Below are 110207 nucleotides of genomic sequence, written 5' to 3'. Positions count from 1 at the left end.
ACAGGTGGCCCCGCACCTCGTCGAGAACCCCTCCGAGGAACTGCGGGAGAACCTGGCGGGCATCCGCCAGAACGCCGTCGAGGCGCTGACCGAACTGCGCCGCGTCCTCGGTGTCCTGCGCGCGGAGGACCCGGCGGCCGACTCCGTACGGCACGCCCCGCAACCCACCCTGGACCGGCTCGACGACCTGCTCGACAACGTCCGCGCCGCCGGCCTGTCCGTCGACAGCGCCATCAGCGGAGAACGCCGCCGGCTCTCCCCCGGCGTCGAACTGTCCGCGTACCGCATCGTCCAGGAGGCACTCAGCAACGCGATGCGGCACGCACCGGGAGCCCCGGTGCGGGTGGAGACCGGCTACCGCACCACCGGACTCACCCTCCGGATCTCCAACGCCCCGGCCCCCCGCTCCGTCGCCCCCTCCGCCCTCCCGCTGTCACCGGGTCTCGGCCACGGCCTGCTCGGCATGCGGGAACGGACCGCCATGCTGGGCGGCGAACTGGTCGCCGGTCCGACCACGGACGGCGGTTACGAGGTGACCGCCACCCTGCCCCTCGACACCCCCAAGGACGGCACATGACCAGCGGCACCATCCGCGTCCTCATCGCGGACGACCAGATGATGGTCAGACAGGGGTTCACGGTGCTGCTCAACGCCGAACCCGGCATCGAGGTCGTCGGTCAGGCGGTGGACGGCGCCGACGCGGTGGCCAAGGTCGCGGAACTCTCCCCCGACGTGGTCCTGATGGACATCCGCATGCCCGGCACCGGCGGCATCGAGGCCACCCGCCAGCTCACGGCGGCCGCCGGCTCCACCGTGAAGGTCCTCGTCCTGACCACCTTCGACCTCGACGAGTACGTCTACGAGGCCCTGCGCGCCGGCGCCTCGGGGTTCCTGCTGAAGGACGCCTCCGCCGACGAACTCGCCGAGGCCGTACGGGTGGTGGCGCGCGGCGACGCCCTGCTCGCCCCGGACCTCACCAAACGCCTGATCGCGGAGTTCTCACGGCTCAGCGCCACGCCGCGCAGCCCCCTGAAGGAACGCGTCGGCACGCTGACGGAGCGGGAGACGGAGGTCCTGGCCCACGTCGCGCAGGGCCTGTCGAACGCGGAGATAGCGGTCCGTCTCGTCGTGGCCGAACAGACCGTCAAGACCCATGTGAGCCGCATCCTGGTCAAACTGGGCCTGCGCGACCGCACCCAGGCCGCCGTCTTCGCCTTCGACACCGGCCTGGTCCGCCCGTCCGGCCACTGACCGCGCCGACCGCCGACCGCCGGCTGCCAGCTGCCAGCTGCCGGCTGCCGACCCCCGGAAACGATCGAGGGCCGTTTCAGATCGCTCTGAAACGGCCCTCGATCGACGACTTCGAAAAGTCGGGACGACAGGATTTGAACCTGCGACCCCTTGACCCCCAGTCAAGTGCGCTACCAAGCTGCGCCACGTCCCGCTGCCCGTCTGACCTGGGGTTTCCCCCGGCTGGACGCGCATGAGAACAATACCGCACTTTCCCTGGTGGTCACGAACCCTTTCCCGGCGGTCCGGAGGCGGTGTACGGGAGAACCAAGACGCTCACTCTCCGTGACCGAGCAGGGCCGGCGGGGTGTGGGCGAGCAGATGCTCGACGAGGGTCAGCAGGGTGCTGATGCCCGAGCTGGAGACCCGGGCGTCGCAGAGGACGACCGGCACGTCCGGCGAGAGGTCCAGGGCGGCCCGTACCTCGTCCGGTTCATAACGGAAGGAGCCGTCGAACTCGTTGACCGCCACGACGAAGCGGATGCCCCGTCGTTCGAAGAAGTCCACGGCGGGGAAGCACTCCTGGAGTCGGCGGGTGTCGGCCAGGACGACCGCCCCGAGCGCGCCTTCGGAGAGCTCGTCCCACATGAACCAGAAGCGTTCCTGGCCGGGGGTGCCGAAGAGGTAGAGGACATGGCGGTCGTCGAGCGTGATCCGGCCGAAGTCCAGGGCCACGGTGGTCGTGGTCTTGGACTCCACGCCTTCCAGGCTGTCGGTGGCGGCGCTGACCGCGGTCAGCAGTTCTTCGGTGCTCAGCGGCGGGATCTCGCTGACCGCTCCCACGAGCGTCGTCTTGCCCACGCCGAAGCCGCCGGCCACCAGGATCTTCACGGCGGTGGGGAACGGGGCGGTCGCGGGACCGTCGGGGCGTTCAGAGCCGTTGTCGTAGGCCATCGAGCACTGCCTCCAGCAAGGAACGGTCGGTCGGATGGTCGTGGAACCGGGGATCGCGGGCGGTGAGCGCCCCGCAGTCCAGGAGGTCGGAGAGCAGCACCTTGGTGACCACGGCGGGGAGTCGGAGGTGCGCCGCGATCTCGGCCACCGAGGTGGGCCCGTCGCACAGCCCGAGGGCCAGGCTGTGCTCGGGGCCCAGGGTGGCCTGGGGTGACGAACCCGTCGCCGACACCAGGGACAGCAGGTCGAGTGCGATGGTCGGCCGGGTCCGGCCACCGCTGACGGCGTACGGGCGGATCAGCCGGCCGGCCGCGTCGTCGAGCCAGGGTCCTTCCTGCGGGGTCGTCGCCTTCACGGGCCGACGGTGCCGCCCACCGCACCGGCTGCCTGCCGGGCGGGGGTGACCAGGTACGGCCGGACGCTCTTGACGAGCATCGCCATCTCGTACCCGAGGACCGCGGCGTCCGCCTCGCGGCCGGCCAGCACCGCGAGACAGGTGCCGGAGCCGGCCGTGGACACGAACAGGAGGGTGGAGTCGAGCTCCACGACCACCTGGCGCACCTCGCCGCCGTCGCCGAACCGGGCGCCCGCGCTGCGGCCGAGGGAGTAGAGGCCGGAGGCGAGGGCCGCCATGTGGTCGGCGGCGTCGGGGTCGAGGCCGTGGACGGATTTCACGAGGCCGTCGGAGGAGAGCAGAACGGCGTTGCGGGTGTACGGGACCCGCTGGACCAGGCCGCTCAGCAGCCAGTCGAGGTCCGAGGAATGGCCGGTCGGCACATTGCTCGCCATGGTGTCTACTCCTTGTGCGCGTCGCCTGGAAGCGGCGGTTCGTGGGGGTCGGGCTGGGACTCGGCGAGGCCGATACCGCGCTGGAACGCGGCCATCAGGCCGGGGTCGTGCAGGGCGTGCTCCTCGGGTCTGCGGGCCGCCGGCTCGTCCCGCAGCTGCGGGACGAGGTGCTCCTGGGCGTGCCGCTTGGGGAGCACGGGCCGGCCGCCGGCCTCGGGCGCCGGGGGGAGCGGCGAGAGGAAGGAGGCAGGCGGGCCGAGGGGTGCCGCTCCTGCCGACGGCGCCGATGCCGGTGCCGGAGGCGATGCCGGTGCCTGTGCCGGTGCCGGTACCTGCGCCGATGCCGATGCCGATGCCGGTGCTGGTGCCGGAGCCGCGGGCGTCCGGCCGGAGTCCTCGTAGCCGTACGGCCGCTCGGTGGCGGGTGCCGGCATGGCCGCCGGGGTCGCCGCCGCTGCGGCGACCGCGGGCGCGGGCTGCGGCGGCACCTGCGGCTGCTCCGCCGACCGGGGGCCGAGCGGCGCGGAGGATCCGGCGGTCGCGCCGGTCTGGGGCTGAGGCTGGGCCAGACCCTCGGGGTCCGATCCGAGGAGGCTCTGCGGGAGCACGAGGACGGCCTGGACTCCGCCGTAGATGTTGGACTGGAGTCGTACGGCGATGCCGTGGCGGCGGGCGAGGGCCGAGACGACGAAGAGTCCGATGCGGCCGTCCTGGAGCAGGTGGGCGACGTTGACCTGGTCGGGGTCGGCGAGCAGGGCGTTCATCCGGCCCTGCTCGGCGACGGGCATGCCGAGGCCGCGGTCCTCGACCTCGATCGCGAGGCCCGCCGTGACGTACTGCGCGCGGAGCAGCACCGTGGTGTGGGGCGCGGAGAACAGCGTGGCGTTCTCGACGAGTTCGGCGAGGAGGTGGATGACGTCGGCCACGGCGTGGCCCCGGAGCGCACCGTCGATCGGAGGGACGAGCTTGACCCGCTGGTACTGCTCCACCTCGGCGATGGAGGAGCGGATCACCTCGGTCACGGTGACCGGGTGCGACCACTGGCGGCGGGAGACGGCGCCACCGAGCACGGCGAGGTTCTCGGCGTGTCGGCGGATGCGGGTGGCCAGGTGGTCGACGTGGAACAGGCCCTTGAGCAGTTCCGGGTCCTCGACGTCGTTCTCCAGCTCGTCGAGCAGCTGGATCTCGCGGTGGACCAGGGACTGCAGGCGCCGGGCGAGGTTGACGAAGACCTCGACCTTCTGTTCGTCTCCGGCGCTGCTGGAGAGCCTGGACGCCTGCACGACCGCCGCCACGGCGGTCTCGTGGGAGCGCGCCAGCTCCTGGGAGAGCAGGTCGAACGCATCGCCGGAGGCGGTGCCGGCGGGCGGCTCGGGGCGCGGCGGAGGGCCCTCACCCTTGCGCAACTGTTCGATGATCGACTGCAGTTCGGTCTGACCGCGGGCGCTGGTGCGGCGCAGGGCGTTGCAGCGGTCGAGGACGGACCTGGCGGCGCGGTCGGCGCCGAGCGCGGCGGCCGTCACGGAGGCCACCGTGATCGCGGCGGCTCCGGTGAGCGCGGCCCAGAGGCCGGGCGTCGGGGTGGCGCCGGTGGAGCGGAGGGTGAAGAGCACGGCCGCGGCCCCGCCCAGGGCCACCGCGACGACGGGAAGCACGGAGGTGCGGAGGAGCTGAGGGCGTAAACGGGTCTCCACGGCGTGCGACGCGGGGGGCCGTGCCGGGGAGTTGCCTCCGGTACCGGGGGCGGGGCGAGCGCCTGACCGGCCGTGCCGCCCGCCCTCGCGTCGGTCGGACCGCGAGGCGGGTGCGCGAACTTGCGACATGAGTGTCCTTGGTACGAACGTGCCCAGGAATCGGCGTACTTGCGGGTGAGTGGCGGGAGGGGACCACGGAGGGGAGACGGGGGGAGACGTGGGGGGACAGGGAGATTACCTACCGGTGATCACCAGCCACACACTGTAGTCGTCAACCGTTCATGTGCGGTGCTCAGTTGGCAAATCTCCCCCCGCAGACCGGCTCGCTCTGGTATCGCACACAGGACCGACAGGCCGAGAGGTTTCGGCCGAATCTCGACGCCTTGGCCGGGGAGTGGGCGCTCGGCGCCGGGAACGGCAGAGGGCGGAGGCGTTCCCACGCCTCCGCCCTCTGCGGACATGCTGCTCCCGGAGCGGAATCCCGGGAGGGGTGCGGACCGCCCGGTCCGCTCGACGTCTCAGGGGGTCCGTGCCGCCTCGGGGGCGCCTCGGCCGGTGTCCGTACCGGGTTCGCCCGAGCTCCGCCCGGTGTCCGCGCCGGTGCGCGCGTCCGCGTTCGCGTCCGTGTTTGCGTCCGCGTTTGCGTCCGCCTTCCCGGGCGACCCGTCGGCGGGCGATCCGTCACCGTCGGTGAGAGCGGGCGCCGCCCAGCCGCCGGAGGGGACGCGGGCGACGGGACGCCACCACGGGTGGTCGGGCACCTGTGCGGCGCCCGGCTCGAAGGGCTCGCCCGGGATGGGCAGGGCGATCCGCTGGGCGGCCCCGGCGGCGGCCTCGACGGTGCCCTCCCCCGGTTCGGCCCACGGGTGCGGGGCGAGGTTGAAGGTGCCCCAGTGGATCGGCAGCATCACTCCGGCCGGCCCGCCGCCCTGGAGGTCCAGGTGGGCCAGCATGCCCTCGGCGGGGGTCATGTGGATGTCGGTCCAGAACTCCGAGTAGGCACCGATCTGGATCATGGTGGCGTCGAAGGGGCCGTGGGCCGCGCCGATGTCCTTGAAACCGGAGAAGTACCCGGTGTCCCCGCTGTGGAAGATCCGGTGGGAGGGGCCCGTCACGACCCAGGAGGCCCAGAGCGTCATCTGGCGGTTGCGCAGTCCGCGGCCGCAGAAGTGCCGGGCCGGGGTGGCGGTGAGCCGCAGCTCGCCGATCTCGGTGGACTCGTTCCAGTCCAGCTCGCGCAGCCGGGAGGCGGGCACCCCCCAGCGCTCCAGGTGGGCACCGACGCCCAGCGGCACCGCGAAGACGGTGCCGGTGCCGGCGAGCTCCTTGATCGTCGGCAGGTCGAGGTGGTCGTAGTGGTCGTGCGAGATCACGACGACGTCGACCGGGCCGAGGGCGGCGAGCGGCGCGGGCACCGGGTGGAGCCGCTTCGGGCCGGCGAAGGGGAAGGGGGAGCAGCGCTCGCCCCAGACCGGGTCGAACAGCACCCGGTGGCCGTCGATCTCGGCGAGGACGCCGGAGTGGCCCATCCAGGTCAGGCGCAGCCCGGTGGCCGGGGGCCTGGACAGGTCGGCGACCGTGGTCGGGTGGACCGGGATCGTGCCGGTGGGGGCGCGGCGCGAGCGGGCTTCCTTGTCGAAGTAGATCTTGGCGAACTCGACGCTGGAGCCTGAGGGGCCGCGTCGCGCGGGTTCGGGGTTCTGGAAGATCCCGTCCGCGAAGTTCGGCGAGCGGTGGATGCGGGCGAGACGCTCACCCGTGGGGTCCGCGCCGAAGGACTCGGGGCGCAGCGCGCGCAGCCGGGCCCGTGGCGAGCGGTCGGAGCCTGTACCGGTCACAGGACCTCCTGATCTCTGGGGGTCGTTCCATTATGGGCGGCCCGCGCCGCGAACGGTCCGCGCAGTCGGCCATACTGAACAATGGTTCAGTACGTCCGACCGGTCGTCCCGGCCTCCTGGCCCGCCCGCACCTGGTCCGCCCGCCCCTCCCGAGGAGACGCCCGATGAGTTCCGTCCCGCTGCTTTCCGTCGCCTGGACCGACCACGTGACCGGCCGCCGGGGCCATCTGGTCATCGACCGGCTGGTGCGCGGGGTGGCCAGCGGCGGCCTGCGGATGCGGGAGGGCTGCACGGCCGAGGAGGTCACCGGGCTCGCCCGCGGGATGACCATGAAGGAGGCCCTGCACTACGATCCGAAGGGCCGGTACGTGCCGCTGGGCGGGGCCAAGGGCGGCATCGACTGCGACCCCCGCTCCCCCGAGGCGTACGGCGTGCTCGTGCGCTATCTGCGGGCCATGCGGCCGTACGTCGAGCGGTTCTGGACCACCGGGGAGGACCTGGGCCTCACCCAGGACCTGGTGGACCGCGCGGTGGCCGAGGCGGGCCTGGTCTCCTCGGTGCAGGCCGTCTACCCGCTCCTGGACGACGAGGCGGCGGCCCGCCGGCGGCTCGCCGACGCCTTCGCGATCGAGGTCGACGGCATCGGCCTCGACGAGCTGGTCGGCGGTCTCGGGGTCGCCGAGTCGGTCCTCACCGCCCTCGACCGGGCCGGCCGGGGGTACGCAGGGACGCGGGTGTCGGTGCAGGGGCTCGGCACGATGGGCGGGGCGACCGCCCGGTTCCTGGCGCGCGCCGGGCTGCGGGTGGTGGCCGTGGCCGACGTCCGGGGCACGATCGTGAACCCGGACGGCCTCGACGTCGAGGCGCTGCTCGCGGCCCGGGACGCCCACGGCGCCGTCGACCGCGCCGCCCTGCGGCCCGCCGACCGGGAGGAGCCCGGGGACGCCTGGCTCGCGGCCGAGGCGGAGGTACTGGTCCCGGCGGCCGTCTCGTACGCGATCGACGCCGGGAACCAGGGGCGGATCACGGCCCGCTGGATCGCCGAGGCGGCGAACATGCCGGTGCTGCCCGAGGCCGAGGAGCTCCTCGCCGCGCGGGGCGTCACGGTGCTGCCCGACGTGGTCGTGAACTCGTGCACGAACGCCTGGTGGTGGTGGACGCTCTTCGGCGACATCGAGGCCGACGCCGACCAGGCCTTCGCCCGGGTCCGCGAAGCCATGCGGACGCTCGTCGGCGGGATGCTCGACCGGGCGGAGGCGGACGGCACGAGCCCGCGCGCCGCGGCACACGCGCTGGTGGACGAGCGGCTGCCGCAGATCGCCGAACGCTACGGCTGGTACGGGGCCGACACCGCTCCGTGACCATGATCGATCATGCCCGCGTCACCCGCTGTGTAAGGTGCGGACGTGGCAAGAGTGCGGTTGAGCGTGGCCGAGCGGCGGGAGGAACTGCTCCGGGCCGCCGTCGAGCAGATCGAGGCGCGCGGGGTCGCCGCCGTCCGGATCGCCGACGTGGCCTCGGCGCTCGGGGTGAGCAACGCCCTGGTGCTCTACCACTTCTCGTCCAAGGAGAAGCTGGTCGCCGCGGCCTTCGCGCACGCCGCCGAGGGTGACCTGGCCCATCTGCGCCGGCTCCTCGGGCGCCGCTCCAGCGCCGTACGCCGGCTCAGGGCCGCCGTGCGCTGGTACGCGCCGACCGGGCAGGCCAAGGGCTGGCGGCTGTGGATCGAGGGCTGGGCGGCCTCCCTGCGCGACCCCGAGCTGCGCAGGGTCTCCGCCTCCCTCGACCAGGAGTGGAAGGCGGCGCTGACCCGGGTGATCGCCGAGGGGGCCGAGGCCGGGGAGTTCCGCTGCGCGGACCCGGCGGCCGCCGCCTGGCGGCTCACGGCCTTCCTCGACGGCCTCGCCGTCCAGACCACGGCCTACGCCGGCTCCCTCTCCCGCAGCGCGATGCTGCGCTGGGCCGACGCCGCCCTCGCCCGGGAGCTGAACCTGCCGGACGCGGCCGGGAGCGAGGGCGAGGACGCGGACACGACCCCGCTCGACGGCGCCGACGGGGACGCGCGTACGGGTCGGGACGTCACCGGCGGCACTCGCACGGCGGATCTGGCCCGGGGCGGGGACGACGCGCCTTCCGGCGCCTGACCACGGGGGTTCGGCCGGCCCTCGGGCCGCGGCCGCACACACACCGCCCCGCGCTCGGCGAACCCCCGAGCCTCACACGCACCGCCTCGCGCTCGGCGGAGTCACACCAGCTCGAAGACCGCCGAGACCGTGACCTGCTCCTCGATCTCTCCCGGGGCCATCGGGACGCTCGCCTCGTCGTGGGCGATGCCGGGGGCGGCGCCCGGACCGGGGCGCGCGGACTCCCCCTCGCTGAGCGACACGAGCCGGCCGAGCTGGTGGCCGCTGAGGCGGGCGTGCTGCGCCGCCTTGTCGTACGCGTCGCGGTAGGCGGCCTCGCGTGCCTTCACCCGCAGGGCCGACGGGTCGGCGACGTCGAAGACGACACCGTTGATCCGGACGGAGTCCCCGGTGGAGTCGTTGACGGCGCCGATGACCTGGCCCGCCCGGTCGATCTGCCGGACCTTCACGGAGAAGGACTGGCCGGCCTGATAGCCGGTGACCTTGCTCTCGCCCGCGGTGTTCTGCGTGTAGACGGGGGACAGCGAGAGGCTGTCGGTACGGATGTCCCGTTCGGCGATCCCCTGCTTGTCCAGCACGGCGAGCAGGGCCTCTGCGGCGGCGTTCTGCGCGGCCATCGCCTCCTTCGCGGTCCTGCGGGCGGCCTCGACCCCGACCGAGAGGATCGCCAGGTCGGGTGCAGCGGAGGCGCGGCCGTGGCCGGTGACGGTGACCGTGGCGGGTGCCTCCGCAGGGGCGGCCCGCGGGGCCGTCCGCTCCGGCGCGGCGGCCAGCGCGGGCGCCACGGTGCCGGCGAGCAGCCCGCCGAGCACGGCGGTGGCGGCGAGCAGACGGGCGGTACGGGCGGCGCTTGGCCGGCGGATCGTCACGGGCGGTCCCTTCGATGCTGGGTGCCGGGGGTCCGGCGGGCACATCCCAGCACCCGCCACCGCCGCCTCCCGTACGCCACTCCCGACCGCCGGCGCCCTTCACCTCTCCGTACCAGTCGCGCCTCCGCACGGCCGGGACGGCGCCGCCGGGCCGGCGCTGCCAGGCCGCCGCTGCCGGGCCGCCGCTCAGGTCTGGACGAGCGGCTCGTACGCGTCGGGGTGCAGGCCGAAGGTCCAGGCGACGCCCTCCCGCGCGGTCCGGGTCGTGGGCGGGACCCGGAGCCAGTACGTGCGGTGGCTGCCGTCCGGCTCGGGCGTGGAGTTGACCACCTCGACCATCACCACGTCCTCGTCGTCGGCCAGTTCGATCCGCCACAGCACGCCGGTCTCGTCGCGGTGCTCGTGCCGCGCGCCCGAGGCGGCGAGGTAGCGGTCGTAGCCGTAGTACTCCAGCATCACGCGCCGCAGTTCGGCGTTCTCCTCCTGCCGTATCCGCTCCGGGGTCAGCCCGGCGAGCCCGGCGAGGAAGTCGGCGGGCACGGACATCCCCCGCCAGGCGTACAGGGCGAAGCCGTCGGCGAACGCCAGCGCGGGGCCGTCGCCCCGGTCGAGCCGCCCTGCCTCGTCCCGGTGCAGTTCCACGGGCCGCTCGCAGACCACGGCGACCTTCTCGTACGGCCACCACCAGCCTGCCTGTGCGGCGACGGCGGCCAGCCCGGCGAGGCGGTCGCCCTGCCCCTCGAAGGCGGCGAGCCAGGCGGCGTCGTGCTGGCCGAGCACCGCGTCGAGCAGCACGAGCCGCACGGCGGTCGCCTCCCGCCCGGACGGCGCGGGAAGGGCGGCGCCGCCGGAGTCCGCGGCAGCGGCGGGGTCGACCGGTGCGGCCGGAGCCGCGGCGGTCGCGGCCTGCGTCACCCCGGCCCGAATCCGGTCGGCCAGGCTCCGGGTGAGGTCCCAGAGGTGGGCCCCGGTCGCCTGCCAGTGGGCCGCCCAGCCGGCCGGCCCGAGGGCGTCGTGGAGCCGGCGCCGCTCCTCGGCCCACGGCCGGGTGCGCACCTCGTCCCGGACCGAACGGCCCTGGCCGGCCAGTCCCCGTACGAGCGCGACGGCGGCGAGCGGCGAGTCCGCCCAGAGCACGCGCTCCGGTTCGGCGAGGCCCGCCGTGCGGTAGGCGAGCCGGACCCCGGCCTCCGCGGCGGCGCGATCGGCCGGGCCGGTGGCCGCGGCGACGGCCCGCCACGTGTCCCGAGCGGTGGTGTGGTTCAGGACGGCGTCGTTCAAGACGGCGTCGTTCATGACGGCGTGGTTCATGTGGAAGCCCCCAGGTCTCTCTCGGTCAGTCCGCGACGATCCGGTACGCCCCGGGCACGTACTCCCGCTGGCGCACCACCCGGTACCAGCCCTTGGGCAGCGGTATCGGGGCGTGCTCCTCGTGCACCACCCGGCCGCCCTCGGGCAGTTCGAGCAGCAGCGGGCCGAAGGGCCCCGGCTCCCGGACGAGTCGGCCTGGCCCGGGAATCGCGTGGGCGTGCCCGGTGACCTCGCCGAGGGCCAGGACCAGCCGGCCCCGGGCGTCCCTGGACTCCCCGGCCGCCGCCTTCACCCGCTCCGGAACGGCCGTCTCCGTGACGGGCGCGATCAGGACGTCTCCCTGCCGGTACATGGCACTCCCCTCCCCGTTCGGCGCGGTGCGGCCGAACACGGGAACGACGCTAGAGGCCGGGTCTGACAATCGGGCCCGGACGCCTCGGAGGCCGACCCGCCGGAGGGCGTTGTCGGTGCCGCTTGGTAGAACTCTTGCGATCAGCCGATCCACGCCGTCCGTCGTCCGGGAGCGCAGTCATGACCGTTGGCCACTACCTCGAGGAATTCCACGGGCTTCCCGTGTTCCCCTTCCAGGACACCGCGTCGGACACGCGGGGCGACCTTCCCGACGCCGCGGCGGTCGCCTGGCGGCTCTCGTCGCCGACCTACTGCGAGGACGACGACGAGCAGTGGGGCGCGCAGTTCGAGCGCTTCCTGAAGACGGTCGACGTCGGGCGGGTGCGCGCCCTGGTCGTCGGCGGCTGGGACGAGGCGTACGAGAACTCCTCCGCGGACATCGTCACGGCCCTCATCGCCGCCAACGACCGGCTGACGTCCCTGGAGGCGGTGTTCCTGGGCGACATGACGGGCGAGGACTGCGAGATCTCGTGGATCATCCAGTCCGACGTGACGCCGCTCCTCGCCGCCTACCCGGGCCTGCGGGAGTTCGGGGTGCGCGGAGGTACGGATCTCGCCTTCCCCTCGGTCCGGCACGCCGGTCTGGAGAGCCTGGTCGTGGAGACCGGCGGGCTGGGCGCCGAGGTGGTGCGCGGGATCGTGGGCAGTGACCTGCCCGCCCTGGAGAAGCTGGAACTCTGGCTCGGCACCGACGAGTACGGCGGCGACAGCACGGCGGACGACCTCGCGCCGCTGCTCTCCGGCGCGGCGTTCCCCGCCCTTCGCTCGCTCGGCCTGCGCAACAGCGTGATCCAGGACGCCGTGGCCGCCGCCGTGGCGGGCGCCCCCGTCCTCGCCCGGATCGAGCGGCTCGACCTGTCGATGGGCGTCCTCACCGACGAGGGCGCGGCGGCCCTGCTCGACGGACAGCCCCTGACCCACCTCGCCCACCTCGACCTCTCCCACCACTACCTGTCCGAGGGCATGCGGGAGCGGGTCCTCGCCGCGCTCGCCCCGCACGGCGTGTCCGTCGACCTCGGCGACGCGCAGGAGGCGGACGACGAAGGGGACGGCCGCGTCTGGCGGTACGTCGCGGTCGCCGAATGACCGGCCACCCGCGCCTCGTGGTCGTCGGGGACCCGGCGGGCCGCCGTGTCGCGTTCTTCCAGGACGCGCTGCGGTCCGCCGGGCTGCCCGGGGCGCGGGTGGTGTCCTGGCCCGAGGTGCTGCGCGGCGCGGCACGGTTCGCCGAGGGCGAGACCGTACGCCTGGACTCGCCCGGCGAGGACCCGGAGGCCGACCGGCTGCTGCGGGAGGTCGACGATCCGTCCCGGGTCGAGGGCACCGGCCGCTGGTACGCGCGGTTCGTCGCCGCCACCGCGGAGCTCGCCCGGTCCGTCGCCGCGGCGGGCGCCGTGCTCGTCGACGACCCGGCCGAGCTGGCGGAGCTGTTCGACAAGCGGCTGGGCCACGGCCTGCTCCGCGCGGCCGGGGTGCCGGTGCCCGAGTCGCCGACGTCCGGCCCCGCCGCCCCGGTCGTACGCGGCTGGGCCGATGTCAGGGCCCTGACCGCCGAGCCCGGACTGCGCCGGGTCTTCGTGAAGCTCGCGCACGGCTCCTCCGCCTCGGGGGTGCTCGCGGTCGAGACGAACGGCGCGGGCCGGGTGCACGCCACCACCTCGGTGGAGCGCGGGCCCGACGGACGGCTGTTCAACTCCCTGCGGGTGCGGCGCTACACGAGCGAGCGCGAGGTCGGCGCGATCGTGGACGCCCTCGCCCCCGACGGGCTGCACGTCGAGCGCTGGCTGCCCAAGGCCGCCCAGGGCGGCCGGGCGGCCGACCTGCGGGTGGTGGTGATCGACGGGCGTGCCACCCACGCCGTGCTGCGTACCAGCCGCTCCCCCATGACCAACCTCCATCTGGGCGGGACCCGTGGCGATCTGCCCGCCGCCCGGGCCGCGATCGCCGCGGCCGGTGGGCGGTGGAGCGACGCGCTGGACGTGTGCGAGCGGGCCGCCGCGGTCTTCCCCGGCACCCGCTGCGTGGGCGTCGACCTGCTGCCCTCGACGGGCTGGCGCCGCTTCGCCGTGGGCGAGGTCAACGCCTTCGGCGATCTGCTGCCGGGCCTCACGGGCCTGCCCGGCAGCGGCGCCGAGGGCCTCGACACGTACGCGGCCCAGGTCGCCGCCCAGTTCCCCCGCGCCGCTCGACCCACCAGCACGACCACGAACACCGGCACGACCACCAGCACCAGCACCAGCACCAGCACCACAGGAACGAGCACCGCGTGAACCAGCCCGACATGAACACGATCGTCGGGAGCCACGATCTGCTCCTGGTCACCCTCGACACGCTCCGGTACGACGTGGCGGCCGAGCTCGCGGCCGCGGGCCGCATCCCGCACCTGGCCCGGCACCTGCCCGGCGGCGTCTGGGAGCGGCGCCACGCGCCCGGCAGCTTCACCTACGCCTCCCACCAGGCGATCTTCGCCGGATTCCTGCCGACCCCCGCCTCCCCCGGCCCGCACCCGCGGCTGTTCGCGGCCCGCTTCGCCGGCAGCGAGACGACCGCCGACGGCACCTACGTCCACGACACCCCGGACTTCGTGTCCGCCCTCGCGGGCGCCGGCTACCGGACGGTCTGCGTCGGCGGTGTCGGCTTCTTCAACCGGCAGCCGCCGCTCGGCACCGTGCTCCCCGGCCTCTTCCAGGAGAGCCACTGGGATCCGTCGTTCGGCGTGGCCTCCCCCACCTCCTTCGAGTCGCAGGTCGCCCGCGCCGAGGAGGTCGTCGCCGGTCTCCCCCGTGAGCGGCGGCTGTTCCTCTTCGTCAACGTGTCGGCGCTGCACCAGCCCAACTGGTTCCATCTGCCGGGCGCCACCCGCGAGGCCGGCGACTCCCGGGCCACCCACGCCGCCGCCCTGGAGTACGTCGACCAGCACATCGGCCGGCTCTTCGCCGCGATGAGCAGCCGCCGGCCGTGCTTCGCGATCGTCTGCTCCGACCACGGCACCGCCTACGGGGAGGACGGGTACACCGGTCACCGGCTGGGCCACGAGGTCGTGTGGACGGTCCCGTACGCGCAGTTCGAGCTCGCCGGCCCGGAGCGGGAGGCCGTGGCATGAGCGACAGCGCCGCCCCGCGTCCGTACCGGAGCTACGTCTACGCCTACCCGCACAAGACGGCGTACCGGCCGCTCCCCGACCCCGCGCCCTCGCTCGCCGCGCTCTGGCGGGACGAGCCGAAGGACGCGCTCTCCCTCTACGCGCACATACCGTTCTGCGAGGTCCGCTGCGGCTTCTGCAACCTGTTCACCCGGATCGGTGCCCCCGACGAGCTGACCACGCGCTATCTCGACGCACTCGACCGCCAGGCCGCGGCCGTCCGCGAAGCCCTCGGCGACCGGGACCCGGTGCGGTTCGCGACGGCCGCGTTCGGCGGCGGCACACCCACCTTCCTCACCGCCGGGGAGCTGGAGCGGCTCTGCGACATCGCCGAGAAGCGGATGGGCGTGGACCTGCGGGCGGTGCCGCTGTCCGTGGAGACCTCCCCCGCGACGGCGACCGCCGACCGCCTCGCCCTGCTCGCCGAGCGGGGTGCGACCCGGCTCAGCATCGGAGTGCAGAGCTTCGTGGAGGCCGAGGCGCGGGCGGCCGTGCGGCCGCAGCGCCGCGCCGACGTCGAATCGGCCCTCGGCCGGATCCGGGACACCGGCGTCCCCGTGCTCAACATCGACCTGATCTACGGCATCGACGGCCAGACCGAGGAGTCCTGGCGCTCCTCGCTGGACGCCGCCCTCGCCTGGCGCCCGGAGGAGCTGTACCTCTATCCGCTGTACGTGCGGCCGCTCACCGGCCTCGGCCGGATCTCCCCCGCCGCCGACCGGGAGTGGGACGAGCAGCGGCTGCGGCTCTACCGGTACGGCCGGGACCACCTCCGCGCGCAGGGCTACGCGCAGGTGTCGATGCGGATGTTCCGCAGGACGGACGCCGCGCCGCTGGGCCCCGACGACTACGCCTGCCAGACCGACGGGATGATCGGGCTGGGCTGCGGGGCGCGCTCGTACACCTCGGCCCTCCACTACTCCTTCGACTACGCCGTCGACATGCGGGAGATCCGTACGATCATCGACGCCTACACGGAGACCGCGGACTTCTCGCGGGCCGAGGTCGGCCGGTGGGTCGACGCCGGGGAGGCCAGGCGGCGCCATCTGCTCCAGTCGCTGCTCCAGGCCGAGGGCATGCCGGTGGCCGGGTACGAGGAGCGCTTCGGCGCCTCGCCGTTCGCGGACTTCCCGGCGGAGCTGGCCCGGTTCGAGGCCCTCGGCTGGCTGGACGAGGAGGCGCCGGCCGGGCTGCTCCGGCTGTCCCCGGAGGGTCTGGCCCACTCGGACGGCCTCGGCCCCGAGCTCTTCTCCCCCTCGGTGCGGGCCGCGATGGCCGCGTACGAGCCGAAGTAGGGGCGGCCGTGGAACCGACGTCTCCGCCGCACGCGGGCATGGACCTGACGCTGCTCTACCGCGGGCCGCTCTCCTCCTGCGACTTCGACTGCCCGTACTGCCCGTTCGCCAAGCGCCGGGACAGCCGTGAGCAGCTGCGCGCGGACCGCGCGCAGCTCGAACGGTTCACCGGGTGGGCCGCCGCGCAGACCGGGGACCGGCTGCGGGTCCTGTTCACCCCGTGGGGCGAGGGCCTGGTCCGCTCCTGGTACCGGCGGGCGCTGGTCGAGCTGTCCCGGCTCCCCCACGTGGAGCGGGTGGCGATCCAGACGAACCTGAGCTGCCGGACCGGCTGGCTGGCGGAGGCGGACCCGGAGAGCGTGGCGCTCTGGTGCACGTACCACCCGGGGCAGACGCCGTACGAGCGGTTCCTCGCCAAGTGCGGGGAGCTGGCGGAGCGTGGCATCCGCTTCAGCGTCGGTGTCGTGGGGCTCCCCGAGCACGCGGAGCACGCCCGGCGGCTGCGGGCCGCGCTGCCGGCGCACGTCTACCTCTGGGTGAACGCCGCGGAGGGGCACACGTACACCGACGCGGAGGCGGCGGAGTGGACGGGGATCGATCCGCTCTTCCCGTACAGCCGTCATCCGCACCGCTCGGCGGGGCTGCCGTGCCGGACCGGGGAGTCGGTGATCTCGGTGGACGGCGAGGGGACGGTACGGCGCTGCCATTTCGTCAAGGCAGAGCTGGGCAACCTGTACGACGGCTCGTACCGCGCCGCCCTGCGCCCACGGGCCTGCCCGCTCGCCGTCTGCGACTGCCACATCGGCTACGTGCATCTGGAGACGCTGCCGCTGTACGACGTGTTCGCCGGCGGGGTCCTGGAGCGGATCCCCGCCGGCCCGCCCCGGACCGCGCTCCCCTGGCCCACGGTCCCCGGAGCTACAGGGGCATGAGGTCGGGGCGCTTCGCCTCGACGTGGTCGCCGGAGCTCTCGCCGCGCAGCCGGCGGCCGATCCAGGGCACGAGGTACTCCCTGGCCCAGTGGATGTCGTCGCGGCGCACCTCGAGCGTGCCGCGCGGGGGAACCGGGGGCCAGGCCTGGTCCGGGTCGGCCGGCACCGGCATGCCGAGGACCTGGGCGGCGCGCAGGGCGACGCGGGTGTGGCCGTCGGACGAGAGGTGCAGCCGGTCGTCGTCCCAGGCGCGCCGGTCCTGCACGGACCTCAGGGACCAGAGGTCGAGGACCGGGCAGCCGTAGCGGTCCGCGACGGCCCGGACGTGCCCGTTGTACGTGGCGATCTTGCCGCGCAGGTGCTTGAGGAGCGTGACGCCCCGGGTGTCGAAGCCGGTGGTCACCATCACGGTGCCGACGGCGGAGGTGAGTTCGGCGACGGCGCGCTCGAAGCGCTCGGCGACCTCGTCGGGGTCGGTGCCGGGGCGGATGATGTCGTTTCCGCCGGCGCAGAAGGTCACCAGGTCGGGGGCGAGTTCCTTCGCCCGGGGGACCTGTTCCGCCACGATCTGGTCGAGGAGGCGCCCGCGTACGGCCAGGTTGGCGTAGCGGAAGGCGTCGTGCTCCGGCAGCTGGTCGGCGAGCAGCACCGCGAAGCGGTCCGCCCAGCCGACGTACGTCCCGTCGGGCCCGGGGTCTCCGACGCCCTCGGTGAAGCTGTCACCGATCGCCGCGTACGACCCGAATGCGTGCTTGTCTCTTGATCTCGAATCGTCTGCCACGGGAGCACATCCTTCCCCTTCGGATGTGACCTACGCGACCGTAAGGAGGGGTTGACGTCGGGTGACATATGCCACCGATAAAGAATTTGCCAAGCCGGAATAGACCCGGGAACGCGCCGGAGGCCCGGCACGTGTGTGCCGGGCCTCGGGTGGCGACGGAGCGTCAGATGTTCACGCCGTGACTGCGCAGCGCGGCGATCGGGTCGACGTCGGAGCCGTAGTCCGGGCCGGTGCGGATCTCGAAGTGCAGGTGCGGGCCGGTGACGTTGCCGGTCGCGCCGGAGAGGCCGATCTGCTCGCCGCCGCTCACGGTCTGGCCGGCGGAGACGGAGATCGAGGAGAGGTGGGCGTACTGCGAGAAGGTGCCGTCGGCGTGCTGGATGACGACCTGGTTGCCGTACGCGCCGCCGTCACCGGCGGAGTAGACGGTGCCGGGGCCGACCGCGACGATCTTGGTGCCGGTGGAGGCCATGAAGTCGACACCGGTGTGGTAGCCGGAGGACCACATCGAGCCGGAGGCCCGGTACGGGGTGGACATGCCGCCGCTGACCGGGGCGAACCAGCCGGAGGCGGAGGTCGCGGCGCCGGAGGAGCCCGAGGACTGCGTGGTCTTCGCGGCGGACGTGTCCGCGGCCGGGGCGGCGGAGCGCTCGCTGCTGCGGGAGGCGCGCGGGGTGTCGCCGTTCTTCCCGGAGCTCTTGGGGGCGGCGGCCTTGGGCGCGGCGCTCTTCGGGGCGGCGGCCCCGGCGGTGCTCTTGGCGCCGAGGGTGAGCTTCATGCCGGGCAGGATGAGCGAGGGGTTCTCGCCGACGACCTGGCGGTTGTCGGCGTACAGCTTCTGCCAGCCGCCGGTGACGTGGTGCTCGGCGGCGATCTTCGACAGGTAGTCGCCCCGCACGACGGAGTACGTCTTCGGCGCGGCCTTCGCGGCGGTGGGCGCGGCCTTGGCGGCGGCCTTCACCTGGGCGGCGGCGGTGACGGCCTGGCCGGGAGCGGCGGCCGGGGCGGCCTGCTCGGCGGCGTGGGCGCCGGTGGCGCCGAGGAACGGAAGGGCGACGACGGCGCCTCCCGTACCGGCGGCGGCGATTCCGCGGGTGAGGCGGTTGGACTTGATGCGGCGGTGCTTACCCTTCGCGGGCATGGCGAATTCCTCTCCGGCGCCTACGAGGTGAGCTGTCGGGTTCGGACTGGAGATGTCCGGCCGCGCTCTCACGCGGCTTCACCCCGAGCCGTCCTGCGTCGCGGGACCGGCGTACTTCCTGGGTCCCCCGCTCCTGCCACGCATGGGATGAGTGGAATTCCGGACGGTGGCAGGATTCGGCGGTCCGACCGGATTGACGGTGACGCTAGACGAGCGGGGTCGACGCGAACAAGCCAGTGATTTCCACCGGCTTTCCCGCCGTGGGTTTCCACTCGGAATTCCGGTCACCCTCCGTGGATGACGGACCCTCGATTTCCTTTTTCCGTACGGCAATTGCCCGGGCCCGTCGGCCACGATCCGTCACTTCTATGACCCTGCTCACGCGCTGCGGCTCATCTCGCCTGTAAACAGGGCGCGTTATACGCAAGGCCCCAATTCGGACAGATCACCCATTCCCGTCCAGGGGGGTGCGCCATCGTGGCCCCACCTGGATGATTGCCCCTGGAACCGATCTCGCGTCGGGCACCCGAACGTCGACCCATCAGGAGCATCCGTGACGCAGCAGCTGCCGCAGGTCCCGCCCGTCGAGGCCAACGAACCCGAGCTGGCCGAGGTCCGCAACTTCCGGGACGTGGGCGGCCTGCCGACGACGGACGGGCGCGCCGTGCGCCCCGGCCGCCTCTACCGCAGCGGCCACCTCGCCCACGCCACCGAGGAGGACGCCGCCTTCCTCGACTCGCTCGGACTGCACACCGTCTTCGACTTCCGGAACCTCGCCGACCGGAAGGTCGAGGGCCCGGACGTCGACCTGCCGGGCGTGCGGAACGTGAACATACCCCTCAACGACCCGGCCGACGGGAAGGAGTTCTGGAAGCTGGTCCGCGACGGCGACATCGCGCAGCTGCGGGACATCCTCGGCGACGGCAAGGCCGCGGCACGAATGTCCGACTCGTACCGGAAGATGGTGGTCGAGCGGACCGTGGAGCACAGCCGGATCCTGCACTCCCTGGCCGAGGACAGCCTGCCCGCCCTGATGCACTGCGCGGCCGGCAAGGACCGCGCCGGACTCTCCATCGCGATCACACTGCTGGCCGTCGGGGTCGAGCGGGAGGCGATCGAGGCCGACTACGTGAAGTCGAACGACCCGCACCGGCGCTACAAGGTGCGCCGCAGCTCCACCGCCCCGGACGCGATGTCGCCCGAGGTGATGGAGCTGCTGAGCCCGCTGTTCGACGCGCGGGTGGAGTATCTGCGGGGCGCCTTCGAGACGATCGAGGCGACCTGGGGCTCGGTGGACGCCTACCTCTCGGAGGGCCTGAAGCTGTCCCCCGAGACCCGCGAGCGGCTGCGGGAGCGGCTGCTCACGGAGGCGTGAGCAGGGCCTACTGGTTCTGCCCGCCGAGCATGAAGAGCAGGTAGAGGAAGCCGGCGAAGAGGTGTCCGGCGATCAGATAGGCGAAGAGGCGCAGGACGAGACCCTTGGGGAACTTGCCCTCGCCTCGCTCTTCACCGGTGACAGCTCGTGACTTCTCGGACATCTCGGTCCTTTTCTGTCGAAGGAAGTACGCGGGATCAGCGTCGGTGCGGGGTTCCGTCACCGAGACACAGCTCGGCGACGGGGCTCTGCATCAGAGTGTGGACGAAGAGCAGCTCGGCCCCTCCGGGGGTCGCCGCCCCGATGCGGTGCGGGGTCAGCGAGTCGAAGTGCGCGCTGTCCCCGGGATCGAGGACGTGGACGGCCTCGCCGAGCGCGAGCCGCACCCGGCCCTCCAGGACGTGGATCCACTCCTCGCCGGGGTGGACGCGCACGATGTCGGCCCGGGTGGCGTACGGCACGTGGACCCGCAGGCACTGCAGGGCGCGCCCGGCGCCGCCCGCCTGGCGGTAGATCCAGCCGTCGGCCTCGACGGGTTCGGAGCGCCCGGCGCGGACGACGGGATCGCGCTCGGGGGGCGCCTCGCCGAGGAGCTCGGAGACCGTCGTACCGTAGATACGGGCGAGGGCCAGCAGCATGGGGAGCGAGGGTTGCCGGTTCCCCGTCTCCAGACGCGAGAGGTGGGCCGGCGAGAGGCCGGCCCGCTGGGCGGCGGCCTCCAGGGTGAGTCCCCGGCGGCGGCGCAGGGCCCGCAGCTGCGGGGCGACGTCCGGCAGGACGTCGGGGCCGGCGGCGCCCGAGGTGCCGGGCGCCGGGGTGGCGGGGTCCGGGGAGGCTCCCCCGGGGACGTGGTCCATGCGTCCATTCCGCCAGGATCGTGCCTCTGAGGCAAGTTTCTTGCCTCAGAGGCAAAAGCCCGGGGCCGTACGGTCAGCGCTGCCCGACGGCCTGTCTCACCAGGGTCTTCCCGAAGTCCCACATCAGCCCGCCGCCGCCGTGGGCGTCGTCCATGACCGCGGTGAAGGCGGTGAGGAACCGGTCCACGTCCGCCTCGTCGACGACCAGGGGCGGGATCAGCTTGATCACCTCCAGATGGTCCCCGGAGACCTGGGTGAGGATCTGGTGCCGCTGGAGCAGCGGGACGACGACCATCTGGGCGAAGAGGCCCTTCCGGGCCGCCTGCAGCATGGTCCAGCGCCCGCGCAGCCCCAGCGAGGACGGCCGGCCGAACTCGATCCCGATCATCAGCCCGCGTCCGCGGATCTCGTGGAGCAGCTCGTACCGCGGCACGAGCTCCTTCAGCCGCCCGGAGAGCAGGTCGCCGATCCGGCGGGCGTGCGCGACCGTCCCCTCGTCCTCCATGACCGAGAGGACGGCGAGCCCGGCCGCCATGGCCTGCGCGTTCGATCCGAAGCTCGCCGAGTGGACCAGGACCCGGTCCATCGACGAGTAGACCTTCTTGAAGATCCAGTCCTTGCCGAGGGTGGCGCCGACCGGCACGTAGCCGCCGGAGAGCGCCTTGGCGACGCAGACCAGGTCGGGTTCGACGCCTTCCTCGTGCTGGTACGCGTAGAAGTCGCCGGTCCTGCCGAGGCCGGTCTGCACCTCGTCGGCGATGAGGAGTGCCCCGTGCCGGTGCAGCAGCTCCTGGGCGGCGCGCAGGAAGCCCGGTGGGGCCTCGTGGACGCCCTTGCCCTGGATGGGTTCGACGACGAAGGCGGCCACGTCGCCCCTGCTCAGCTCCCGCTCCAGGGCGTCGAGGTCGCCGAGCCCGATCGCCGTGTCGGGCAGCAGCGGGGCGAAGCCGTCCCGGAAGCCGTTCTCGCCGTTGACGGAGAGCGAGCCGGTGGTGAGCCCGTGGAAGGCATGGGTGCAGTAGAGGACCCTCGGCCGCCCGGTGGCGTACCGGGCGAACTTGAGGGCGGTCTCCACGGCCTCCGTGCCGCTGTTGCCGAAGAAGACCCGGTCGAGGTGCGGGCTGTGCGCCAGCAGCGCCTCGGCGAGCAGCCCCGGCAACGGCTGGCAGTCGAAGCGGGTGAGGTCGGCGAGCTGGGCGTCCAGGACGTCGTGGAGGGCCTTGCGGACGACGGGGTGGTGCCGTCCGAGGCCCATCACGCCGAAGCCGGCGAGCATGTCGAGGTGGTCGACCCCGTCGGCGTCCCAGAAGTGGGCGCCCTCGGCCCGCTCGTACACCTTGTCGAAGCCGATGGTGTGGAGCATGCGCGGCAGCTGGTGGTTGAGATGCCGGGCGTGCAGCTCGTACCGCTCGCCGCCGCGCTCGGCGAGCAGCGCCCGCAGGTCGAACTCACCCGTCACGGCCGCTCACCCGTTCCATGGCCATGGGCGGTCACCGGCTTCATGGACGGTCACCCTCTCGCGGTCGCTCACCCGTTGTTCCCGGAGACGGTCTCCCTGACCGCCCGGAGGGATTCCTTGAGGGAGCCCATGGTGGCGAGGACGGCGGTCGGTTCGTAGCCGCAGTGCGCCATGCAGTTGGCGCAGCGCGGGTCCTTGCCGCGGCCGTACTTGTCCCAGTCGGTGTCCTCGATGAGTTCGCGGTACGTGGGGACGTATCCGTCGCTCATGAGATAGCAGGGTCGCTGCCAGCCGAAGAGCGAATAGTTCGGAATGGCCCAGGCGGTGCACGGGAAGTCCGCCTTTCCTTCCAGGAAGTCCAGGAAGAGCGGCGAGTGGTTGAGCCGCCAGCGGCGCCGGTTTCCGCCGGCGAATGCCTTCTTGAAGAGCTCGCGGGTCTGCTCGACACCCAGGAAGTGCTCCTGGTCGGGAGCCTTCTCGTACGCGTACGCGGGCGAGATCATCATCTCGTCGACCTGGAGGTCGTCGTTGAGGTAGTTCAGCACCTCGATGATCGTCTGCGGGGTGTCCGTGTTGAAGAACGTCGAATTGGTGGTGACGCGGAAACCGCGCCGCTTGGCCTCCTTGATGGCGGCCACCGCCTCGTCGAACACGCCCTCCTTGGCGACGGATTCGTCGTGCCGCTCGCGCAGGCCGTCGATGTGGACGGCGAACGCGAAGTACGGGGAGGGAGTGAACTTCTCCAGCTTCTTGCGGAGCAGCATCGCGTTGGTGCAGAGGAAGACGTACTTCCTCTTCGCCACCAACTGACGCACGATCTCGTCGATCTGAGGGTGCATCAGGGGTTCGCCGCCGGCGATGGACACCATGGGCGCACCGGACTCCAGGACCGCGCCGACCGCCTGAGCGACCGGCATGCGCTGCTTGAGCACACCCGCCGGGTGCTGGATCTTCCCGCAGCCCTCGCACGCGAGGTTGCAGGCGTAGAGCGGCTCCAGCTCGACGATCAGCGGGAACTTCTCCCGCTTGCGGAGTTTCTGTTCGAAGAGATAGGTCCCGACCCGGATGGACTGACGGAGCGGCATGGCCATAACTCGCTCACCTCCTGGGGAGCAGCAAAGAACGGTGCCATTCGAAGAATGCGGGAAGGACGGCACGAAGAACACGGAAGGCCGATATTCCCCCGCGTACCGTGCCGATCCGGACCAGTTCATGTTCTGGAGCGTCCACGACCACCCGGACGGCCGCAACCGGGCGGGCGTCCGGCCCCGGCCCGCCGCGCGCCGTCCCGAGCGTCGCGGCGGACTCCATGTCGACGGCGATGGCGCCGGTGGCGCGCAGCGCGGCCCGCTCGGGGCCGCGCACCACATGGTCGGAGCCGATCAGCGGCCCGGTGTGGACCGACCGCCCGGGCACGGCCCTGACCAGCGCTTTCACCAGGAGCTCGGTGCCGGTGCAGGCGATCGTGCCGTCGGGACCGCGGGCCTCGTCGGCGACGATCAGGTCCCCCGGGTGCATCCCCGGCGCGAGCCCCGCGCAGAAACCGGAGGCGATGACGGCGGCGTCCTGCCATCCGGGCGCCCCGAGGGCCCGGGAGACGGCCCGGCGGGCCCGGTCGGGCCCCATGCCCGTACGGAGCACCGTGACGGGCCCGGAGGCGCCCGCCCGGTCCCCGCTGCGCAGGGCGAGCTGCTCGATGCCGAGGGCGCAGGCGACCAGCAGCGGAGGTGGGGCGCCGGGGCCCGGCTCGCGCCCCATCAGCGGGCCTTTTCGGGCGAGGGCTCCCCGTGCACGTAGCGTCCGAGCGCCGTGAGCGGGAAGACCAGACGGTAGAGGTGGTAGTTGATCGAGAAGTCCCAGGGGAAGCCCGTGCCCGTGAAGTACGGCTCGTCCCAGGTGCCGTCCTCGCGCTGGGTCTCGGCCAGCCAGGCGACGCCCCGCCGGACGGGCTCGGAGTCCCGCTCGCCGGCCGCGAGGAGGGCGAGCAGCGCCCAGGCGGTCTGGGAGGCGGTGGAGGCGCCGCGCCCGATCCACCCCTCGTCGTGGTACGAGCGGAGGTCCTCGCCCCAGCCGCCGTCCTCGTTCTGCACGGACCCGAGCCAGCGGACGGACCGGCGGATCGCCGGATGGGAGACCGGCAGCCCGGCCGCGGTGAGCGCGGGGAGGACCGAGCCCGTGCCGTACACGTGGTTGACGCCCCAGCGGCCGAACCAGGCGCCGTTCGGCTCCTGCGCGGCGAGCAGCCACTCGACTCCCCTGCGGGTACGGGGGTCGTCGGCCAGTCCCTCGAAGGCGAGCATCTCCACCACGTGGGCGGTGACGTCGGCGGAGGGCGGGTCGATCACCTCGCCGAAGTCGCAGAACGGCAGCTTGTTGGGGAGGGCGCTGGTGTTGTCGGCGTCGAAGGCGCCCCAGGCGCCGCCCCTGGACTGCATCCCGAGCGTCCACCGCGCGCCCCGGGCGACGGCCGCCTCCAGCCGGGCGGGGTCGGGGTGGCTGACCCGGCGGAAGGCGAGGAGCACCTCCGCGGTGTCGTCGATGTCGGGGTAGTTGTCGTTGTGGAACTCGAACGCCCAGCCGCCCGGGGGCAGTCCGGGCCGCCGCACGGCCCAGTCCCCGGTCCGGGTGATCTCCTCGTCGAGCATCCAGTCGACGGCCTTCACCAGGGCCGGGTGGTCGGGTTCGAGCCCGGCGTCGGCGAGCGCGATGGTGGCGAGGCAGGTGTCCCAGACGGGCGACTGGCAGGCCTCGATCATCCGCGAGCCGTCCTCCCGCCACACGGCGAACCGGTCGAGCGAGGCCAGTCCGGCCCGCATGACGGGGTGCTGGAGGTCGTAGCCGAGAAGGTGGAGGGCGATGACCGAGTAGACGGCGGGCGGCTGGATGCCGCCCCAGCAGCCGTCGTTCTCCTGGCGCTCGATGATCCAGCGCGCGGCCTGGTTCATCGCGGTCCTGCGCAGGGCGCGCGGCGCCACCCGGTGGTAGACGTGCAGCGCCTTGTCGAGGCGCTGGAAGAGCCCGTCCCAGCCGGTGGCCGGGGCGAGCGGCCGGGGCGGGGCGGGCAGGTCCGGGTCGGTGTGCAGCTCGTCGAGCGGGAAGGGCGCGGGGCGGACCGGGCGCTTCGCGGAGACCACGGTGAGCGGCACGATGGTCTGCCGGGCCCAGCAGCCGAAGTCGTAGATGTTGAGCGGGAACCACTTGGGCAGGAAGAGCAGTTCCGGGGGCAGCTCGGGCAGGTCCTCCCAGCGCCACCAGCCGAAGAGGGCGAGCCAGATCCTGGTGAAGACGCGGGCGGAGGCGATGCCGCCGGCGGCGCGGACCCAGGCGGAGGCCCGGGCCATGTGCGGGGCCTCGGGCGGGTCTCCGGCGAGCCGCAGGGCCACATAGGCCTCGACGGTGGCGGAGAGGTCGCCGGGCCCGCCGTAGAAGGTGGTCCAGGCGCCGTCCTCGCGCTGTTCGCGGCGGATGTGGAGAGCCGCGGCATGCGTGGTGTCGGCGTCGAGGATGCCCAGGAACTGGCGGAGCAGGAGGTCCTCGGCGTCCATGGTGACGTTGGTCTCCAGGTCGCCCTTCCACCAGCCCTCGGGGTCCTGCCGGGCGAGCAGGTGCCCGGCGGCCCGTTCCGCCGCCCGCGCGGCGGCCTCGTCGAGGCCGGACGCGCCGGACGGGGCGGACCCGCCGGTGCCCGACGCGGCAGCTCCGCGTCGGGACTCGTTCGTCGTGCTGGCCGCGGCCGCACGGGGGCCCACGGCCCCGGCGCTTCCGTCGGTCGTCGCTGTCATGGCTTCCCCTTTGCGCAGTCGGTTACTTCTGCTTCTACGGGTCTGCCGTCGGCCGGCGCCGGGTGGCACCGGCCGGCGACCGCGAACTCATATCAGGGTGATGGTGATCATCTCTTCCGTACGACCACGAAGTCGGCGAGTGCGACGAGCTGCGCCCGCACCCGGGCGGGCATGTCCACCTCGTCGAGGGCCTCGATCGCGATCGTGTGCTGGCGGCGGGCCTCCTGGGAGGTCCACTCGCGTCCTCCGGCCTCCTCGATGAGGGCCGCGCGGGTGGCGAACTCCTCCTCGGAGAAGGTGTCGAAGTCGTTGGACTTGGCGTCGGCGGCGAGCAGTTCGCCGAGCCGCTCGGACGCGGGTCCGCCGGCGGCGAGCGCGGCGACGACCGGCAGGGACTTCTTGCGCTGGCGCAGGTCGCTCCAGGTCTGCTTGCCGGTGGCCTCCGGGTCGCCCCAGATGCCGAGCAGGTCGTCGACGGCCTGGAAGGCGAGCCCGAGGTGGTACCCGTACTCCTCCAGCTTGTCGGCGGTGCGGTCGTCGGCCCCGCCGAGGACGGCGCCGATGGAGACCGCGCAGGCGAGGAGGGCGCCGGTCTTGTTGCCCTCCATCTCCAGGCACTCCTCGACGGTGACCCGCTCGCGGTGCTCGTACGAGATGTCCTGGGCCTGGCCGTCGATGAGCTTGCGGCTCGCGGTGGTGAGCCGGCGGGTCGCCCGGCCCGCCTCCACCGTGCCGAGCTCCAGGAGGATCTCGTTGGCCAGGGCGAACAGGGCGTCGCCGACCAGGATGGCCTGCGCGGGGCCGTGCACCTTCCACACGGTGTCGCGGTGGCGGCGCTGCTCGTCCCCGTCCATCAGGTCGTCGTGCAGCAGCGAGAAGTTGTGGACGAGCTCCACGGCGACGGCACCGGGGATCCCGACCTCGGGGGCGACGCCCGCGGCCTCGGCCGACAGCAGGGCGAGCGCGGGGCGGACCGCCTTGCCGCTGTCCCCCTCGGCGGGGTTGCCCTGCGCGTCGATCCAGCCGAAGTGGTAGGCGGCCACGGTGTCCATGGGCGGCGCGAGGCGGTCGACGGCCGCCCGCAGTACGGGAGTGGACAGGGTCCGCCCCCGCTCCAGCAGTGCGGACACGTCCGCGGTGTCGACGGCCGGATTACCCGGCGGCACAGTCGGCACGGTCTCTCCTCTTGTTCCGGTACTCACACTCATGCCGCCTCCTGCAGCGGATGGTCATGGCGGCGGCCGAGGGCGGAGAGCGCGGCACCCGCGGCGCTGAAGCCACTGCGGACGGCACCCTCCATGGTCGCGGGCCAGCCGGTGGCGGTCCAGGCCCCGGCCAGGAAGAGCCCCGGTGCCTGGGTGCGGGCGCCGGGGCGGAGCCGGCCGACGCCCGGGGTGGGGGCGAACGTGGCCGTCCGCTCCCTGGTGACGAAGAAGTCGCGGATCCCGGCGCCGCGGGCGGCGGGCAGCAGCCGCTCCAGTTCGGGGAGGTACTTCGCGCGCAGGGCGGCGACGGGTTCGTCGATCTCGTCCTGGGCGGCGGACTGCGAGACGGCGAGGTACTGGCCCGCGCCGGTGAGCCCGGAGGAGTCCGTGCGGTCGAAGACCCACTGCACCGGGGAGCCCAGAGCGGTGAAGAACGGCCGCTTCAGCACCTTGCGGTCGTAGACCACGTGCAGGTTGAGGATGGGCGCGGTGGCGATGTCGAGGAGCCGGTCGGGGTCGTCGAGGGCGCCCTCGGGCAGCAGGCCGTGGGTCTCCTCCTGCGGTACGGCGAGGACGACGGCGTCCGCGACGAGCGTCTCGCCCGGTACGTCGACGGCCCAACGCCCGTCGTCGGTACGGGAGATCCGCTCGGCCTTGGTGCGGAGCGCGGTGCGCACCCCGAGGGCGTCGAGCTCCTTCGCGGCCCGGGTGTCGTGGAGTTCGCCGAGCGGGACGTGGGCCCAGCCGATGTCGGCGGCACCGGGCTCGGAGAGGAGACCGGTCTTGAAGACCATCGCGGCCAGCCCCATGGAGGCCTGCGGGGCGGGGGCGTTGAGGGTGGGGATGCCGACCAGGTCCCAGAGGGCGTCGACGGTCCGCGGGGACTGGCCGTGCCGGCCGAGCCAGGTGGCGAAGTCGATGCCGTCGAGCGCCGGGTCCGCCGGGTCGAGCTTGCGCAGGGCGAGTGCGGCCCGGCCGACGGAGGCGCGCTCCGCGAGCGAGAGGTGCGGGTAGGTCGCGAGGCTGCGCGCCAGGTGCAGCGGTACCGGGAGGTTGTCGCGGCGGATCCGGCCGAGGCGCGGGCCGCGCGGGTGCGCGACGTCGAGCACGGGCACGTCGAGGCGGTCCTGGAGGGGGGCGAGCCGGGCGGCGTCGACCCGGTCGAGGAACCAGCGGTAGGCGGTGCAGCAGCGCAGGTAGACGTGCTGGCCGTTGTCGACGGTGAGGTCGCCCCGGCGGAAGGAGAAGGCGAGACCGCCGAGCCGGGGCCTGCCCTCGAGGAGGGTGACGCCGACGCCGGCTTCGGCGAGCTGGAGGGCGGCGGTGATGCCGGCGAGCCCGCCGCCGACGACGACGGCCTGCGGCTGGCGGGTGTGCTGCCCGGTTCCTTCGTGGGTCACACGGCCTCCGTTCGGTCCATCGTGGTCAGGGTCGTCGCGGGGGCCGTCCCGGACCGGTCCGCCCACGTCAGGGACGCCGGTGCGGCACTCCGGGTTGCCCGGGGCGCGGGGTCGGCGGCGTGCGGGGCCATCAGGCCCGCCTCCTGACCGTGCGCCGGGCGACGGTGCGGGTGTCGAGGCCGGAGAGGCCGCGCACCGCGACGTACGCCTTCTCGCGGCCCGGCAGCGAGACACGGCCGCGCAGCACGGCCTCGGGGTCGCGCTCGATCCGGTCGAGGAGGCGGCGGTAGATGCCGGCCATGGCGGCGACGCAGGCGCCGCTGCGCCGGTCGAGCATGGGCAGCAGCCGGTAGCCCTCGGCGAACAGGGCGCGGGCGCGCCGCACTTCGAAGTGGACGAGCCCGGCGAAGTCGGCGCCGGCGGGCGGCTTGTCGCTGCCGAAGCCGTCACCGCAGCCGAACTTGGCGAGGTCGTCGGCGGGCAGATAGGTCCGCCCGTTCCCGGCGTCCTCGCGTACGTCCCTGAGGATGTTGGTGAGTTGGAGCGCGAGGCCCAGGGTGTCGGCGTACTCGGGTGCGCGGTCGGCGCCCTGGGCGCCGGGCTGGGTGCCGAAGACGCCGAGGGAGATCCGGCCGATCGCCCCGGCGACGCAGCGGCAGTAGACCTTGAGGTCGTCCCAGGTCTCGTAGGTCGCGCCGTGCACGTCCATGAGGACGCCGTCGATGAGTTCGTCGAGGCCGTCGAGCGGGATCGGGAAGCGGCGGGCCGAGTCCGCGAGGGCGACGGCGACCGGGTCGGTGTCGTCCTCGTCGATCTTCCCCGCGCGGACCCGGTCGAGCAGCTCGCGGGTGGCCTCCAGGCGTTCCTGCTTGGCTTCGGGCGGGAGGGTCCCGTCACCGATGTCGTCGACGCGCCGGGAGAACGCGTACAGCGCGGACATCGCCTGGCGCTTCTCGGTCGGCAGCAGCCGGATTCCGTAGGCGAAGTTCCGCGCCTGCTGTCCGGTGACGGCCTCGCAGTAGCTGTAGGCGGCCAGTACCGGTGCGGACGGCTGGGGCTGTGCCTCCACGGTCGCGCTCACCCCTCTCTCCGCGCCCGGAGCAGAACCGCTCCCACCTGGCGCATCAGGCTCGGCTTGGTGGCCTTCGGTGGGCCGGTCAGCACGTCGTATCCGGCGTCGGTGATCGCGTCGAGTGCGGCGAGTCCCCCGGCGGTGAAGCCCGCCAGGAGGAGGCGGAGCCGGCCGTGGACGCTGCCGACGAGCGGGGCGCCCGCGTCGAGCAGGTCGCGGGCGCGGCCGGCCTCGAAGGCGATCAGAGCGCGCACGGAGGCACCGGCGGTGGGCGCGGCGAGGTCGCTCTCGGTGACGTGGAACCGCTTGAGGTCCTCGGCGGGGAGGTAGACGCGGTCGTTGCCGAGGTCCTCGGCGACGTCCTGGAGGTGCTCGACGATCTGGAGGGCGGTGCAGATCTCGTCGGAGCGCCTGATCCGTTCGGGGGTGTCGGTGCCGGTGATGCCGAGGACGAGGCGCCCGACGGGGTTGGCGGAGAGTTCGCAGTACGCGAGGAGGTCGTCGTACGTCTCGTAGCGGCCGACCTGCTGGTCCTGCCGGTTGGCGGCGATCAGGCCGAGGAACGGCTCGGGGGTGAGCCCGCACCGGCGCACGGTGGGCACGAGGCCCTGGAGGAGGGGGTGGCGGGGTGTGCCGTCGAAGACGCGGCGGAGGTCGGCCTCGAAGGCGTCGAGGAGGGCGAGCCGGTCCTGTGCCGTCTCCGGGTCGAGGCCGAGGTGGCGGGCGTCGGCTCCACCGGGGGCGAGGTCGCCGTCGCCGATGTCGTCGACGAGGCGGGCGAATCCGTAGACCGCCATCAGGTCGTCGCGCCAGGCCCGGGGCAGGAAGAAGGGAGCCACGGGGAAGTTCTCGTCCGCGGCCTTGCCGAGGGTGGCGCGCGAGGAGGCGTCGATGCGCGCCTGCCGGGTGTCCGTCACAGGTCACTGCCCGACGGAGGGACGGCGAGACCCTCGTGGAGCTGGAGATTCTGCGTCATGGCCGTCACGTCTCCCGTTCTACACTGCCGAGTCAATCCATCCTATTTCGGACACGCCGCCGACCCCTGCCCGAAGAGCCGTGGCCCGGAGGCCCGATGGTCGTGGGGTATCGCCCTACTTGCCGCGAAACAGACCGGTCCAGCTTACGTTGTACGACGGCCGTCGCCATTCCGGGGTGCCGGGCACCCCGGGACCCGTTTGCACGATTCGCCAACCCTCCGACCAGGCAGGGGAGTTCGGTCTTCGACGGAGGTCAGAGGGCGCGGGTCCCGGAGACGACCATGGCGAGGGTGGTCTCGACGACGGCGTTCCTGCGCTGCGCGGGAAGCCGCCGAAGAGGCCCTTCGAGCAGGAGGAGTGACAGTCCGTGCACGGCGGACCACGCGGCGGCGCCGGCGGCGTGTCGGACGGCCTGGCGGGGGGCGCCGGCGCGGGCGAGGCCGTCCAGGGCGTCCCGGAGCAGGGTGAAGGCGCGGACATCGGGTTCGGGCACCTGCCGCTCCGGCAGCGGCCCGGCCGTTCCGTCGGCGCGGGCCACGCAGAACGCGGCCCGGTAGAGGCCGGGCTGGTCGACGGCGAAGCCGACGTACCCGCGGCAGAGGGCGGCGAGCCGGCGCTCCGCGGCGAGGGCGGGGTCGTCTGCCCCGGGCTCGCGGCCCGCGGCCCGTTCCATGGCGTCGGCGAGCACACACTGGGCATGGGTCCTGACGGTGCGGAGGAGTTCACCGCGCCCGTCGAAGTGCCGGTAGGCGGCGGTGGGCGAGACGCCCACCCGGCGGGCCGCCTCGCGCAGGACGACCCGTTCGGGGCCGCCCTCGGTGGCGAGGTCGACGGCGGCGCAGATCAGCGCGTTGCGCAGGTCGCCGTGGTGGTAGGTCTTTCCCCCCGAGATCGCTGCCATGGGCATATCCTGCCCGATGTTGCCAGCATGAACATTCCGGGTGGCGGCACGACGCGCGGAAAACGGAACCGCCCCCACCGGTCAGGGCGGGGGCGGGGGGGCACTGCGGGGCCCGGAATCAGCGGGCGGTCTCCCGCTCGTACGCCTTGAGGACCTCGTCCGTGGGGCCGTCCATCAGGAGCTGCCCCTTCTCCAGCCAGAGCACCCGGTCGCAGGTGTCCCGGATGGACTTGTTGCTGTGGCTCACCAGGAAGACCGTGCCGGCCTCCTTGCGGAGTTCGCGGATGCGCTCCTCGGAGCGGATCTGGAACTTGCGGTCACCGGTCGCCAGCGCCTCGTCGATGAGGAGGACGTCGTGGTTCTTGGCGGCCGCGATGGCGAAGCGGAGCCGGGCTCCCATGCCGGAGGAGTACGTGCGCATGGGCAGGCTGATGAAGTCGCCCTTCTCGTTGATCCCGGAGAAGTCGACGATGCCCTCGTAGCGCTCGCGCACCTCCTCGCGGCTCATGCCCATGGCGAGACCGCCCAGGATCACGTTGCGCTCACCCGTGAGGTCGTTCATGAGGGCCGCGTTGACGCCCAGGAGCGAGGGCTGGCCGTCCGTGAAGACCTTGCCGCTCTCGGTGGGGAGCAGCCCGGCGACGGCGCGCAGGAGCGTGGACTTGCCGGAGCCGTTGGAGCCGATCAGGCCGATGGCCTCGCCGCGGTAGGCGGTGAAGGTGACGCCGCGGACCGCGTGGACCTTGCGGACGCCCCGGTTGACCTCGGCCTTGCCGCGGCCGACGATCCGGCTGAGCGCCGCCGTGGCGCTGCCCTTGCCGCCGCCACCGGTGTTGACCCGGTAGACGATGTGGACGTCGTCGCAGATGACGGTGGGAACGTCGGACCGCTTGGTGTTCGTGCCGGTGTCAGCCACGGCCGTACCTCTCCTCGGCCTTCCAGAAGTAGACGAAGCCGCCGATGCCGAAGACGAGGGCCCAGGCGAGCGCGGTCATCCAGACGTGCGCCGGCAGGTTCTCGGAGCCGTAGCCGTCGATCAGCGCGTACCGGATCAGGTCCATGTAGATGGCCGCCGGGTTGTACATGAGGATGTCGCCGATCCACGCCGGCTTGTCGGCCAGCATCGTGCGGAGCGAGAACATCACGCCGGACGCGTACATCCAGGTGCGCATCACGAACGGCATCAGCTGGGCCAGGTCGGGGGTCTTCGAACCCATCCTCGCCATGATCATGGCCAGACCGACGTTGAACACGAACTGCAGGAACAGTCCCGGGATCACCAGCAGCCACCGGAGGGAGGGGTAGCTGCCGAACGAGACCACGATCGCCACGAGCACGATCATCGAGTACAGCAGCTGCTGGAGCTGCTGGAGCGAGAAGGAGATCGGCAGGGAGGCCCGCGGGAAGTGCAGGGCCCTCACCAGGCCCAGGTTCCCGGAGATCGCCCGGACGCCGGCCATGACCGAGCTCTGGGTGAAGGTGAACACGAAGATGCCGGTGACCAGGAACGGGATGTACACGTCCTTGGACATCCCCTGGCTGGCACCCAGGATGAGCCCGAAGATCAGGTAGTAGACCAGGGCGTTCAGCAGCGGGGTCGCCACCTGCCACACCTGGCCGAGCTTGGCCTGGCTGTACTGGGCGGTCAGCTTCGCCGACGAGAAGGCCATGATGAAGTGGCGGCGGCTCCACAGCTCACGGACGTACTCGAACAGTCCGGGCCTGGCGCCGCTGACCGAGAGGCCGTACTTCGCGGCCAGCGCGGCCGGCGTGAGGCCCTCGTCGACGGACGGGGGCGCGCTCGTCGCGACCGCCCCGCCCTGCTGTGTGTCACTCACAAGTCGAAACTTTCGTGTTCAAGATGCGCGGCACGTCGGTACCACGATGTCAGACGACCGGGGGGCGACCCAGCCGGGTCAGCCGCCACACCGTACGCCACCTCATGGGGCGGCGCGGTCCGCAGGGGGTCTTCCAGCCTTCGCGGAATCCGCCGGACCACGCCTTCAGCGCGGACAGCGAGGGCCGACGGGCCAGGGTGAACAGGAGCCAGACGCCGAGATACACCGGCACCAGGGGCGCGGGCAGATTGCGGCGTGCCAGCCAGACTCGGTTGCGGGCCACGTTGAAGTGGTACGAGGCGTGCCGGGAGGGGGCTGTGGTGGGGTGCAACAGCACCATGTCCGCACGGTAGTCGATCATCCAGTCGGCGTCGAGCGCGCGCCAGGCGAGGTCGGTCTCCTCGTGCGCGTAGAAGAACTCGCCCGGCAGATCGCCGACTTCGGCGAACACCTTGGTGCGGACGGCGTTGGCGCCGCCGAGGAAGGTGGTCACCCGCGAGGAGCGCGCCGGGTCGGAGGCACGGAGCCTCGGCACGTGCCGGCGCTGGGTGACCCCGGTCTCCGGATCGGCGATCCGGAAGGTGATGATGCCGAGGCGCGGATCGGCGGTGAAGGCCTGCCGGACCAGCTCGGCGGTGTCCGTGTGCGCGAGCCGCCCGTCGTCGTCCAGGAAGAGCAGGACGTCGACGTCGGTGCCGCCGGGCCCGAAGGCCTCGATGCCGACGTTCCGGCCGGCGGGGATGCCGACGTTCTCCGGCAGGTCGACGGTCCGCACCCAGTCGGGCACCCCGGAGACCGGGGTGCCCTGCCCGACGACGACGACCTCGATGCGGTCGCCCTCCTGCGCGGCGACCGAGTCGATCAGCGCGCGCAGGTCGCCGGGGCGGTCGCCCATCGTGATGACGACGGCTCCCACCCTGAGCGGCGTGCTCACGGCCGGCCTCACTTCAGCCTGCTCGAAACCATGATCGACACGAGGTGCAGCACGGTCTGGAGCAGCGCGATGCCGGCGAGGACGGCGACACCGAGACGGGTGAAGAAGAGGTCGCCCCTGATCTGGTCCGCGATCGCCAGGACCACGATCAGCAGCGAGGCCTCGATCCCGAGGACGAGCCGGTGGAACTTCAGCGCGCCGGCCGCCCGGCGGGCCAGCGCCATGCCGGAGGAGCGCGGCTCGGAGGCCGCCTCCTTGACCGGCGGCAGACCGCCCTGGTGCCGGGCGACACCGACGAGGTCGGTCTCGGCCTTGATCAGGATGGCGCCGAGGGCGGCCAGGGTGCCGAGGAAGGCCCAGAGCCAGTCGATCCGGCCCGAGCCCCACAGGTCGGCGGCGCGCAGGCCGAAGCCGACGAGCACCGCCGCGTCGCACAGGTAGGCGCCGACCCGGTCCAGGTACACGCCGGACAGCGAGAACTGCTTCTTCCAGCGCGCCACCTCGCCGTCGACGCAGTCGAGCAGCAGGTAGAGCTGGACCATGAGGGCGCCGAGCAGCGCCCCGGGGATCCCGGGCACCAGCAGGGCCGGTGCCGCGAGGACGCCCGCGAGGGTCATCACGTACGTGAGCTGGTTCGGCGTGATCCTGGTGCCGACGAGCCGCCGGGTGATCCTGAGCGAGATCTCCCGCATGTACAGGCGGCCGCCCCAGTGCTCCCCGCTGCGCCGGTCCTTCACACCCGGGGGGTGGACGACCGGGCGGAGCTCAGCTACCGATGGCTTTGGCATAGTCGGCGTACGCGTCCCTGATCTGGTCGTCGGACAGGTCGAGGTGTTCGAGGATGGTGAAGCGGCCCGGCCTGGTCTGCGGGGCGAAGGACACCGCCTGGACGAACTCGTCCACGCTGAAGCCCATCTCCTCCGGCGTGACGGGAAGCCCGTGCCGGCGCAGCGTCTCGACCATCTGCCCGGATCCCTCGTGGGCTCCGCGCAGGTGCATCGCGAAGGCCGCGCCGAGGCCGCACTGCTCGCCGTGGCTGGCGGCGCGGGCCGGGAAGAGCAGGTCGAAGGCGTGGCTGATCTCGTGGCAGGCGCCCGAGGAGGGGCGGCTGTCCCCGCTGATCGACATGGCGATGCCGGACATCACCAGACCCTCGGAGAGGGTGACGAGGAAGTCGTCGTCGCCGACGCCGCCGGGGTGGCGGAGCACGGCCTCTCCGGCGCTGCGGGCCATCGCGGCCGCGAGGCCGTCGACGGGCTCGCCGGTCACCTCGTGGGAGAGCTCCCAGTCGGCGATGGCGGAGAGGTTGGAGATCGCGTCGCCGATGCCGGAGCGCACGAAGCGGACCGGCGCGTCCCTGATCACGTCCAGGTCGATGAGCAGGGCGATCGGGGTGGGCACACCGTACGAACCCCGGCCGTTGTCGTTGTCCAGGGTCGAGATCGGGGAGCAGATCCCGTCGTGCGAGAGGTTGGTGGCGATCGCCACCAGCGGCAGCCCGACCCGGGCCGCCGCGTACTTCGTCACGTCGATGATCTTGCCGCCGCCGAGGGCGACCACGGCGTCGTACCGCTTGCCGCGCATGGCGTCGGCGAGCTTCACGGCCTCGTCGATGGTGCCGCCGGAGACCGGGTACCAGTCGGCGCCGGGCAGCTCGGGCGCGAAGTGGTCACGCAGCTTGAGGCCCGAGCCGCTGCTGATCGCGACGGCGATCTTGCCGTTGCTGGAGATCCGCTGGTCCGCGAGGAGCGCGGACAGGTCGTCCAGCGCTCCCCTGCGGATGTCGACGACGACCGGTGAGGGGATCAGTCGGGTCAGTACTGGCACGCGATCTCACGGCCCTTCGCGAGGTCGTCGTGGTTGTCGATCTCGACCCACTTGACGTCACCGATGGGCTCGACGTCGACGGTGAAGCCGCGGTTGACCAGCTCCTGGTAGCCGTCCTCGTAGTACAGGTCGGGGTCGCGCTCGAAGGTGGCCTTGAGGGCGTCGGCGAGCTCCTCGGCGGCCTCGGCCTCGATGAGGGTGACACCGATGTACTCGCCGGTGGCGGTGGCCGGGTCCATCAGCTTGGTGATGCGCTGGACGCCCTTGCCCTCGGCGGTGATGACCTTCATCTCCTCGTCGGCGAGGTTCTTCACCGTGTCGAGGGCGAGGATGATCTTCTTGCCGTCGCCGCGGGCGGCGAGCAGGGTCTTCTCGACGGAGACCGGGTGGACGGTGTCGCCGTTGGCGAGGATCACACCGCGCTTGAGGACCTCACGGGCGCACCACAGGGAGTAGGCGTTGTTCCACTCCTCGGCCTTGTCGTTGTCGACGAGGGTGATCGTGAGGCCGTACTTCGCCTCGAGGGCCTCCTTGCGGTCGTAGACGGCCTCCTTGCGGTAGCCGACGACGATCGCGACCTCGGTGAGGCCGATCTCGGCGAAGTTCTTCAGCGTCCCGTCGAGAATCGTGGTCTCGCCGTCGACAGGCACGAGGGCCTTCGGAAGCGTGTCGGTGTAGGGGCGCAGACGCCGTCCGGCACCGGCTGCCAGAACGAGACCGATCATGCTGTTTCTCCTTCGTCATGTACGGCAGGTGCTCCGGAGGACACCCAGAAACGGATGGACTCCACGAGCACCACCAGCGCGATGGTGACCGCCAGGGCGGTGAGCGCCAGGGTGAAGTCGTTGCCACGGCTCGCCAGCAGGGCGGCGAGGACGGTCACCAGCAACGTGCGGCCCTCGTGACCGCCGATCGTGCGCACCAGCCACGTGGGCGGCGCGCCGGTGCCGCCGCGGATGCGGTACACCGTGTCGTAGTGATGGTAGGCGACGGCGGCCACCAGTCCGTAGGCCGCGGGCAACGCCCCGTTCACCTCGGAGCGGGCCGCGAGGATCAGGATCGTGCCGTACTCGGCGGCCCGGAAGAGCGGCGGGAGCAGCCAGTCGAGGGCGCCCTTGAGGGGGCGGGCGACGGCCGCGCCGGCGAACACGACGTAGAAGACGGCGGCGACGACGGTCTGCTCGGAGCCGAAGGGGCGGCTGAGGGCCGCGGAGAGCATCGCGCCCGTGGCGATCACCGCGAGGACCAGCGGCGGCAGCATCAGGATGCCGGTGCGGCCGAGGACGCGGTTCACCAGCGCGGCGAGCGGGCCGGAGTCCGCGAGGTCCGCCAGGGCCTGGGCGGCCCGGTCGGTGCGCTTCGCCTTGCGGGTCAGGGAGCGCAGGACGCGCCCCGCCGTCGTGTAGCAGGCGCCGAAGGCGCAGCCGATGATCAGGGCCCAGAAGACGATCCGCGGGGTGGTGACGGCGGTGAGGACCGCGATCATGGCCCAGCGCTCGCCGATCGGCAGGATGATCATCCGGCGGGCCCAGACGGTCCAGCCGAGGCTGTCGAGCCGGTCGGAGAGGGCCGCGGTGGGGCTGGTGTTGGCCGTGGCGTCGTGGTTCGCCTCGTTGAACGAGAAGTCGACCACGTGCCGGCAGGTCATCAGGATCATCGCGCCGAGCGCGAGCGCCCAGACGTCGTCGCCGTTGCGGGCCGCGCCGAGGGCGAGGCCGGCGTAGAAGGCGTACTCCTTGGCGCGGTCGAAGGTGGCGTCGAGCCAGGCGCCCATCGTCGAGTACTTCAGCGCGTACCGGGCGAGCTGCCCGTCGGTGCAGTCGAGGACGAAGGAGACGAGGAGCAGGACGCCGGCGGCGATGTAGCCGCCGCGCTCGCCGGTCGCCGCGCAGCCGGCCGCGATCAGCGCGGTGAGCAGCGAGGCGGTGGTGACCTGGTTGGGGGTCAGGCCGCGGCGCGCGCACCAGCGGGCGATGTAGCGCGAGTACGGGCTGATGAAGAAGGTGGTGAAGAAGCCGTCGTGGGCCTTCACGGCGGAGCGGAGGCGTACGGCCTCGTCGTCGACGGCGTCCACGGCGGCGCGGGCCCGGTGGCGGGCCTCGGCGTCGGTGGGCACGGTGGCGACGAGGGTGCCGAGCGGGGGCCGGTGCACGGCGACGCCGTCGGCGTCGAGGGCGTCGGCGAGCGTCCCGGTGAGATCGTCGGCGCCGGGGGCCGCGGCGGCGGTCAGGGCGCGGGCGAGCGCGGGGCGGGCCCCGTTCTGCACGGTCAGCGCGCCGGGTGCGGCGGCCGCGGGGAACCGGGGGTCGGTGAGGGCGAGGCGCAGCGCGTGCACATGGCCCACGAACCGGGGGTCGACGAGCGCGACGCGCTCACCCGCGGGGACCTCGGCGAGCAGGGCCCCGGTCTCATCGGGGCCGGCTGCGGTCCGGACGTCGAAGCCGAGCGACCGCAGATCTCCGTCGAGCGAGGATCCGGGTGCCGGCGGGCCGGTGAGGATGGCGGTCGACAGACGAACTCACTCCTTGGAGCTGACGGAGGGGCCGGCGGAACCCATGGCGGCCCGGCGCGGCGGTGCGGCCCGGCACGGGGCGGCGACACGTCGGCTGAGGCTATCGGATGAAACCGAGCATGAGTTCACCGAGGCTTCGCGGGCCGGACTCCCCCGGGCCCACCCGTGTCCGCACGGGTGCGGGCGGTCCGTGGAGATCATCATGGGCGATCGGCGGCCCGCCTCACAAAACGACGGTCGCGGCCTCCGGCGGGGCCCCCGGCCGGTGCCCCGGCCCGGGTCCCGGCGGCACCTTCCCGCCATCGACGGTCCGGAATACATCGCCGCAGGTCAGAGCATATGACAACGGTGTTCAGTACCGTGTTGCACATACCCCCCACCCGTAGTTGACTTGCGACTCGGGGCACCTGCGAACAGACGATCTGGAGGCCAAGCCATGGGGGCTGGACACGACCACGGGCACAGTCACGGCGGCCCTGCGCCGACGGGTACGGCCGGGGCCGCGTACAAGAACCGGCTGCGCATCGCGCTCGGCATCACGCTCTCCGTGATGGTGATCGAAATCATCGGCGGCGTCCTCTCCGACTCGCTCGCGCTGATCGCCGACGCGGCGCACATGGCGACCGACGCGGTCGGCCTCGCGATGGCGCTGCTGGCGATCCACTTCGCCAACCGGCCCCCCTCGGGCAACCGCACCTTCGGCTTCGCGCGGGCCGAGATCCTCGCGGCGCTCGCCAACTGCCTCCTGCTCCTCGGCGTCGGCGGCTACGTGCTGTACGAGGCGATCCAGCGGTTCCTCGAACCGGCCGAGACCAAGGGTGGTCTGGCGATCGCGGTCGCGGCCGTCGGTCTGGTCGCCAACGTGATCTCGCTGTCGCTGCTCATGCGGGGCCAGAAGGACAGCCTCAACGTCCGGGGTGCGTACCTGGAAGTGCTCGCGGACGCGCTGGGCTCCGTCACCGTGATCGTCGCGGCCGGCATCATCCTGGTCACGGGCTGGCAGTACGCCGACCCGATCGCCTCGATCCTGATCGGCCTGATGATCGTCCCCCGTACGGTCAAGCTGCTGCGCGAGACGCTCGACGTCCTCCTGGAGGCCGCCCCCAAGGGCGTCGACATGACGGAGGTACGGGCCCACATCCTGGCCCTGCCGGGCGTCGAGGACGTCCACGACCTGCACGCCTGGACGATCACCTCGGGGATGCCGGTGCTCTCGGCGCACGTGGTGGTGGACCAGGGCGCGCTCGACTCGGTCGGGCACGAGAAGATGCTGCACTCCCTCCAGGGCTGCCTGGGCTCGCACTTCGACGTGGAGCACTGCACCTTCCAGCTGGAGCCGGTGGGGCACGCGGAGCACGAGGCGAAGCTCTGCCTGTGAGAACAGGGCCGCCTGTTAGTCTCTTCGTACCGACACGTGGAGAGAGGAGCTGAGGTTGATGACCGTCGCGATGGAGGCTGCCCCGAGCGGCAGCACCCGGTCCTTCCTCAGCTTCCGGGTCTCCGGCTGACCTGATCCCGGTTCCCACCGGTCCGTCACGTCGTCGGCCGGGGCCCTCTCACAAAGGGTTTCCCACGTTGTCCGACAACGCTTCGCACGACTCCTTCTTCGCCCTGCACCACGGTCTTCCGCGGCAGGGTCCCGGCTCCGACGCCACCACGCGTCGGCTCCTCGCGCTCTCCGGCCCGCTGCCCGAGCGTCCGCGTGTGCTCGACCTGGGCTGCGGCCCCGGCCGTTCCGCGCTGCTCCTGGCGGCCGAGGCGGGCGCCGAGGTGACCGCCGTCGATCTCCACGAACCGTTCCTCGCGGAACTGCGGCGGTCCGCCGCCGACCGCGGGCTCGACGGCTCGATCCACACCCACCGCGCCGACATGGGCGCGCTGCCGTTCCCGGACGGCTCCTTCGACCTGGTCTGGGCCGAGAGCTCGGCCTACGCCATCGGCTTCGACCGGGCGCTCGCCGAGTGGCGCAGGCTGCTGGCACCCGGAGGCACCCTGGTGCTCACCGAGTGCGTCTGGACCACCGGGGAGCCCGGCCCGGAGGCCCGCGCCTTCTGGGAGCAGCACTACCCGCTCCGCACCGTCACCGCGCTCTCGTCGGCGGCGGTCGGGGCCGGCTACCACGTCCTGGGGAGCTTCCTCCAGCCCGAGGGCGACTGGGCCGAGTACTACGGTCCGCTCGCCGCGCACGCCGACGCGGCGGACACCGCCGTGCCCGGTATGGCCGAGGCCATGGCGGGGGCCCGCGCCGAGATCGCGATGCGGCGCGAGCACGGCTCCGAGTACGGGTACGCGGGATTCGTCCTGCGGCCCGCCGACCCGCGCTGGCGCACCCGTCCGGAGTCCGCCGAGGAGGCTTCGGCGGTGCGGCCGCTGGTGGCGGCCGCCTTCGGTTCGGAGGCCGAGGCCGATCTGGTCGACGCGCTCCGGCGGGACCCCGAGGCCTGGCTCCCGGGCCTGTCGTACGTGGCCGAGGCCCCGGACGGCTCGATCGCGGCGCACGCCCTGATCACCCGCTGCCTGGTGGACGGCGCCCCCGCGGCGGCGCTCGCTCCGGTCGCGGTGGCGCCCGCGTACCAGCGGACGGGGGCCGGGAAGGCCGTCGTCCGGGCGGTGCTCGACGCGGCACGGCTGCGGGGTGAGTCGCTCGTGCTCGTCCTGGGGCACCCGGAGTACTACCCGAAGTTCGGGTTCGTACGGGCGTCCGAGTATGGAATCAAGCCAGGTTTCGAGGTTCCGGACGAGAGCATGATGGCGCTCGTCCTGGACGAGTCCGTACCCGTTCCGCCCGGCACCATCGCGTATCCGGCGGCTTTCGGGGTCTAGTCGCCCCCTGCCGCCGCTCCGCTCCCGCCGCGCCGGATGTACTCCGGTGCGGTGGGAGCGGCCACGTCCGGCCGCCGAAGTACGGACAAGCCGCTTTTGTACGGCAGACTGAGGTGGCCCCACCGGGGCGAGGACCGAAGCGAAGGATGGGTATGCCGACCACACCAGCCACCGCGGCTCAGATCTCGCCGGAGATGCCGGAGATCATGTCGAACGGTGTCCAGCCGTCCGAGGCCCCGGCGCCGATCATGCTCGAACTGGTCGACGAGGACGGGACGACCATCGGTACGGCGGAGAAGCTCGCCGCCCACCAGGCCCCCGGGCTGCTGCACCGCGCCTTCTCCGTCTTCCTTTTCGACGAGTCGGGCCGACTGCTGCTCCAGCGCCGGGCGCTCGGCAAGTACCACTCCCCCGGTGTCTGGTCGAACACCTGCTGCGGCCACCCCTACCCGGGCGAGGCGCCGTTCGCCGCCGCCGCCCGGCGGACCTTCGAGGAGCTCGGCGTCTCGCCCACGCTGCTCGCCGAGGCCGGCACCGTGCGCTACAACCACCCGGACCCGGCCTCCGGCCTGGTGGAGCAGGAGTTCAACCACCTCTTCGTCGGCCTGGTGCAGGCCGCGCCGCGGCCGGACCCGGAGGAGATCGAGGACACCGTCTTCGTCACCGCCGCCGAGCTGGCCGAGCGCCACGCCGCCGCGCCGTTCTCCGCCTGGTTCATGACGGTGCTCGACGCGGCGCGTCCGGCGGTCAGGGAATTGACGGGTCCGTCCGGGGGCTGGTGACGACCGGCTGGTGGATCGCCGCTCCCGGCCCCGGTGCCATCGGGGCCAGGGGCAGCGCCGCCCAGATGATCTTTCCGCCGCCGGCGGTGTGCTCGACGTCGCACGCGCCGCCGGACTCCTGGGCGATCTCGCGGACGAGGAGCAGTCCCCGGCCGCCCGTCTGCCCGTAGTCCGCCTCGAGCGCCTTGGGGCGGTACGGGTGGTTGTCCTCGACGGACACCCTGATCCACTCGGGCCCGATGGCCACTTCGACCGCTATCTCCGGGGACAGCAGCGCCGCGTGCCGCACGGCGTTGGTCACCAGCTCGGAGACGATCAGCAGCAGGCCGTCCATGATCTCCTCATGGACGGGGACTCCCTGGCGGACCAGCAGGTCGCGTACGGCGTGCCGGGCCTGCGGGACGGAGACGTCGACCGCGGCAGCGGTGAAGCGCCAGACTCCTTCGTAGGACGGTTGCCGGGCGGGGGCACCCCCGTGGTTCTCCACGGTACGGTTCCCACCCTCGTGCTCGATTCTCGCCACGGATCGAGTCTTGGCAATCCGCGCAGGCGTACCGGCCTACTGACCAGAAGTCGACACTTATCGGCCGCTTCCCGATCGGTTGAGTATGCCGATGTCAGTTGTTCGACTGATCGGGCGCGGTTTCCGACCGCTCCGCGGGCACGCTGGGCATCGGGGGCGGCGTCACCCTACGCACGATCCACCGCCCGCCCACGCCGACGGCGATCGGACCGAGGCCGTCGAAGAGCAGGGCGGCCACCTGATCGTACGTTCGGGCACGGCGGATAGCATCCGGCCCATGGAGCCGCAGCTGAAGGACAGCGTCACGGACGGCGTCGCCACCGTCGTCATCGCCAACCCCGCCAAGCGCAACACGATGAGCGCCGGCATGTGGCGGGCGCTGCCCGGCGTACTGGACCGGCTCGCCGCCGACCCCGCCGTCCGGGTGCTGGTCCTCACCGGCGAGGGCGACACCTTCTGCGCCGGGGCCGACATCTCGGCGCTCAGGGAGCCCGGGGACGAGCAGCAGGCGCTCGCGGTCCGGGCCGAGGAGGCGCTCGCCGCGTTCCCCCGGCCGACCCTGGCGGCCGTCCGCGGCTTCTGCGTCGGCGGCGGCAGCCAGCTCGCCGCCGCCTGCGACCTGCGGTTCGCCGAGGAGGGTGCCCGCTTCGGCATCACCCCCTCGAAGCTCGGCATCGTCTACCCGTCCTCGTCGACCCGGCGGCTCGCCGCCCTGGTGGGTCCTTCGACCGCCAAGTACCTGCTGTTCTCGGGTGAGCTGATCGACGCGGAGCGGGCCCTGCGGACCGGGTTCGTGGACGAGCTGCACCCGGTGGGCGAGCTGGACAAGCGGGTCGCCGAGTTCGCCCGGGTGCTCGCCTCGCGCTCCCTGCTGACCCAGTCGGCGGCCAAGGAGTTCGCCGACGGGCGCCTGGACCGGGACGCCCACTGGGCGGAGCAGGCACGCGGCAGCGGCGACACCGCGGAGGGTGTCGCCGCCTTCCTGGAGCGCCGGGCGCCGCGCTTCACGTACGGGAGCTGAGGCCCGGCGGCCCCTGGGCCGTCGCTTCCGGATTCTGCCCGGTCGGCTCAGCGCCCCTGCGGGAGCTCCTCCGGCTTCACGCCCCGCCACCGCGCGACGATCTCGGCCGGGGCCTTCTCCGGCGAGCCCGCGTCGTACGGGGGCTGCGGGTCGTACTCGGTGAGCAGCTGGATGGTCTGGGCGGCCTCGTCCCCGGCGATCCGGCCGATCAGGTGCAGCGCCATGTCGATGCCCGAGGAGACGCCGGCGGCGGTGACGTACTTCCCGTCGAAGACGACCCGCTCGCCGGTGGGCTCGACGCCCAGCGCCCTGAGCTCGTCGAAGGCGAGCCAGTGGGTGGTGGCACGGCGGCCGTCGAGGACGCCGGCCGCGGCCAGGACCAGGGAGCCGGTGCAGACCGAGGTCGTCCAGGTGCTGGTCTCGTCGGCGGTACGGAGCCAGGCCCGGACCTCCGGGTCGTCCATGGCGACGCGCGCGTCGGGTCCGCCGGGGACGAGCACGATGTCGGGGCGCGGCACCTCGGCGAGCGTCTTGTCGGCGACGAGGGCGAGGCTGCCCTGGTCGTTGCGGACGGGGCCGCTCTCCTTGGCGACGAAGACGGTCTCGGCCCCGGGGATGCGGGCGAGGAGCTCGTACGGTCCGACGGCGTCGAGCGTGGTGAAGCCCGGGTAGAGCAGGACGGCGATCTGCATGCTGCTGCCTTTCAATTGACGGGTGAGCGGAAGCGGCGCCGGTAGTCGGCGGGCGCGGTGCCGAGGATCTTGGTGAAGGCGCGGCGCATCGCCTCGGGGGTGCCGTAGCCCGAGGCGCGGGCGACCTCCTCGACGCCGCGGGAGGTCTCCTCCAGGAGGCGGCGGGCGTGTTCGAGCCGGACCCGGTCGACGTAGCGGCCGGGGGTCGTACCCGTCTCGGCCTGGAAGGCACGGGCGAAGTGGCGGGGCGAGAGCCGGGCGCGGCCGGCCAGGGCCGTCACGGAGAGATCGCCGTCCGGGTGCTCGGTGATCCACTGCTGGAGGTCGCGCAGCGGCTCCCGGCGGGCGGTCTGGGCGGCGAGCTGGACGCTGAACTGGGCCTGGTTGCCGGGGCGGCGCAGGAAGACGACCAGGTGCCGGGCCACCGTGAGGGCGGCGTCCCGGCCGAGGTCCTCCTCGACGAGGGCGAGGGCCAGGTCGATGCCGGCGGTGACCCCGGCGGAGGTGGAGAGCCGTCCGTCCCTGACGAAGATGGGGTCCGGGTCCACCTCGACCTCGGGGTAGCAGCGGGCCATGTGGTCGCAGGCCACCCAGTGGGTGGTCGCCCGGTGTCCGTCGAGGAGGCCCGCCTCGGCGAGGAGCAGCGCCCCGGTGCAGACGGAGACCAGCCGCCCGGCGGCCGGGGCGTGGAGGCGGAGCCAGTCGATCAGGGCCGGATCGGGTGCCCGGGTGCCCTCGCCGCCGGGGACGACGAGGGTGTGCGGTGCGCCGTCGGCGACCGCCTCGGCGAGGGTGGTGTCGGGGAGCAGACGCAGTCCGCTGTGGGTGCGGACGGGCCCGCCGTCCAGGGAGGCGGTGCGGATCGCGTACGCGTCCGGGTCGCCGGAGGCGCGGCCGGCACCGGCGAACACCTCGTAGGGGCCGGTGACGTCGAGGCTCTGCACGCCGTCGAAGAGGACGACGAGAACGGGTCGCTGCGTCATGCCTCCATCCTGGGAGGCGCCCGGGACGGCCGCAATGACGCCGACCCCACCTTTCCTGCCATGGAGGGTGAGGGGACCGGGCCCGGGAGCCGGTCCTCGGAACGGCCACAGGAACGGGGACGGCCACGCGAAAAGGCCCTCGGGGCGGTCCCGACCGTTCCCGTCGTACCGACCAGTCGGTAACCTTCGGGCATGACGACGACTGCTCTGCCGCCCCGCGCGGGACGCCGCTGCCACAACGCCCTCAACCCGCTGCACTCCACGCTCTACTTCTCGCCCGACATGGACCGCGAGTTCGGCGCCCTGGGCCTCACCGACCAGACCGCCATGCGGCTCGCGTCGCGCAGCGCCGCCCTCGGCGCGGTGGGCCCCGGCACGGTCGCCGCGACCTTCTACAACTACAACCACGAGCTGCTCGCCCGGCACCTCCCCGCCGTCTGGGAGACCGCCTCGCCCGCCCAGGTCCTGGAAGCCCGGCTGCGCACCGCCGACGCCACCCTGCGCCGGCTGCTCGGCGAGGAGGCGGTCGCCTCCGCGGAGATGGCCGAGGCCGCGGAACTCGCGCTGCGCGCCACCGAGGCCTGCACCCGGCACGCCCGGCCGCTCTACGCGGCCCACGCGGACCTGCCGGTGCCCGAGGAGCCCCACCTCGCCTACTGGCACGCCGCCACCCTGCTGCGCGAGCACCGGGGCGACGGGCACCTCGCGGCCCTGCTCTCCGCCGGGCTCGACCCGGTCGAGGCCCTGGCCTCCCACACCGCCACCGGCAAGGGCATGTCCCCGCGCTGGGTGCTCGGTTCCCGCGGCTGGCGGCGCGCCGACTGGGAGGCCGCGGTGGAGCGGCTGCGCGGACGCGGGCTGCTCGACGCCGACGGCGAGCTGACCGAGGAGGGCAAGGCGCTCCGCGACGAGCTGGAGGAGCACACCGACCGGCTCGACGCGGCGCCGTACGAGCACCTCGGAGCGGCCGGGGTCGAGCGGCTCACCGAGCTGGGGCGGGGCTTCCTGGTCACGGCCGCCGTCGCGGGCGCCTTCCCGGCGGATCTCGTCGGCAAGGAGTGACCGCGGGGCGCCCGGAGGCGCCCGGTGACGCGCGCGGGACGGGTCGGTTACCGCGTACGGGTGACCGACCCGGCACAATGCACTGGCAAGCTTGAGGCACGAGAAGGCGAGTCGGGACACCGTGACGACGTCCATCGAAGCAAGGATCGCCGAGGAACTCGGCGTACGCGAGCGACAGGTGAAGGCAGCCGTCGAGCTGCTCGACGGCGGTTCGACCGTGCCGTTCATCGCCCGCTACCGCAAGGAAGCGACGGAGATGCTCGACGACGCGCAGCTCCGCACCCTGGAGGAGCGGCTGCGCTACCTGCGCGAGCTGGAGGACCGCCGGGCGGCGATCCTCGACTCGGTACGCGAGCAGGGGAAGCTGACCGAGGAGCTCGAGGCCCGCATCCGGGCGGCCGACACCAAGGCGCGCCTGGAGGACATCTACCTGCCCTTCAAGCCGAAGCGCCGGACGAAGGCCCAGATCGCCCGTGAGGCCGGTCTGGGGCCGCTGGCGGAGGGACTGCTCGCCGACCCGTCCGTGGAGCCGGCGGCCGCCGCCGCGGCCTTCGTGGACGCGGACAAGGGCGTCGCCGACGCCGCCGCGGCCCTGGAGGGAGCGCGGGCGATCCTCGCCGAGACGTTCTCCGAGGACGCCGACCTCATCGGCGAGCTCCGCGAGCGCATGTGGGGCCGCGGCCGGCTGGTCGCGAAGGTGCGCGAGGGGCAGGAGGAGGCGGGGGCGAAGTTCGCCGACTACTTCGACTTCGCCGAGCCCTTCACGGCCCTGCCCTCCCACCGGGTGCTCGCCATGCTGCGCGGCGAGAAGGAGGACGTGCTCAGCCTCGAACTGGAGCCGGAGGAGCCCTCCGAGCTCCCCGGCCCCTCCTCGTACGAGGGGATCGTCGCGGGTCGCGTCGGCGTCGCCGACCGGGGGCGCCCCGGCGACAAGTGGCTCCAGGACACGGTCCGCTGGGCCTGGCGGACCCGCATCCTGGTGCACCTCGGGATCGACCTGCGGCTGCGGCTGCGGACGGCCGCGGAGGACGAGGCCGTCCGGGTCTTCGCGGCGAACCTGCGCGACCTGCTGCTCGCCGCTCCGGCCGGCACCCGGGCGACCCTCGGCCTCGACCCCGGCTTCCGTACCGGCGTGAAGGTCGCCGTGGTCGACGCGACCGGCAAGGTCGTCGCCACCGACACGATCTACCCGCACGTGCCCGCCAACAAGTGGGACCAGGCGCTCGACAGGCTGGCGCGGCTCGCGAAGGAGCACGCGGTCGACCTGGTCGCGATCGGCAACGGCACGGCCTCCCGCGAGACCGACAAACTGGCCGCCGAACTCCTCGCCAAGCACCCCGAGTTGAACCTGACGAAGGTGATGGTCTCGGAGGCGGGCGCCTCGGTCTACTCCGCCTCGGCGTTCGCATCCCAGGAACTCCCGGACCTCGACGTGTCGTTGCGTGGTGCGGTCTCCATCGCCCGTCGCCTCCAGGACCCGCTCGCCGAGCTGGTGAAGATCGACCCGAAGTCCATCGGTGTCGGCCAGTACCAGCACGACCTGGCCGAGGTGAAGCTCTCCCGCTCGCTCGACGCGGTCGTCGAGGACTGTGTGAACGGTGTCGGTGTCGACGTCAACACCGCGTCCGCGCCGCTCCTTTCGCGGGTCTCGGGCATCAGCTCGGGCCTCGCGGAGAACATCGTCGCGCACCGGGACGCCAACGGCCCCTTCCGCTCCCGCCGGGCGCTCAAGGACGTGGCCCGGCTGGGCCCGAAGGCGTACGAGCAGTGCGCGGGCTTCCTGCGCATCCGGGGCGGCGACGACCCGCTCGACGCCTCCTCGGTGCACCCGGAGGCGTACCCGGTGGTGCGCCGGATGGTGAAGACGACGGGCGGCGAGGTGGCGGCGCTCATCGGCGACACCGGGACGCTGCGCTCGCTGCGGGCCGACGACTTCGTGGACGAGACCTTCGGTCTGCCGACGGTGACCGACATCCTGCGCGAGCTGGAGAAGCCGGGCCGCGACCCGCGTCCGGCGTTCCGGACGGCGACCTTCGCGGAGGGCGTGGAGAAGATCGGCGACCTGGCCTCCGGGATGGTCCTGGAGGGCGTCGTCACCAATGTGGCCGCCTTCGGGGCGTTCGTGGACATCGGTGTGCACCAGGACGGTCTGGTGCACGTCTCCGCGATGTCGAAGACCTTCGTCAAGGACCCGCGCGACGTGGTGAAGCCCGGCGACGTGGTGAAGGTGAAGGTCCTCGACGTCGACATCCCGCGCAAGCGGATCTCGCTGACGCTGCGGCTCGACGACCCGTCCGGCGCGGAGGCCCCGGAAGGGGCGCCCAAGCGCGAGCGCGGTGAGCGCTCCGGCCGGCCGCCGCAGCAGCGGCAGGGCGGCGGGGGCGGTGGCGGTGGCCGCCGTGCCGAGCGCGGCGGCCAGGGTGACCGCGGCCGGAACGCGCAGGGCGGCCAGGGCGGCCAGAGCGGTCGCGGCGGGCAGTCCGAGCGGGGCGGCCGGGACCGGTCGTCGGCTCCGGCGCCCGCGAACAGCGCGATGGCCGACGCCCTCCGCAAGGCGGGCCTGCTGGGCGAGGGCGGCGGCAAGCGCCGCTGACGGCACGCGTCGGCGGAGGCCGTCCCCGGTGTCCTGTCCGGGCACCGGGGACGGCCTCCGGCCGGCGGGAGCGGCCACGGGCCGGTCGGGTGCGGTCGGGGCCGGTCGTCCGGGCCCCGCGATCGCTACGGCAGGAAGCGCAGGGCCCAGTCGGCGCGGTTGGCGACGGAGAGGTCGTCGTCCTCCGTCAGCGGCTGGAGGAGGTCCCGGGCCGCCTTCGGGTCGGCCTGCACCAGGTCGACGATCTCGGTGGCCAGACCGTCCTGGTCGTCGCCGAGGTCGACCGCGGAGGCGCGGATCAGGGTCGGCAGGGCATCGGGGCCGCCGATCGCCGCGACGACACCGCCGAGGAGCTCGCGGGCGTAGGCGTTCCGCTCGGTGAGGGCGCGGTCCAGCTCCGCCTGGAGACGCGGCAGGAGACCGGCGTCGCCCGAGGCGGCGATCTCGTCGGCGAGGTCGATCGTCTCGTCCACGTCGGCGTCGAGATCGTCCAGCATCTCGGTCAGCCGGGTCAGTAGGTCGGTCATGGTGCCTCCTGGAATGCGCCGTCCACGAGAACGGGGACGGTCGTCGAGCTGTCGGTCTCGGCGGCCACGGCCACGTCCTGCGGAAAGCCGTACTCGTACAGTTCACGACCCGAGTCACAGCCGTGCAAGGCGGCGACCGGGTCCTCGGTGGCCTCCCACAGCGTGGCCGCCGCGGTCGCCTCCGGGGTGAGGAGGTGCGGGCCGGCGGCCCGCAGCCCGGCGAGGACGGCGCCCGCGCCGAGCAGGTCCTCCAGGGCCGGGCGCAGCGAGCCGTCCGGCCACCGCTCGCCGGACGCGATGACCGCGAGCGGGCGTTCGGCGGAGCCGTACCCCTGCCGGGTGAGCATGCGGACGACGGCCGAGTGGTTGCGCAGGGAGGCGGCGACGACGGTGGCGTCACCGGCCTCCGCGGCGATGGTGGAGCCGTTCGGCGAGGGCAGGACCAGGCGCGGCGGCGCCGGGGCGGCGCGCAGGGCCGCCGGGGAGAGCGACCACGGGTGCTCGGGGGTCGCCTCGCGGCGCCCGACGGCGAGGGTCGCGCCGACGCTCTCCGCGTACGCGACGGCCGTCGCGTCCCGCCACCGGTAGGGGTGGACGGCCGCGCCCGCCTCGACGGCGACGCCCACGGCCGTGGTGAAGGACAGCACGTCGACGACGACCAGACAGCCCCCCGAGGGGGCGAGGACCCGTGCCGCGACGGGTCCCCAGCCGAACGAGACGGTCATCGCGTGCCCGGGGCGGCGGCCGTCATCAGAGCTCGGTGACCTTGCCGTCGGCGACCTCGACGCGCCGCGTCGTGCGGACCGCGTCGAGCATCCGCCGGTCGTGGGTGACGAGCAGCAGGGTGCCGGTGTACGAGTCGAGCGCGGACTCCAGCTGCTCGATGGCCGGCAGGTCCAGGTGGTTCGTCGGCTCGTCGAGGACGAGCAGGTTCACGCCCCGGCCCTGGAGCAGGGCGAGCGCGGCACGGGTCCGCTCGCCCGGGGAGAGCGTGGTGGCGGGCCGCATCACATGGACGGCCTTGAGACCGAACTTGGCCAGCAGGGTACGGACCTCGGCGGGCTCCGTGTCCGGCACGGCCGCGCAGAACGCCTCCAGGAGCGTCTCCGTGCCGTGGAAGAGCTTGCGGGCCTGGTCGACCTCGCCGACGACGACGCCGGAGCCAAGGACCGCGTCCCCGGAGTCCAGCGGCAACCGGCCGAGCAGGGCGGCGAGCAGGGTCGACTTCCCGGCGCCGTTGGCCCCGGTGACGGCGACCCGGTCGGCCCAGTCGATCTGCAGGGTCACGGGGCCGAAGGCGAAGTCGCCGCGGCGCACCTCGGCCTCGCGGAGGGTCGCGACGACCGAGCCGGAGCGCGGAGCGGCCGCGATCTCCATGCGGAGCTCCCACTCCTTGCGGGGCTCCTCGACGACGTCGAGGCGCTCGATCATGCGCTGGGTCTGGCGGGCCTTCGCGGCCTGCTTCTCGCTGGCCTCGCTGCGCGCGTTGCGGCCGAGCTTGTCGCCGTCGGTGGACTTGCGGCGGGCGTTCTTGACGCCCTTGTCCATCCAGGACCGCTGCATGTGGCCGCGCGCTTCGAGGGCCGCCTTCTTGCCCGCGTACTCCTCGAAGTCCTCGCGCGCGTGCCGCCTGGCCCTGTCCCGCTCCTCCAGGTAGGCCTCGTACCCGCCGCCGTACAGCGTGATCTGCTGCTGGGCCAGGTCGAGTTCGAGGACCTTGGTGACCGTGCGGGTGAGGAACTCGCGGTCGTGGCTGATGACGACCGTACCGGCGCGCAGCCCCTTCACGAAGCCTTCGAGGCGCTCCAGGCCGTCGAGGTCGAGGTCGTTGGTGGGCTCGTCGAGCAGGAAGACGTCGTAGCGGGAGAGCAGCAGGGAGGCGAGGCCGGCGCGGGCGGCCTGGCCGCCGGAGAGGGAGGTCATCGGCTGGTCGAGGCCGACGGTGAGGCCGAGCGAGTCGGCGACCTCGTCGGCGCGCTCGTCCAGGTCGGCGCCGCCGAGGTTCAGCCAGCGCTCCAGGGTGGTCGCGTACGCGTCGTCGGCGCCGGGCGTGCCGTCGACGAGGCCCTGGGTGGCCTCGTCCATCGCCGTCTGCGCGGCGGCGACGCCGGTGCGCCGGGCGAGGAACTCCCGCACGGTCTCCCCCGCGCGACGCTCGGGCTCCTGCGGGAGGTGGCCGACGGCGGCGGTGGGCGGGGAGAGCCGGAGCTCCCCCTCCTCCGGGGTGTCGAGCCCGGCGAGCAGCCGCAGCAGGGTCGACTTGCCGGCGCCGTTGACGCCGACGAGGCCGATGACGTCGCCGGGGGCGACGACGAGGTCGAGCGCGGCGAAGAGGGTGCGCTCGCCGTGGCCGGCGGCGAGGTCCTTGGCGACGAGGGTTGCAGTCATCAGGGTACGAATCCTAGGCGACCGGAGACCCGCCCCGGTCAGGGGCGGGGGCGGGTGCCCCCGGGCGGGGCCGCGGGTGGGGCGGCCGGAGTGGGCGGCCGGGGGTGGGGTGGGGCCGGGGGTGGGTCCGGGGGTACGTGGTCGCCGGGCCGCGCCAGGGGGGCCGCGGAGGGGTTCAGCCGTGTGCCGCGGTCAGGGACCCGACCCGGCGCTCCGCGCCCAGGCGTCGCAGGACGGTCCGGTACGTCGCCCCGTGGAAGCGGTACGGGCCGATGCCGGGGTAGCCCTCGCGGGCCGGGTCCGCGGTGGGGCCGGTCTGCCAGGCGAAGTCGCGCCAGACGACGTCCTCGCCGTCGTGCTCGACCACGGCGGTGACGGCTCCGCAGCCGAGGTCCGCGCAGTCGGGGCAGGAGTAGACCACCCGGCGGCCGCCCGCGAGCGGGGCCTCGGGGCCGGCGGCCGCGTCGGGGTCGAGGAGGCCTCGGATGTGCTCGGCGCGGAGCGCGGGCGGGAGGTCGCCCGCCAGCGGCGAGACCGTGTCGACGCCCTCGGCCTCGTCGAGCCGGTGGAGCAGCGGCCGGCCGTCGACGACGAGGTCGACGTCCTCGGGGCGGGGGCGGGGGCGGGCGAAGGCCCCGGGGAGTGCGCCCTCACCGTCCGGGAGGACGGCGGGGGCGAGGTCGAGAGTCGTGTACACGGCCGGCATGCCTCCAGCATTCCCCGGTGGGGGTCCTCGTTCCATGGCTGGTCCGTCCCGGAAATGTCCCGGTCCCGGTACGGTCGCCGGCATGGAGAGCGACGTGATCGTGGTGGGTGGCGGGGTCGTCGGGCTGACGACCGCGGTGACGCTGGCGGAGCGCGGCCTTCGGGTGCGGGTCTGGTCGCGGGACGAGGCGACGGACACGACCTCGGCGGTGGCCGGGGCACTGTGGTGGCCGTACCGGATCGAGCCCGAGGAGGCGGCGGGCGCCTGGGCGTTGACCTCGTTGCGGGTGTACGGGGAGCTGGCCGCCGATCCGGAGCGCACCGGGGTGCGGTGGGTGTCCGGGGTCCACGCGGACACCGTCCTGGACCGGCTCGGTTCCTGGGCGCGGGAGGTGCCGGGGCTTCGGCAGCTGGCGCCCGACGAGGTGCCGGGGCCGTACGGCGTGGGTCTCGCGGCGCGGTTGCCGCTGATCGACATGCCGGTCCATCTGGGCTGGCTGCGGGGCCGGTTCGAGACGGCGGGCGGGGTCTTCGAGCGGCGTGCGGTCAGCGGCTTCGGGGAGGCGGCGGCCGGGGCCCCGGTGGTGGTCGACTGCACCGGACTGTCGGCGCGGGAACTCGTACCGGATCCCGGACTGCGGCCGGTGCGGGGTCAGTTGGTCCTGGTCGAGAACCCGGGGATCGAGGAGTGGTTCACCTCGGCGGACGCCGGGTCCTCCCGGACGACGTACTTCTTCCCCCAGCCGGGGCGGCTGGTCCTGGGCGGGACGGCCGAGGAGGACGACGAGCGGACGGAGCCCGATCCGGCGACGGCGGCGGCGATCGTGGCGCGGTGCGCGCGGGTGCGGCCGGAGATCGCGGGGGCGCGGGTGCTCGGCCACCGGGTGGGCCTGCGGCCGGCGCGGTCGGGTGGAGTCCGGATCGAGGCGGTGCCGCTGCCGGGCGGGGGGCGTCTGGTGCACCACTACGGGCACGGGGGCGCGGGCGTGACGGTGGCCTGGGGCTGCGCGGAGCGGGCGGCGGAGCTCGTGGAGGCGTGAGGACGGCCGCGGGGCGGGTGCTGCCCTTTCGGACAGCGCCCGCCCCGCGTTTGCTCACCGGATCGCTTTACCGGTGTGTGCGCCTACTTCCAGAGCGGCGGCCTGTTGTTGTTCTCGGCGTCCTCGCACTGACGGGCGCGGGTCTCCAGGGCGTTGGCGTTGGCGGTGGCCTTGCGGGCCTCCGCGTGGGCGCCGAGGCCCCTGAACTGCGCGGCGCGGTTGCGCTCCTTCTGGGCGTCGTGCCGCAGCTGGCTGATGTTGCAGGTCATCTTGGCCGCGGCCGCGGGCTCGGCGGTCACCGTCTGGCCGAGCAGCACGCCGCCGGCGAGCAGCGTGGTGGCGAGCACGGACGTGAGGACACGACGTGCGGTCGTGGTGGTGCGCATGGTTTCTCCAACTTCCAGGCCGTGGGGACCTGTTCGAGGCATGGTCAGTACCAGTGGGTAACTTTACCTCGGCAAACGATGGATTCACGCCACCCCGACCCCTACGGCACGTGATCGTCAACACCTCTCCACGGGACTCCCACTGACGAGGTGATAGGTGGCCCGCCCGTCCAGGAGGAGCGGGACGAGCGAGCGCCGCGACTGGGCGAGCGGGACGAACACGCCGGCGCCCTCCGGTCGCACGGCGACGCCGTGCAGGGCGAGTTCGTCGCCGGCCTCCGCGTACTGCGCGGCGGTCAGCCGGTAGCCGCAGGGCGGGTCGGCGAGGATCTCCGACGGCTCCGGCGGGTCGTTGTCGGCGCCGCCGAGGAAGACCGGGCCGCGGTCGGCGTATCCGGCCCGCCGGGCGGCGGAGGTGACGGCCGTGAGCGGCCCGCGCCGCTCGTCGAGGTAGGCGAAGGCCCCGTCCAGGGCGGCGTGCTGGGTGGCGACCCGGCGCCGGTGGTTGCGCGCCGGGTCGTTCTGCTCGGCCTCGTCGAGGGCGTCCACCCGGGTCTCCACGAGGAGGCCCACGGAGTGCTTGATCCCGGCCGTGTTCCGCAGGATCCGTTCCTGGCCGTCGCCCGCGACCTGCTTGAGCGGCTTGCCGGTGAGGGGGTCGGTCCAGATTCCGTAGATGCCGCTGCTGTACCCGGCGAGCCCGGCGGCGGGCCGGACGTACTCCTCGGAGAGGGTCCGGGACTCGTCGTGGACGTGCGGGTCGGCGTCGAGGCTGCGCGGCCAGAGGGCGAGCAGGTCCTTGTCGTAGTACCGGGGAGTGGCACCGTACTCGTGCAGGTCGTAGACGAGTTCGGGCCGCCGGTCGCGGATGACGGCGGCCACCGCGCGCGCCTCGGCGGTGCGCAGGGCCAGGTGGTCGCGGTTGACGTCGACACCGTCGGCGTTGCCCCGGGTGTCCGCCTCCCGGCCGTCGGGGTTGGCGGTGGGCACGACGAGGAGGGTCGTCCGGGCGAGGAAGCGCAGGGTCTCCCGGTCCTGGGCGAGGGCGAGGTCGCGCACCGTGCTGAGACAGGCCTCCCGGCCCGCAGGCTCGTCACCGTGCTGGCTGCAGACGAGCAGCACCGTGGTGCGGCCCGTACCGAGGGTGGCGAGCCGGAGCGGGCGGCCCTGGGCGGTGGTGCCGATGACCCGCAGCGACAGCCGTGCGCCGGTCCGGTCGACGGCGTCGAGGAAGTCCCGTTCCTCGGCCTCCGTGGTCCATCGGGCGCCGCCGCTCGTCTCGAACCCGGTGCGCGGCAGCGGCTTCGCGGGCGCGCTGTCCGCGGCCTTCGCCGGGACGGTGACGAGGGGCAGGGCGAGAGCGGCGGCGCCCGCCGCGAGGGCGAGGGCCCGACGCGAGCTCCGGTGTCCGGTACGGGGGTTCATCGGGCGGCTCCGAATCCCGGCAGGCGCGGGCCGACGACGGCGGCCGGCGGCTCGGCGCCGGTCGGCGAGGGTACGGCGGGGGCCAGCGAGGGCACGGACGGGTACGCGCCCGAGGTGGCCCGGCCGAGGGCCGCCGCGCCGCCGACGAGCGGCAGCCTCGCCCAGGTGCGGGCCAGGTCCAGGGTCAGGGTCGGGGTGGTCGACGGAGGGTCGAGCAGGTCCTTGTCGGTACCGCCGACGATCAGGGCGAGACGGTGTCCGGCCGGGACGACGTGGTCGGTGGCGGCGAGGTCCAGGGTCATCGTGTACGCCCTGCCGGGGGTCAGCGGACGCTCCTGGCGCGGGTCGGCCCAGGTGCCCAGATCGGCCCAGCCCCGGCTGACGACCGTGTACCCGACGTCCGCCGTGCGCGCCGCGGTCTCCTTGAAGCAGGCGCTGTCGCCGGGGGTGCTCGCGCCCCAGCAGGTGCGGTCGGTGAGGGTGGTGATGCCCTCGCCCGCGGCACCGTAGTCGCGGATCGTGTCCGGCCCGAGGTCCACGAGGACGGCGGTGAGGTGGGCGGTGGAGGTGGTCGGGGTGGCGGTGACGGTCACCCTCGAGGAGCCGGAGATCCGCAGGTCGCGGGAGAGGGGGCGGGTGACGAACCCGGCCTTCTCGGGGGTCGCGGCGTCGATCCGGGCCGCCCAGTCGAGTTCGCCGAGGCCGGGGTCGTCGGTGAAGGTCGCGGTGGAGCCGGGGGCCGGGGCCCGCCGCCCGAGGACGCCGGGGCCGGGCGCGCTGCCGGGGGCGGCGCGCAGGGTGGTGGCGGCGGTGCCGCGCGGCGGCCACTGGCGGTCGGTGGTCCAGCGGTCCGGGGCGCGCTCGATGTCGGCGACCGGCTCGCGGTCGATGCCGTTCTCGTAGCCGAGGAGGTAGTGGTCGAACCAGCGGTGCAGGGTGCGGACCCAGTCGGCGCGCCGGAAGTCGAAGGGGTCGACGTGACCGGTCTGCGAGAGCCAGATCTTCCGCTCGACTCCCTGTTCCCCGAGGGCGTCCCACCACTGGCCGAACTGGTTGGCGCGCACGTTGAGGTCCTGCTGGCCGTGCACGACGAAGACGCTGGCCTTCACCTCGGCCGCGTTCCGTACGTGGTCGCGCTCGGTCCAGGCGGGCGTGCGGTCGCCGCTGTACGGGGTGCCGGCGGTGATGCGGTCCTGGACGGCGCCGCAGCGGGCCTGCGCCTCGGGGCTGTTGACGTAGTCGGAGAGCCAGCTCGGGTTGGCGTCGTAGAGCGGGGCACCCTGGGAGTGGAAGTAGTCGTACCAGGAGGAGATGGCGCCGATAGGGACGATCGTTTTCAGCCCTTCGACGCCGGTGGCGGCCACTCCGTTGGCGATGGTGCCGTCCCAGCTCTTGCCGATCATGCCGACGTTCCCGGTGCTCCAGGTCGTGGCGCGGGACCGGGTGTCCCCCGTGCGGGAGGTGTAGCCGCGGGCGCGGCCGTTCAGCCAGTCGACGACGGCCTTGGCCGACTGGACGTCGGAGCGGCCGCCGACGTCGTCGCAGCCGTCGGAGCGGTTGGTGCCGGCGAGGTCGACGGCGACGAAGGCGTAGCCGCGCGGGACGAAGAAGTTGTCGTAGAACAGCGGGAACTGGACGGGGTTGCCGTCGGCGTCGTACGTCTTCTTCTGGCTCTCGTTCCCGCGTCCGCAGCACGCGTAGTACGGGCTGGCGTCCATGATGACCGGGACCTTCCGGCCGGCCGCGGCGGTCTCCCGGGGGCGGACGATGTCGACGGCGACCCGGTCCGTGCGCCCGTCGCCGTCGCCGTCGAGTCCGGTGTCCACCCAGACGGACTCGCGGAGCGCGTCGGCGTACGAGTGGACGGGCCGGGACTCCCGTACGGCCGGCGCGGGGGGCGCGGGTCGCGCCGCGGACCCGGTGGGCGCTGCCGCCCCGGCGAAGGCCGCCGACCCGGTGGGCGCCGCGGGCTCCGGCCGGGCACCGGCGGGCGTCACCAGGGTCGCGAGCAGGGCGGCCGTGGCCGCCGCCACGAGCGTTCCGTACGGCAGTCGGGCTCCGCGGGTTCTCCGCTTTCGCATCGGCATGGGCGGGAACGTACCCCGGTCAACTCCCGTGCAAAAGAGTGCCGGAGGCAATCAGGGGGGATTCCGGTTGATTCAGGAGCCGGATGGGTTCATGTCGGCCGAATGGCGATCGTGTGACAGGGGGTCCTCTGGACGTGACGGTGCGTCGGGGCACTGAATAGTGTCCGGACTAAGGACCGACGACCACCCGCGCGTCTTACTTTCTTATGACATGGGGAGCACCTGTGCACCGCAGAATCATCGTTCCGAGCGCCCTCGCGGCCTCCCTGCTGCTGGCGATCCCGGCATCGGCGGCCGACTTCACTCCCGGGGCCCCGGGCATCGGCGACTCCTACTACCCGACCAGTGGCAACGGCGGCTACGACGTCTCCCACTACGACCTGCGCCTGACCTACCAGCCCGCCACCGACCTGCTGGAGGGCACGGCGACGATCGTCGCCACCACCAAGCAGAACCTCTCCCGGTTCAACCTCGACCTCGGCCTGAAGGTCAGCGAGGTCCGGGTCAACGGCCGCGTCGCGACGTTCGCCACCTCGGGCTCGCACGAGCTTGAGGTCACCCCGGCCGCTCCGCTGGAGAAGAACAAGGCCCTCTCGATCGTCGTCCGCTACGCGGGCAAGCCCTCCGAGGTGAAGATCGACGGCTGGACGGCCTGGGCACGCACCCCCGACGGCGGTGTCGCCGCGCAGGAGCCGGACTCGGCCGCCTGGTGGTTCCCGTCCAACGACCACCCGCTGGACAAGGCCACCTTCGACGTCTCCGTCTCGGTGCCGGACGGCACCCAGGCCATCAGCAACGGCGTGCTGCAGTCGCAGTCCTCCCGCCTCGGCTGGACCCGCTTCAACTGGCGCTCCAACAAGCCGCAGGCGACGTACCTCGCCACGCTGGCCGTCGGCAAGTTCGACATCACGACGGACAGGACGGCCAACGGGCTGCCGGTCCTCAACGCGTACAGCAAGGACCTCGGCGACAACGACGGCGCCGCGCGCGCCTCGATCGAGCGCACCACCGAGGTCGCGGAGTGGCTGGAGGGGGTCTTCGGGCCGTACCCCTTCAACGCCCTCGGCGGGTACGTGCCGAACGTGACGAGCGGCTTCGCCCTGGAGACGCAGACCCGTCCGTTCTACAGCCCGCGGCAGTTCGCCAACGGCGCAAACGTGTCGGTGGTCGTCCACGAGCTGGCGCACCAGTGGTACGGCGACAGCGTGTCCGTCCGCGACTGGAAGGACATCTGGGTCAACGAGGGCTTCGCCCGCTACAGCCAGTGGCTGTGGTCGGAGAAGGAGGGCGAGGGCACGGCCCAGGAGCTGGCGGACTACGTGTACGCCACGCGGACGGCCGAGGACCCGTTCTGGACGGTGAAGCCGGGTGACCCGGGCGCGGAGAACCAGTTCCACATCGCGGTCTACGACCGGGGCGCCCTGGCGCTCCAGGCCCTGCGCAACGAGGTCGGCGACGAGGACTTCTTCGCGATCCTGAAGGGCTGGCCGCAGCGGTTCGCCTACGGCAACGCGCGGGTCGCCGACTTCGTGCGGTACGCGGAGAAGGTGTCCGGCAAGCCGCTGGCCGAGCTCTTCGACACCTGGCTGTACGAGCCGTCGAAGCCGGCCGCGTCGACCGCGGCGGCGGCCGGCCTGTCCGCACCGGCCGCGGCGCCGGCCGCCGGCTCGTCGCCGTCCGCGCGTGCGGCGGCGCCGAGGGCCGCGCAGCCGAAGCCGGTCCAGCCGAAGTCCTGGAAGAAGATCGCGGCGACGAACACGGTCCACGAGTCGGAGCGCCACGGCGACCACTGAACGGCACGGTGATCCCGGTGCCCGCGGCCACTGCGGGCGTGGGCACCGGGATCACCCGGGCCACCTCGGCCGCACGGCCGCTCCGGCCGTACGGTCACTCCCGCCGTACGGTCACTCCCGCCGTACGGTCACTCCGGCCGTACGGTCATCGGGCTCGTACGGTCATCGGGCTCGTACGGTCGCCCGGGGCTCTGCGGCCACCCCGGCCGTAGGGTCACCCGGCTCGTACGGCCATCGCGCTCCGAAGGTCACCCGGCGCTCTACAGTCACCCTGGCCGTGCAGTCACCCGGCGCGTACGTCCACCCCGGCTCGTACCGCCCCCTCGGCCGCACGGCCGGCCCCGTGCCGGTCGTCCCGGCCGTCCGTCAGCGACTTGCGTGGCGGGCGGCCGCTCGGGCCTTTCGGGCCAGGGGCAGATAGCGCAGCCGCTCCGGCAGGACGGGGACCACCGTCCGGACCACCCGGGCGAACCGGCGCAGCGCCCGCTCCTGCTCGTCCGTCCACGCGAGCCCGATGGCCTCCCGGGCGTCCTGCGGCATCATGCCGACGGTGAGGAAGGCCCGCAGCCGCAGGAACGGGCGGCGCAGGACCGGCCACAGCAGCCGGAGGGCGAGCCGGACCGGCAGCGGGCCCCGGTCGGGGGCCGGCACCGGCTGGTCGGGGTCGAGCAGCTCCCGGACGACGACGGTCGCCTCCAGCTCGTCCGCGAGGACCTTCCGGTAGTACGGCCAGAACTCCTCGATCATCTGCGGCATGTCCCGGTCGTGGATGCCGAGGATCCTGCCGACCTGGAGCCACTCGGCGTACAGCTGCCGTTCCTGCGCCTCGGTGAGGGGGCGGGCGAGGAGCCGGAGACCGTGGGCGTAGACGGGGAAGCCGGTCGCGTGCACCCAGGAGTAGTAGGCGGGGGTCAGCGCGTGGTAGCGGCGCCCGTGGGCGTCGGTGCCCTGGATGTCGCGGTGCAGCTGCCGCAGGCGCCGTCCCTCCCGCGCGGCGTCCTCGCCGCCGTAGATCCACAGCTGGACCGAGCGGAGCGAGCGCTCACCGCGGCCCCAGGGGTCGGTGCGGAAGACCGAGTGGGCGTCGACGCCCGCGCCGATCGCCGGGTGGGCGACCTGCATCGTGAGGGCGGCGGGAAGCATCAGGAGCGCCCGGATGTCTCCGGCGACGCTCCACAGCACACCGCCGACGGGCGGCGGCACCGGATCGTCGTCGGGGGTCCGGACGCCGGACTTCGTCTCTTCCATCGGGCTCTCTCCTCACACTCCAGGCTGCACCCACGACGAAGGGGCCGTCACCCGGGCGTTTCGGCCCCTGGTGACGGCCCCTTCCGGGGAAATCGGGTCAGCCGCGGTCGGCGCCGACCGGCTCGCCGACGATACGGGCCGCGAGGGCGTGGGCCCAGGCGTCGACATCGGCATTGAGCTCGCGCTCGGCGGCGGCGCGCTCCTCGGCGATCTTCGCGGAACCGGCGGCGATGATCGACTCGCGCTCGGCGTTGCCCTCGGCGCGGGCGGCGGCGATGGCGACGGAGCCCTCCTCGACGGCCTTGGAGCGGATCCGGGCGGCCTCGTGGCGGGCCTCGGCCAGCTCGGCCTCGTACTGCTCGCGGATCTGGGTGGCCTCGGAGCGCAGGTCGTCGGCGCGCTCGGTGCCGCCGTCGATGGCGTCCTCACGCTCGTCGAGGGTGCGCCGGATCTTCGGCAGGATGCCCTTCGCCAGGATGAGGAAGGTGAGGGCGAACAGCACCAGGCCGAGGATGAGCTCCGCCCAGACAGGGTTGAGCGGACCGAGGTCCATGTTGAAGACAGTCGAGTTCGAAGCGAGGGTCATGCGCGCATTCTACCTGCTAGAAAAAGCGACATTCCGGGCTACCCGGCGAGAGTTGTCGCGTTCGTGCGGACCCGGCCAGATTCCCGGCATCCAAAGGCTACCGGAAGGTAACCCTGGCTGATTGTATGTGCCGCGCCAGCACAACCCCCCACACCCTCATGGGAGTTCCTGTGTCGTTCGCCGCGCTCCGCCGCGCCCCTGGCGCCGCCCTGTCCCTGGCCCTCGCCGCCGCCACTCTCGCCGCGACCGCTCCGGGCGCGACCGCCGCCTCCGCGGGAACGGCCGCCGAGGCCCCGCGGCTGAAGGTTCTCACGTACAACGCGTTCCTGTTCTCGAAGACGCTCTACCCGAACTGGGGCCAGGACCACCGGGCCAAGGCGATCCCCGCCGCCCCCTGGTACCAGGGCCAGGACGTCGTCGTCCTCCAGGAGGCCTTCGACAACTCCGCCTCGGACGCCCTCAAGGCGAACTCCGCCGGCCAGTACCCCCACCAGACCCCGGTCGTGGGCCGCAGCAAGAGCGGCTGGGACGCCACCGGCGGCTCCTACTCCTCGACCACCCCCGAGGACGGCGGGGTGACGATCCTCAGCAAGTGGCCGATCGTCCGCAAGGAGCAGCACGTCTACAAGGACGCCTGCGGCGCCGACTGGTGGTCGAACAAGGGCTTCGCGTACGCCGTGCTCGACGTGAACGGCAGCAGGGTCCACGTCGTCGGCACCCACGCCCAGTCCACCGACCCGGGCTGCTCGGCGGGCGAGGCGGCGCAGATGCGCAGCCGGCAGTTCAAGGCCATCGACGCCTTCCTCGACGCCAAGAACATCCCGGCGAACGAGCAGGTGATCGTCGCCGGCGACATGAACGTCGACTCGCACACGCCCGAGTACGGCACGATGCTCGCCGACGCGGGCCTGGCGGGGGCCGACGCCCGCACCGGCCACCCGTACTCCTTCGACACCGACCTGAACTCGATCGCCTCCGAGCGCTACCCGGACGACCCGCGCGAAGACCTCGACTACGTCCTCTACCGCTCGGGGAACGCCCGGCCCGCGAACTGGACCAACCACGTGGTCCTGGAGAAGAGCGCCCCCTGGACGGTCTCCAGCTGGGGCACGAGCTACACGTACACCAACCTGTCCGACCACTACCCGGTCACCGGCTTCTGAGCCGGCCGGCGGGCGGTGGCGGCGCGGGGCGTCAGTACCCGGGTCCGCCGCCGAAGAGGCTGTAGAGCCAGGCACCGAGGACCCCGGCGACACAGAGCAGCACGACGAGGGAGCCCAGGCTCGTGTGCCGCTCCCTGCGGGGCCGGCCGGGCCGGGCGGCACGCGCCGCGCGACCCGGTCTCCGCTGCCTGCCCGGCCTGGCCTGCTTGGCCGGCTTCCCGGACCCGGCCGTCCGCCCGGCACGCGTCGCCTGCGCCGGGGCGGTCTCGGCGACGGCGGCGACCTCGGCGAGCATCCGGCGGCAGACCGCCGCGAGCTCGGCGGTCCCGGCCTTCAGGTCGACGACCACCTCGGTACGGGCGGGGGCGGTGGTGCCCCCGTCCAGGAGCCGCCCGGCACGCAGCAGCGCCTGGTCCTTGCCCCCGGTGGGACCCAGGCTGATCCAGCGGCGCACATGCTCCCCCCGTATCACCACACCACCGCCCCGCTCCCGGTAGACGGTGTGCTCCCGCCACAGGACTCCGGCCAACTCATCGGCCGTCTCCCTGAGTTGCGTGTACATCTGACTCCCCTGTTCCCGTTCCCCCAGTTCGAACAGCGGGAGACTCTAGCCGCATGCACCGACATCCCCCACGACACCCCGCCCCACCGCCCGTTACGCGGCGAAGTCGTACACGGTGACCGGTATCCGGCGCTCCACGAGCCGTCGGACGACGAGCGGCTCGACCCGGTCCCAGGTGCCTCCCGCGAGCCCGCAGCCGATCCGCGGCATGTGCACGGAGCCCCCCAGGGCGGCCGCCTTGCCGGCGAGCAGCCCGAGGGCGGTGTCGATCGCCTCGTACCGCACGGGCACCGCCGTGCTCCGCGCGGTCCGTATCCCCCGCTGCCCCACCAGGTTCGCCACCCACAGCTCGGGGCCCACCTGCACGAACTGGGCGGCACCGAGCCCGAAGTCGTTCCCCTCGCGCTCGCGGTGCCACTGCCGGAAGGCTGCCTCGGGCTCCGGCCAGCGGCGTGAGACCGCCCGGACGAAGCCCCTGCCCCAGCCGCCGACGTCGTTGCAGACGTGCGCGATGATCCTGACGCCCTCGCCCCGCGGCGCGGTCGCGTCCCCCCGGACGTACGTGATCCCGTTCATGGCGATCACGCTACGGCGCCGCACTGACAACGCCGCTAGCCCGGAACCGGGCCTCCCGGGCGGAAGCGTTCGACGCCGACGATGTGGCGGACCTTGAGGGGGCGGACGATGACCGCCACGCGTTGTTCGCCCGGCATCGTCCACTCGAAGCGGTCCGCTCCCAGGTACTTGCGGGCCAGGTGGTCCATGCGGGCGTGGGCCTCCTCGCCCTCGATGAAGCGGGACACCTCGCCGCTGATCTGCACGCGGTCGAAGGGGTCGGCGGCGTCCGCGTGGGAGAGGTAGACGCGGGGGTCGCGGCGCAGGTTCTCCTCCTTCACCCGGCCCACCGAGGTGTTGAACATCAGCTCCCCCTCCCCCTCCAGGTCCACCCACATGGGGCTGACCTGGGGAGCTCCGTCGGGGAACACCGTGCCGACGTACCAGATGAGGGGCGCGCGCAGTCGGGCGCGGACGGCTTCGCCGAAGATCGCGGTCATCTCGCGAGGCTACAACCGGACCCGTGGGACGGGCCGGGAAACGGGCCATGCTCTTTTACAGCTCCGGTGAGACAGCAATACTGTCCCAGTCGGCCTCGGCGGCCGGATTCTGCTGTGGACCGGAAGCGAGGCACCTCGGATGGGCGTCGGGATCGACGAGGAGGGCGGGCCCAGCTATACCGTCGACGAGCTGGCCGCACGGGCCGGCGTGACGGTGCGGACCGTGCGGTTCTACGGGACACGCGGGCTCCTTCCACCGCCCGTCATCGGGGCCCGCCGCGTCGGGCACTACGGGCAGAGCCATCTGTCGCGGCTCGCGCTGATCGAGGAGCTCCAGCGGCAGGGGATGACGCTGGCCGCGATCGAGCGGTACCTGGAGCAGCTGCCGCCCGACCTCAGCGCGCAGGACCTGGCGATCCACCGGGCCCTGGTGGCCTCCTGGGCGCCGGAGTCCGCCGAGTCCATCACCCGGCGGGAGCTGGAGCGGCGGGCCGGGCGGGAGCTGACCGAGCGGGACGTGGACCGGCTGGCCGCGATGGGCGTGCTCGACCGGACCGGCGACGACGACACCTTCCGGCTCGACGCGTCCCTGCTGCGGCTCGGGGTCGAGCTGCTCGACGTGCCCATCGAGCACGAGACGATCCTCGCCTCCCGGACCGTTCTCCTGGAGCACGCGCGCGCCGCGGCGCAGGAGCTCTCCCGGCTCTTCCGGGACGAGGTGTGGAGCCCGTACCGGGAGAGCGGGGAGGACCCGGACCACCTGAGCGCGATGAGGTCGCTCTCGGCGCACATGCAGCCGATGGTGGTCCAGGCCCTCCTCACGGCCTTCCAGCGCTCGCTCAGCGAGGAGCTGAGGACGGCGTTCAGGCATCGGTGAGGGGCCCGGGCGGCGGCGCGCCCGGTGCCGGTCGCGTGTGACGGGCACCAGGGGCCGGCCAGGCGCCCGCCTTCTGTGCCCGTCAGGCGCCCGCCTTCTGTGCCGGTCAGGCGTGGGCGAGGGAGCCGGCCGGGCGCCGGCCCCTGATGCCCGTCACGCGTCGGTGAGGGAGCCGGCCCGGCGCCGGCCCCCGGCGCTCGTCACGCGTCGGTGAAGGCCTCGCCCCGCTCCGCCTTGGCGACCAGGAGCGCGGGCGGGGTGAACCGCTCGCCGTACGTCTCCGCCAGCTCGCGCGCGCGAGCGACGAAGCCGGGCAGACCGCCCTCGTAGCCGTTGATGTACTGGAGGATGCCGCCCGTCCAGGCCGGGAAGCCGATGCCCATGATGGAGCCGATGTTGGCGTCGGCGACCGAGGTGAGGACGCCCTCCTCCAGGAGCCGGACGGTGTCCAGGGCCTCGGAGAACAGCATCCGCTCCTGCATGTCGCGGAACGGGATCTCGTACCCGGGCTTGGCGAAGTGCTCGCGCAGGCCCGGCCAGAGCTTGCCCCGCCTGCCGTCCTCGCCGTACTCGTAGAAGCCGGCGCCGCCGCTGCGGCCGGGCCGCCCGAACTCGTCGACCATGCGGTCGATCACGGCCTCGCCCGGGTGGCTGGTCCAGGTGCCGCCGGCCTCCTCGACCGCCCGCTTCGTCTCGTTGCGGATCTTCCGCGGGAGGGTCAGGGTCAGCTCGTCCATCAGGGAGAGGACCTTGGCCGGGTAGCCGGCCTGCGCGGCGGCCTGCTCGACGGAGGCGGGCTCGATGCCCTCGCCGACCATGGCGACGCCCTCGTTGATGAAGTGGCCGATCACCCGGGAGGTGAAGAAGCCGCGCGAGTCGTTGACGACGATCGGCGTCTTGTTGATCTGCCGGACCAGGTCGAAGGCGCGGGCGATCGTCTCGTCGCCGGTCCGCTCGCCCTTGATGATCTCGACGAGCGGCATCTTGTCGACGGGCGAGAAGAAGTGCAGCCCGATGAAGTCGCCCTGCCGCTCCACGCCCTCGGCGAGGACGGAGATCGGGAGGGTCGAGGTGTTGGAGCAGAGCAGCGCGTCGGGCTCGACGACGGCCTGGATCTCCTGGAACACCTTGTGCTTGAGCGCCGTGTCCTCGAAGACCGCCTCGATGACCGCGTCGCAGCCCGCCAGGTCCCTGACCTCGGCGGTCGGCGTGATCCGGGCGAGCAGGGCGTCGGCCTTCTCCTGGGTCGTACGGCCGCGCTTGACCGCCTTGGCGCAGAGCGCCTCGGAGTAGGCCTTGCCCTTCGCCGCGGACTCGGCGGAGACGTCCTTGAGGACGACCTCGATGCCGGCGCGGGCGCAGGAGTACGCGATACCGGCGCCCATCATGCCCGCGCCGAGGACGGCGACCCTGCGGACGGGGCGGGGCTCGATGCCCTTGGGGCGGCTGGCGCCGGAGTTGACGGCCTGGAGGTCGAAGAAGAACGCCTGGATCATGTTCTTCGCCGTCTGCCCGGTGACGAGCTCGGTGAAGTAGCGGCTCTCGATGGTGGCGGCGGTGTCGAAGTCGACCTGGGAGCCCTCGACGGCGGCGGCCATGATGGCGCGCGGCGCCGGGTAGGGCGCGCCGTTGAGCTGCTTGCGCAGGTTGGCCGGGAAGGCGGGGAGGTTGGCGGCGAACTTCGGGTTCGACGGGGTGCCGCCGGGGATCCGGTAGCCGGCGACGTCCCAGGGCTGCCGGGACTCGGGGTGGGTGTCGATGAAGGCGATCGCCTTGGCCATCATCTCCTCGGGGGTGGCGGCCACCTCGTGGACGAGGCCGTTGTCGAGGGCGCGCCTCGGTGTGTACTGGGTGCCTTGGAGCAGCACCTTGAGCAGGGCGTCGGTGATGCCCATGAGGCGGACGGTGCGGGTGACGCCGCCACCGCCGGGGAGCAGGCCGAGGGTGACCTCGGGCAGGCCGATCTTGGAGCCGGGGGCGTCGAGGGCGACGCGGTGGTGGGAGGCGAGGGCGATCTCGTAGCCGCCGCCGAGCGCGGCGCCGTTGATCGCGGCGACGACGGGCTTGCCGAGGGTCTCGATGCGGCGCAGCGCGTTCTTCATCTCGAGGGCGCCGTCGAAGATGTCCTGGGCGTGCTCGGGGCCCGCCTGGACCATGTCCTTGAGGTCGCCGCCGGCGAAGAAGGTCTTCTTCGCGGAGGTGTAGATGATGCCGCGGATGGAGTCCTTCTCGGCCTCGACGCGGTCGGCGATCGCGGTGATCGAGGCCCGGAAGGCCTGGTTCATGGTGTTGGCGGACTGGTTCGGGTCGTCGAGGACGAGGGTGACGATCCCGGTCGCGTCCTGCTCCCAGCGGATGGTGGTGCTCTCGCTCATGTCTCTGCTTCTCCGTGGATCCGTGAAGAGGGGTTCGGACGGGACGGTCAGACGCGCTCGACGACGGTGGCGATGCCCATGCCGCCGCCGACGCAGAGGGTGGCCAGGCCGTAGCGCTTGTCCTGTCGCTCCAGTTCGTCGACGAGGGTGCCGAGGATCATCGCGCCGGTGGCGCCGAGCGGGTGGCCGAGGGCGATGGCGCCGCCGTTGACGTTGACCTTGTCCAGGGTGACGCCCATGTCCTTGACGAAGCGCAGGACGACGGCGGCGAAGGCCTCGTTGATCTCGATCAGGTCGATGTCGTCGATGGTGAGGCCGGCCTTGGCGAGGGCCTTGCGGGCGGCCGGCGCGGGGCCGGTCAGCATGATGGTCGGCTCGGAGCCGGAGACGGCGGCGGAGACGATCCGCGCGCGGGGGGTCAGTCCGTTGCGCTCGCCGGCCTCCTTCGAGCCGATGGCGACGAGGGAGGCGCCGTCGACGATGCCGGAGGAGTTGCCGGCGTGGTGGACGTGGTCGATCTCCTCGATCCAGTGGTACTTCTGCAGGGCGACGGCGTCGAAGCCGCCGAGCTCGCCGATGTCGGCGAAGGAGGGCTTGAGCCGGGCGAGGGAGTCGGCGGTGGTGCCGGGGCGGAGGAACTCGTCGTGGTCGAGGACGGTCAGTCCCGCGCGGTCCTTGACGGGGACGATCGACCGGGTGAAGCGGCCGTCCTTGACGGCGGCCGCGGCGCGCTCCTGGGAGAGGGCGGCGTACTCGTCGACGTCGCGGCGGGTGAAGCCCTCGATGGTGGCGATGAGGTCGGCGCCGATGCCCTGGGGGACGAAGTTGGTCTCCAGGTTCGTCATGGGGTCGGCGAACCACGCGCCGCCGTCGGAGGCCATCGGCACCCGGGACATGGACTCGACGCCGCCGGCGAGGACGAGGTCCTCCCAGCCGGAGCGGATCTTCATCGCGGCCATGTTGACCGCTTCGAGGCCGGAGGCGCAGAAGCGGTTCTCCTGGACACCGGCGACGGTGTCGGGGAGTCCGGCGGCGATGGCGGCGATCCGGGCGATGTCGGAGCCCTGGTCGCCGACGGGGCCCACGACGCCGAGGACGATGTCGTCGATGGCTGCCGGGTCGAGGCCGGGGTTGCGGGTCTGGATCTCCCGGATGAGGCCGACGACCAGGTCGATCGGCTTGGTGCCGTGCAGGGAGCCGTTGGCCTTGCCGCGTCCGCGCGGGGTGCGGATCGCGTCGTACACGTACGCTTCGGTGCTCACGGGAAGCCTTTCGCGATGAGGGCGATGAGGGTGATGAGGGTGGGTGGAACGGGGAGGGGAACGGCAGGGGAAAGGGGGAAGCGGGGCGTCAGCCGAGGAGGGAGCGGCCGATGATCTCCTTCATGATCTCGGTCGTGCCGCCGTAGATGGTCTGGATCCGGCCGTCGGTGTAGGCGCGCGCGACCGGGAATTCGCTCATGTAGCCGTACCCGCCGTGCAGTTGCAGACAGCGGTCGGCGACCCGCTTTTGGAGTTCGGTCGCCCACCACTTGGCCATGGAGGCGTGGACGGCGTCGAGCCCGGCCCCGTCCGGATCGCTGTGCTCCTCGATGCAGCGGTCGACGAACGTGCGGGTGACGGCGCACTCGGTGGCCATCTCGGCGATCTCGAAGCGGATGTGCTGGAGCCGGGAGAGCGGGCGTCCGAAGGCCTCGCGCTCCTTGACGTACGTGGTGGTGATCTCCAGGAGGTGTTCGGCGGCGGCGATGCCGGCGACGGCGATCGCCATCCGCTCCTGGGCGAGGTTGGTCATCAGGTGGACGAAGGCCCCGTTGAGCTCGCCGAGCAGGTTCTCCTTGGGGACGCGCACGTCGTGGAAGAACAGTTCGGCGGTGTCCTGGGACTTCTGGCCGATCTTGTCGAGGTTCCGGCCGCGTTCGAAGCCCTCCGCGCCGCGCTCCACGACGAGGAGGGAGAGGCCGTGGGCGCCTCCCTCGGGGGTGGTCCGGGCGACGACGACCACGAGGTCGGCGAGGATGCCGTTGGAGATGAAGGTCTTGGAGCCGTTGAGGATCCAGTGGTCGCCGTGGTCCTCGGCGGTCGTACGGATGCCCTGGAGGTCGGAGCCCGCGCCGGGTTCCGTCATGGCGATGGCGGTGATGATCTCGCCGGAGCAGAAGCCGGGCAGCCAGCGGCGCTTCTGCTCCTCGGTGCCGAGCGAGGTGAGGTACGGGCCGATGATGTCGTTGTGGAGTCCGATGGCGAGCCCGGGGGTGCCGGCCCGGGTGAACTCCTCGGCGAGGACCGACGCGTAGCGGAAGTCGGGGTTGCCGCCGCCTCCGTACTCCTCGTCGACGGCGATCCCGAGGAGGCCCTGCCGTCCGGCGGCGAGCCAGACCTCGCGGGAGACGATGCCGTCCTTCTCCCACTGCGCGTAGTGGGGCAGCACCTCCTTCTCCAGGAAGGTGCGGACGGTGGCCCGGAAGGCCTCGTGGTCGGCGGTGTAGAGCTGGCGCTTCATACGGCGGTCTCCTGGGTCTGGGTCGGTCGGTTCACGCGGGCTCCCGGGTCGTCCGGGCCTGGGCCCCGGGTCGTCGGGGCCGGGCGGTTCACTTCTCGGACTCCGGGGTCCCGGCCGGGCTCTCCAGGGCGGGTACGGCCCAGTCGCGGGCGACCTCGGCGGTGTCGGCGCCGGGCAGGGCGGGTCCCCTGCGGAGGGTGCCGGGGGTGACGGAGAAGCGGGGCGCGGGGGCGGGCTGGGCGATGCCGCCCTGCTCGGTGAAGGTGCCGCGGGCGGCGAGGTGGGGGTGGGCGGGGGCCTCGCGCAGCGAGAGGACGGGGGCGACGCAGGCGTCGCTGCCCTCGAAGGCGGCGGTCCACTCCTCGCGGGTACGGCTCCGGAAGCGGTCGGCGACGGCCTCGCGGAGTTCGGGCCAGCGGCCGAAGTCGCGGCGGGCGGGGGCGGCCTCCTCGATGCCGAGGAGGCGGACGAACTCGTCGTAGAACTGCTCCTCCAGCGCGCCGACCGCCATGTGGCCGCCGTCGGAGGTCTCGTAGACGCCGTAGAAGGGGCAGCCGCCGTCCAGGAGGTTGACGCCCCGCCTGTCCTGCCAGCCGCCGGCGGCGAGCATGCCGTGGATCATGGTGGTGAGGTGGGCGGTGCCGTCGACGATCGCCGCGTCGACGACCTGGCCCTCGCCGTGCGCGCGGGCGTGCTGGAGGGCGGCGAGGACGCCGACGACGAGGTAGAGGGAGCCGCCCGCGTAGTCGCCGACGAGGTTGGCGGGGATGGTGGGCGGGCCGTCGGGGTCGGGGCCGATCATTCCGAGGGCGCCGGTGATCGCGATGTAGCCGATGTCGTGGCCGGCGGTCGTGGCGAGCGGGCCGTCCTGGCCCCAGCCGGTCATCCGGCCGTAGACGAGGCGCGGGTTGCGGGCGAGGCAGGCGTCGGGGCCGACGCCGAGGCGTTCGACGACGCCGGGCCGGTAGCCCTCGATGAGGATGTCGGCGCGTTCGACGAGGTCGAGGACGGTGGAGGGGCCGTCCGCCGCCTTGAGGTCGACGACGGCCGAGCGCTTGTTGCGGTTGGTGAGGTCGCGGGCGGGGTCGATGCCCAGGCCCGGGCCGCCGGGGCGGTCGACGCGTACGACGTCGGCGCCGAGGTCGGCGAGGAGCATCGCGGCGAAGGGGCCGGGGCCGATGCCGGCGAGCTCGACCACGCGTACCCCGGTGAGCGGGCCGTTCCCGGCGGTGTGCGTCGTGCTCATCGAGCCCCCAGACGTGTGTGACACCAATGATGTAACACCGGAGATGCTAGGAACGTGTTCCACTCGGCACAAGCCCCCCGGCCGAGCAAGCGCTTGGAAATTGCCCGCGGCGGGAGAGGGGGCGGGAAGAGGGGCGTACTCGCGGTTACCCGGGACAGGTACTCGGGAGTAGGGCGGCGGCGGGACGCGGTGCGGGACCCGCTATCCTCCGCCGACGACGAGAGCCGCGCACGGCGCCGCGGCACGGCCGAGATGAGGGTCTGTATGGACACAGGGGCGGACGCGGGACGGGGAGCCGGAGCGCGGCACGAGCGCGCGGCGGCGCCGGCGGCGGGAGCCGGGGCGGCCAGGGCCTACGACGTGGTCCTCTTCGGGGCGACCGGTTTCGTCGGCGAACTCACGGCCGAGTACCTGGCCGCGCACGCGCCCGCGGAGTGCCGCTGGGCGCTCGCGGGACGCAACCGCGCCGGACTCACGGCGCTGCGCGAACGGCTGGCCGCGCGATGGCCGCACTGCGCCGAGCTCCCGCTGGTCGTCGCGGACGCCGCCGATCCCGGCTCGCTGCGTGAACTCGCCCGGTCCGCCCGGGTGGTGGCCACGACCGTCGGCCCCTACGTCTGGTACGGCGACGGGCTCGTCGGCGCGTGCGCCGAGGCGGGAACGGACTACGTGGACCTCACCGGCGAGGCCGAGTTCGTCGACCTGACGTACGTGCGGCACGACGCGCGCGCCCGGGAGACCGGCGCCCGCATCGTGCACGCCTGCGGCTTCGACTCCGTCCCGCACGACCTGGGCGTGTACTTCACCGTCCAGCAGCTCCCGGCGGACGTACCGCTCCGGGTGGACGGCTTCGTCCGGGCCGGGGCGCAGTTCTCCGGTGGCACCTTCGCGTCCGCGCTGACCGCGTTCGGCCGGGGCCGCGAGATCCTGCGGGCGGCGCACGAACGGCGGCTGCACGAACCGCGACTGGTCGGACGTCGGGCCCGCGCACCGCTGGGCGGGCCTCGGTTCAGCCGGGAGACCGGGACCTGGGCGCTGCCGCTGCCGACGCTCGACCCGCAGGTCGTGGCACGCTCGGCGGCGGCCATCGACCGGTACGGGCCCGACTTCCGCTACCGGCACTACGCCTCCGTGAAGACGCTCCCGATGGCCCTCGGGGGCACCGCGGCCATCGGGGCGGGCGTGACGGCCGCCCAACTTCCGCCGGTACGGGCCTGGCTGATGGAGCGTTACCAGGCGGGCCAGGGCCCGTCCGCCGAGCGTCGGGCCCGCAGCTGGTTCTCGGTTCGCTTCGTCGGCGAGGGCGGCGGACGCCGGGTGTTCACCGAGGTATCGGGCGGTGACCCCGGGTACGACGAGACGGCGAAGATGCTCGCCGAGTCGGCGCTCAGCCTCGCCTTCGACCCGCTGCCGAAGACGTCGGGCCAGGTGACGACGGCAGCGGCGATGGGCGACGCGCTCATCGACCGGCTACGGGCGGCGGGCATCCGCTTCCGGGTGGCGCACCGGGGCTGAGCGGCGGGGCCGGGAACGGGGGAGGCGGCAGGGCCGTGCGGGCCGGTGCCCCTCGGACATCAGGGCCGCACAAGAGTCAGGCCGTACGAGCTCAGGGCAGCACGAGACGGAAGGGGTGGCCGGCGGGGTCGGCGTAGACCCGCCAGGCCGCCCCGTCGCCGCCGTCGTCGAGCGACTCGGCCCCGAGCGCGAGGACGGCCTGGTGCGCGGCGTCGAGGTCGTCGACCCGCACGTCGAGGTGGAACTGCTGCTCCGGCGCACCCCAGACGGGCGGCCGGTGGTCGGCCACGCTCTGGAAGGCGAGGACGGGGCCGCTGTCCCCGCGCAACACGGCCGCCCCCTCACCGACGGCCCATCGGGGCTCGGGGCCGACCACCTCACCTCCGATCAACTTCCGGTAGAAGGCGGCGAGTTCCCACGCGTCGGGGCAGTCGAGCACGAGGCACCGCAGTCGCCCGATCACTCCGAGACCTCGTCGGCGGAGACGTACAGGGCGGCGCCGACCCGCGCGGAGGTGGCCGGAACGGCCCCGCGGCGGGTCGGGTTCGGGCCGCGCCCCGTGGAACGCGGCGCGACGGAAAGGGGTGTTGTCATGCGCCCCACTCTGCCGGTGCCCCGCACGAGCCGGTATCCGTACAGGTACTCAGCTTGCCCGCTCCCCGAGCGCCTCCCCGAGGGCCTCCTTCAAGGCGCTGCGGCACAGCGAGTCCGCGTGGCGGGTCGTCTCGGGGATGCGGTAGCGGGGAGTGAGGTGCAGGGTGTGGGCGCAGGCGTTCGCCAGGGAGACCCGGTGGCCGACGGAGACGAAGACCGGTTTCACCCGGGCCCGGGTGCGCAGGGCGCGCCCGACCTCCTCGCCGGCCGCCAGGAGCGGGGCGAAGTCGCCTCGTTCCGGGCCAGGTTGGTCGTACGTGAAGGTGAAGGGGTTCTTCGCGACGCCGATCGACGGCCGGCCCGTGAGTACCCCGAGGTGGCTGGCGAGGCCGAAGCGGCGGGGGTGGGCGAGGCCGTAGCCGTCGCACACGAGGAGGCCGGGGTCGGCGGTCAGCCGGTCGAGAGCGGCGAGGACCGTCGGGATCTCCCGGAAGGCGAGCAGACCGGGGACGTACGGGAACGAGACCCGGCCGACCGCCGTCGCCTCCTCCACCACCTCCAGGGTCCGCGCGTCGAGGACGACGGCCGCGGCGGCGACGAGATCGCGCTCGTCGTCGTAGGCCACGTCGAGCCCCGTGACATGGCCCTCGCCGACCGCCGGCCCGTCCTCGTCGTGCACGAGGCGTCCGCGCAGCTCCTGCTGGACGGTCCGGGCGGTGGGCTCGTCGGCGGGCCAGCCCGCCGGAATCTCGATGATCGTCATGATGCGGCCCAGCCTAGGGTCGCCGACCGGCCGACTCCCAGCTGCGTACCCTGTCTCCGCGGAAGCGCGGTCCGGGGGCTGGGACGGTCCGCCGCGGTCCGGGCCCGCCCGGTAGCCTGGCGATCATGTTCGTTCTGGAATTGACCTACACCGCGCCGGTCGAGCGCGTGGACGCGCTGCTCGACGCGCACGTCGAGTGGCTCGACGCGCAGTACGCCGCCGGCGTCATCGTCGCCTCGGGGCGCAAGAACCCGCGCGACGGCGGCGTGATCCTGGCCGCCGGGGTCGACCGCGCGGAGATCGAGAAGATCGTCGCGGCCGACCCGTTCAGCGTCGAGGGCGTCTGCGCGTACCGGATCACGGAGTTCTACGCGACGAAGACCGCCGAGGAGCTCGCCGCCTTCCGGGAGCAGCTCCCCTCCTGACGGTCCCCGGGGAGGCCGTCACCGTCGGGGCCCCCTCCCCTGCCTCCTCACGCCCGAAGGCCCGTCAGGGCCTGCCGAGTCGGGCGATCCTGCCCTTCTCGCCCGCCGCCCAGCAGGAGCCGTCCGGCGTGCAGTCCACCGTGTCGTACGAGCCGGTGTCGACCGTGCGCCAGGTGCGGCCCCCGTCGGTGGTGAGGTCCGTGCCGGTCGGGCCGACGGCGAGCGCCGCGTTCCTGCTGTGCGGGAGCCACGCGACGCCGGAGCGGTACGCGGGCGGCGGCGTCGCCGATGCCCGCCAGCCGCGGCCCCCGTTCCCGGTGACCGCGCCGGCCTGCGGGGACGGCTGGTCCTTGCGGTAGTCGCCGCCGACGGCGATGCCGTGCGCGCGGTCGCGGAAGGCGAGGCCGAAGACGCCGCGGGCCGGGTCGCCCGCCGGGATCGGCGTGTCGGTGGCGGTCCAGGTCAGCCCCCGGTCGGCGGAGTGGAGCACGCGCGCGGTGGCGCCGCCGCCCGTCGCCAGCCACACGTCACGCGGCCCCGCCGACACCAGGCACTGGCCGCTCGCGGCGAAGCCCGCCTCGCCGGGGAGCGCGTCCGGCATCCCGGTGTTCGGCAGCACCTGCCAGGAACGGCCGCCGTCACGGGTGGAGAGGATGCGGTACCTGCCGTCGACCGGGTCGCTCATGGCGAGTCCGTGCCGGCGGTCGAAGAAGGTCATGCAGTCGTAGAAGGCCCGCGGATCGGTGTTGCGGAAGGACTCGGTCCAGGTGGCGCCGCCGTCCTCGGTGCGCAGCACGCGCGAGGCCTCGCCCTCCCCGATGGCGAGGACGACGGCCCGGCGGGCGTCGAACGCCTCCACGTCACGGAACTCCAGCTCGCCCGCGCCCGGCGGCGAGACGTTTCGCCAGCTCCGGCCGCCGTCGGTGGTCCGCAGCACGGTCCCCTTGGAGCCCGCGGCCCAGGCGGTCCTGCGGTCGACGGGCGCGAGCCCGCGGAATCGGGCGTCGGTACCGGTCGGCGTCAGGTGCCAGCCGGCCGTGTTCGCGTCGGTCGCTGCCGTGGGGGTCTCCCCGGCTCGCGCGGGCGCGGCCAGGGTCAGCGCGAGCGCCGCCCCGATCAGTCCCACCGACATCAATCGTCTCGTGTTCCCCATGGACGTCATGGCGCCGGAAGCTAGTGCCCCCCGCCCCTCCCCGTCCAGGGTGCGTCCCCCGCGGGGCGTTCCTAGGCTGGGTGGCATGACCGACCGTACGAGCGAGCGAGCGCCCGACGAGAAGCCGAAGCTCAAGGAGTACGAGGGCGAGGGCATCACCGTCACGTTCGAGCCGCGCCGGTGTCTGCACGCGGCGGAGTGCGTGCACGGGCTGCCCGAGGTCTTCGATCTCTCCCGGCGTCCGTGGGTGCTTCCCGACGCCGCCGAGGCCGGTCTGGTGGCGGAGGTCGTCCGCCGGTGCCCCTCCGGGGCGCTGCAGTACCACCCGGCGGACGGCTCCGTCGAGCACCCCGACTCCCCCGCCTCCGTCCGCCGGACGCCGTCCGGTCAGCTCGTGATGCGCGGGGACCTGCTCGTGAGCGGCGCGTACGGCGACCGGCACGAGACACGGGTGATGCTCTGCGGCTGCGGAGCCTCCGGAAACCAGCCGTACTGCGACCACTCCGGTCCCTGCGCCGAGCCGGACGACGACGTACCCGAAGCACGCTGACCCGTTCCTGCCTGCGGCGATCAGGCCGACGCGGCGCCGCGCCCCGGCCTCCGAGGCGTCCGTGACGCAGCTCACGCACATCCGGAGTGCACGTTCCGGCCGCTCCGCTCGTCTTGTCAGGTGTCAGGTGCCCCCGTGTCGGGGAGACGCACAGGATCCGAAGTCCGCGCGAAAGGAGCCGGTGGTGTCCGCCGTCATCGAGCAGGCCGTCCAGGCCCGACTGGTCGCATCCGCTCCGCGGATGGAGACCGTCCCCGCCACCCTGCGGTACGACCGCGAGGACCCGTACGCCGTGAGCATGGCGTTCCCTCCTCCGGCGACCCTGGAGGGTGTCGAGGTCTCCTGGGCCTTCGCGCGCGAACTGCTCGTCCAGGGCGTCGAGCGCCCGGCCGGCGTCGGGGACGTACGCCTCCGTCCGTACGGGTACGACCGCACGGTGGTCGAGTTCCACGCCCCGGAAGGCGTGGCCATGGTCCATGTCCGGACGTCGGAACTGCGCCGGTTCCTCGCGCGCTCGCAGCACCTGGTGCCGGCCGGGCGCGAGCACCAGTACCTGGACTGGGACCACGATCTGGCGGAGCTGCTGCGCGGGCATCCGTAGCCCCGCCGCGGGGCGGTCGGTAATTCGATTGCCCCTCCCCCGCTCTCCGGCCTACCGTTCTTCACGTCATGTCGTCGTCCGATCGGAGAAGGACGTTGCTCGTCTGAGGTTGCGAGACACCGTGCCGCGCGTGCCCTCTGTGCCGCGTGTGCCGTTCTCGACCTCGGCGTACGAGCCGTTCTGACGACAGACAGCCCGCGCCCCGGTGTCTCCACGCGTTCGCATCACACCACGTCTGCGCTCACGCATCCGGGAGGCCTCCATGGCGCATCACCCCACGTTCATCACCTGTACCTCGCTCTCCTTCTCCTGGCCCGACGGAACCGAGGTCGTCGACGACTTCCGGCTCACGGTCGGCCCCGGCCGCACCGGGCTCGTCGGACTCAACGGCTCGGGCAAGTCGACGCTCCTGAGGCTGATCGCCGGCGAGCTGACCCCGGCCTCCGGCACGGTCCGGGTCACCGGCGAGCTCGGCCACCTCCCCCAGAACCTGGTGCTCGACACCTCCCGGCGCGTGGACGAGATCCTCGGCATCGACGCGAAGCGGGCGGCCCTGCACGCCATCGAGGCGGGCGACCCGGCCGAGGAGCACTTCACCGTCCTCGCCGACGACTGGGACGTCGAGGAGCGGGCCCGCGCCACCCTCGACCAGCTCGGGCTCGGCGCGGTCGGCCTCGACCGGACCGTCGGCGAGGTCTCGGGCGGCGAGTCGGTCCTGCTGCGCCTCGCCGCCCTGCTGCTCGCCCGGCCCGATGTGCTGCTCCTCGACGAGCCGACCAACAACCTGGACCTGCACGCCCGCGGGCGGCTGTACGAGGCGGTGGAGAACTGGTCCGGAGTCCTGGTCGTGGTCAGCCACGACCGTGAACTCCTGGAGCGCGTCGACCAGATCGCCGATCTGCGGGACGGAGCCGTCACCTGGTACGGCGGCTCCTACTCCGACTACGAGGCCGCGCTCGCCGCCGAACAGGACGCGGCGGAGCGGATGGTCCGCGTCGCCGAGGCGGACGTCCAGCGGCAGAAGCGGGAACTCGCCGACTCCCAGATGAAGTTGGCCCGCCGGAAGCGGTACGGGCAGAAGAGCTTCGAGAACAAGGTCGTTCCGAAGATCGTGGCGAACAACCGCAGGAGCGAGGCCCAGGTCTCGGCCGGCAAGCACAAGGCGCTGCACACCGAGCGCCTCTCGGAGGCCAGGGAGCGGCTCGACGCCGCGGTGGAGGCGGTGCGGGACGACGACGAGATCCGCGTCGAACTGCCCCGCACCTCCGTGCCGCCGGGCCGCGAGGTGCTCTTCCTGCGGAACCTGGAGCTGCGGTACGGGGCCCGGGTGGCCGGGGAGTTCGAGCTGCGGGGTCCGGAGCGGATCGCGCTGGTCGGGAGGAACGGCGCCGGGAAGACGACGCTGCTGCGGACGATCGCCGGAGAGCTCGATCCGGTCGCGGGCGAGACCGAGCCGCGGGTCCCGCTCCGTTTCCTTCCGCAGCGGCTCGACGTCCTCGACGACGGGTTGAGCGTGGTGGAGAACGTGGCCCGGTTCGCGCCGGCGGCGACCGGGAACACGATCAGGGCGCGGCTGGCGCGGTTCCTGTTCCGGGGCGCCCGGGCGGATCAGGCCGTGGGCACCCTGTCGGGCGGGGAGCGGTTCCGGGCGACGCTCGCGGCACTGCTCCTCGCGGAGCCGGCTCCTCAGCTGCTGATGCTGGACGAGCCGACGAACAACCTGGACATGGCGTCGGTGCGGAAGCTGACGGCGGCCCTCGACGCGTACGAAGGGGCGCTGATCGTGGCGAGCCACGACGTGGCGTTCCTGGAGTCGCTGGGGATCACCCGCTGGCTGCTGCTCGACGGCGAGCTGCGGCCGACGACGGCGGAGGAGGTACGGGAGGCGGCGGCGAGCCCCCGGTAGGACCGGCTGCGGGGCCCGGGGCTGCGGGGCCCGGGGCCCGGGCCTGCGGAGCCGGACCCCGCAGCCCCGGAAAGCCATCCGCTTCGGGTCACGCACCGCCGACCCGGCCCCGGAAAGCCATCCGCTTCGGTCGCCGGACGACTGCGCCGAGCCGCCGGGCGTCTGCTCTGCGTAGTTTTCCTGAGGCCTGCCCCAGGGTCCCCAGGACGTGACCTGCATCTCCGGCGCCCCACCGGAGCAGCGCACATAACGGAACGTAACCGGACATCGCCGGGACGGGCTTGGCCGACGCCTTACGGAGCCTTAACCTACGGTCTCGTAACCTACGGATTCGTAGGTATGCCCGTATGCCCTCTCTCCGTCCCCAGGAGTCCCCGTGACGCTCACCTCTCCCCACCTCGGCAGCTCGACAGGGTGGACCGACGCGCGGCTGCTCTACGCGCTGGAAGAGGTCGTGGAGAAGGAACTCAACCGGCACCTGAAGGTCACCAAGGACTGGATGCCGCACGAGTACGTGCCGTGGTCCGACGCCCGCAACTTCCCCGGCTTCTTCGAGGACGGGGAGGCCTGGGACCCGGCGCAGTCCAAGGTGACCGAGATCGGCAAGATCGCCCTCGTCGTCAACCTGCTCACCGAGGACAACCTCCCGAGCTACCACCACGAGATCGCCAGCCTCTTCGGCCGCGACGGCGCCTGGGGCACCTGGGTGCACCGCTGGACCGCCGAGGAGGGCCGGCACGGCATCGTGATGCGCGACTACCTGCTCGCCTCGCGCGCCGTCGACCCGGACAAGCTGGAGCAGTTCCGGATGGCGCACATGAGCGAGGGCTTCGAGTCCGACAACCGCCACTCGATGCTGCACTCCGTGGCGTACGTCGCCTTCCAGGAGCTCGCCACCCGCATCTCGCACCGCAACACCGGCCACCAGTCCGGCGACCCGGTCTGCGACCGGATGCTGGCCCGGATCGCCACCGACGAGAACCTGCACATGGTCTTCTACCGCAACCTGCTGGGCGCGGCCTTCGAGATCGCCCCCGACATGACCATGCAGGCCGTGCGGGACGTCGTGGTCAACTTCCGGATGCCCGGACACGGCATGCCCGGCTTCGAGCGGGCCGCCGCGCAGATGGCGATCGGCGAGATCTACAACATGCGCATCCACCACGACGACGTGCTCCAGCCCGTCCTCCGCTTCCTGAAGGTCCTCCAGATCGAGGGCCTCGGGCCGGAGGGTCTGCAGGCGCAGGAGGAGCTGGGGCTGTACATGAACGGCCTGGACTCCGAGGCCAGCAAGTTCGACGAGAAGCTCGCCGCCCGCAAGGCCCGCATGGCCGCCCGCGCGGCCGGCTGAGCGACCCTTCGGGTCACCGGACGACACGACGGACGGGCGCGGCAGGCTGTGATCAGCCCGCCGCGCCCGTCCTGTCGTGCTCCCGGACCCCTCGCACCCCCGCGTCGAGGCGTCCGCGCCCCCGGTTCAGCCCTCTCGGCGCTTGAGACGGAACCGCTCCTTCTCGGAGAGGCCGCCCCACACGCCGAACCGCTCGTCGTTGCGCAGCGCGTACTCCAGGCACGCCACCCGCCCCTCGCAGGCGCCGCACAGCTGCTTGGCCTCGCGGGTGGACGAGCCGGGCGCCGGGAAGAAGAACTCCGGCCCTGCCTGGGCGCACAGAGCGGTCTCCTGCCAGGACATGTCGGGCTCCGGTGCGGTCAGTACGGTGGTGTAGGTCTGCATGCCGTACACGCTGCCGGAGCGCCGTAAACGAGCCATCAACGTTCGATCAATGCGGCGTTCGCGACCGTTCGCAACGCGGCGCGCCGAAACTCTTTGCGGCCACGTCCAGGAGGAACCGTTCACCGAGTGGGCCGTCCTGGACCTCAGATGGTGACCCCCAGGGCGGGGAGGACCGTCTCGGCCACCCGGTAGGCCTCCTCCAGGAGGGGGTTGCCGGAGAGGATGAAGGTGTCCACGCCCAGGTCCTGGTACTCCTTCAGCCGCTCCACGACCTGGGCCGTGGAGCCGACGACCGCGGTGCCGGGACCGGGCCGGAACAGGCTCATGCCGGGCCAGAGGTTCGGGTGGGTCTCCAGCTCGCGCGCCCTGGCCGGCACCCTGCCGCCGTGCTGGCGGAACTGGCGCTGCCAGCCCACGCCGTCCTCGCCCGCCCGCTCGCCGAGCTGCCGGGCGTACGTCGCCTCGCTGGTGACGTCCAGGAGGCGGTCGGCCGCCGCCCAGGCCTCGTCCTCGGTGTCGCGGACGATGAGGTGGAGACGCAGACCGATGCGGAGCGTGCGGCCGTGGGCGGCGGCCCGGGCCCGTACGTGGTCGAGCTTCTCCTTCAGCAGGTGCGGCGGCTCGCCCCAGGTGAGGTAGACGTCGACGTGCTCGGCGGCCATCTCGATCCCGGGCGCCGAGGATCCGCCGAACCAGAGCGGGACGTGCGGTTCCTGGACGGGCCGCAGGTCGCGGAAGGAGGCGCCGGCGTTCCTGAGGTCGTAGAAGCGGCCCTTGTGGTCGAAGACCTCGCCGGCCGTCAGCCGCTTGACGATCGACCAGTACTCGGCGCTCAGTTCGTACCGCTCGTCGTGCTCGACGTGGAGCCCGTACTCGCGCAGGGAGGCGGTGGAACCGTTGACGACGTTGAAGCGGAGCCGCCCGCCGAACAGGTTGTCGAAGCTCAGCGCCATCTTGGCGAGCAGGGTCGGCGCGATCAGCCCCGGGTGGACGGCGAGCAGCGGCTTGAACCGGGTGCTCGTGGAGGCCGCGAGCGCCGAGCCCAGCGGCCACACGTCGTAGAGGTCCGTGGCGAGCAACGCGCCGGTGTAGCCGAGGCGTTCGACGGTGCCGGCGAGCTGCGCGAGGTAGCCGAGGTCGACCGGGCGGCGGCCCGCCGGCTCCCAGGGGTAGGCGCCCTCGCGCGGGATGATGTACCAGAGGACTTCGGGTGCCGGTGAGGTCATCGGGATCCGGCCTTCCGAGGCAGGGCGTCGGCGACGCTGATCGCGCGGTCGATGAACCCGGTGCGGTGGAAGATGTCGGCCGCCTGCTGCTGCTCGGCGACGAAGTCCGCGCCGACCTCCTCGATCGTCCAGGGCAGGGCGCGCAGCGCCGTCTCCCAGTCGTCGACCGTGCCGCCCTGGTCCGCGGCGGCGATCTCGGCGGCCTCGCGCGGGTGCGCGGCGGCCCAGTCGTCGGCCCGCCGGAGCGCCCGGGTGAGCGCCTGCACCACCTCGGGCCGCTGCTCGGCGAGGTCGCGGCGGGTGAAGAAGACGGACCGGTCGGTGATGACCTCGCCGGTACGGATCAGGGTGCGCAGTCCGCCGGTGCGGCGGGCCGCCGCGAGCTCGGCGCCCTGGGCCACCCAGGCGGTGATCGCTCCGGTACGGAGCCGCTCCTCGCTGCCTCCGTCGGCGCGTACGGCCGTGATGTCGGTGGCGTACGAGAGCCCCGCGTCGTCCAGGGCCTTGGCGACGAGGTGGGTCTGCCAGGAGCCGACGGCCAGGTGGACGGTGCCGCCCTTCAGGTCGGCGACGGTGCGGACCGGGCTGTCCTCGGGGACGAGGAGCGCGCCGTGGTCGGGGCGGGGCGCCGAGACGGCGGTGTAGACGATGTCGTGCCCGGCGGCCTGCGCGGTGACCGGCGGGGTGGAGCCGGTGCCGCCGAAGTCGATGGTGCCGTCGGCGAGATGGGCACCGGTGCGGACCCCGTCGGTGTACGGGTGCCAGGTCACGGTCTCGCCGAGCGCGGCGAGTTCCTCCTCCGCGTAGCCGAGTCGGGAGAGGTGGTAGAGGGAGGGGTTGCTGCGGTGGACACCGATGACGACGCTCATGCGGAGACTCCTTCGGAGGGTGCGGGGGCGGGCTCGGGGGTGGACGGGGCCGTGGACGTGGGTGCGGCCGGGGCTGCGGCCGTGGACGTGGCCGCTTCCTCGGGCGCGTGGACGCCCAGGTCGGCGAGGAGGCGGCGGCGCAGGGCCACGAAGGCCGGGTCGCCGGGGTCGCGGGGGCGGGGGACGGTGACGGGCTCGTCGGTGACCAGCCGGCCGTCCCGCAGGACGGCGACCCGGTCGGCGAGGCGCACGGCCTCGTCGACGTCGTGGGTCACGAGGAGAACGGCCGGGCGGTGGATCCGGCGCAGTTCGCCGACCAGGTCCTGCATCCGGAGCCGGGTCAGCGCGTCGAGCGCGGCGAACGGCTCGTCGAGGAGCAGGAGTTCGGGCTCCCTGACCAGGGCGCGGGCGAGCGCGACGCGCTGGGCCTCACCGCCGGAGAGGGTGGCGGGCCAGGCGTCGGCGTGACGTTCGAGACCGACCTCGGCGAGCGCCCGCAGCCCGGTGGCGCGGGTCGCGGCGCCGCGCGGGAGGCCGACGGTCACATTGGCGAGGACCTTCTTGGACGGGATGAGCCGGGGCTCCTGGAAGACGATCGTGCGGGCCTCGGGGACGAGCGCCTCTCCCGCGTCGGCTCCGTCGAGGGCGCCGAGGATGCGGAGCAGGGTCGTCTTGCCGCTGCCGCTCGCGCCGAGAAGGGCGAGGAACTCGCCTCTCCTCAGGTCGAGTTCGAGTCCGTCCAGGACGGGCCGGCTGCCGAAGACGCGGCGCAGACCGCGGACCCGGACCGCCGTGGCGGAAGACGTGGAGGACGGGGTCATCGGGCTCCTCCCCCGGGGCCGGCCGTGCGCCAGGGCATGAGGACCCGCTCCAGGCCGCGGACGAGGACGTCGGCGGTGAGGCCGAGCAGACCGTAGACCAGGATGCAGACGGCGAGGATGTCGGTGCGGGCGTAGCTCTGGGCCTGGGACATCAGATAGCCGATGCCCTCGGTGGCGTTGATCTCCTCGGCGGCGATGAGCGCGATGACGCTGAGCGTCATGGAGAGCCGCAGACCGGCGAGGAGCGAGGGCAGGGCGCCGGGGAGGACGACCTGGCGCACGATCGCGAGCCGTCCGAGCCCGAAACTGCGCATGGCCTCGACGAGTTTGCGATCGGTGTTGCGGACGCCCCCACTCGTCGAGACGTACATCGGGAAGGTGGTGGCGACCGCGATGAGCAGGATCTTCGCGGTCTCGTTGATCCCGAACCAGACCATGAAGAGGGGGACGAGGGAGAGGAACGGGATCGTGCGGAGGGTCTGGAGCGAGGAGTCGAGCAGCTCGTCGCCGAGCCGGGTGAAGCCGGTGGTGATGCCGAGGGCGAGTCCGGCGGCGAGACCGATGACGAGGCCGATCCCCGAGCGGGTGAGAGAGGTGGCGAGCGCGTCGGGCAGCTGCCCGTTGCCCCACAGTTCTCCGACGGCGTCGACGACCTGAGCGGGGGAGGCCAGCACGTCGGGGGTGAGGACGCCGGTGGCGGAGGACGTCCACCAGAGGGCGAGGAGGGCGACCGGGCCGAGGGCGCGGACGGTGAGGGAGTACGTACGGGAGCGGGAGCGGCGGAGATGGGGCCGGGGGGTGACGAGTCCGGCGGTGCTGCCGGTGTCCCGGTCCGCTGGTGACTCCTTCGCAGGAGGGGGCGCGGGCGCGGAGGGTGCGGCGGTGGTGGTGGCGATGGCGCTGGTGGCGGCGCCGGTCGTTGTCGCGTCGGCGGTGGCTGCGTCGGCCGTTGCCGCGTCGGCGGTGGCGGTGGCAGGGGCTGCGTCGGTCGTTGCCGCTCCGGCGGTCGGGGCGGCCGTCATGACAGCTTCTCGATGTCGATGAGGTGGGCGGCGATGTCGACCTTGTTCGGCGTGACCTTCTGGTCGGCGTAGAACCGGGCGACCGTCTCGAAGCGCTTGATGTCCTCGGGCCGGATCGGGTCGACGGTGCCTCCCTTGCCGGTGAAGGAGATCTGGACGTCCTTGGCCTTGCCGTTGACAGCGGTGGGGCCGGCGTCGGTGAAGACGTTCAGGTAGGCGGCCGGGTCCTTCTTCTCCTTCGCGCTGTTCTCGTGGAGGTAGGCGTAGAGCGCCTTGACGACCTCGGGGTGCTCCTTGGCGAAGCCCGAACGGACGGCGTTGAGGCTGTAGTTGTCGGATCCGATGGCGGTGCCGTCGGCGACGAAGCGGGCCTTGTCCGCGCCGATCTCGGCGACGGCGTAGGTGGACCAGACGGCCCAGGCGTCGACCTGGCCGGCGTTGAAGACGGCGGCGGTCTGGTCGGGGCGCAGATAGACCCGCTCGACCTTGTCCGCAGGCACTCCGGCCTTGGCGAGGGCCTTGAGGAGCAGGTACTCGCCGGTGCCTCCCTTGTTGACGGCGACCTTGCGGCCGACGAGGTCCTCGACGGAGTCGATGTCCGAGTCCGGGCGGACGAGGATGCCCTCGCCGACGGGGTCCGGTGCCGTGGCGGTGAAGAAGGCGAAACCGGGGCTCTGGGAGAGGGAGGTGATGCCGGAGGTGATCGAGCCGGTCGCGATGTCGAGCTGGTCGGCGTTCATCGCCTGGGCGGCGGGCGCGAAGGGACCGGCGCTGCCGGTCCACGCCACCTTGGCGCCGACCGCGGCGAGCGCCTTGTCGAGGCTCCCGTCCTTCTTTCCCCGGGCGAGGACCCCGGCGTTCCCGGGGTCCGGGATGCGGATGGTGATCGTTCCCTTCGCTCCCTTCCCCCCGTTACCGTCGCCCTCGCCGACGGCCGCGTCGGCTGCGGGGCTGCCGCCGCCGCAGGCGGTGAGGACGGAGAAGGCGGCCAGGACCGCCAGAGCGAGGCGAGTGGTGCGCGTGGCGGGCGGGGTGACGGGGGCGAGTGGGCGCATGGCGGTCGTCCTTCGGGATGCGGAGGGTGGGCGAGGGGGCGGTGGCGGGGCAGCCGGCTACGGAGTCGGCCGCGGCGACGTCCCGACCGGGGCGGCGGCCCGTCGGCGGGCCTGCCGCAGCGGCTCCGGGTCGGCCCAGGCGCGTACGTCGACGGCCTCGGGCAGGAACGCATGGGCCCGCAGGGCCGCCTCCTGTTGGGCGAGCAGGTCGAGGCGGGCGTCGGACAGGTCCGGGTGGAGCGTGCGGTGGGTGCCGGGCCGGTAGGCCCCGGCCACTCCCTCGGCGCCCGCACCGGTCTCGGCGCCGAGGATCCGGGCGACCTCGGCCGGCTCGTCGGCGGCCCAGTCGGCGGCGCGGAGCAGAACGGCGAGGAAGCGGGCGACGAGTTCGGGGTGCTCGTCCAGGAGGTCCTGGTGCACGGTGAGGGGACGGGGGGTGCCGTTGTTGACGCGGTGCGCGGGGTCGGGGAGCGCGTCGAGTTCCACGGCCACCTCGGCCCCGGCCCTGCGGGCCGCCTCGACGGCGAGGGCGCCCTTCACGTAGACGGCGTCGACCTCGCCCCGGCGCAGGGCGTCCAGCTCGGCGGCCCACTGGCCCAGGTGCCCGTCGGCGGGTACGTCGACGAGGCGTGCGTCGTCGAGCCCGTACCCGGCGGAGGCGAGTGCGCCCTCGAAGCCGCGCAGGGCCATCGCCCGCCAGAAGTCGATGGGGACCGGGTGCCGGGGCAGGGCGAGCCGCAGCCCCCGCAGGGCGGCGGCTCCCCGGGCCGGGGAGCCGGGGGCGACGAGCACCACCTGGCGTTCCTCGATCCAGGTGAGGCCGACGAGCCGGGTCCGTTCACCGCGTGAACGGGCCCACAGCGCCGGTACGTTGCCGCCCTCGCGGAAGAGGCCGGGCAGCGCGTGGGTGAAGTGGGTGGCGCGGTCGGCACCTGGCTCGGCGTCCTGGAGGGAGCGGACGGCGATGCCGTCGGGCGCGAACTCCCCCTCCAGCCAGCCGCGATCGGCGGCGACGCCGGTGGCGGTGGGAACGGGGCAGCGGGTGAACCAGAGCGTGTCGGGCACGCGGGCAGACGTCATGGCGGGACTTCCCGGGGTGAAGGGGGCGAGGGGCGGGTGGCCGGGTGGCGCCCGGGACCGGGCGCGAGGGAGCGGCGAGCGACGGCGGGGCAGGGTCAGGGCGACGGCAGAGGCGAAGGGAGTGCGGGGGCACGGGGCTACGGGTGTGCCGGAGGCACGGGAGGGGGACGCGGAGGGAGACCTGGGGACAGGGCGGTCGGACGGGCCGATGGGGCGCGCGCCGGGAAGGCGGGCGGGAGGTGCTCCGAGCGGACGCGCCCCCTGGCGTGGGAACGGGCCCTGGCATGGGAACGAGTCCCTGGCACGGGGAACGGGTCCTGGCGAGGAGGCAGGCCCCACAGGGGCCGGACCCGGCGTGGCACCGGACCCGGCGCGGAACCGCACCCGGCGTGACACCGGACCCTGACGCGGAACCGGACCCTCACGTGGGAACGGTTCCCGCCGGAGGCGGAACACCCGCACGGGACCGAATCTCGTACCGGGGGCGATGCCGGAGCACCCCTCACGCCGTCGCGGCACCCTCACCGCGAGCGTTCCCCGGGAGGGTTTCGGCCGACGACGTCAGCGCGCCGCCTCAGCGACAGCCGGCCCCCGCGACCCGCGCCAGGTCGATGTGACGGCGCCGGGTGAGGGCGAGCGGCGCGGGAGGGGCGGTGGGCCCACATCGCGCGGTGCGACGTGCGGTGCGTCGGTCGGTGCGTCGTGCGTTCATGGCTGGCCCTGCTCCCTCCGGCTCGGTGCCGCTGTGGTGGCTTGGCCGGAACCCTGCCACGGAAGCTCCGCCGCCGACAACTCGTCTCCCACGATGTGGGATTGCGTATGAACGGCGTGTTTCCGACCTCGCCCGATCCCTGATTCGGCTCCCGCCATGTGGGAGCGTGGGAGCCCGATCACCCACGGGGAGCGAACCCTATGACGACCGAGGCCGGCATCGCCCGACCCCCGGCGGGCGCCCAGGCGGTCCGCCGCGCACTGGACGTACTGCACTGCTTCCATGACAACGGGCCCGACCTGAGCGCCTCCGACCTCGCGCGACGCCTCGGACTCTCCACGTCCACCGCGCACCGTCTCGCCCGGACCCTGCTCGGCGCGGGATTCCTGGAGCAGGACGCCCGGACCGCCCGCTACCGGCTCGGCCCGGCGATGACGGAGCTGGGCCGGCTCTCGTACCACCAGCGGGGACTGCACCTGGCCGCGCCCGAGCTGTCGGATCTCGCCGAACGGACCGGCGCAACCGCCGACTTGGCTCTGCGGAGCGGCCCGCACGTGGTGATCGTCGCGGGCGGTTCGGTGACGCCGAAGGTGGGCCTGCGCCGGCCGCTGCACTCGACGGCGCTCGGGAAGGTGCTCCTCGCCTGGCCCCGGGCGGGCGAGGCGGGCCCGCGCTCCCTGCCGCCGCTGTACGCGTTCACCGAGCGGACCATCGTCGAACCTCCCGCGCTCACGGCCGAGTTGGCGCGCGTACGTGAGGCCGGATACGCCCTCAACGACGGGGAGTCGGCGCACGGGGTACGGACCGTGGCCGTGCCGGTCCTGGAACGGACGGGGCACGCGCGCTTCGCACTCGCCGTACGGGCGACACCGGAGCTCATCACCGACGCCCGTCTCGACTGGTATCTGGCGCAGGCCCGGGCCTGCGCCCGCGCCCTGGAGGTGCTGCTGCTGGCCCCGGCGGAGCGCAGGGACCCCGGCGAACGGGCGGGCTAGCCCGGACGGACGGCGGACCACCGGCCGGAAAGTTTCCGCACGGTCGTGCGTTCAGTAGGATGGGGACATGAGCGACACCGGGACCAAGACCGACGGGCGCGTCGAGCGCGGGAACCAGACCCGTCGGCTCGTGCTCGGCCGGACCATGGACATCGCCTCGGTCGAAGGGCTCGACGGCCTCTCCCTCGGCCGGATCGCCACCGAGCTCCAGCTGAGCAAGAGCGGCGTCTTCGCCCTCTTCGGCTCGAAGGAGGAGCTCCAGCTCTCCACCATCAGGGCCGCGGCCGCCGTCTTCGCCGAGAACGTCGTCCTTCCGCTGAAGGATGTGCCGCCGGGGGCTCGGCGGGTGCGCGAGCTGTGCCGGAACTGGCTCACGTACTCCTCGGACCGGGTCTTCGCCGGCGGCTGCTTCTTCTACGCGGTCTCGGCCGAATTCGACGCCCGTACGGGCCCGGTCCATGACGCCGTGGCCCAGGCCCGCCGCGACTGGAACACGTACGTGGAGACGTCTCTGACGGAGGCTCAGGCGGTCGGCGACTTCGCCTCGGACCTGGACGCGGACCAGCTCGCCTTCGAGGTGGTCGCCCTCATGGAGGCGGCCAACGCCCAGTCCGTCCTGCTGGGCGACACGCGGACGTACGACCGCGCCGAGCGGGGGATCACCGCCCGGCTGCGCGCCTCGGCCACGGACCGGGGACGGGCCGCGCTCGACGCCGCGTAGCCGGACGAGGCGCGGCGGGCAAGGGGCGGTCCCACAGCCCGGCACCTCTCGCCCCCGCACCGCGCAAGGGCGGTCGCACCGCCCCGGCCCCGCCCGCGACCCCGTACCTCTCAGCCCGCGACCACCCGCTCCCCCTCCGAGGGTTCGTCCGCCGGGGCCGTCAGGAACTCCACCGCCTCGTCGACGACCGCCGGGTCCTTCAGGATGCGCCGGTGCCCGAGTCCACGGGTGACGACGAGCCGGGCCCGGCCACCGTGGGCGCGCGCGAGCAGCCGGGAGTGGACGAGCGGGACCATGTCGTCGCCGTCGTCGTGGAACAGCAGGACGGGCGCGCCGAGTTCACCGGCGTCGCGGTCCGCCCCGAAGCGGTCCCAGACGCCGGGTTCACCCGGTACGAGCCGCCGCTCCACATGGTCCCGCATGCACCTCAGGACCCGGGCGTCCACGCCGAGGGCGCCCTGGAAGCCCTTGACCAGCAGGTCGAAGGAGCCGACACCGCCGATGCCGACGAAGCGGGCCGTGCGAACGCCGTCCTGGAGGGCGAAGAGGGAGGCGAGGACCCCGAAGGAGTGGGCGACGACGGCGTCGAAGTCGCCGTGTCGCGCGTGCAGCCGCCGGATGATCTCCCGGTATTCGACGATGTTGCTGTCCCGTCCCGGAGACTCCCCGTGGCCGGGCACGTCGAAGGCGACGGGGCTGTAGCCGCGTTCCAGCAGCGCCTCGGCGAAGGCGGTGAGCCGCGAGGCGCGCGAAGACCAGCCGTGCACGAGCAGGACGGGCCGGCGGCCGTCTCCCCAGGCGTAGGTGACGACGTCCTTGCCGCGTGCCTGGAGGTGCCCGATGCGGGCGGTGGCGAAGAGCGCCTGTTCCTCGGGTTTCAGCCGCGCCCGGCCGAGCGGGCGGACGAAGAGACGGAAGGCCCAGCGGCCGGCTGTTCCGGGGGCGACGCGGGCGGTGGTGTTCAGGGCGGTGCGGATGAGCGGAGCCATCGGGTACATGCCGGGATCTCCTCGGTCGTCCTGCGGGTTCTGCGTCCTGGTGGTGATCTGCCGATGCAAAAATGCTAGCACGATCGTTCGTGTTGTTTTAGAGTCGAAGAAGGGGCGGGCCGGTACCCACCCGGAGGCACCGACCCGCCCTTCCCACCGCCTCGGCCGGCCGAGCCGACCGGGTCCGGCCCAGCCCTAGGACTCCTTCGACTCCTTCGCCCCCTTCGACTCCCCACCCTTCTCCTTCGGCTCCTTCTTCGCCCGGCTCGGCTGCACCCGCTTCGGTTCGCCCGGCATCTTCGGGTACTCCGGCGGGTACGGCAGATCACCGAGCCCGTGCTCCGCCTCGTCCCGCCGGGCCAGTTCGAGCAGCGACTCCAGGCTGAACCGCTCGCCGTCCATGTCGGCGTGGACATCGCCCACTTCGGCGTACCGGACCGGCATCGTCCTGATGTCGAAGTCCCGCGGCACGGCGTCGTCGATCTCCTCCCACCGCAGCGGGGCCGACACGGGCGCGTGCGGGCGCGGGCGTACGGAGTAGGCGGAGGCGATCGTGCGGTCCCGGGCGGTCTGGTTGTAGTCGACGAAGATCCGCTCGCCGCGCTCCTCCTTCCACCACTTGATGGTGACCCGGTCCGGCATGCGCCGCTCCAGCTCCCGCCCGCAGGCGATGGCCGCCCGCCTGACCTGCGTGAAGGTCCAGTTCGGCAGGATCGGGACGAAGACGTGGATGCCGCGTCCGCCGGAGGTCTTCGGCCAGCCGCGCACTCCGTGCTCGTCGAGGACGGCGCGCAGTTCATGGGCGGCGCGGACCGCGTCCGCGTAGTCCGTGCCGGGCTGCGGATCGAGGTCGATGCGGAGTTCGTCGGGGTGGTCGGTGTCGTCCCGGCGCACCGGCCACGGGTGGAACGTGACGGCGCCGAGGTTGGCGGCCCAGAGCACGGCCGCCGGCTCGGTGGGGCACATCTCGTCGGCCGAGCGGCCGCTGGGGAAGGTGATGTGGGCGGTCGGGATCCAGTCCGGGAGGTACTTCGGCGCGCGCTTCTGGAAGAACGACTCGCCGGTCACCCCGTCGGGGTAGCGCTCCAGGGTGGTGGGGCGGTCGCGCAGGGCGCGGGTGATGCCGTCGCCCACGGCCAGGTAGTAGCTGACCATGTCGAGCTTGGTGTAGCCGGGTTCGGGGAAGTACACCTTGTCCGGGTTGGACACGCGTACGGTCCGGTCGCCGACTTCCAGTTCCACCGCTGCCGCCTTGCCTGCCATGCCGGTCAGCCTAGGGCTCGCCGACAAGTCCCGCATACCGGACAATCGCCTCATGGATCTTCCGGTGATGCCGCCCGTGAAACCGATGCTCGCCAAGTCGGTGAAGCGGATCCCGCCCGGGATGCAGTACGAGGCGAAGTGGGACGGCTTCCGTGCGATCGTGCACCGCGACGGTCCGGAGCTCGTCATCGGCAGCCGGACCGGCAAGCCGCTCACCCGCTACTTCCCCGAGCTGGTCGAGGCACTCGCGACCCGGCTGCCGGAGCGCTGCGTGGTCGACGGGGAGATCGTCATCGAGCACGGGGGCCATCTCGACTTCGACCGGCTCAGCGAGCGGATCCATCCGGCCGACTCCCGGGTCCGCATGCTGGCCGAGACGACCCCGGCGCTGTTCGTCGCCTTCGATCTGCTCGCCCTCGGGGACGAGTCGCTGCTCGACACTCCGCTGAGCGAGCGCCGGGAGGCCCTGGAGCGGATGCTCGCCGGCGTGGACGCGCCGGTGCACCTGGCGCCGGCGACGCGGGACGCCGCACTCGCCGCCCAGTGGTTCGAGCAGTACGAGGGCGCGGGCCTCGACGGCGTGATCGCCAAGCCGCTCGATCTGCCGTACCGGCCGGACGCGCGCCTCATGTACAAGATCAAACACGAACGGACGGCCGACGTCGTGGTGGCCGGTTACCGCTTCCACAAGAGCGGACCGGTGGTCGGTTCGCTGCTGCTGGGCCTGCACGACGACCAGGGCGCCCTCCAGCACGTCGGCGTGTGCGCGGCGTTCACCGCGCAGCGGCGGGCCGAGCTGATCGAGGAACTGGAACCGCTCCGGATGGACCCGCCGGACGGACACCCCTGGGCGGCCTGGGCGGAGGAGGCGGCGCACGCGGGGGCGCGCCTGCCGGGCGCGCCGAGCCGCTGGTCGGGGAAGAAGGACCTGTCGTGGGTGGCACTGCGGCCCGAGCGGGTCTGCGAGGTGGGGTACGACCACATGGAGGGCGACCGCTTCCGGCACACCGCGCAGTTCAAGCGGTGGCGCCCGGACCGGGCACCGGAGTCCTGCGGGTACGGGCAGCTGGACGAGCCCGTCTCGTACGACCTGTCGGAGATCCTGACGTAGCGTCCGGCTGCGTCCGGCCCGTGTCCGGAGGACGCCGATCCGCCGAGTGAGATGCTTCACATTCGGCGGGCGTCCCGCCGCCCCCAACGCACCCTCGTCGCGCACGCGTTCGTCGTATACGCGGGCGATACGCAGGGACGGTGAACAATCCCGGGCCGGCCACCCGGGCCCGTACCTGCGAGAACGTCCCCGGCCGCGCCCGGCGGCCGTACCCGCTCCCCCGCCCGGGCTCCCGCGCGCCCCGCCGGAGCGCCGCCGCGTCGTTGCCCCGCCGCGACATCGCCGTTCCTGAACCCGTACGGCGATCCGGTACGTATGGAGAGCAGACCCTTCCGTACGCCTCCCGGACCCACTAGGACTGACCCGTGATCACCTCGCCCTCGCGCCTCGTACCCGTCCCGATCCCCGACCGTGTGGCCGCGCTGATCGGCTCCTGCCTGCCGCTCCACGTCCTCCAGGCCGAGATCGACGCGGACTGCGCGGCGCGCGAGGTGTACCGCTTCCGGGGACCGCTCTGCGCGGAGGACCGCGCGGACCGGGAGCACGCTCTGTCCGCGCTCGCCCGGGCCAACAAGATCCTCGCCAAGCACCACCCGAAACTGCCGGTCACGCCCTGACGGATCCGGCCGGTCACTCTCCGGCGGACCCGCCGGCCGCCCTGGGCACATCGACCGGTCACGGCCTGAGGGACCAGCCGGTCACACCCTGACGAGGCGGCCGGTCACCGACTGACGGATCCGGCCGGACCGCTTCCCGTCGGTCCGCCCGTTCGGCCGTCCCCCGCATGCACCCGGTCGGGGCCGATGTGACGCTGCGAGAGTGACCACGACCAGCGACGCAGCGCCCGCGCCCTCGGCCCCGGCCGCCACCGAGCCACCCGTGCTCGACCGCCGCCGCCGCAACATCGTCTTCGGCACGATCATGCTGGGTGTCCTCCTCGCCGCGCTCGACCAGACGATCGTCGGCACCGCCCTGCCCACGATCGTCTCGGACCTCGGCGGCGCCGCCCACATGTCGTGGGTGGTCACCGCGTACCTGCTCGCCGAGACGGTGGCGACCGTCCTCGTCGGCAAGTTCGGCGATCTCTTCGGCCGCAAGGTGATCTTCCAGATCTCGGCGATCGTCTTCATCACGGGCTCGTTCCTCTGCGGACTCGCCACCAACATGACGCTGCTGATCGTCTGGCGCGGCCTCCAGGGCGTCGGCGCGGGCGGCCTGATGGTCACCTCGATGGCGCTCATCGCCGATGTGATCCCGCTGCGCGAACGCGGCAAGTACCAGGGCGCGATCGGAGCCGTGTTCGGCGTCTCCACCGTCATCGGCCCCCTGCTCGGCGGTCTGTTCACCGACCACCTCAGCTGGCGCTGGGCGTTCTACGTCAACGTCCCCATCGCGATCCTGGTCGTCATCGCCGCCGCCCGCACGATCCCCTCCGTGCGCTCGGCGAGCAAGCCGGTCATCGACTACGCCGGCATCGCGCTGGTCGCCGTCGGAGCCAGCGCCCTGATCCTGGCGACCAGTTGGGGCGGCAACGAGTACGCCTGGACGTCCCCCGTCATCATCGGGCTGTTCGTCGGCGGTGTCGTCGCGCTCGGGCTGTTCTGCTGGGTGGAGACCCGCGCGGCGGAACCCATGCTGCCCATGCGGCTGTTCGGCAATCCGGTCTTCACCGTCTGCTCCGTGCTGAGTTTCATCGTCGGCTTCGCCATGCTCGGCGCGATGACGTTCCTGCCGACCTACCTCCAGTACGTCGACGGGGACTCGGCGACCGTCTCCGGCATCCGTACCCTCCCCATGGTCGTCGGCCTGCTCATCGCCTCCATCTTCAGCGGCAACGTGGTCAGCAAGACGGGCCACTACCGGATCTTCCCGATCGTCGGCTGCCTGGTGATGGGCCTGGGGCTCTATCTGCTGTCCCTGATGGAACCGACGACCAGCACCTGGCTCGCGTCGCTGTACATGTTCGTGCTCGGCGTCGGCATCGGCCTGTGCATGCAGGTCCTCACCATCGCCGTGCAGAACACCGTCGACTACTCCGACCTCGGCACCGCCACCTCGGGCGTCACCTTCTTCCGCACGCTCGGCAGCTCCTTCGGCACCGCCGTCTTCGGCACGATCTACGTCAACTCCCTGACCCCCAACCTCCGGGTCGGGGTCGCGGAGGCCGCTGCCGTCGCCGGGAGCGAGGGCCTCGACCCGACGGGGGTCGCGCAGGCGGCACAGAGCCCGGACGGGGTCCACGGCCTTCCGCAGCAGGTGGCGGAACCCATCGTCAACGCGTACGCCGACACCCTCCACACCGTCTTCCTCTGGACGGTGCCGGTCGCCGCCGTCGGCTTCGTCGTCGCGCTCTTCCTCAAGCAGGTGAAGCTCCGCGACTCGGCGCGCGCCGCAGCACCCGACATGGGCGAGGGCTTCTCCGCCCCGACCTCGTCGGGCGACTCCGCGCAGCACCTGGAACTGGTCGTGGGCCGGATCATGCGCCGGATCGACATGGCCACCGCGCGGCGGATCCTCGACACCTCCGACACCCGGCTCGACACGGCCGGAGCGTGGGCGGTGATGCAGGTCGAGCTCTACACCCGGACGGTCGGCCACGCGAGCCTGGGACTGATCTCGGCGGGGCGGCGGGTCCCGCCCGAGGTGCTGCTGCCGGCCTTCGACCGGATGGTCGACGAGGGCTTCCTGACCCGCGACGGGCATCTGCTCTCCCACACCGCGGCCGGCAAGCGCGAGGCGGACGTCATCACGCACGCGTGGGGCGACTGGCTGTCCGACCGCGTCGAGCAGGAGAGCGGCCGGCCCAGCGGACCCGAACTGCGCGTGGCGACGGACGCCATCGCCAAGAAGGTCGTCGCCGAGGACCTCGCGAACGGCCTCCCCGACCGGTCCCCCGACAGCGACGGCGACCGCGCACTGAGCCGGACCGGCAGCGCCTGACGCGGGACCGCGGCGGGGCCGGGCCGGCCCGGGCGCTCGCTGCTTGCTCCTCGCTCCCGGTAGCCGGTAGCCGGTACCGGTACCGGCTACTCGCCGATGTCCCCGTCCACGTACACCCAGGCGCCCTCGTGGCGGGCGAAGCGGCTCCGCTCGCGCAGGGCGCCGGGCTCGCCGCCGTGGACGTAGCGCGCGGTGAAGGTGACGGTGCCCTGCTGGTGGAAGGCGGTGCCGTCGGTGGCCGACTCGATCTCCAGGCCGGTCCAGCGCATCCCCGGGTCGAAGTCGACCTCGCCGGGCCGGGTCTCCGGCGCCCAGCTGCGCAGCAGATACGCCTCGTCCCGGACGACGAACGCGCTGTAGCGGGAGCGCATCAGGAGCTCGGCGGTCGGCGCGCCGCCGCCGGTCCCCGAGTGGAACCGGCCGCAGCAGGCGCCGTACGAGGCGTCGAGTCCGCACGGGCAGGGTGACTCCGGGGTCACGGCGGGCGCGGCCGGGCGGGCCGGGGACGTACGGGGGCGGGTCTTGCGTCGGGACATGCCGCCATTCTCCCCCACCGGGTGCCCGGCATGCGGACGGCCGTGTGGACGCCGGGGCGGGATCCCGCTGCTCAGGGGGTGCGTCCGAGTAGCGTACGAGCATGAAACTGACGATTCTCGGAGGCGGCGGGTTCCGGGTGCCGCTGGTGTACGGCGCCCTCCTCGGCGACCACGCCGAGGGGCGGGTCACCCATGTCACCCTGTACGACCTCGACGAGGGGCGGCTCTCGGCCATCGCCAGGGTCCTGGCGGAACAGGGTGAGGGGGTGCCCGACGCGCCCGGTGTCACGGCGACGACGGACCTGGACGAGGCGCTGCGCGGGGCCGACTTCGTGTTCTCGGCGATCCGGGTCGGCGGCCTGGAGGGCCGGGCCGCGGACGAGCGGATCGCGCTCGCCGAGGGGGTGCTCGGCCAGGAGACGGTGGGCGCCGGCGGCATCGCCTACGGGCTGCGGACCGTGCCCGTCGCGGTGCACGTCGCGCGCCGGATCGCCGAACTCGCCCCCGAGGCCTGGGTCATCAACTTCACGAACCCGGCGGGCCTCGTCACGGAGGCGATGTCCCGGATCCTCGGCGACCGGGTCATCGGCATCTGCGACTCCCCCGTCGGCCTCGGCCGCCGGGTCGCCCGCATCCTGGGCGCCGACCCGGACAGGGCCTGGATCGACTACGTGGGCCTCAACCACCTGGGCTGGCTGCGGGGGTTGCGGATCGACGGCCGGGACGAGCTGCCGCGGCTGCTCGCCGACGAGGAGGCGCTCGGCTCCTTCGAGGAGGGCAGGCTCTTCGGCCCGGAATGGCTGCGCTCCCTCGGCGCGATCCCCAACGAGTACCTGCACTACTACTACTTCAACCGGGAGGCCGTGCAGGCCTACCGGTCGGCCGAGCGGACCCGCGGCGCCTATCTGCGCGACCAGCAGGGCGCCTTCTACCAGGAGATGGGGAAGCCGGACACCCCTGCCCTCGCCGCCTGGCACCGTACGCTCGCCGACCGGGAGGCCACCTACATGGCGGCCAACCGGGAGGCGGCCGGGATCGGGGAGCGCGACGAGGAGGACCTGGAGTCCGGCGGCTACGAGAAGGTGGCGCTGGCTCTCATGCGGGCCGTCGCGCGGGGCGAGCGGGCCACGCTGATCCTCAACGTCCGCAACGGCACGACCCTCGCCGCGCTCGACGCGGACGCGGTGATCGAGGTCCCGTGCTTCGTCGACGCGAACGGTGCCCACCCGGTGTCGGTGTCCCCGCTGCCGTACCACGCCGTCGGCCTGGTGACGGCCGTGAAGGCGGTGGAGCGGGAGGTCCTCGCGGCGGCGGAGAGCGGTTCGCGGGCGACGGCCGTGAAGGCCTTCGCCCTCCATCCGCTGGTCGACTCGGTGTCGGTGGCCCGCCGCCTGGTGGAGGGCTACACGGCGGAGCACGCGGGTCTGGCGTACCTACGGCACTGAAGCGGCCGTCCGGTACCGGCGCATCCGTCGCGGAGGCATACGGCCGGCGAACAGCTTTACCGGAGCGGGGGCGCGGCCTAGGCTCGCGCCCCATGACCTCACAGCTCAGGGGAGTTCGACGAGAGGTGGCCCGCGTCGTCGCGGTCTGCCTGCTGGCCGCCGGTCTGGTGGGCACCGTGCCGGCCGCGGCCGAGACGCCGACGCCCGGTGACGGTCCCGCCGTCGTCCCGGTGCAGACCACCGGGCCCGCGGACCGGCGGTTCAACCTGGTGTTCATGGGCGACGGCTACACCGCGGCGGAGATGCCGGCGTTCCGCGCCGACCTCGACCGGCACCTGAACACCCTGTGGAGCGTCGAGCCCTTCGCCTCCTACCGCTCGTACATCAACGTCTGGGCGGTGGAGGCCCCTTCGGCCGAGTCGGGCGTGGACTGCGACCCCGGCCTCGACTCGCCCGCCCGCGACACGGCGCTCGACATGGGGTTCTGGGGCGGCTGCAATCCCGGCAGCGTGCAGCGGCTGCTGACCGTCGACAGCCGGAAGGCCGCCGCGCTCGCCGATCTCGTCCCGGGCACGAGCGGCGCCAACCGGCAGATCGTCGCCCTCGCCCACAGCTCCACCTACGGCGGCGCGGGCGGCAGTTACGCCACGGCGTCCGGCGGCAACGCGCTCTCCTCGCTCATCACCCCGCACGAGATAGGCCATTCGCTGGGCGGCCTCCAGGACGAGTACGACTACTACGCGCGCGGGGTGCCGGGCGAGGCCTACTCCGGGCCGGAACCCTCCTCCGCCCACCACACTCTCCTGACGGAGCGTCAGATGTGGGACCAGCGCGCCAAGTGGTGGCGCTGGCTCGGCGAGGAGAGCGAGTCGGGCGGCGTCATCGGCCGCCACGAGGGCGGCATGTACAGCACGAAGGGCGTCTGGCGCCCGAGCCGTCACTCCCTGATGAAGACCCTCGGCTACGCCTTCGACCAGGTGGAGCGCGAGGTGATGGTCCGGGCGATCTCCGCCAAGGTGAACCTGGTCCAGGACCACACGCCGAACACCGCACCCGTCGGCGCGGACCGGACGGTGTGGGTCGACACCCTGCACCCGGTGGGCGGCGCGCTCAGCGTGACCTGGCGCCTGGACGGGCGGACGCTGCCCACCCGCGGCGCGCGCACCGTCGACCTGCGCGCCCTGCGGCTCTCCCCCGGGCCGCACACCCTCACCGCGACCGTCACCGATCCGACGCCCTTCGTCCGTGATCCGGCGGTCCGCGCCTCGGCGGCCCTCACCCGGACCGTCGCGTGGACGGTGGACCCGGCCCGCACCACCGAGCGCGACGGGACCGCGGCCGCGTTCACCGGCCACACCCCTCTCGGATCGCCCGTCGGCGCCCGGTCGGTGGTCCACGCCGACACCACCCACGCGGTGGACCGGACCCCGGCCCTGCGCTGGCGCCTCGACGGCCGCACCGTGGCGACCGGGCCCAACGACCGCGACCTGGACCTGCGTTCCCTCAGGTTGGCCCCGGGCACCCACACGCTCACCGCGCGCATCGTGGGCACGGACGAGGAGTTGAGCTGGACCGTGGACGCCCGCCCGGCGACCGCCACGTACGCGCTCTCGGAGCCGCTGCGCACGGTGGGGCGGCACGGCCGGCCCGTGGAGTACGTGTACGACGGGCCGTTCACGATGCGGCTGACCGCGCGGGACGACCAGGAGGGCGCGGTGGTGAGCCAGTTCAGGGTCGACGGCGACGGCTGGTACACCTACTACGGCTGGCCCACGGACGCGGACGCGCCGTTCCGCTTCTCGCCCGGCGGCACGGTGATCGACGACCTCGTGTACGGGAAACTGGGCCGCAGCCGCGCGGTGCCGTGGGACGACGCGACCCCCGACTACGGCACCCACAGGATCGAGTACCGCACGATCGACGCGGCCGGCAACATCGGCGGGACCGGCGAGTTCCTGGTGACGCTGGTGGCGCCGTAGCCCTCTCAGGAGAGGCCCGCAACGGGAGGAGGCCCCGCCGGAATGCCGGCGGGGCCTCCTCCCGTACGGACGGGATCGGGGAACGGACGGGATCAGGGCTTGCGGGCCACCGCGGCCCAGCCCGGGATGGGCTCGTCGCCCGGTACCGGGACGGGCTCGCCCAGCTCCGGATGCCACTCGGCGGTGAGCGAGACCCCGGGCTCGACGAACTCGAGGCCGTCGAAGAACGCGGCGAGCTCGTCCCGCGAACGCGGCCGCAGGGTCAGCCCGCGCGCCTTGTACATCGCGACCGCCTCCGCCGCGCCCTCGGGGTTGAAGTCCCCGGTGACATGGGAGAGGACCAGGTAGCTGCCCGGCGCGAGCTGGTCCACGAGCTTGCCGACCAGGTCGTACGCGTTGTCCTCGTCGCCCACGAAGTGCAGCAGGGCGAGCATCGACAGCGCGATGGGCTGATCGAAGTCAAGGACCTTTCCGGCCCTTTCGAGGATGATCTCGGGTTCGCGGGCGTCCGCCTGGATGTACTCGGTGGCCCCTTCCGGGGTCGAGCGCAGCAGGGCGGCCGCGTGCGCGAGCACGATCGGGTCGTTGTCGCAGTAGACGATGCGGGAGTCCGGAGCGGCCTGCTGCGCGATCTGGTGCAGGTTGGGCTCGGTCGGGATGCCCGTACCGATGTCCAGGTACTGGCGGACGCCGTGGGCGCTGAGCCAGCGGATGGCGCGGTGCATGAAGGCCCGGTTGACGCGGGCCATGTCCCGGCCGCGGGCGTCGACGGTGAGGAGCTGGCGTGCCATCGCCTCGTCGACCGGGTAGTTGTCCTTGCCGCCCAGGAACCAGTCGTACATCCGCGCGGGATGCGGCGTGCTGGTGTCGATCCGTATCTCACTCCGCGGGGATGCGGGGTCCTGGGTCATCGGCGCTCCTGGTCGGGATGAACGAGTGGCACTGCAACAAGAGTTACGTGACGGTAGGGGGAGGACGGAAGGGTTCAGGTGAGCAGAAAGTCAGCCTGACCGGATTTGGCTCCCTGGATGAAAGCCGCGATCTCCCCGTGGGTGTAGATGAGCGCTGGTCCTTCAGGGTCTGCGGACTGTCGCACGGCGACTCTGCCGTCGGCCAGCTTCATGGCCTCGACGCAGTTGCCCCCGTTCCCGCCGCTCCACGGCTTGTGCCAGCCCTCGGCACCGAGCTCAGCGGCGGGCATGCCGTTGTATATGCGATCCATTCACAGCTCCTTGCGGAGATTCCGGAGAATCTCCTTCGTGCGTTGTGCAGTCGCGGCCTGAGCCGCCATGCGGTCCATGACCTCCAGGTGGGATGCCACCTCGGGGCGCGCGTCGAGATAGACGGCGCCGGTCAGGTACTCGCTGTACACCATGTCCGGCAATTCAGGCATGGCGAAACGGAAGAGGACGAACGGTCCGTAGGTGCCGGGGTGGTGGCCGGACGCGAACTCCGCGATCTGCAGGGTGACGTTCGGCAGCTCCGACGCTTCGAGCAGCCGGTCGAGCTGGTCGCGCATCACTTCGGGCCCGGCGCCGACCGGTCGGCGGAACACCGTCTCGTCCATGATCACCCAGAACTTCGGGGCGTCATCCCTGGTCAGCAGGGACTGCCGCTCCATCCGCAGGGCTACATGCCGCTCGGCGTCCTCGTCCTTGGCGGCATCGCTGCCGCCACCGACCGCCCCGCTGCGCAGAATGGCGCGGGCGTAGTCCTCGGTCTGAAGCAGACCGGGGACGAACTGGGGCTCGTACGCCCGGATGAGGCTGGCCGCCCCCTCCAGGCTGACGTACATGGAGAACCAGCCGGGCAGCACGTCGTGGAACCGCTGCCACCAGCCGGGAAGGTTGGCCTCCTCCGCCAGGGCGATGAACCCCTCGGCCTCGGAGTCCGTGATCCCGTACTCCCTCAGGAGGAGCTGCACGTACGGAATCTTCAGTGCGACTTCGGCGGTCTCCATCCGCCGGACGGTGGCCGGAGCCACCCGGAGGATCTTCGCGGCCTCTTCCCTCTTCAGGCCGGCACGCTCCCGCAGATCCTGCAGGCGCCTGCCGAGAACGACCTGTCCCACCGTGGGGGCGGACCGCGGCTCGCTCACTCTCAGACCTCCCCGACGCACTGTTTCGACGAGTGTGACACGAAGCCGCGCCAGAGAGAACACAGCACTCTGGAATTTTCAGAGTGCCACTTGCCAAGTGTCCGACTCAGGAGGACAGTGTTCCGGTGTGAACCAGTACACGCTGCCGCCGTGCGCCACCGCGCCACGGCGACAGCGCCGTACAGGCACTCCTGCCCCTTGTTGTGAGGAACCGGTCGTGGCTTCTGGTAACGCGCAGCCTTCAGGTCTCATGAGTCCCCGAGTCATGGCCCCGCGCCCGCAGCCCCAGACCGATACCGATGGCGTCCGCCGCTTCGCCTACGAGCTCCCCGCCCTCACGTCCTCGGTGGCACGCGCCCGCCGCCTCGCGGAGGAACGCCTCATCCTCTGGGGCTGCGGCCCCGACATCCGCGACACCGTGGCCCTGGTCGTCTCCGAACTCGTCACCAACGCCGTCGTGCACACCGCCAGCGACCGCTTCATATGCGAGCTGCGCGAGGGCGAGGACACCCTCCGGATAGCCGTGCGCGACGAGGGCGGCCCGGCGGACCCGCGGATACGCGACTGCGGCGAGGACGAGCGCGGCCGCGGACTCCTCATCGTGGACGCCCTGTGCACCGCCTGGGGCGCCGACCGCACCGGACACGGGACGGCCCAGGTCGTCTGGGCGGAACTGGCCCACGGCATGGGGGAAACGTGCTGAGGTCGATGGCCACCCGCATGATCCCGCTGCTCCCCGGGACCCGCAGGTCCCCCTCCGGCGAACGCGTACCGGACCCCCGCCGCTCCGCCGGCCTTCGCCCCGGCACCCCGGGCGCCACCGGCTCCTCCCACCCCCGTGAACTGGGCGCCATCCGCCTCTCCGTCCCCGTCGGACTGCACACGGGCCTCGGCTGCGACGCCGTCGGCGTCCCCGCCCGCTTCGGCTTCAAGATCCTCTCCCGGCTCCCCGCCAAGGGCTGCGTCTACGCCGACTCCGACTGGTGGTGGTGGCTGGTCCCGGCCGGCTCCGACCAGGACGTCACCTGGCCGCTGCCCGCCTGCTACGCGCGTGGCGCCGAGATCCCGGACCGCAGGCCGCGCCTCATCCACCACCCCGACGGCACCTCTCCCTACACCCCGCCGATCCCCCTGTACCTGCTGGTCTGCCAGCTGACGGGCATCGCGCCGTCCTGGGCGGGACCGCCGGTCAGCAGCGCACGCTGACCCAGGGGCCGTACGCCACCGCGTACGGCCGCGCACGTTCGGCGACGACACGGACTCGGACGATCCCCGCCGCGCGCGACCCCCGACCGCATAGGGTCGGGAACATGTTCACCCCGCAGGGTCCCAGCCTCCGCGAGCTGACCGTCCAGGCCCTCTCCTCCGTCGAGCACGGCTACGACCTGCTCGCGGCGAAGTTCGACGCGACGCCGTTCCGCACCTCCGAACGGCTCCTGACCGCCGTCGCCCGCACCCTGGAGACCCTCGGCCCCTTCGACTCGGGACTCGACCTCTGCTGCGGCACCGGCGCCGGCCTCGACGTCCTCCGCTCCGTGTGCGCGGGCCCGGTCACCGGCGTCGACTTCAGTACGGGCATGCTGGCCAGGGCCCGCGAGGCCCATCCCACCGCCGGCCTGGTCCGGGCCGATGCCCTGGCCCTGCCCTTCGCACCGGTCTTCGACCTCGCCGTCAGCTTCGGCGCCTTCGGCCACTTCCTGCCGCACGAGCAGCGCACCCTGTTCGGCCAGGTCCACGCCTCCCTGCGGCCCGGCGGCACGTTCGCCTTCCCCATCGGGGCCCCGCCCCCGGTCGGCTCCCGCCTCTACTGGATCCTGTGGGGCTTCGACGCCACGATGCGCGTCCGCAACGCGGTCTGGCGCCCACCGTTCGTCATGTACTACCGCACCTTCCGGCTCGGCGACGTCCGCGCCCGCCTGGAGGACGCGGGCTTCGAGGTCGGCTCCACGCCCGTCGAATCCCTGGGCACCCGCGAGGACGGAAGCCCGCGGTGCCGCCTGGTGGTGGCGCGCAAGAAGGAGTAGCGGCCGCAGCCGGGCTTCGCCGCCCCGGGCCGCCGGGCCCCGGGCAGCACCCACGGCACAGCCCGTACAACGCGACATGCCGGTCGATACGAGATCGACCGGCATGTCCACTGGTGTCCGAGGGGGGACTTGAACCCCCACGCCCGATAAAGGGCACTAGCACCTCAAGCTAGCGCGTCTGCCATTCCGCCACCCGGACAAGGTGTCTGCCGCTGCGGGGTTTCCCTCGGGGCGACAGATGTAACTCTACCAGGGGTTCCAGGCGGCTTTCACCAGCGTTTTCCGTGGTCAGTGGGGTGAAGCCGCCCCATGATCCTTGATCACGTACGGATTTCCCCGGCCGCGCACACGGGGTGCCGCCGCCCGCTCACGCAGCGTGCGGCGGGACCGACCCGCGACGGTCCCGAACCCCCTGGTCGGCGGGGGTCCGAGACCGTCGGGCGGGTCAGTGGCCCTTCTCCCGCAGCGAGTGGAGGTGGGCGCTGGACCTGCGGGCGAAGGTCAGCGAGTCGACGGGATTGTCGTGCTCGGCCTGCCAGTGGTGGGCGCTTCGCCCGTGGCGGGTGCGGTTGACCGCCGAGATGAAGCGCCGGTAGTCGATGTCGCCGTCGCCGACGTCCGTCATCCGGTAGCCGTAGGGGACGGCGGAGTCGTCCCGGTCGCCGTCCTTCACGTGGAAGAGCGGATAGCGGTGGGGCTGGTCGAGGACGTAGTCGAGCGGGTCGAACGGGGCGGGCGTGCCGTCCGGGCGGACCGAGTAGCGGTACTGGCCGACGTACGCCCAGAAGATGTCCATCTCCAGGTGCACCAGGTCGGGGTCGGTCTCGGCGAGGAGAACGTCGTAGAGGCGTACGTCGGGGCGGTCACTGGCGAAGGAGAACTCCTCCGAGTGGTTGTGCTGGTAGAACTTCATGCCGCGCTTCCGCGCCGCGGCACCGTACCGGTTGAACTCCTCGGCGCACCGCTTCCAGCCGTCCACGGTGGAGCCGTAGCGCCAGGGCCCGGAGGCGGTGCCGATGTGGGGCAGGCCCAGGGCGGCCGCGTCGTCGAGGACCCGGTCGAGGTTCTGGGCGAAGGTGTACGCACCGGGGTCGCTCGCGTAGTAGCCGACGTGGCTGCCGATCGGGCGCAGACCATGGTCGCGGGTGACGCGCTTGAGCTGGGCGAGGCTGATGGGGCCCGCGGAGCCCTGGCTGTACCCGGCGTACTCGACCTCGTCGTAGCCGTACTTCCGCAGCTCCGCGAAGACGGCGGCGAAGCCGAGGGTCGCGACCTTGTCGCGGAGCGAGTAGAGCTGGATGCCGAGGCGGCCCGGCGGCAGGACGGGGCGGCCGTGCCCGTGGCCGTGCCCCGGCGACGCGGTGGTCCCGGCCGCCGCGGCGGCGGGGGTCGCCGCCCCGAGCAGCGCGGCGGCGGTCGCGCCTGCGGCGACGCCCAGCATGTTCCGCCGGCTGAGCCTGTGGACGAGCTCGGGGTCGTTGGCGGCTTCGGTACGGCGCGTGCGACTCATCTGTGGATAACTCCTTGGGTGTCGGAAAGGCCTGCTTCACTGGATGTGGCCGGAGGGACCGGCTGGGGGATCTGCGCCACGGCGTCAGGCCGAGGTCTCGGTGACCCCGGCCAGCCTGAGCAGCAGGTTCTTCACATCGGTGGCCGCGACGCGGCCGTCCAGGGCGCGGGGGGTGGAGCACAGGATGAGCGGACCTTCGTCGTCGCTCGCGGGAAGGCGGCCATGGCTGCCACGAAGAGGTGAGGGGTCCAGGGGGACGACCGCCAGCCGGTACCGCATACCGAGCTTCTTGCGGGCGATCTCCCTGGCGGCCTTGATCCGCACATAGGGGTCGAGCGGGTCCATGAGGAGTTCGGCGGGGTCGTAGCCGGGCTTGCGGTGGATCTCGACGAGCTGCGCGAAGTCGGGGGCGCGGGCGTCGTCGAGCCAGTAGTAGTACGTGAACCAGGCGTCGGGTTCGGCGAGGGCGACCAGCTCCCCCGAGCGCGGATGGTCGAGGCCGTGCTCCTTCTTGCCGTCGTCGTCGAGGAGCCGTTCCAGACCGGGGAGGCCGGCCAGGGCTTCCCGGACGGCCGGCAGGTCGGTGGGGCGCTTCACGTAGACGTGGGCGATCTGGTGGTCGGCGACGGCGAACGCCCGGGAGGCCATCGGGTCCAGGTACTCCATGCCGTCCTGGGTGTGGACCTCCAGCAGGCCGGCGCGCCGCAGGGCGCGGTTGATGTCGACGGGGCGCTCGACCCGGGTGATGCCGTACTCGGAGAGGACCACGACCGTGCGGCCCTCGGCCCGCGCCTCCGCGAGGAGCGGCGCGAGGACGGTGTCGAGCGCGGCCGCGGCCCGGAAGGACCGCGGGTCGTCGGGGCCGTAGCGCTGGAGGTCGTAGTCCAGGTGCGGGACGTAGCAGAGGGCGAGGTCGGGGCGGCGGGTGCGGAGGATGTGACGGGTGGCGTCGACGATCCAGCGGCTGGAGACGAGGTCGGCGCCGGGGCCCCAGAAGTGGAAGAGGGGGAAGGTGCCGAACTCCTCGGTGAGTTCGTCGTGCAGGGCCGGGGGCCGGGTGTAGCAGTCGGGTTCCTTGCGTCCGTCGGCGTAGTAGACGGGACGGGGGGTGACGGTGATGTCGGTGTCGGCGCCCATCGCGTACCACCAGCAGATGTTGGCGACGGTGTAGTCGGGATGGGTGCGGCGGGCGGCGTCCCAGAGGCGGTCGCCGGAGACGAGACCGTTGTGCTGGCGCCACAGCAGCACGTCACCGAGGTCGCGGAAGTACCAGCCGTTCCCGACGATGCCGTGCTCGGCCGGGAGGGTGCCGGTGAGGAAGGTGGTCTGGGCGGCGCAGGTGACAGCGGGCAGCACGGTGGAGAGCGGGGCCTGGGAGCCGCTGCGGGCGAGGGCGGCCAGGTGGGGCATGTGCGGCAGGAGCCGTGGTGTGAGACCGACGACGTCGAGGACCAGGAGGGGGGTCGGTGCGGGTGTGGCGGCGGATGCGGGAGTGGCTGCGGGCGCGGGGTCGCTCATGGCAGTTCCTTGAGGCCGAGGTCGGTCAGCAGGTCGCGGGCCAGGGTCAGTTCGGCGGCGATGCCGTCGGCGAGCCGGGCCCTGGTGCGGGGGCGGCTCTCGGGAGGAAGGGCCTGCCAGGTGTACGTCTCGACCTCCAGGTGGGACGTGCGCGGGTGCGGGCCGCCGACGAGCAGGGCGAGGGCGTCCTGGAGGACCGGGAGCGTGGAGCTGAGCGGAGGGGCGGGGGGAGCGTGCAGGGGGACGTGGAAGTGGGAGCGCCAGGGGGTCGCGTCGGGGAGACCGTGGGCGGTCGTGGCGTGGTGGCCGGACGCGGCGAGCGCCTCGGGGAGGTCGTCGGTGCCTCGGAGGCCGGCGGCGGTCCTGGTTCGGGTCTGGTGGAGGAAACGGGGCTCGGCGAACGCGGCGAGCGCCGCCCTGACCTCGGGAAGGTGCGGGTGCTCGGCGTGGAGCGCGGCGGAGAGCTGCGCCTTGGGCACGGGGATGCCGGCGGCGGCGAGCGAGTCGAGGGCCGTGCGCGGGTCCTCGAAGGAGGTCGCGAGATGACAGGTGTCGAGGCAGACACCGATACGGGGGTTCGGCGCGGGGCCCGGGTTCGGCGCGGTGACCGGACTCGGTGCGAGGCCCGGGTTCGGTGCGGCGCCCGGGTTCGGTGCGGGCCCCGGAGCCGGTGCGGCGGTGAGCGCGGCGACGGCGTCGGCGACGGTCTCGACGACGCAGCCGGGCTCCGGCTCGAGTCCGATCCGGATGCTCCGCCCGGTGAGTTCCTCCAGCGCGTCGAGCCGTCCGGCGAGCGTCGCCAGGGCCGTGCGGGCGGTGGTGGCGGCCTCCGCGTCAAAGGAGGTGCGCCAGGCGAGGGGCAGGGTGGAGACGGACCCTTCGGTGACGTCCTCGGGGAGCAGCGCGGCGAGGAGCCGGGCGAGGTCGGTGGTGTGGGCGAGACGATCGGGGTGGGTCCAGTCGGGCTGGTAGACCCGGTACTTGACCTCGTCGGCGCCGAACCCCTCGTACGGGAAGCCGTTCAGGGTGACCACTTCGAGGCCGCGGCGGTCGAGTTCGGCGCGCAGGGCGCGGAGCGAGGCCGGGTCGGTGGTCAGGGAGCGGGCGGCGTCGCGGGCGAGCCAGAGGCCGATGCCGAGCCGGTCACGGCCGAGGCGGCGGCGGACCGGCTCGCAGTGGTCGCGGAGCTGGGCGAGGACGCCGTCGAGGGTCTCGGCCGGGTGCACGTTGGTGCAGTAGGCGAGGTGGACGGTGGAGCCGTCGGGGTGCCGGAAGCGCATGGGGACGCCTCATTCCCCGCCACGGAGCACGGAGTTGCCCTCGTGCAGGTCCGGTGGGGTGGGGAGGTCGAGGTGGAGGCGGCCGCTGAGCCCGTAGAAGGCGACGGGGTTGCGCCAGAGGACCTGGTCGACGTCGTCGTCCGTGAAGCCGGCGCCGAGCATGGCCAGGGCCACGGCGCGGGTCTTGAGGGGGTCGCTGCGGCCCCAGTCGGCGGCCGAGTTCACCAGGACGCGGTCGGTTCCGTACTCCTTGAGGATCGCGACCGTCCGGTCCTCGTCCATCTTGGTGTCGGGATAGACGGAGAAGCCGAGCCAGGCGCCGCTGTCGGCGGCCTCCTTGACGGTCGTCTCGTTGAGGTGGTCGAGGAGGACGCGGTCCGGGGCGAGCGCGGACTCGCGCACGACGTCGACGGTGCGGCGCAGGCCGGTGAGCTTGTCGCGGTGCGGGGTGTGGACGAGCGCCGGCAGGCCGTGGTCGGCGGCGAGCTGGAGCTGCGCGGCGAGCGCGGTGTCCTCTGCGGGCGTCAGGGAGTCGTAGCCGATCTCGCCGACGGCGACGACACCGTCCTTGGCGAGATACCGGGGCAGGTCGTCGAGGACGGGGACGCAGCGGGGGTCGTTGGCCTCCTTCGGGTTGAGGGCGAGGGCGCAGTGGTGGGCGATCCCGTGCTGGGCGGCGCGGAAGGGCTCCCAGCCGAGGAGGGCGTCGAAGTAGTCGAGGAAGGAGGCGGGCGAGGTGCGCGGCTGGCCGAGCCAGAACGACGGTTCGACGAGGGCGCGGACTCCGGCGTCGTACATCGCCCGGTAGTCGTCCGTGGTGCGCGAGGTCATGTGGATGTGCGGGTCGAAGATGCGCATCAGGACTCCTCGGTGGGGGCGGTGAGGGCGAGGACGCGGTTCAGGTCGGCGGGGACGTCCCGTCCCGCGGCGGTGCGTTCGGCGGCGTGGTCGCCGAGCATCCGGGCGAGTTCGCGATCACCGGCGGCACGTTCGGCGAGGCCGGCGACGGCGGTGACGGGGACGTCGGTGAAGAGACATTTGAGGAGGGCGTGCCGCCAGGCGTGGGGGGTGAGGTGGGTGGCGGCGTAGGGGCCGACGGCGGCGGCGATCAGGGTGGTGTCGTGGGTGCGGAGGGCGTCCTCGACGAGCGGGACGGCCTCGGGGCCGGTGACGAGGGCGGGGAGGGCCAGGAGGACCGCGCGGCGCTCGGCGGCGGCGCCGTGCCGGTAGAGACGGGTGAGGGTGTCGGGGTCGGCTCCGGCGGCCCGGAGGAGGAGGGTGCGGGCCTCGTCCGCGTGCTCGCGCCCGCAGTGCCGGCCCGCGGCGACGAAGCGCTCCTCCCACGCGGGGGCGCGGGCCTCGGCCTCGGCGAGGGCGGAGTCCAGCCAGGCGCGGGCGGCGGCGCCGGCCGTCACCATGTCGGGGCCTCAGGACGCAGGAAGGAGAGGGAGGTGCGGGCCAGTTCGGGCCCGGCGTGGGAGTGGCGGGGCAGCTCGACGACGGTCAGCCCGGGATAGCCGGCGGCGGTGAGTTCGGCGAGGGCGGCGAGGACGGGCGGGAAGTCGATCTCACCGTCGCCGAACGGCAGGTGCTCGTGCACACCGCGGCGCATGTCCTCGATCTGGACGTGGTGCAGCCAGGGGGCGGCCGCGCGCAGGCAGTCGGCGGGAGGGAGGGGTTCGAGGCACTGGCAGTGGCCGATGTCGAGAGTGAGGCCGAGGACGGCGGGCGAGGGGTCGCCGAGGAGTCCGCGCAGGTGGTGGAAGTCGTCGAGGGTGGCGAGGAGGTGGCCGGGTTCGGGTTCGACGGCCAGGGGGACGCGGGCGGCTTCCGCGGCCTCGAGGACGGGTTCGAGGGAGGAGGCGAGCCGCTTCCACGCCTCGTCCGGCGGGGTGCCGGCCGGGAGGGTACCGCTGAAGCAGTGCACTGCGTGCGCGCCGAGGTCGTTGGCGATCCGGACGGCCCGCAGCAGGAGCCGGACCCGGGCGGCGCGGTCCTCGGGGTCCGGGTCCAGCAGGGACGGGCCGTGCTTGCGGCGCGGGTCGAGGACGTAGCGGGCCCCGGTCTCGACGGTCACTCCGAGCCCCAGTTCGCCGAGGCGCCGGGCGACCCGGGCGGTGCGGGCGGCCAGGTCGGGGGCGAGGGGGTCGAGGTGCATGTGGTCGAGGGTCAGCCCGACGCCGTCGTAGCCGAGATCGGCGAGGAGCCCGAGGGCGTCGTCGAGCCGCAGATCGGTGAGGCCGTTGGTGCCGTAGCCCAGCCGCGGACGGCCCGCGGAGTCCGGAGCGGACGGGAAGGAGGCGGGAGCGGCGCTGAGGGCGGCGCCGGGGGCGGCGGCCCCGGCGAGCGAGGGAGCCGACGGGTGGGGGGCGGGGCGGGCGGTGCTCATGTGGGGCTCACCTTCCGGGCGAGGGCGCGCGCGGCCGGGACCAGGCCGAGCAGGGCGAGCGCGGTTCCCGGCGCCCCGGCGCGGGCGGCCAGCGCGGCCTGCAGCGGGATGGTGGCCCGGATCCCCCCGCCGACGGCCCGCTCGGTGAGCGCCGCGGACGGGTTGAGCGCGGCGTGGAGGAGGAGGGTGGCCGGGGTGCGGGCGTAGGCCAGCGCGAGGAGGGAGCTGAGACCACGGGAGGGGACGGACCGGCGGGAGGGGACGGACC

106 protein-coding genes, 2 tRNA genes, 2 pseudogenes and 1 riboswitch (1 of these 111 cut by a window edge) are annotated in these 110207 nt (G+C 73.0%); of the genes and pseudogenes, 36 read left to right on the top strand and 74 right to left on the bottom strand.

The genetic code is table 11. The features are described from left to right. Both AMK27_RS08425 and AMK27_RS08420 read left to right on the top strand, forming a co-directional pair. Positions 1 to 577, top strand: partial view of a sensor histidine kinase gene (locus AMK27_RS08425; protein WP_079188296.1) — the final stretch only. It extends 755 nt beyond the left edge of the window; the window shows 577 of its 1332 coding nt (coding positions 756-1332); its start codon lies beyond the left edge, outside the window; it ends in the stop codon at positions 575 to 577. Then, positions 574 to 1251, top strand: a complete 678-nt coding sequence (locus AMK27_RS08420; protein ID WP_073904387.1) for a response regulator — start codon at positions 574 to 576, stop codon at positions 1249 to 1251. Before AMK27_RS08425 ends, AMK27_RS08420 begins: the two co-directional genes overlap by 4 nt. 119 nt (positions 1252 to 1370) lie before the next feature. Here AMK27_RS08420 and AMK27_RS08415 read toward each other — a convergent pair. The 6 genes from AMK27_RS08415 to AMK27_RS08390 all read right to left on the bottom strand — a co-directional run bounded on the left by AMK27_RS08415 (position 1371) and on the right by AMK27_RS08390 (position 6505). Next, positions 1371 to 1444 (bottom strand) — tRNA-Pro (locus AMK27_RS08415). 122 nt (positions 1445 to 1566) lie between these two features. Continuing rightward, a complete protein-coding gene (locus AMK27_RS08410) occupies positions 1567 to 2184 on the bottom strand; it encodes a GTP-binding protein (RefSeq protein ID WP_073904386.1) in 618 nt (205 codons plus the stop codon). Then, entirely contained in the window at positions 2162 to 2539 is a 378-nt protein-coding gene (locus tag AMK27_RS08405) for a DUF742 domain-containing protein (RefSeq protein WP_073904384.1), read from the bottom strand. The genes AMK27_RS08410 and AMK27_RS08405 overlap by 23 nt, the downstream gene beginning before the upstream one ends. Beyond that, entirely contained in the window at positions 2536 to 2973 is a 438-nt protein-coding gene (locus AMK27_RS08400; RefSeq protein WP_073904382.1) for a roadblock/LC7 domain-containing protein, read from the bottom strand. Before AMK27_RS08400 ends, AMK27_RS08405 begins: the two co-directional genes overlap by 4 nt. A 5-nt stretch (positions 2974 to 2978) precedes the next feature. Beyond that, entirely contained in the window at positions 2979 to 4796 is a 1818-nt protein-coding gene (locus AMK27_RS08395) for a sensor histidine kinase (RefSeq protein WP_073904380.1), read from the bottom strand. 389 nt (positions 4797 to 5185) lie between these two features. Next, on the bottom strand, positions 5186 to 6505 hold the full coding sequence (locus AMK27_RS08390) for an MBL fold metallo-hydrolase (RefSeq protein WP_073904378.1): 1320 nt from the start codon (positions 6503 to 6505) through the stop codon (positions 5186 to 5188). A 164-nt stretch (positions 6506 to 6669) separates the two neighbouring features. Between AMK27_RS08390 and AMK27_RS08385 the strand changes: the two genes are divergently transcribed. Together AMK27_RS08385 and AMK27_RS08380 are read left to right on the top strand one after the other, a co-directional pair. Then, positions 6670 to 7866 (top strand): Glu/Leu/Phe/Val dehydrogenase dimerization domain-containing protein, encoded by a 1197-nt coding sequence (locus AMK27_RS08385; RefSeq protein ID WP_073904376.1) that lies wholly within the window; start codon positions 6670 to 6672, stop codon positions 7864 to 7866. Positions 7867 to 7911: 45 nt separating this feature from the next. Then, positions 7912 to 8508, top strand: a pseudogene (locus tag AMK27_RS08380) (TetR/AcrR family transcriptional regulator); the annotation flags it as partial. A 242-nt stretch (positions 8509 to 8750) separates the two neighbouring features. Here AMK27_RS08380 and AMK27_RS08375 read toward each other — a convergent pair. The 3 genes from AMK27_RS08375 to AMK27_RS08365 all read right to left on the bottom strand — a co-directional run bounded on the left by AMK27_RS08375 (position 8751) and on the right by AMK27_RS08365 (position 11181). After that, the gene (locus AMK27_RS08375) at positions 8751 to 9518 is read right to left on the bottom strand and encodes an SIMPL domain-containing protein (protein ID WP_073904374.1); all 768 of its coding nucleotides are present in this window, start codon (positions 9516 to 9518) and stop codon (positions 8751 to 8753) included. A 186-nt stretch (positions 9519 to 9704) separates the two neighbouring features. Then, positions 9705 to 10814 (bottom strand): DUF6745 domain-containing protein, encoded by a 1110-nt coding sequence (locus AMK27_RS08370; RefSeq protein WP_073905838.1) that lies wholly within the window; start codon positions 10812 to 10814, stop codon positions 9705 to 9707. A 40-nt stretch (positions 10815 to 10854) separates the two neighbouring features. After that, positions 10855 to 11181, bottom strand: a complete 327-nt coding sequence (locus AMK27_RS08365; protein ID WP_073904372.1) for a hypothetical protein — start codon at positions 11179 to 11181, stop codon at positions 10855 to 10857. Positions 11182 to 11360: 179 nt separating this feature from the next. Here AMK27_RS08365 and AMK27_RS08360 point away from each other — a divergent pair, with 179 nt between their 5' ends. The 5 genes from AMK27_RS08360 to AMK27_RS08340 are packed head-to-tail and all read left to right on the top strand — an operon-like array spanning position 11361 to position 16609. After that, positions 11361 to 12326: an STM4015 family protein gene (locus AMK27_RS08360; RefSeq protein WP_073904370.1), complete on the top strand. Its 966-nt coding sequence runs from the start codon at positions 11361 to 11363 to the stop codon at positions 12324 to 12326. Next, entirely contained in the window at positions 12323 to 13510 is a 1188-nt protein-coding gene (locus AMK27_RS08355) for an STM4014 family protein (protein ID WP_198955823.1), read from the top strand. Before AMK27_RS08360 ends, AMK27_RS08355 begins: the two co-directional genes overlap by 4 nt. Before the next feature lie 11 nt (positions 13511 to 13521). Beyond that, entirely contained in the window at positions 13522 to 14343 is an 822-nt protein-coding gene (locus AMK27_RS08350) for an STM4013/SEN3800 family hydrolase (RefSeq protein ID WP_073905835.1), read from the top strand. Beyond that, positions 14340 to 15677 carry an STM4012 family radical SAM protein gene (locus AMK27_RS08345; RefSeq protein WP_073904368.1) on the top strand — a complete coding sequence of 446 codons (1338 nt, stop codon included), beginning with the start codon at positions 14340 to 14342 and terminating at the stop codon, positions 15675 to 15677. Before AMK27_RS08350 ends, AMK27_RS08345 begins: the two co-directional genes overlap by 4 nt. Positions 15678 to 15715: 38 nt before the next feature. Beyond that, complete coding sequence (locus AMK27_RS08340) at positions 15716 to 16609, top strand: STM4011 family radical SAM protein (RefSeq protein WP_073904366.1); 894 nt, start codon at positions 15716 to 15718, stop codon at positions 16607 to 16609. Here the strand turns inward: AMK27_RS08340 and AMK27_RS08335 are convergent. Together AMK27_RS08335 and AMK27_RS08330 are read right to left on the bottom strand one after the other, a co-directional pair. Next, positions 16596 to 17390 (bottom strand): SGNH/GDSL hydrolase family protein, encoded by a 795-nt coding sequence (locus tag AMK27_RS08335; protein ID WP_073904364.1) that lies wholly within the window; start codon positions 17388 to 17390, stop codon positions 16596 to 16598. The genes AMK27_RS08340 and AMK27_RS08335 overlap by 14 nt on opposite strands. Before the next feature lie 163 nt (positions 17391 to 17553). Continuing rightward, positions 17554 to 18531 (bottom strand): M23 family metallopeptidase, encoded by a 978-nt coding sequence (locus AMK27_RS08330; RefSeq protein WP_073904362.1) that lies wholly within the window; start codon positions 18529 to 18531, stop codon positions 17554 to 17556. Between the two features lie 4 nt (positions 18532 to 18535). Then, a riboswitch (cyclic di-AMP (ydaO/yuaA leader) is annotated at positions 18536 to 18695 on the bottom strand. Between the two features lie 389 nt (positions 18696 to 19084). Between AMK27_RS08330 and AMK27_RS08325 the strand changes: the two genes are divergently transcribed. Next, a complete protein-coding gene (locus AMK27_RS08325; RefSeq protein ID WP_198955822.1) occupies positions 19085 to 19906 on the top strand; it encodes a tyrosine-protein phosphatase in 822 nt (273 codons plus the stop codon). Positions 19907 to 19913: 7 nt separating this feature from the next. Here AMK27_RS08325 and AMK27_RS42960 read toward each other — a convergent pair whose 3' ends face one another. From AMK27_RS42960 to AMK27_RS08240, 18 genes are all read right to left on the bottom strand, one after another. After that, positions 19914 to 20069 carry a DUF6126 family protein gene (locus AMK27_RS42960; protein ID WP_198955821.1) on the bottom strand — a complete coding sequence of 52 codons (156 nt, stop codon included), beginning with the start codon at positions 20067 to 20069 and terminating at the stop codon, positions 19914 to 19916. Between the two features lie 34 nt (positions 20070 to 20103). Then, positions 20104 to 20763 (bottom strand): helix-turn-helix domain-containing protein, encoded by a 660-nt coding sequence (locus AMK27_RS08320; RefSeq protein ID WP_079188295.1) that lies wholly within the window; start codon positions 20761 to 20763, stop codon positions 20104 to 20106. A 73-nt stretch (positions 20764 to 20836) separates the two neighbouring features. After that, a complete protein-coding gene (locus AMK27_RS08315) occupies positions 20837 to 22222 on the bottom strand; it encodes an aspartate aminotransferase family protein (RefSeq protein WP_073904358.1) in 1386 nt (461 codons plus the stop codon). 68 nt (positions 22223 to 22290) lie between these two features. Next, positions 22291 to 23313, bottom strand: a complete 1023-nt coding sequence (gene hpnH, locus AMK27_RS08310) for an adenosyl-hopene transferase HpnH (protein ID WP_073904356.1) — start codon at positions 23311 to 23313, stop codon at positions 22291 to 22293. A 7-nt stretch (positions 23314 to 23320) separates the two neighbouring features. Further along, positions 23321 to 23980 (bottom strand): phosphorylase family protein, encoded by a 660-nt coding sequence (locus AMK27_RS08305; RefSeq protein WP_073904354.1) that lies wholly within the window; start codon positions 23978 to 23980, stop codon positions 23321 to 23323. Further along, the gene (shc, locus tag AMK27_RS08300) at positions 23980 to 26004 is read right to left on the bottom strand and encodes a squalene--hopene cyclase (RefSeq protein ID WP_073904352.1); all 2025 of its coding nucleotides are present in this window, start codon (positions 26002 to 26004) and stop codon (positions 23980 to 23982) included. The genes AMK27_RS08305 and shc overlap by 1 nt, the downstream gene beginning before the upstream one ends. Before the next feature lie 107 nt (positions 26005 to 26111). Next, on the bottom strand, positions 26112 to 27212 hold the full coding sequence (locus AMK27_RS08295; RefSeq protein WP_198955820.1) for a polyprenyl synthetase family protein: 1101 nt from the start codon (positions 27210 to 27212) through the stop codon (positions 26112 to 26114). Next, positions 27209 to 28609: a hydroxysqualene dehydroxylase HpnE gene (gene hpnE, locus AMK27_RS08290; RefSeq protein ID WP_073904348.1), complete on the bottom strand. Its 1401-nt coding sequence runs from the start codon at positions 28607 to 28609 to the stop codon at positions 27209 to 27211. Before hpnE ends, AMK27_RS08295 begins: the two co-directional genes overlap by 4 nt. Before the next feature lie 130 nt (positions 28610 to 28739). Beyond that, positions 28740 to 29690, bottom strand: a complete 951-nt coding sequence (gene hpnD, locus AMK27_RS08285; RefSeq protein ID WP_073904346.1) for a presqualene diphosphate synthase HpnD — start codon at positions 29688 to 29690, stop codon at positions 28740 to 28742. Then, the gene (gene hpnC / locus AMK27_RS08280) at positions 29687 to 30598 is read right to left on the bottom strand and encodes a squalene synthase HpnC (RefSeq protein WP_073904344.1); all 912 of its coding nucleotides are present in this window, start codon (positions 30596 to 30598) and stop codon (positions 29687 to 29689) included. Before hpnC ends, hpnD begins: the two co-directional genes overlap by 4 nt. A 313-nt stretch (positions 30599 to 30911) precedes the next feature. Next, complete coding sequence (locus AMK27_RS08275) at positions 30912 to 31559, bottom strand: TetR/AcrR family transcriptional regulator (protein WP_073904342.1); 648 nt, start codon at positions 31557 to 31559, stop codon at positions 30912 to 30914. Positions 31560 to 31677: 118 nt separating this feature from the next. Beyond that, positions 31678 to 32475: an ABC transporter ATP-binding protein gene (locus AMK27_RS08270; protein WP_073904340.1), complete on the bottom strand. Its 798-nt coding sequence runs from the start codon at positions 32473 to 32475 to the stop codon at positions 31678 to 31680. Next, positions 32468 to 33397 (bottom strand): ABC transporter permease, encoded by a 930-nt coding sequence (locus tag AMK27_RS08265; protein WP_073904338.1) that lies wholly within the window; start codon positions 33395 to 33397, stop codon positions 32468 to 32470. Before AMK27_RS08265 ends, AMK27_RS08270 begins: the two co-directional genes overlap by 8 nt. A gap of 49 nt (positions 33398 to 33446) precedes the next feature. Further along, the gene (locus AMK27_RS08260) at positions 33447 to 34292 is read right to left on the bottom strand and encodes a glycosyltransferase family 2 protein (RefSeq protein WP_073905829.1); all 846 of its coding nucleotides are present in this window, start codon (positions 34290 to 34292) and stop codon (positions 33447 to 33449) included. 47 nt (positions 34293 to 34339) lie between these two features. Beyond that, on the bottom strand, positions 34340 to 35119 hold the full coding sequence (locus AMK27_RS08255; RefSeq protein ID WP_073905831.1) for a CDP-alcohol phosphatidyltransferase family protein: 780 nt from the start codon (positions 35117 to 35119) through the stop codon (positions 34340 to 34342). Further along, positions 35097 to 36158, bottom strand: coding sequence for an iron-containing alcohol dehydrogenase family protein (locus tag AMK27_RS08250; protein WP_073904336.1), 1062 nt, complete (start codon positions 36156 to 36158; stop codon positions 35097 to 35099). The genes AMK27_RS08255 and AMK27_RS08250 overlap by 23 nt, the downstream gene beginning before the upstream one ends. Next, on the bottom strand, positions 36146 to 36883 hold the full coding sequence (locus AMK27_RS08245; protein ID WP_073904334.1) for a phosphocholine cytidylyltransferase family protein: 738 nt from the start codon (positions 36881 to 36883) through the stop codon (positions 36146 to 36148). The genes AMK27_RS08250 and AMK27_RS08245 overlap by 13 nt, the downstream gene beginning before the upstream one ends. Further along, complete coding sequence (locus AMK27_RS08240) at positions 36880 to 38670, bottom strand: DUF5941 domain-containing protein (protein ID WP_073904332.1); 1791 nt, start codon at positions 38668 to 38670, stop codon at positions 36880 to 36882. The genes AMK27_RS08245 and AMK27_RS08240 overlap by 4 nt, the downstream gene beginning before the upstream one ends. A gap of 436 nt (positions 38671 to 39106) precedes the next feature. Here AMK27_RS08240 and AMK27_RS08235 point away from each other — a divergent pair, with 436 nt between their 5' ends. The 3 genes from AMK27_RS08235 to idi all read left to right on the top strand — a co-directional run bounded on the left by AMK27_RS08235 (position 39107) and on the right by idi (position 42275). Continuing rightward, the gene (locus AMK27_RS08235; RefSeq protein WP_073904330.1) at positions 39107 to 40048 is read left to right on the top strand and encodes a cation diffusion facilitator family transporter; all 942 of its coding nucleotides are present in this window, start codon (positions 39107 to 39109) and stop codon (positions 40046 to 40048) included. A gap of 197 nt (positions 40049 to 40245) precedes the next feature. Further along, on the top strand, positions 40246 to 41493 hold the full coding sequence (locus tag AMK27_RS08230; RefSeq protein ID WP_073904328.1) for a bifunctional class I SAM-dependent methyltransferase/N-acetyltransferase: 1248 nt from the start codon (positions 40246 to 40248) through the stop codon (positions 41491 to 41493). A gap of 152 nt (positions 41494 to 41645) precedes the next feature. Continuing rightward, on the top strand, positions 41646 to 42275 hold the full coding sequence (gene idi / locus AMK27_RS08225; RefSeq protein WP_073904326.1) for an isopentenyl-diphosphate Delta-isomerase: 630 nt from the start codon (positions 41646 to 41648) through the stop codon (positions 42273 to 42275). Here idi and AMK27_RS08220 read toward each other — a convergent pair. Continuing rightward, positions 42241 to 42798 (bottom strand): ATP-binding protein, encoded by a 558-nt coding sequence (locus AMK27_RS08220; RefSeq protein WP_198955819.1) that lies wholly within the window; start codon positions 42796 to 42798, stop codon positions 42241 to 42243. The genes idi and AMK27_RS08220 overlap by 35 nt on opposite strands. A 277-nt stretch (positions 42799 to 43075) precedes the next feature. On the opposite strand from AMK27_RS08220, the gene AMK27_RS08215 reads away from it, so the two are divergent. Next, positions 43076 to 43819, top strand: a complete 744-nt coding sequence (locus AMK27_RS08215; RefSeq protein ID WP_073904322.1) for an enoyl-CoA hydratase/isomerase family protein — start codon at positions 43076 to 43078, stop codon at positions 43817 to 43819. A gap of 47 nt (positions 43820 to 43866) precedes the next feature. On the opposite strand, the gene AMK27_RS08210 is transcribed toward AMK27_RS08215, so the two are convergent. Further along, entirely contained in the window at positions 43867 to 44511 is a 645-nt protein-coding gene (locus AMK27_RS08210) for a DJ-1/PfpI family protein (RefSeq protein WP_073904320.1), read from the bottom strand. Positions 44512 to 44522: 11 nt separating this feature from the next. Then, the gene (locus AMK27_RS08205; RefSeq protein ID WP_073904318.1) at positions 44523 to 45494 is read right to left on the bottom strand and encodes a GlxA family transcriptional regulator; all 972 of its coding nucleotides are present in this window, start codon (positions 45492 to 45494) and stop codon (positions 44523 to 44525) included. 192 nt (positions 45495 to 45686) lie between these two features. Between AMK27_RS08205 and AMK27_RS08200 the strand changes: the two genes are divergently transcribed. After that, positions 45687 to 46556, top strand: coding sequence for an SCO6745 family protein (locus tag AMK27_RS08200; protein ID WP_073904316.1), 870 nt, complete (start codon positions 45687 to 45689; stop codon positions 46554 to 46556). 121 nt (positions 46557 to 46677) lie between these two features. After that, a complete protein-coding gene (locus AMK27_RS08195; protein ID WP_073904314.1) occupies positions 46678 to 49149 on the top strand; it encodes a Tex family protein in 2472 nt (823 codons plus the stop codon). Positions 49150 to 49274: 125 nt separating this feature from the next. On the opposite strand, the gene AMK27_RS08190 is transcribed toward AMK27_RS08195, so the two are convergent. From AMK27_RS08190 to AMK27_RS08175, 4 genes are all read right to left on the bottom strand, one after another. Further along, a complete protein-coding gene (locus tag AMK27_RS08190; protein WP_073904312.1) occupies positions 49275 to 49676 on the bottom strand; it encodes a hypothetical protein in 402 nt (133 codons plus the stop codon). Beyond that, the gene (locus AMK27_RS08185; protein WP_073904310.1) at positions 49673 to 50401 is read right to left on the bottom strand and encodes a 2-phosphosulfolactate phosphatase; all 729 of its coding nucleotides are present in this window, start codon (positions 50399 to 50401) and stop codon (positions 49673 to 49675) included. The genes AMK27_RS08190 and AMK27_RS08185 overlap by 4 nt, the downstream gene beginning before the upstream one ends. 25 nt (positions 50402 to 50426) lie before the next feature. Beyond that, positions 50427 to 52064 (bottom strand): ABC-F family ATP-binding cassette domain-containing protein, encoded by a 1638-nt coding sequence (locus tag AMK27_RS08180; RefSeq protein ID WP_073904308.1) that lies wholly within the window; start codon positions 52062 to 52064, stop codon positions 50427 to 50429. Positions 52065 to 52239: 175 nt separating this feature from the next. Next, positions 52240 to 52770, bottom strand: a complete 531-nt coding sequence (locus AMK27_RS08175) for a hypothetical protein (RefSeq protein WP_073904306.1) — start codon at positions 52768 to 52770, stop codon at positions 52240 to 52242. An 82-nt stretch (positions 52771 to 52852) separates the two neighbouring features. Between AMK27_RS08175 and AMK27_RS08170 the strand changes: the two genes are divergently transcribed. Further along, a complete protein-coding gene (locus AMK27_RS08170; protein ID WP_073904304.1) occupies positions 52853 to 53809 on the top strand; it encodes an FAD-dependent oxidoreductase in 957 nt (318 codons plus the stop codon). An 83-nt stretch (positions 53810 to 53892) separates the two neighbouring features. Here AMK27_RS08170 and AMK27_RS08165 read toward each other — a convergent pair whose 3' ends face one another. The 3 genes from AMK27_RS08165 to AMK27_RS08155 form a co-directional block, all read right to left on the bottom strand. Beyond that, positions 53893 to 54195: a hypothetical protein gene (locus tag AMK27_RS08165; RefSeq protein ID WP_073904302.1), complete on the bottom strand. Its 303-nt coding sequence runs from the start codon at positions 54193 to 54195 to the stop codon at positions 53893 to 53895. A 117-nt stretch (positions 54196 to 54312) separates the two neighbouring features. Beyond that, entirely contained in the window at positions 54313 to 55620 is a 1308-nt protein-coding gene (locus tag AMK27_RS08160; protein ID WP_073904300.1) for a M14 family metallopeptidase, read from the bottom strand. Next, positions 55617 to 57701 carry a Xaa-Pro dipeptidyl-peptidase gene (locus tag AMK27_RS08155; protein WP_073905827.1) on the bottom strand — a complete coding sequence of 695 codons (2085 nt, stop codon included), beginning with the start codon at positions 57699 to 57701 and terminating at the stop codon, positions 55617 to 55619. Before AMK27_RS08155 ends, AMK27_RS08160 begins: the two co-directional genes overlap by 4 nt. Positions 57702 to 57931: 230 nt before the next feature. Here AMK27_RS08155 and AMK27_RS08150 point away from each other — a divergent pair, with 230 nt between their 5' ends. Further along, positions 57932 to 59500, top strand: a complete 1569-nt coding sequence (locus tag AMK27_RS08150; RefSeq protein ID WP_073904298.1) for a M1 family metallopeptidase — start codon at positions 57932 to 57934, stop codon at positions 59498 to 59500. A gap of 366 nt (positions 59501 to 59866) precedes the next feature. Here AMK27_RS08150 and AMK27_RS08145 read toward each other — a convergent pair whose 3' ends face one another. Together AMK27_RS08145 and AMK27_RS08140 are read right to left on the bottom strand one after the other, a co-directional pair. Then, positions 59867 to 60748 (bottom strand): oxygenase MpaB family protein, encoded by an 882-nt coding sequence (locus tag AMK27_RS08145; protein ID WP_073904296.1) that lies wholly within the window; start codon positions 60746 to 60748, stop codon positions 59867 to 59869. 97 nt (positions 60749 to 60845) lie between these two features. After that, positions 60846 to 61334, bottom strand: coding sequence for a F0F1 ATP synthase subunit B family protein (locus AMK27_RS08140; protein ID WP_073904294.1), 489 nt, complete (start codon positions 61332 to 61334; stop codon positions 60846 to 60848). Positions 61335 to 61492: 158 nt separating this feature from the next. On the opposite strand from AMK27_RS08140, the gene sph reads away from it, so the two are divergent. After that, a complete protein-coding gene (gene sph / locus AMK27_RS08135) occupies positions 61493 to 62497 on the top strand; it encodes a sphingomyelin phosphodiesterase (protein ID WP_073904292.1) in 1005 nt (334 codons plus the stop codon). Positions 62498 to 62528: 31 nt separating this feature from the next. Here the strand turns inward: sph and AMK27_RS08130 are convergent, their stop codons facing one another. The 3 genes from AMK27_RS08130 to AMK27_RS08120 form a co-directional block, all read right to left on the bottom strand. After that, positions 62529 to 63059 (bottom strand): hypothetical protein, encoded by a 531-nt coding sequence (locus AMK27_RS08130; protein WP_073904290.1) that lies wholly within the window; start codon positions 63057 to 63059, stop codon positions 62529 to 62531. A 93-nt stretch (positions 63060 to 63152) separates the two neighbouring features. Further along, positions 63153 to 63635 carry a macro domain-containing protein gene (locus AMK27_RS08125; RefSeq protein WP_073904289.1) on the bottom strand — a complete coding sequence of 161 codons (483 nt, stop codon included), beginning with the start codon at positions 63633 to 63635 and terminating at the stop codon, positions 63153 to 63155. A gap of 35 nt (positions 63636 to 63670) precedes the next feature. Continuing rightward, positions 63671 to 64114, bottom strand: a complete 444-nt coding sequence (locus AMK27_RS08120) for a TIGR03618 family F420-dependent PPOX class oxidoreductase (RefSeq protein ID WP_073904287.1) — start codon at positions 64112 to 64114, stop codon at positions 63671 to 63673. Positions 64115 to 64253: 139 nt separating this feature from the next. Here AMK27_RS08120 and AMK27_RS08115 point away from each other — a divergent pair, with 139 nt between their 5' ends. Further along, positions 64254 to 64991, top strand: a complete 738-nt coding sequence (locus AMK27_RS08115; RefSeq protein WP_073904285.1) for a MerR family transcriptional regulator — start codon at positions 64254 to 64256, stop codon at positions 64989 to 64991. 200 nt (positions 64992 to 65191) lie between these two features. Here AMK27_RS08115 and AMK27_RS08110 read toward each other — a convergent pair whose 3' ends face one another. The 4 genes from AMK27_RS08110 to AMK27_RS08095 all read right to left on the bottom strand — a co-directional run bounded on the left by AMK27_RS08110 (position 65192) and on the right by AMK27_RS08095 (position 71114). After that, positions 65192 to 67366 (bottom strand): 3-hydroxyacyl-CoA dehydrogenase NAD-binding domain-containing protein, encoded by a 2175-nt coding sequence (locus tag AMK27_RS08110; protein WP_073904283.1) that lies wholly within the window; start codon positions 67364 to 67366, stop codon positions 65192 to 65194. A gap of 47 nt (positions 67367 to 67413) precedes the next feature. Beyond that, positions 67414 to 68628, bottom strand: a complete 1215-nt coding sequence (locus AMK27_RS08105; RefSeq protein ID WP_073904281.1) for an acetyl-CoA C-acetyltransferase — start codon at positions 68626 to 68628, stop codon at positions 67414 to 67416. Positions 68629 to 68716: 88 nt separating this feature from the next. Beyond that, the gene (locus AMK27_RS08100; RefSeq protein ID WP_073904279.1) at positions 68717 to 69868 is read right to left on the bottom strand and encodes an acyl-CoA dehydrogenase family protein; all 1152 of its coding nucleotides are present in this window, start codon (positions 69866 to 69868) and stop codon (positions 68717 to 68719) included. An 88-nt stretch (positions 69869 to 69956) separates the two neighbouring features. Further along, a complete protein-coding gene (locus AMK27_RS08095) occupies positions 69957 to 71114 on the bottom strand; it encodes a CaiB/BaiF CoA transferase family protein (protein ID WP_073904277.1) in 1158 nt (385 codons plus the stop codon). Between the two features lie 264 nt (positions 71115 to 71378). On the opposite strand from AMK27_RS08095, the gene AMK27_RS08090 reads away from it, so the two are divergent. Further along, positions 71379 to 72629 carry a saccharopine dehydrogenase family protein gene (locus AMK27_RS08090; RefSeq protein WP_079188293.1) on the top strand — a complete coding sequence of 417 codons (1251 nt, stop codon included), beginning with the start codon at positions 71379 to 71381 and terminating at the stop codon, positions 72627 to 72629. Positions 72630 to 72720: 91 nt separating this feature from the next. Here AMK27_RS08090 and AMK27_RS08085 read toward each other — a convergent pair whose 3' ends face one another. Genes AMK27_RS08085 through AMK27_RS08080 form a run of 3 tightly spaced genes read right to left on the bottom strand, consistent with a single transcriptional unit; the run spans position 72721 to position 73986 of the window. Continuing rightward, complete coding sequence (locus tag AMK27_RS08085; RefSeq protein ID WP_073904275.1) at positions 72721 to 73092, bottom strand: VOC family protein; 372 nt, start codon at positions 73090 to 73092, stop codon at positions 72721 to 72723. Beyond that, positions 73089 to 73223 carry a hypothetical protein gene (locus tag AMK27_RS44140; RefSeq protein WP_274535738.1) on the bottom strand — a complete coding sequence of 45 codons (135 nt, stop codon included), beginning with the start codon at positions 73221 to 73223 and terminating at the stop codon, positions 73089 to 73091. Before AMK27_RS44140 ends, AMK27_RS08085 begins: the two co-directional genes overlap by 4 nt. A 49-nt stretch (positions 73224 to 73272) precedes the next feature. Beyond that, positions 73273 to 73986, bottom strand: a complete 714-nt coding sequence (locus tag AMK27_RS08080) for an endonuclease V (protein WP_073904273.1) — start codon at positions 73984 to 73986, stop codon at positions 73273 to 73275. A gap of 125 nt (positions 73987 to 74111) precedes the next feature. Between AMK27_RS08080 and AMK27_RS08075 the strand changes: the two genes are divergently transcribed. After that, positions 74112 to 74411: a YciI family protein gene (locus tag AMK27_RS08075; RefSeq protein WP_073904271.1), complete on the top strand. Its 300-nt coding sequence runs from the start codon at positions 74112 to 74114 to the stop codon at positions 74409 to 74411. Positions 74412 to 74475: 64 nt separating this feature from the next. On the opposite strand, the gene AMK27_RS08070 is transcribed toward AMK27_RS08075, so the two are convergent. Then, the gene (locus tag AMK27_RS08070) at positions 74476 to 75543 is read right to left on the bottom strand and encodes a WD40/YVTN/BNR-like repeat-containing protein (protein ID WP_073904270.1); all 1068 of its coding nucleotides are present in this window, start codon (positions 75541 to 75543) and stop codon (positions 74476 to 74478) included. 106 nt (positions 75544 to 75649) lie between these two features. Between AMK27_RS08070 and AMK27_RS08065 the strand changes: the two genes are divergently transcribed. The 4 genes from AMK27_RS08065 to AMK27_RS08050 all read left to right on the top strand — a co-directional run bounded on the left by AMK27_RS08065 (position 75650) and on the right by AMK27_RS08050 (position 79972). Further along, positions 75650 to 76114, top strand: a complete 465-nt coding sequence (locus tag AMK27_RS08065; protein ID WP_073904268.1) for a (4Fe-4S)-binding protein — start codon at positions 75650 to 75652, stop codon at positions 76112 to 76114. Positions 76115 to 76298: 184 nt separating this feature from the next. Then, positions 76299 to 76715 carry an SsgA family sporulation/cell division regulator gene (locus AMK27_RS08060; protein WP_073904266.1) on the top strand — a complete coding sequence of 139 codons (417 nt, stop codon included), beginning with the start codon at positions 76299 to 76301 and terminating at the stop codon, positions 76713 to 76715. 262 nt (positions 76716 to 76977) lie between these two features. Next, positions 76978 to 78621, top strand: a complete 1644-nt coding sequence (locus tag AMK27_RS08055) for an ABC-F family ATP-binding cassette domain-containing protein (RefSeq protein ID WP_073904265.1) — start codon at positions 76978 to 76980, stop codon at positions 78619 to 78621. 376 nt (positions 78622 to 78997) lie between these two features. After that, positions 78998 to 79972: an acyl-ACP desaturase gene (locus tag AMK27_RS08050; protein WP_073904263.1), complete on the top strand. Its 975-nt coding sequence runs from the start codon at positions 78998 to 79000 to the stop codon at positions 79970 to 79972. A 126-nt stretch (positions 79973 to 80098) separates the two neighbouring features. Here the strand turns inward: AMK27_RS08050 and AMK27_RS08045 are convergent, their stop codons facing one another. The 8 genes from AMK27_RS08045 to AMK27_RS44510 form a co-directional block, all read right to left on the bottom strand. After that, positions 80099 to 80356 (bottom strand): WhiB family transcriptional regulator, encoded by a 258-nt coding sequence (locus AMK27_RS08045; protein WP_051819792.1) that lies wholly within the window; start codon positions 80354 to 80356, stop codon positions 80099 to 80101. 143 nt (positions 80357 to 80499) lie between these two features. Further along, complete coding sequence (locus AMK27_RS08040; RefSeq protein WP_073904261.1) at positions 80500 to 81582, bottom strand: LLM class flavin-dependent oxidoreductase; 1083 nt, start codon at positions 81580 to 81582, stop codon at positions 80500 to 80502. Next, the gene (locus AMK27_RS08035; RefSeq protein ID WP_073904260.1) at positions 81579 to 82451 is read right to left on the bottom strand and encodes an ABC transporter substrate-binding protein; all 873 of its coding nucleotides are present in this window, start codon (positions 82449 to 82451) and stop codon (positions 81579 to 81581) included. Before AMK27_RS08035 ends, AMK27_RS08040 begins: the two co-directional genes overlap by 4 nt. Beyond that, complete coding sequence (locus AMK27_RS08030; RefSeq protein ID WP_073904258.1) at positions 82448 to 83272, bottom strand: ABC transporter ATP-binding protein; 825 nt, start codon at positions 83270 to 83272, stop codon at positions 82448 to 82450. Before AMK27_RS08030 ends, AMK27_RS08035 begins: the two co-directional genes overlap by 4 nt. Continuing rightward, a complete protein-coding gene (locus AMK27_RS08025) occupies positions 83269 to 84168 on the bottom strand; it encodes an ABC transporter permease (protein ID WP_073905824.1) in 900 nt (299 codons plus the stop codon). The genes AMK27_RS08030 and AMK27_RS08025 overlap by 4 nt, the downstream gene beginning before the upstream one ends. Positions 84169 to 84290: 122 nt before the next feature. Continuing rightward, the gene (locus AMK27_RS08020) at positions 84291 to 85349 is read right to left on the bottom strand and encodes an ABC transporter substrate-binding protein (protein WP_073904256.1); all 1059 of its coding nucleotides are present in this window, start codon (positions 85347 to 85349) and stop codon (positions 84291 to 84293) included. Positions 85350 to 85406: 57 nt separating this feature from the next. Further along, positions 85407 to 86429 (bottom strand): ABC transporter substrate-binding protein, encoded by a 1023-nt coding sequence (locus AMK27_RS08015; protein ID WP_073904255.1) that lies wholly within the window; start codon positions 86427 to 86429, stop codon positions 85407 to 85409. 574 nt (positions 86430 to 87003) lie between these two features. Beyond that, positions 87004 to 87141 carry a putative leader peptide gene (locus AMK27_RS44510; protein WP_374119630.1) on the bottom strand — a complete coding sequence of 46 codons (138 nt, stop codon included), beginning with the start codon at positions 87139 to 87141 and terminating at the stop codon, positions 87004 to 87006. Between the two features lie 200 nt (positions 87142 to 87341). Here AMK27_RS44510 and AMK27_RS08010 point away from each other — a divergent pair, with 200 nt between their 5' ends. Together AMK27_RS08010 and AMK27_RS08005 are read left to right on the top strand one after the other, a co-directional pair. Then, positions 87342 to 88136, top strand: coding sequence for an IclR family transcriptional regulator (locus AMK27_RS08010; RefSeq protein ID WP_073904253.1), 795 nt, complete (start codon positions 87342 to 87344; stop codon positions 88134 to 88136). A 67-nt stretch (positions 88137 to 88203) separates the two neighbouring features. Then, the gene (locus AMK27_RS08005; protein WP_073904252.1) at positions 88204 to 88857 is read left to right on the top strand and encodes a TetR/AcrR family transcriptional regulator; all 654 of its coding nucleotides are present in this window, start codon (positions 88204 to 88206) and stop codon (positions 88855 to 88857) included. A gap of 110 nt (positions 88858 to 88967) precedes the next feature. Here AMK27_RS08005 and AMK27_RS08000 read toward each other — a convergent pair whose 3' ends face one another. Further along, on the bottom strand, positions 88968 to 89855 hold the full coding sequence (locus AMK27_RS08000) for an alpha/beta hydrolase (RefSeq protein ID WP_073904250.1): 888 nt from the start codon (positions 89853 to 89855) through the stop codon (positions 88968 to 88970). 186 nt (positions 89856 to 90041) lie between these two features. After that, positions 90042 to 91109 (bottom strand): non-homologous end-joining DNA ligase, encoded by a 1068-nt coding sequence (gene ligD / locus AMK27_RS07995; protein ID WP_073904249.1) that lies wholly within the window; start codon positions 91107 to 91109, stop codon positions 90042 to 90044. Between the two features lie 52 nt (positions 91110 to 91161). On the opposite strand from ligD, the gene AMK27_RS07990 reads away from it, so the two are divergent. The 3 genes from AMK27_RS07990 to AMK27_RS07980 all read left to right on the top strand — a co-directional run bounded on the left by AMK27_RS07990 (position 91162) and on the right by AMK27_RS07980 (position 95160). Next, the gene (locus tag AMK27_RS07990; protein WP_073904247.1) at positions 91162 to 92220 is read left to right on the top strand and encodes an ATP-dependent DNA ligase; all 1059 of its coding nucleotides are present in this window, start codon (positions 91162 to 91164) and stop codon (positions 92218 to 92220) included. A 365-nt stretch (positions 92221 to 92585) separates the two neighbouring features. Further along, a complete protein-coding gene (locus AMK27_RS07985; RefSeq protein ID WP_073904246.1) occupies positions 92586 to 92837 on the top strand; it encodes a hypothetical protein in 252 nt (83 codons plus the stop codon). A 202-nt stretch (positions 92838 to 93039) separates the two neighbouring features. After that, positions 93040 to 95160: an MDR family MFS transporter gene (locus AMK27_RS07980; protein ID WP_073904244.1), complete on the top strand. Its 2121-nt coding sequence runs from the start codon at positions 93040 to 93042 to the stop codon at positions 95158 to 95160. An 86-nt stretch (positions 95161 to 95246) separates the two neighbouring features. Here the strand turns inward: AMK27_RS07980 and AMK27_RS07975 are convergent, their stop codons facing one another. After that, the gene (locus AMK27_RS07975; protein WP_198955818.1) at positions 95247 to 95696 is read right to left on the bottom strand and encodes a YchJ family protein; all 450 of its coding nucleotides are present in this window, start codon (positions 95694 to 95696) and stop codon (positions 95247 to 95249) included. A 101-nt stretch (positions 95697 to 95797) separates the two neighbouring features. Here AMK27_RS07975 and AMK27_RS07970 point away from each other — a divergent pair, with 101 nt between their 5' ends. Beyond that, positions 95798 to 97141 (top strand): 6-phospho-beta-glucosidase, encoded by a 1344-nt coding sequence (locus AMK27_RS07970; RefSeq protein ID WP_073904241.1) that lies wholly within the window; start codon positions 95798 to 95800, stop codon positions 97139 to 97141. Between the two features lie 92 nt (positions 97142 to 97233). Next, the gene (locus AMK27_RS07965; protein WP_073904239.1) at positions 97234 to 99120 is read left to right on the top strand and encodes a M64 family metallopeptidase; all 1887 of its coding nucleotides are present in this window, start codon (positions 97234 to 97236) and stop codon (positions 99118 to 99120) included. A 92-nt stretch (positions 99121 to 99212) separates the two neighbouring features. Here the strand turns inward: AMK27_RS07965 and AMK27_RS07960 are convergent, their stop codons facing one another. The 3 genes from AMK27_RS07960 to AMK27_RS07950 all read right to left on the bottom strand — a co-directional run bounded on the left by AMK27_RS07960 (position 99213) and on the right by AMK27_RS07950 (position 101218). Then, positions 99213 to 100031, bottom strand: coding sequence for an SAM-dependent methyltransferase (locus AMK27_RS07960; RefSeq protein WP_073904237.1), 819 nt, complete (start codon positions 100029 to 100031; stop codon positions 99213 to 99215). 74 nt (positions 100032 to 100105) lie between these two features. Continuing rightward, positions 100106 to 100342 (bottom strand): DUF397 domain-containing protein, encoded by a 237-nt coding sequence (locus tag AMK27_RS07955; RefSeq protein WP_015037566.1) that lies wholly within the window; start codon positions 100340 to 100342, stop codon positions 100106 to 100108. Next, positions 100343 to 101218, bottom strand: coding sequence for a helix-turn-helix domain-containing protein (locus AMK27_RS07950; RefSeq protein ID WP_073904235.1), 876 nt, complete (start codon positions 101216 to 101218; stop codon positions 100343 to 100345). Between the two features lie 250 nt (positions 101219 to 101468). Between AMK27_RS07950 and AMK27_RS07945 the strand changes: the two genes are divergently transcribed. The 3 genes from AMK27_RS07945 to AMK27_RS07935 all read left to right on the top strand — a co-directional run bounded on the left by AMK27_RS07945 (position 101469) and on the right by AMK27_RS07935 (position 103242). Beyond that, the gene (locus AMK27_RS07945) at positions 101469 to 101921 is read left to right on the top strand and encodes an ATP-binding protein (protein WP_231070876.1); all 453 of its coding nucleotides are present in this window, start codon (positions 101469 to 101471) and stop codon (positions 101919 to 101921) included. Between the two features lie 5 nt (positions 101922 to 101926). Then, the gene (locus AMK27_RS07940) at positions 101927 to 102424 is read left to right on the top strand and encodes a hypothetical protein (protein WP_241847385.1); all 498 of its coding nucleotides are present in this window, start codon (positions 101927 to 101929) and stop codon (positions 102422 to 102424) included. A 104-nt stretch (positions 102425 to 102528) separates the two neighbouring features. Further along, positions 102529 to 103242 (top strand): class I SAM-dependent DNA methyltransferase, encoded by a 714-nt coding sequence (locus AMK27_RS07935; protein ID WP_073904232.1) that lies wholly within the window; start codon positions 102529 to 102531, stop codon positions 103240 to 103242. 111 nt (positions 103243 to 103353) lie between these two features. Here AMK27_RS07935 and AMK27_RS07930 read toward each other — a convergent pair. The 8 genes and pseudogenes from AMK27_RS07930 to AMK27_RS07895 form a co-directional block, all read right to left on the bottom strand. After that, positions 103354 to 103441: transfer RNA gene (locus tag AMK27_RS07930), tRNA-Leu, on the bottom strand. Between the two features lie 246 nt (positions 103442 to 103687). Continuing rightward, a complete protein-coding gene (locus AMK27_RS07925; RefSeq protein ID WP_073904231.1) occupies positions 103688 to 104752 on the bottom strand; it encodes a sugar phosphate isomerase/epimerase family protein in 1065 nt (354 codons plus the stop codon). An 84-nt stretch (positions 104753 to 104836) separates the two neighbouring features. Next, positions 104837 to 106270, bottom strand: a complete 1434-nt coding sequence (locus AMK27_RS07920; protein WP_073904230.1) for a nucleotide pyrophosphatase/phosphodiesterase family protein — start codon at positions 106268 to 106270, stop codon at positions 104837 to 104839. Beyond that, positions 106267 to 107550, bottom strand: coding sequence for a metabolite traffic protein EboE (gene eboE / locus AMK27_RS07915; RefSeq protein WP_073904229.1), 1284 nt, complete (start codon positions 107548 to 107550; stop codon positions 106267 to 106269). Before eboE ends, AMK27_RS07920 begins: the two co-directional genes overlap by 4 nt. Positions 107551 to 107559: 9 nt before the next feature. Further along, entirely contained in the window at positions 107560 to 108408 is an 849-nt protein-coding gene (locus AMK27_RS07910) for a TatD family hydrolase (protein ID WP_073904228.1), read from the bottom strand. Then, entirely contained in the window at positions 108408 to 108968 is a 561-nt protein-coding gene (locus AMK27_RS07905; RefSeq protein ID WP_073904227.1) for an EboA domain-containing protein, read from the bottom strand. Before AMK27_RS07905 ends, AMK27_RS07910 begins: the two co-directional genes overlap by 1 nt. Beyond that, positions 108962 to 109939 carry a sugar phosphate isomerase/epimerase family protein gene (locus AMK27_RS07900; RefSeq protein WP_241847384.1) on the bottom strand — a complete coding sequence of 326 codons (978 nt, stop codon included), beginning with the start codon at positions 109937 to 109939 and terminating at the stop codon, positions 108962 to 108964. Before AMK27_RS07900 ends, AMK27_RS07905 begins: the two co-directional genes overlap by 7 nt. Further along, positions 109936 to 110207, bottom strand: a pseudogene (locus AMK27_RS07895) (SCO3242 family prenyltransferase); the annotation flags it as partial. The gene AMK27_RS07900 and the pseudogene AMK27_RS07895, both read right to left, overlap by 4 nt.

It is taken from the genome of Streptomyces sp. CB02009, assembly GCF_001905825.1.
Classification (GTDB): domain Bacteria; phylum Actinomycetota; class Actinomycetes; order Streptomycetales; family Streptomycetaceae; genus Streptomyces.
The sequence above is the reverse complement of the archived record's forward strand: the minus strand, read 5'-3'. Positions and strand labels throughout refer to the sequence as shown.

Bases quoted from the DNA above. Each gene is read 5' to 3' on its own strand.
- AMK27_RS07925 (WP_073904231.1), bottom strand. From the start codon at position 104,752: ATGAGTCGCACGCGCCGTACCGAAGCCGCCAACGACCCCGAGCTCGTC.
- eboE (WP_073904229.1), bottom strand. From the start codon at position 107,550: ATGCGCTTCCGGCACCCCGACGGCTCCACCGTCCACCTCGCCTACTGC.
- AMK27_RS08260 (WP_073905829.1), bottom strand. From the start codon at position 34,292: ATGGGCGACCGCCCCGGCGACCTGCGCGCGCTGATCGACTCGGTCGCC.
- AMK27_RS07935 (WP_073904232.1), top strand. From the start codon at position 102,529: ATGTTCACCCCGCAGGGTCCCAGCCTCCGCGAGCTGACCGTCCAGGCC.
- AMK27_RS08055 (WP_073904265.1), top strand. From the start codon at position 76,978: ATGGCGCATCACCCCACGTTCATCACCTGTACCTCGCTCTCCTTCTCC.
- AMK27_RS44140 (WP_274535738.1), bottom strand. From the start codon at position 73,223: ATGACAACACCCCTTTCCGTCGCGCCGCGTTCCACGGGGCGCGGCCCG.
- AMK27_RS08360 (WP_073904370.1), top strand. From the start codon at position 11,361: ATGACCGTTGGCCACTACCTCGAGGAATTCCACGGGCTTCCCGTGTTC.
- AMK27_RS08045 (WP_051819792.1), bottom strand. From the start codon at position 80,356: ATGCAGACCTACACCACCGTACTGACCGCACCGGAGCCCGACATGTCC.
- AMK27_RS08275 (WP_073904342.1), bottom strand. From the start codon at position 31,559: ATGGCAGCGATCTCGGGGGGAAAGACCTACCACCACGGCGACCTGCGC.
- AMK27_RS08115 (WP_073904285.1), top strand. From the start codon at position 64,254: ATGGGCGTCGGGATCGACGAGGAGGGCGGGCCCAGCTATACCGTCGAC.
- AMK27_RS08130 (WP_073904290.1), bottom strand. From the start codon at position 63,059: ATGTACACGCAACTCAGGGAGACGGCCGATGAGTTGGCCGGAGTCCTG.
- AMK27_RS07960 (WP_073904237.1), bottom strand. From the start codon at position 100,031: ATGACCCAGGACCCCGCATCCCCGCGGAGTGAGATACGGATCGACACC.
- AMK27_RS08370 (WP_073905838.1), bottom strand. From the start codon at position 10,814: ATGAACGACGCCGTCTTGAACGACGCCGTCCTGAACCACACCACCGCT.
- AMK27_RS08235 (WP_073904330.1), top strand. From the start codon at position 39,107: ATGGGGGCTGGACACGACCACGGGCACAGTCACGGCGGCCCTGCGCCG.
- idi (WP_073904326.1), top strand. From the start codon at position 41,646: ATGCCGACCACACCAGCCACCGCGGCTCAGATCTCGCCGGAGATGCCG.
- AMK27_RS08125 (WP_073904289.1), bottom strand. From the start codon at position 63,635: ATGAACGGGATCACGTACGTCCGGGGGGACGCGACCGCGCCGCGGGGC.
- AMK27_RS08095 (WP_073904277.1), bottom strand. From the start codon at position 71,114: ATGAGCACGACGCACACCGCCGGGAACGGCCCGCTCACCGGGGTACGC.
- AMK27_RS08305 (WP_073904354.1), bottom strand. From the start codon at position 23,980: ATGGGGCGCGAGCCGGGCCCCGGCGCCCCACCTCCGCTGCTGGTCGCC.
- AMK27_RS07940 (WP_241847385.1), top strand. From the start codon at position 101,927: ATGGCCACCCGCATGATCCCGCTGCTCCCCGGGACCCGCAGGTCCCCC.
- AMK27_RS08070 (WP_073904270.1), bottom strand. From the start codon at position 75,543: ATGTCGGTGGGACTGATCGGGGCGGCGCTCGCGCTGACCCTGGCCGCG.
- AMK27_RS08175 (WP_073904306.1), bottom strand. From the start codon at position 52,770: ATGCCGGCCGTGTACACGACTCTCGACCTCGCCCCCGCCGTCCTCCCG.
- AMK27_RS08205 (WP_073904318.1), bottom strand. From the start codon at position 45,494: ATGACGCAGCGACCCGTTCTCGTCGTCCTCTTCGACGGCGTGCAGAGC.
- AMK27_RS08185 (WP_073904310.1), bottom strand. From the start codon at position 50,401: ATGACCGTCTCGTTCGGCTGGGGACCCGTCGCGGCACGGGTCCTCGCC.
- AMK27_RS07900 (WP_241847384.1), bottom strand. From the start codon at position 109,939: ATGAGCACCGCCCGCCCCGCCCCCCACCCGTCGGCTCCCTCGCTCGCC.
- AMK27_RS08020 (WP_073904256.1), bottom strand. From the start codon at position 85,349: ATGCGCCCACTCGCCCCCGTCACCCCGCCCGCCACGCGCACCACTCGC.
- AMK27_RS07955 (WP_015037566.1), bottom strand. From the start codon at position 100,342: ATGGATCGCATATACAACGGCATGCCCGCCGCTGAGCTCGGTGCCGAG.
- AMK27_RS08215 (WP_073904322.1), top strand. From the start codon at position 43,076: ATGGAGCCGCAGCTGAAGGACAGCGTCACGGACGGCGTCGCCACCGTC.
- AMK27_RS07965 (WP_073904239.1), top strand. From the start codon at position 97,234: ATGACCTCACAGCTCAGGGGAGTTCGACGAGAGGTGGCCCGCGTCGTC.
- AMK27_RS08320 (WP_079188295.1), bottom strand. From the start codon at position 20,763: ATGGACCACGTCCCCGGGGGAGCCTCCCCGGACCCCGCCACCCCGGCG.
- AMK27_RS08365 (WP_073904372.1), bottom strand. From the start codon at position 11,181: ATGTACCGGCAGGGAGACGTCCTGATCGCGCCCGTCACGGAGACGGCC.
- AMK27_RS08180 (WP_073904308.1), bottom strand. From the start codon at position 52,064: ATGACTGCAACCCTCGTCGCCAAGGACCTCGCCGCCGGCCACGGCGAG.
- AMK27_RS08210 (WP_073904320.1), bottom strand. From the start codon at position 44,511: ATGCAGATCGCCGTCCTGCTCTACCCGGGCTTCACCACGCTCGACGCC.
- AMK27_RS08245 (WP_073904334.1), bottom strand. From the start codon at position 36,883: ATGATCGGTCTCGTTCTGGCAGCCGGTGCCGGACGGCGTCTGCGCCCC.
- sph (WP_073904292.1), top strand. From the start codon at position 61,493: ATGGGAGTTCCTGTGTCGTTCGCCGCGCTCCGCCGCGCCCCTGGCGCC.
- AMK27_RS08170 (WP_073904304.1), top strand. From the start codon at position 52,853: ATGGAGAGCGACGTGATCGTGGTGGGTGGCGGGGTCGTCGGGCTGACG.
- AMK27_RS08010 (WP_073904253.1), top strand. From the start codon at position 87,342: ATGACGACCGAGGCCGGCATCGCCCGACCCCCGGCGGGCGCCCAGGCG.
- AMK27_RS08410 (WP_073904386.1), bottom strand. From the start codon at position 2,184: ATGGCCTACGACAACGGCTCTGAACGCCCCGACGGTCCCGCGACCGCC.
- AMK27_RS08015 (WP_073904255.1), bottom strand. From the start codon at position 86,429: ATGACGTCTGCCCGCGTGCCCGACACGCTCTGGTTCACCCGCTGCCCC.
- AMK27_RS08385 (WP_073904376.1), top strand. From the start codon at position 6,670: ATGAGTTCCGTCCCGCTGCTTTCCGTCGCCTGGACCGACCACGTGACC.
- AMK27_RS08355 (WP_198955823.1), top strand. From the start codon at position 12,323: ATGACCGGCCACCCGCGCCTCGTGGTCGTCGGGGACCCGGCGGGCCGC.
- AMK27_RS08000 (WP_073904250.1), bottom strand. From the start codon at position 89,855: ATGTACCCGATGGCTCCGCTCATCCGCACCGCCCTGAACACCACCGCC.
- AMK27_RS08190 (WP_073904312.1), bottom strand. From the start codon at position 49,676: ATGACCGACCTACTGACCCGGCTGACCGAGATGCTGGACGATCTCGAC.
- hpnH (WP_073904356.1), bottom strand. From the start codon at position 23,313: ATGGCCATGCCGCTCCGTCAGTCCATCCGGGTCGGGACCTATCTCTTC.
- AMK27_RS08145 (WP_073904296.1), bottom strand. From the start codon at position 60,748: ATGGAAGAGACGAAGTCCGGCGTCCGGACCCCCGACGACGATCCGGTG.
- AMK27_RS07975 (WP_198955818.1), bottom strand. From the start codon at position 95,696: ATGTCCCGACGCAAGACCCGCCCCCGTACGTCCCCGGCCCGCCCGGCC.
- AMK27_RS08340 (WP_073904366.1), top strand. From the start codon at position 15,716: ATGGACCTGACGCTGCTCTACCGCGGGCCGCTCTCCTCCTGCGACTTC.
- shc (WP_073904352.1), bottom strand. From the start codon at position 26,004: ATGACAGCGACGACCGACGGAAGCGCCGGGGCCGTGGGCCCCCGTGCG.
- AMK27_RS07910 (WP_073904228.1), bottom strand. From the start codon at position 108,408: ATGCGCATCTTCGACCCGCACATCCACATGACCTCGCGCACCACGGAC.
- AMK27_RS08040 (WP_073904261.1), bottom strand. From the start codon at position 81,582: ATGACCTCACCGGCACCCGAAGTCCTCTGGTACATCATCCCGCGCGAG.
- AMK27_RS08350 (WP_073905835.1), top strand. From the start codon at position 13,522: ATGAACACGATCGTCGGGAGCCACGATCTGCTCCTGGTCACCCTCGAC.
- AMK27_RS08155 (WP_073905827.1), bottom strand. From the start codon at position 57,701: ATGCGAAAGCGGAGAACCCGCGGAGCCCGACTGCCGTACGGAACGCTC.
- AMK27_RS07990 (WP_073904247.1), top strand. From the start codon at position 91,162: ATGGATCTTCCGGTGATGCCGCCCGTGAAACCGATGCTCGCCAAGTCG.
- AMK27_RS08120 (WP_073904287.1), bottom strand. From the start codon at position 64,114: ATGACCGCGATCTTCGGCGAAGCCGTCCGCGCCCGACTGCGCGCGCCC.
- AMK27_RS08420 (WP_073904387.1), top strand. From the start codon at position 574: ATGACCAGCGGCACCATCCGCGTCCTCATCGCGGACGACCAGATGATG.
- AMK27_RS08255 (WP_073905831.1), bottom strand. From the start codon at position 35,119: ATGCCAAAGCCATCGGTAGCTGAGCTCCGCCCGGTCGTCCACCCCCCG.
- AMK27_RS08080 (WP_073904273.1), bottom strand. From the start codon at position 73,986: ATGACGATCATCGAGATTCCGGCGGGCTGGCCCGCCGACGAGCCCACC.
- AMK27_RS08030 (WP_073904258.1), bottom strand. From the start codon at position 83,272: ATGACCCCGTCCTCCACGTCTTCCGCCACGGCGGTCCGGGTCCGCGGT.
- AMK27_RS08330 (WP_073904362.1), bottom strand. From the start codon at position 18,531: ATGCCCGCGAAGGGTAAGCACCGCCGCATCAAGTCCAACCGCCTCACC.
- AMK27_RS08090 (WP_079188293.1), top strand. From the start codon at position 71,379: ATGGACACAGGGGCGGACGCGGGACGGGGAGCCGGAGCGCGGCACGAG.
- AMK27_RS07905 (WP_073904227.1), bottom strand. From the start codon at position 108,968: ATGGTGACGGCCGGCGCCGCCGCCCGCGCCTGGCTGGACTCCGCCCTC.
- AMK27_RS08395 (WP_073904380.1), bottom strand. From the start codon at position 4,796: ATGTCGCAAGTTCGCGCACCCGCCTCGCGGTCCGACCGACGCGAGGGC.
- AMK27_RS07945 (WP_231070876.1), top strand. From the start codon at position 101,469: ATGAGTCCCCGAGTCATGGCCCCGCGCCCGCAGCCCCAGACCGATACC.
- AMK27_RS07970 (WP_073904241.1), top strand. From the start codon at position 95,798: ATGAAACTGACGATTCTCGGAGGCGGCGGGTTCCGGGTGCCGCTGGTG.
- AMK27_RS07920 (WP_073904230.1), bottom strand. From the start codon at position 106,270: ATGAGCGACCCCGCGCCCGCAGCCACTCCCGCATCCGCCGCCACACCC.
- AMK27_RS08100 (WP_073904279.1), bottom strand. From the start codon at position 69,868: ATGAAGCGCCAGCTCTACACCGCCGACCACGAGGCCTTCCGGGCCACC.
- AMK27_RS44510 (WP_374119630.1), bottom strand. From the start codon at position 87,141: ATGAACGCACGACGCACCGACCGACGCACCGCACGTCGCACCGCGCGA.
- AMK27_RS08165 (WP_073904302.1), bottom strand. From the start codon at position 54,195: ATGCGCACCACCACGACCGCACGTCGTGTCCTCACGTCCGTGCTCGCC.
- AMK27_RS08035 (WP_073904260.1), bottom strand. From the start codon at position 82,451: ATGAGCGTCGTCATCGGTGTCCACCGCAGCAACCCCTCCCTCTACCAC.
- AMK27_RS08400 (WP_073904382.1), bottom strand. From the start codon at position 2,973: ATGGCGAGCAATGTGCCGACCGGCCATTCCTCGGACCTCGACTGGCTG.
- AMK27_RS08140 (WP_073904294.1), bottom strand. From the start codon at position 61,334: ATGACCCTCGCTTCGAACTCGACTGTCTTCAACATGGACCTCGGTCCG.
- AMK27_RS08345 (WP_073904368.1), top strand. From the start codon at position 14,340: ATGAGCGACAGCGCCGCCCCGCGTCCGTACCGGAGCTACGTCTACGCC.
- ligD (WP_073904249.1), bottom strand. From the start codon at position 91,109: ATGGCAGGCAAGGCGGCAGCGGTGGAACTGGAAGTCGGCGACCGGACC.
- AMK27_RS08160 (WP_073904300.1), bottom strand. From the start codon at position 55,620: ATGAACCCCCGTACCGGACACCGGAGCTCGCGTCGGGCCCTCGCCCTC.
- AMK27_RS08295 (WP_198955820.1), bottom strand. From the start codon at position 27,212: ATGAGTGTGAGTACCGGAACAAGAGGAGAGACCGTGCCGACTGTGCCG.
- AMK27_RS08065 (WP_073904268.1), top strand. From the start codon at position 75,650: ATGACCGACCGTACGAGCGAGCGAGCGCCCGACGAGAAGCCGAAGCTC.
- AMK27_RS08075 (WP_073904271.1), top strand. From the start codon at position 74,112: ATGTTCGTTCTGGAATTGACCTACACCGCGCCGGTCGAGCGCGTGGAC.
- AMK27_RS42960 (WP_198955821.1), bottom strand. From the start codon at position 20,069: ATGTCCGAGAAGTCACGAGCTGTCACCGGTGAAGAGCGAGGCGAGGGC.
- AMK27_RS08005 (WP_073904252.1), top strand. From the start codon at position 88,204: ATGAGCGACACCGGGACCAAGACCGACGGGCGCGTCGAGCGCGGGAAC.
- AMK27_RS08200 (WP_073904316.1), top strand. From the start codon at position 45,687: ATGACGACGACTGCTCTGCCGCCCCGCGCGGGACGCCGCTGCCACAAC.
- AMK27_RS08110 (WP_073904283.1), bottom strand. From the start codon at position 67,366: ATGAGCGAGAGCACCACCATCCGCTGGGAGCAGGACGCGACCGGGATC.